We start from the raw sequence: 110,798 nt of genomic DNA on the forward strand, positions 1-110,798 counted from the left end.
ACTTCGCCAAGGCGGTACAGGGCTGAAGGCCAATACCTCGAGCATTGCGCCTTTCGGCATATCGCGTTTTGTCATGGCGCCTTGCATTCCCGGTGATGTTGCCCCGGGGCATAATGGCCCATATGATGGGTTGGAATAATTATAAGAACCGCTTCGACGGGACCCGTCGGGGCGCTGATAGAGAGTGTTTATGGCAAAAATCTCCCTCATCGTGAACGGCAATCCTGTCACGGCCAATGTCGATCCCCGCACCCTGCTGGTGCAGTTCCTGCGCGAGAATCTGCGGCTCACCGGCACCCATGTCGGCTGCGACACCTCGCAGTGCGGCGCTTGCGTCGTGCATCTGGACGGCAAGGCCGTGAAGTCCTGCACCACGCTCGCCGTGATGGCCGATGGCCACGAGGTCAAGACGATCGAGGGCCTGGCCGCCGACGGCGCGCCGCTGCATCCGATGCAGGAGGCCTTCCGCGAACACCATGGCCTGCAGTGCGGCTTCTGCACGCCCGGCATGATCATGACCGCGATCGACATCGTCCATCGCAAGGGCAACGAGCTCGACGACCACACCATCCGCGAGGAGCTGGAAGGCAATCTCTGCCGCTGCACCGGCTACCAGAACATCGTCACCTCGATCTCCGCCGGCGCCAAGGCGATGGCGAAATCCGATCTCGCGTAAACCGCGCGCGCACTCTGCGATCAGGACATTCAGATGTACGATTTCAAATACCATCGCCCCGGGACCGTTCGGCAGGCCGCCAACCTCCTGGTGAAGAACGAAGATGCCAAGGTGATCGCCGGCGGCCACACGCTGATTCCCGTCATGAAGCAGCGCCTCGCCAGCCCGCCGCATCTGGTCGACCTCTCCCATATCGATGGGCTCAACACGATCGAGATGAAGGGCCGCGCGCTCGTGATCGGTGCCACCGCCAGGCATGCCGAGGTCGCAAGCTCCGCCATCGTCGGCGAGGCGATCCCGGCGCTCGCGAACCTGGCCGGCCAGATCGGCGATCCCGCCGTGCGCCACAAGGGCACGATCGGCGGCTCGCTCGCCAACAACGACCCGACAGCGGACTATCCGGCTGCCGTGCTTGCGCTCGGCGCCACCATCGTCACCAACAAGCGCCGCCTCAAGGCGGAGGAGTTTTTCCAGGGCCTGTTCACGACGGCGCTCGAAGCCGACGAGATCATCACCAAGGTGATGTTCCCGCTGCCGAAGAAGGCGGCCTATATCAAGTTCCGCAACCAGGCCTCGCGTTACGCGCTGGTCGGCGTGTTCGTGGCGCGGCGTCCCTCCGACGTGCGGGTCGCGGTCACCGGCGCCGGCTCCGAAGGCGTGTTCCGTGTCACCGCGTTCGAGGAAGCCCTGAAGAAGCGCTTCGCCGCGAAGGCGCTTGACGGCATCGAGGTGCCCGCGGACGGCCTCAACAGCGACATCCATGGCAGCGCCGAATACCGCGCGCACCTCATCGGCGTGCTGACGCGGCGCGCCCTCGACGCCGCCAACGCCAAGGAGTGAGTGATCCTCACGCCTCGGCCCAAACTTGTCCCCGGTGAGGGCGTAGCGAGACTGGCTTTTTTCATGACCTCAGCGGCCAATACGTCCGGTGCCAATACTTCAGTTGTATTGCCGGCATCGGTCGATTCGATGCTCGAACTCCTGACGTCGCGCGGCTATCTCGCCGAGCGATCGCTGGCCACGGTGACCTATCTGTCGCTGCGCATGGGCCGGCCGCTGTTTCTGGAAGGCGAAGCCGGCGTCGGCAAGACCGAGATCGCAAAAGTGCTGTCGGCGGCCTTGGGGCGGAAGCTGATCCGCCTGCAGTGTTACGAAGGCCTCGACGTTTCCTCGGCGGTCTACGAATGGAATAGCGCCGCGCAGATGATCGCGATCCGGATGGCGGAAGCCGCCGGCGACACCGATCGCGATCAGCTCTCCTCCGATATCTTCGCCGACCGCTACATGATCAAGCGGCCGCTGCTGCAGGCGCTGGAGCCCGACGTTGCGGGACCGCCGGTGCTCTTGATCGACGAGCTCGACCGCGCCGACGAGGCGTTCGAGGCATATCTGCTCGAAATCCTCAGCGACTTCCAGGTGACGATTCCCGAATTCGGCACCGTGAAGGCGCCGCATCCGCCGATCGTGATCATCACCTCCAACCGCACCCGCGAAATCCACGACGCGCTGAAGCGGCGCTGTCTCTATCACTGGGTCGATTATCCCGATGCCGATCGTGAGCTCGCGATTGTCAAGTCGCGCGTGCCGGGCATCTCCGCGAAACTGTCGCAGCAGGTCGTGCGCTTCGTCCAGGCGCTACGCAATCAGGATTTCTACAAATCGCCGGGCGTTGCCGAGACCATCGACTGGGCCACTGCGCTGTCGGAGCTCGACGCCCGCTCGCTGACCCCGCAAGTGGTCGGCGACACGCTGGGCGCGCTGCTCAAATACCAGGACGACATCACGCGGATGCAGGGCGACACCTTGCAGAAGGTGCTGAAGGAAGCGACGAGCGAGTAACTTGTCATTCCGGGCCGCGCGGGAGCGTGAACTCTGGTGCGCAATTGCGCACCTGAGAATCTCGCGCCACAATCTCTGGATTCCGGGTTCGTCGCTTCGCGAGCCCCGGAATGACGGAGCGAGGAAAGACCATGGCCATCAACCACCTTGCGCCTGAGCAGACCGAGCAGTTCGCCGACAACATCGTGGGCTTCGCCCGCGCGCTGCGTTCGGCCGGCATGCCGGTCGGGCCGGGTGCGGTCATCGATGCCATGAGCGCGCTTGAGGTGATCGACATCGGCCACCGCGCCGACGTCTTCACCACCCTGGAGGCGATCTTCGTCAAGCGCCACGAGCATGCGCTGATCTTCAAACAGGCCTTCAACCTGTTCTTCCGGGCGTCGGAAGAGTGGAAGCACATGCTGGATTCGGTGCCGCTGCCGGAGCAGGCCAAGAAGAAGCCGCAGGCCGGCTCCCGCCGCGTCCAGGAGGCGATGTCGCAGCCGCGCATGACGGAGACGCCGCAGCACCAGGAGCAGGATTTGCGCCTGTCGGTCTCCGACAAGGAAATCCTTCAGAAGAAGGATTTCGCTCAGATGAGCGCGGCCGAGATCACCGAAGCGCTCCGCGCTGTCGAGCGGATGCGGCTGCCGCAGGCCGAGCTATTGACGCGCCGGCACCGGCCCGATGCGCGCGGGCTTCGTCTCGATTTGCGCCGCACCTTACGCGCGTCCTTGCGCACCGGTGGCGACATCATCGACCTCCATCGCCTCGGGCGGATCGAGAAACCGGCGCCGATCGTCGCGCTGCTCGACATCTCGGGTTCGATGAGCGAGTACACCCGCCTGTTCCTGCATTTCCTGCATGCCATAGGGGACGCGCGAAAACGTGTCTCGGTGTTCCTGTTCGGCACTCGCCTCACCAACGTGACCCGGGCGCTGCGCCAGCGCGACCCCGACGAGGCGCTGGCGAGCTGCTCGGCCTCGGTCGAGGACTGGGCCGGCGGCACGCGGATCTCGGCCTCCCTGCACAATTTCAACAAATTGTGGGCGCGGCGCGTGCTGAGCCAGGGCGCCATCGTGCTGCTGATCTCCGACGGGCTGGAGCGGGAAGCCGATTCCAAGCTCGCCTTCGAGATGGACCGGCTGCACCGTTCCTGCCGGCGGCTGATCTGGCTCAACCCGCTGCTGCGGTTTGGCGGCTTCGAGGCCAAGGCCCAGGGCATCAAAATGATGCTGCCGCACGTTGACGAATTCCGTCCGGTACATAATTTGAGCTCGATCCAGGAGCTGATCACCACGCTCTCCCGGCCGCTGCCGCCGCATCACCGCAGCTTGATCCGCTCCGCAGCCTGAGAGGTAGCCATGCTCGATCGCGACGAGGATATTCTGAAGGCGGCGGAGGACTGGCAGAAGGCCGGCCGTGGCGTCGCGCTCGCCACCGTGGTCGAGACCTGGGGCTCGGCACCGCGTCCGGCGGGCTCGAGCCTAGTCATCAACGACGAGGGCACGTTCCTGGGGTCCGTCTCCGGCGGCTGCGTCGAGGGCGCCGTGGTCACGGAGGCCATGGATGTGATCCAGAGCGGCAAGCCCAGGATGCTGGAGTTTGGGGTTGCCGACGAGACTGCCTGGAATGTCGGGCTGTCCTGCGGCGGCACCATCCGCGTCTTCGTCGAGAAGGTCGGCTAGCCGTGAAGCTCGAGATCCTGCACGAACTCAATACCGAGCGCGCCGCGCGCCGCGCGGTGATTTTGGTCACCGACACCGAGAGTGGTGAGCAGCGCCTGGTGAAGGCCAAGGATTTTGCCAAGGATCCATTAGGCGCCGAGCTCGACAAGCAGCTTCGCATGGGCAAAAGCGCCAGCGTCGAAGCCGGCGGCAAGAAGCTTTTCCTCAACGTCTATGCGCCGACCGCAAAGCTCGTCATCGTCGGCGCCGTCCATATCAGCCAGGCCCTGGCACCGCTGGCGCGCTCGCTCGGCTACGACGTCACCGTGGTCGATCCGCGCACGGCCTTTGCGAGCCCCGAGCGCTTCCCCGACGTTCCACTGGTCGCGGAATGGCCCGACACGGCGCTGCCGCTGCTCAACGTCGACGCCTACACGGCCTTCGTCGCGGTAACGCACGATCCCAAGATCGACGATCCCGCGCTGCTGCACGCCTTCGAGCGCAACTGCTTCTATATCGGCGCGCTCGGATCGCGGAAGACGCACGCCAAGCGCGGCGACCGGCTGCGGGCGCAAGGCGCCAAGGAGGCTGACATCGCGCGCATCCACGCGCCGATCGGGCTTGCGATCGGCGCGGTCTCGCCGTCCGAGATCGCGGTCTCGATCATGGCCGAGATCACGGCGGTGCTTCGCCTGCCGCCCAAAGAAAAAGAAGAAGCCGCATGAAGTTCGGCCCGGCGAGTCCCAGGGATGCGATCGGCGGGGTGACCGTCCACACCCTGCGCCAGGGACCGCTGGTGCTGAAAAAGGGCACGACGATCGGCCCGGCCGAGGTCGAGGCGCTGGAGCGCGCCGGCATCAAGGACGTTGTGGTGGTGCGGATGGAGGAGGGCGATGTCTCCGAGGACATCGCTGCCGCCAGCATCGCGCTCGCGGTCGGCGGCGAGGGCATCCATGTCGAGCGCGCCTTCACCGGCCGGGCCAATCTGTTCGCCGCGCAGCCAGGCGTGCTGGTGATCGATCGCGCCGCGGTGGACCGCATCAACAATATTGACGAGGCCATTACCTTTGCCACGCTCTCCGCCTACAAGCCGGTGGTCGAGGGCGAGATGGTCGGCACCGTCAAGATCATCCCGTTCGGCGTCAAAGGAAACTTGCGTGATGCCGCGGTGAAGGCCGCGGGTCGCGACGTTCTGAAGATCGCGCCTTACGTCATCAATCGCGTCGGCGTGGTCTCGACGCTGCTGCCCGGCCTGTCCTCCAAGGTGATCGACAAGACGTTGCGGGTCACCGCCGAGCGGCTGGCGCCAGCCGGAGCCGGCATCATCGCGGAGCGGCGGGTTCCGCATGAGGAGCAGGCGCTGTCGGCTGCGATCAAGGAACTGCTGGGACTTGGCGCCGAGCTCGTGATCGTGTTCGGTGCATCCGCGATCGCCGACCGCCGCGACGTGATCCCTGCGGCCGTGACCGGCATCGGCGGCGAGATCGAGCATTTCGGCATGCCGGTGGATCCCGGCAACCTGCTGCTGATTGCCCGGGCCGGCGCCGTGCCGGTGCTGGGCGCGCCCGGCTGCGCGCGCTCGCCGGTCGAGAACGGCTTTGACTGGGTGCTGATGCGGCTGCTCGCGGGCATCAAGGTGACGCGGTCCGAGCTGATGGGCATGGGTGTTGGCGGCCTCCTGATGGAGATCGTCACGCGCCCGCAGCCGCGCGCAAAACCGGAGATCGAGGGCAACAACCAGGTCGCGGTCATCGTGCTCGCAGCAGGCCGCTCGACCCGGATGGGTGGGCCGAACAAGCTACTGGCCGAGCTCGATGGCAAGAAGCTGGTGCGAATAGCGACCGAGCAGGCGCTGGCCTCCAAGGCGTCCGAGGTGATCGTCGTCACCGGCCATCAGACCGAGCTGATCGAACAAGCCTTGCAGGGCCTGAAGGTGCGTTTTGTCAAAAATCCGGATTTTGCCGGCGGCATCGCAAGCTCGGTCAAGGCGGGCATCGCGGCCGTTCCCGAGGCGTCCGACGGCGCCGTGGTCTGCCTCGGCGACATGCCGCTGATCGACGCCGGCCTGATCGACCGTCTCATCGACGCGTTCGCACCGGACCGCGGCAATCTCATCGTCGTGCCCGTCAGCGAAGGTCGCCGCGGCAACCCTGTGCTGTGGTCGCGCCGCTTCTTCAAGGAGTTGATGACGCTCGACGGCGATGTCGGCGCGCGCCATCTGATCGCCAAGCACACCGAGGCCGTCGCCGAAGTGCCGGTCGACGGCGAGAGCGCCTTCCTCGACATCGACACGCCGCAGGCATTGGAAGCGGCACGGCGGGGATAGCGGTTCGTAGGGTAGGCAAAGGCGCGCAGCGCCGTGCCCACCATCCCTCGACACGGTGGTGTTTGATTGGTAGGCACGCGTCGCTTTGCCCACCTACCGCGCCGCCCAGGCCTCAATTCAACGCCCCGTTCACCATCTGGAAACAACCGCCGCTTACAGTCACCTTCACCTGCCTTGGGGGGAGGGGTTTTTCCATGGCTTCGAACGTCGTCGCGCGCCGTTGCGCGATGTTTTTCTTTGCGCTGTCCGTCTGCATCGCGGGCGCTCGCCATATCACGGATGCGCATGCCGCCGGTGCATTTGCGGTCGGCAAGTGCGGCGCTTACGGCCAGGCCTTTGATTATGGCGCCGAGCACGAAGCCCGTGCGGCGGCGCAGAAGCAGTGCAAGGGCGATTGCACGACCGTGACGATGAAGCGCGCCTGCGCCGCGATGTCGGTCGATCTTTCCAATCCCTGCGGCGCCTATGGCTATGCCGTCAAGCCGAAGATCTCGACCACGCTCAATGCCGCCACGCGCGAATGCTACAAATACGGCGGCAAGGAATGCGTGATCCGCGCCTGGGCCTGCGACGCCAAGGGTTGATTCCTGTTGCAGTCATTCCGATCGTGCGTAGCATCGAATCCGGAATGACAGTCGGGGAGTTGCATGCAGTTCGATACCAAGATCGCCATCGTGATTCGTACCGATCTTCAAGCCTGGCAGAAGCTCAACGTCGCGGCCTTCCTCACCAGCGGCATCGCCGCGGCCTTTCCGGAATGCATCGGCGAGCCCTATGAGGACGCGTCGGGCACGAAATATCACGCGCTGATCGGTCAGCCCATCCTGATCTATGGCGCCGACGGTCCCGCATTGACGCGCGCGCTCGATCGGGCCCTGACGCGCAACGTCAAGCCGGCGGTCTATACCGAGGACATGTTCAAGACCACTCATGATGCCGCCAACCGCGAGGTGGTGAGGGCAGTGGCGCGCACCGATCTCAATCTCGTCGGTCTCGCGATGCGCGCGGGGCGCAAGGTGATCGACAAGATCGTCGACGGGTTGAAGTTTCATAGTTGACGTGAACGCGCGCGGTCTTGCGCGCGCTTCCACCTGCGATGCCTCACCCCGGCGGCATGCCCGCGAATTTGGGCAGGTCAGGGTCAAGACGATCCCAGTGATGTCCGCGCGCGGCGAAAGTGACCGCCTGCGGCTTGTAGCGGGCGGGCTCGTCGAGGCTTGCGGCGCGGATCGTGAAGACGTCGGGCTGTGCCGCGAAGGTCATGTACACAGGCACGCCGCACTGTGTGCAGAAACCGCGCGTCTTCACGTTGCCGCTGTTGGCGACCATGTCCCAATGCTTTGCCTCGCCCGTCACCGTGACGCCGTCGCGTGCGAATGTCATGTACGAGCCGTGGGCGCTGCCGCTTTCGCGCTGGCAGTCCCGGCACTGGCAGTGATTGCTGAACAGCGGCTCACCGGCAATCGAATAGCGGATCGCGCCGCAGGCGCAGCCGCCGGTATAGGGCTTGGTCATGCGATTACTCCTTACTTGTCTTCGCCGCTGATCTCGTCGAGCTGGCGGACGACCTTCTTCCAGCCGCCGCTCATGCCCGTGTAGGCCGATTCGTTCCTGGGCAAGACGAAGCCCGCATGAACCAGACGGATCCGCGTGCCGTCCTCGACCGGGGTGAGGGACCACGTCACGACGGTGTCGAGCGGCGCGCCGTAGCCAATGTTGCGCTCATCGCCGCCCTTCCAGGCGTAGACGAGGCGGCGGTTCGGCATGACTTCCAGGACCCGGCAATGGATGACACCATCCCATGCGCCGCCCGGCGTGGTCTGGTAGGTGAAAGTGTTGCCTTCGACGGCCTCGAAACCGGTCGGCGGCATCAGCCAGCGCGCGATCAGCTGGGCGCTGGTCAGCGCCTTCCAGATCGTCTCCGGCGCATGAGGGAGCACCTCGTCGATGACGATGTCTTTTGTCTCGGCTTTCAATTCAACAGCACTCACGGGTCGATCTCCTTCAAGAGGTCACGCAGGTTCTGGAAGCGCTCGCGCCAGAACACGCCGTAATGGTCCATCCAGGAGACCAGCGGTTCGAGGCCTTGCGGCGCGGCACGGTAATAGACGTTGCGGCCCTCGGCACGCTCGGCGACGAGGCCGGCCTGCTTGAGGGACTTCAAATGTTGCGAGATCGCGCCTTGCGTCACGCCACTTCCCCGCGTGAGTTCAGCGACGCTGATCTCCGTGCTCTCGAACACGCGTTCGAAGACGGCGCGTCGCGTCGGGTCCGCGAGGGCGCGCATGACGGTGGTAACGGGATTTGGGGCGGCTTCGATCATAGAATTAGATTAGCCGTCGCTAATGAATTAGTCAATACTAATTTGTGGACCAGATTGGGTCCGCAGCGCTGTCTTGACTATGACTGACTGGTCAGTCATATCAGATAGATGACCAGGAAACAAGCCGCCACGCCGCCCGCAGCTCGCGCGAACGCGAAGGCCAATTCACACGCTGGCGAGGACGCGGTGCCCGCGTCGAGCCGTGCCACGCGCGCGGCGGAGCGGCGCGCGGCGATCGTGGATGCCGCGATGGAGGAATTCATCGCGCGGGGCTTTGCCGCGACGCGGCTCGACGACATCGCGAAGCGTGCGGGTGTCGCCAAGGGCACCATCTACCTGCACTTCAAGGACAAGGAATCGATGTTCGAGGAGCTGGTCCGGACGGTGATCGTGCCTGTCGTGACCCGGTTGACGGCATTGCCGCCACCGGCGGGCTCGGTGCGCGATCTGGTCGAGGCGTTTGCGAGTAACTTCCTGAAGGAGGTCATCGGCACCAGGCGCGGCGATCTCGTGCGCCTGATCGTGGCCGAGGGGCCGCGGTTTCCCTCCGTGGCCGACTTCTACTACCGCGAGGTCGTCTCGCGCGGCATCTCCGCCATGCGCGCCCTGATCGAGCTCGGCATCGCCCGCGGCGAGATCCGCCAGAAGAACCTGGCGCACTATCCGCAGATCCTGGTCGCACCCGCGATGATCGCGGTGATCTGGCAGAGCCTGTTTGCGCGGCACGCGCCGCTCGACGCGCAGGACATGCTGCGCGTTCATCTCGATTTGATTTTTGGCGAACGGAGCACGACATGAGGCCGTCGCAAGCAATTTCTGTACTCGCATTGATCGCGGTCCTCGCGACCGGGCTTGCCGGTTGTAAGGACAAGCGTGATCCCGGCTTCCAGGGCTGGGTCGAGGCTGACATGATCTTCGTTAGCCCAGACGAGGCGGGTCGCGTGACGAAGCTCAATGTCCGCGAGGGCGATCAGGTCAAGGTCGGCGATCACCTCTATTCCGTCGACGACGATCTCCAGCTTGCCGATCTCAATCAGAACAAGGCGACGCTGGCGAATGCGCAGCAAACCTACGATCGCGCGGCTTCGCTGAGCAAGACCGGCTCGGGCACGCAGGCCAATCTCGACTCGGCGGTCTCCGCCTTGCGCGTCGCCGAGGCACGGGTGGCGACCTCGGAGACGCGGATGGCGCGGCGCAAGGGCTTTGCGCCGGTCGCCGGTACCATCCAGCAGATCTATTTTCGCGAGGGCGAGATGGTGGCGGCGCAGCGGCCGGTGCTCTCGATCATGCCCCCCGGCAACATGAAGCTGCGCTTCTTCGTGCCGGAGACCGAGCTGCCGAAGCTTGCGATCGGCGATACGGTGCGGATCGCGTGCGACAATTGCGCCGCCGATCTCACCGCAAAGATCTATTTCATCGCAACCTCGGCCGAATACACGCCGCCTGTCATTTACAGCCTCGAGGAGCGCAACAAGCTCGTCTATCTGATCCAGGCGCGGCCTTCGCGTCCCGACGCCTTGCGCGTCGGACAGCCGATCGACGTCTATCTCAATCCAAAAACTCCGGTGGCGGACAAACGATGAGCGGCAATGGCATCGCGATCGACGTCAAGGGCCTGACCAAGTCGTTCGGCGGCCGGGAGGTCGTGCACGATCTGTCGATGCAGGTGAAGCGCGGCTCGATCTACGGCTTCCTCGGGCCGAACGGCTCCGGCAAGACGACGACCATCCGCATCCTCTGCGGCCTGCTCACGCCGGACAGCGGCGAGGGCACCTGCCTCGGCTACGACATCCTGAAGGACGCCGAAAAGATCAAGCGCCAGGTCGGCTACATGACCCAGCGGTTCAGCCTCTATCAGGACCTGTCGGTGCGCGAGAATCTCGAATTCGTCGCGCGGCTCTATGGCCTTGCCGACGCCCGCGGCGCCGCGCGCGACATGATCAAGCGGATCGGGCTCTCGGGGCGCGAGGAACAGCTCGCGGGCGAACTCTCCGGCGGCTGGAAGCAGCGGTTGGCGCTAGGTGCCTGCACATTGCCCAGTCCGAAACTGCTGCTGCTCGACGAGCCGACCGCCGGCGTCGATCCCAAAGCGCGGCGCGATTTCTGGAACGAGATTCATGCACTCGCGGCCGACGGTCTCACCGTGCTGGTCTCGACCCACTACATGGACGAGGCCGAGCGCTGTCACGAGATCGCTTATATCGCCTATGGCCATCTGCTCGTGCATGGCACCGTGGACGAGGTGATCGCGAAATCCGCGTTGACGACCTACACCGTGACGGGCGAGGACCTGAACGAGCTCACGGCTGCGCTCACCGGCAAGCCGGGAATCGACATGGTGGCGCCGTTCGGCACGTCGCTGCACGTCTCCGGCCGCGACGTCGCCGCGCTCGAGGCCAGCATCGCGCCGTGGCGCGAAAAAAGCGGACTGCATTGGCACAAATCATCGCCGTCACTGGAAGACGTGTTTATCGAATTGATGAGCCGTTCCAAGGACAATTTCCAATGAGCGCGGTCGATCATCCTGAACCCCAGCACGCGATCCGGGAGCGCTTCGGCTTCTGGAGGCGCTCCTATGCGATGCTGATCAAGGAGTTCATCCAGCTCAAGCGCGACCGCGTGTCATTTGCGATGATCGTGATGCTGCCTGTGATGCAGCTGCTCTTGTTCGGCTATGCCATCAACACCACGCCGCACAATCTGCCGAGCGCGGTGCTGCTTCAGGAGGATTCCGATCTCGCACGCTCGATCCTGAAGGCGCTGGAGAACACCGCCTATTTCCGCTTTCTCTACGAAGTCCACGACGTCGAAGATTTCGACAATCTCCTGAAATCCGGCAAGGTTCTGTTCGGCGTCGAGATCCCGCGCGGCTTCGAGCGGGCAGTGCGGCGCGGCGATAAGCCGGCGCTGCTGGTCGCGGCTGACGCCACCGATCCAGTGGCGGCGAGCGCGGCGATCGGCTCGCTCGGCATGGTCGTGCAGACCGCACTCAAGCACGATCTCTACATCAGAGATCCCCCGGAGATGCCGTTCGAGATCCGCGCGCACGCCCGCTACAACCCCGCCGCCGCGTCGAGCCTCAACATCGTGCCGGGCCTCGTCGGCACCATCCTGACCATGACCATGCTGATCTTCACCGCGCTCTCGGTCACGCGCGAGGTCGAGCGCGGCACGATGGAGAGCCTGCTGTCGATGCCGATCAAGCCGGTGGAGGTGATGTTCGGCAAGATCATTCCCTACGTGCTGGTCGGGTTCGTGCAGGCGTTCCTCATCATTGGCATCGGGGTCGGCCTGTTTGGCGTGCCGGTGCTCGGAAATCTGTTCCTGCTGGCGCTGCTCTCGACGCTCTTCATCACGACCAATCTGGCGATCGGGTACACGATCTCGACGCTGGTGCAGAACCAGCTCCAGGCGATGCAGATGTCGATGATGTTCTTCCTGCCGAGCATCTTGCTATCCGGCTTCATGTTCCCATTTGCCGGGATGCCGGCCTGGGCGCAATATGTCGGTGAGTGCCTGCCGCTGACGCATTATTTGCGCATCGTCCGCGCCATCATGCTGAAGGGTGCGAGCATGCAAAATTTGCGTTTCGACGCGTTGGCGCTGGCGGTCCTGATGCTGCTCGCCATGACCATCGCCGTGACGCGCTTCCGCCGCACGCTGGATTGAGGCAAGATGCCCCTGGAATCAAGGGGGCGGAATGGTCAGTTTTGCGAGCAGGAAGGCCCGGCAGCATGCCGTGATGTCCGAAGACTTCGAGCGCGAGCTGACGCGCGAGGTGCTGCGCACCGAGCTCGTGCGAGTGAGGGCGCTGATCACGACGGGCTGCGTCATCGTCGTGTTCCTCACCGCGATCTACCTCGTCAATTCCTCCGTGGTGCAGCGGGTCTGGCGGGGCACGGAGGGGCTTGCCGAGGTCTATGGTCTCCTGACCGGCTTCATCCTGTTCGAGGTCTGGGTTCACAGCCAGATCAGGCGAAACCTCAAGCTCGACCGCGATCTGCCGGTGATCCGGCGCTATATCGGCGCGCTGATCGAGACCTCGCTGCCGACCGTCATCCTGATCCTGCAGATCCGCAGCATGGGCGCGAGCCAGGCGCTCGGCTTCGTCGTGCCGCTGATCTATTTCATTTTCGTCATCCTCTCGACCCTGCGGCTCGACTTCTGGCTGTCCACCTTCACCGGCTTCGTCGCTGCGGGTGAGTTGCTCGCTGTGGCGCTGATCTTCGATCCCGCCAGCGGGAGCGGCGAGCCGCAGATCTATTTCCACGCGGTGCGAAGCACCATCATCCTGATCTGCGGCGTGCTTGCAGGCGCGGTCGGTGCGCAGCTCCGCCGCCAGTTCGCCGCAAGCATTGCCGCAGCGACCGCGCGAGACCGGGTGACCAACCTGTTCGGTCAGCACGTGTCGCCACAGGTGGTGGAGCGGCTGATGGCGGCGGGGACGAGCGTCGCCGGCGACCTCCGCCGCGTCGCCGTGATGTTCGTCGATTTCCGCGGCTTCACCGCCGGCGCGCAGTCGCGCACGCCGCAGGAGGTGGTCGACCGGCTCGACGGCGCCTTCGCCGTCCTGGTCGACATTCTCGACCGCGAGGGGGGCATCGTGAACAAGTTTTTGGGCGACGGCTTTCTGGCCCTGTTCGGCGCGCCGCTGGAGACCTCCGACGCCGCGCACCGCGCGGTCGCCGCGGGCCGCGAGATGCTGACCGCGATGGCGCGCATCAACGCGCAGACGAGCTGGCCGCTCAGAATCGGAATCGGCATCCATTTCGGCGAGGTCGTCGCCGGCAATATCGGCTCGCCCCGGCGCAAGGAATACACTGTCATCGGAGACACCGTGAACTTCGCCTCCCGGCTGGAGGCGCTGAACAAGGAGTTCGGCTCGCAGCTCTTGATCTCGGCGGCGGTCCGCGAGGCGCTGGGCGAGGACGGCGACGATGCGGTGTCGCTTGGGGAGGTCGAGGTGCGCGGCTATGAGCAGAAGGTGGCGGTGTTTCAACTGGGGTGAGGGCCGCCGCCTGCGCCTTCACTTGTGAGTCGCGTTTCGTTGAAGCGGCTCGCGTTTCGTTGAAGGCGCGTGATGAAATATCCTTGGTAGCTTTTGGGTCTTGCATGGTGGAAGCCGAAAATCTCAGCTTCCCTTTGTTACCCGGAGAAAGCCAATGACTCGATCGATCCTTGTTGCAGCCGCCCTGATCGCCGCTGTCACCCAAAGCCAGGCCGCATCGGCGCGGGACAGCGTGCCGCGCCGCGCCGCAACTCACGTGGCGGCCGACTGCGTCAGGGCTCCGGCAGCAGGCGCGTATGCCTCTGCGCCTTACGCACAGCCGCCTTGCCTGCCCAACACGGCGTCCGCGTACTAACTCGCGGCAGAGACGAAGCCGGGCCGGTGAAGTCCGCCAGCCCGGCGTCGCGAACGCTGATGGCGGACTGCGCGGGATCTCGCGCTGGAGGCCGAGTAGATTCGGCGCCGTATCGCAACGGCGCGGCCGGCGAAGATTTTGCGAAGATGGCCTACCCGCTGCTGCGCAACGCGTACGGCCTCGATCGACTGCTCTGGGGCAGCGACTGGCCGCACACGCAGTTCGAGAAGGCGCAAAGCTACGCGAAGAACCGGCGATTTATCGATGGGCTGATCGTCGATCAGAGTGAACGCGCGCAAGTGCTCGCATCGCCACGTTCGCTCTGCCGCTTTTGATCCGTCTTCCGCGATTGCTCCGATTGCACTCTATTTTGGGGCATGACGGGCGATGTCGCCGGCTTGTAGAGTGCCGGCGATGCAGCCGACCGAGGCTGCGCTTGCGTGAAGAGGAAGCGAAGATGCAGCGCCGCTACATCACCGTCGACGTGTTCACCGACCGCGCCTTCGGCGGCAACCAGCTCGCCGTGGTGCTGGATGCCGGCGGGCTCTCCACGCAGCAGATGCAGGCGATCGCGACCGAGTTCAACTATTCGGAGACGACCTTCGTACTGCCGCCGCGCGATAAGGCCAACGACGCCGAAGTGCGCATCTTCACGCCGGTGTTGGAGATCGCCTTTGCCGGTCATCCCAATGTCGGCACAGCCTTCGTGCTGGCGTCGCTGGCGAAGGAGCCGAAACCTCGCCTGCTGTTCGAGGAGAAGGCGGGGCTCGTGCCGGTCGAGATCGTGCGGGAGCAGGGCCGGGTGGTCAGAACGGAGCTGACCGCGCCGCAGCCGCTGGCGCGGTATGCGCCACTGTCACCTGCTGAAGCCGCGAGTTGCATCTCGCTCGGCGCGGATGACATCAAGACCGACAACCACGCAGCGCACGTCGTCACCGTCGGAAACGCGTTTCTCGTGCTGGAGCTGCATTCGCGCGAGGCGCTGAAGCGGGCCCGGCCGGATGCCGCGGCCTATGGCAAGATATTGCCACGCGATGGCGCCCGCTCGGTGTGGTTTTATACCCGTGACGTGCCCGCAGCGGAGGCGCCATGTGAGCGCCAGGCGCGCATGTTCATGCGCGGCGTCAGCGGCCTCACCGAGGATCCCGCGACCGGCAGCGCAACCGTCGCAGCCGCCGCGCTGTTCGCCGATCTCGATCCCAGGCGCGACGGCGAGTTGAGGCTCACGGTCGGCCAGGGCTTTGACATGGGCCGGCCCAGCATCCTGCAGACGCGCGTGCGCAAGCAGGACGGCAAGATCGTCTCCGCCCATGTCGGCGGCAGCTGCGTGCAGATGATGGAAGGGACGTTGAGGCTTGATGGGGAGGGTTAGCTCTCTATTCCATCGTCATGCCCGGGCTTGTCCCGCCTGCGCGGCCGAAGCCGCTTCGGCGACGCGAAGGCCCGGGCATCCACGTTCTTCGTGCTGTGTGGCAAGGCGTGGATGGCCGGGACAGGCCCGGCCATGACGGAGAGAGTCGTTCAGGCCTGCCGTCCCGCCAAATTCTTCACCGTTACCCCATCGCGCTCCTCGATGATCTCCGCGATCATCTGGCGGTGGCAATGGGTGTGGTCGCGCTCGTAGCAAAGCAGGCAGACGGGACCGGCTTTCTTCACCAGCGCCGAGAGCTCGTCCATCTGCTCCCTGGCCTCCGGCGTCTTCAGGTGCTTTGAGAAAACCTTCTCCAGTACATCGTATTGCCCGCTGCGGGCGGCGAGGCGGCCTTCCTTGGGCGTGCCGAGCGCTGCCAGATGGACATAGGCGATGCCGCGTTCATCGAGGCCTGCGGCGAGCTGCCTCTTGGAAAAGCCGGGCCGGCGCGATGACGTCACCGCGCGCACGTCGACGACGAGCTTGACGCCGGATTGCTCCAGCTCGTCGAGCACTGCCTTCGGCGGCGTCTGCTCATAGCCGATGGTGAAGAGCTTTTTTGCCTTTGCCATGAGACACCTTTAGCGAAATACCTCAGCTCACCCGTGCGATCAGTTCCATCGCGCCGGCTGGCGCGCGCACCTTGCCCTCGTGGATGACATAGGCGAACACGTCGCGCGGCTCCTTCTTCGGCTTGGCCTTGTCGACCTTCGGCAGGTCGTCGGGTTCGCTTCCCTCGGCCCAGTCCTGAAAGCGCTTGGCCCAGGCATCGAGCTGCTTCGGCGGATAGCAGGTCTTGATCTCGTCATTGCCCTTCTGCAGTCGCGCATAGACGAAATCGCCGGCGACGTCGGCGATCGCCGGATATTTGCCGTGCTCGGCGAACACGACGGGCGTCTCGAATTCGCGGATCAGCGCGACGAAATCCGACGTGCAGAAACTGTCGTGACGGACCTCGACGACGTGGCGCAGCGCGCGTCCCTCGAGCTTGCGCGGCAACAGCTCGAGGAATTTTCCGAAATCGGCGCCGTCGAATTTTTTGGTCGGCGCAAACTGCCACAGCACTGGCCCAAGATGATCGCCGAGTTCCAGCACGCCGGAATCATAGAAACGCTTGATGGAATCCCCGGCCTCGGCCAGCACGCGCCGGTTGGTGGCGAAGCGCGGCCCCTTCACCGAGAACACGAAACCATCAGGCACCTCGCTCGCCCATTTGCGAAAGCTCTCCGGTTTCTGCGAGCCGTAATAAGTCCCGTTGATCTCGATCGAGGTCAGCTTCGAGGCGGCGTAGGACAGCTCCTTGGCTTGCGTGAGCTTCTCCGGATAGAACACCCCGCGCCATGGCTCGAAGGTCCAGCCGCCGATGCCGATGAAGATGTTGCCGGATTTTTTGGACGCGGTTTTTGCTTTGGCCACGGGAGGATCTCGGATGCGGGAGGAGGGCCTCCATCCTAATCAAACCAGTTGTGATTGGCCAGTTGCGACGTCCCGTCTAAGCTCGCGATAGGATCTGCGAAAAAAGGAGAACAAGATGCGGATGCTGATGGTGGGAGCGGCGCTCGTCATGATGACATCTGCTGCCATGATATCTTCAGTTATGGCCGACGATGACGATGCCAAGGGTGCGCAGAAGCTCGCCACGCAGGGCCGCGACGATTATTGGCATTGCCTGGCGCGGGAATATTCGCGCGTCGGCAATCAGGGCCTGTCGGAACAGGATTTTGGCCGCTCCGTCGCCGGAGCCTGTCCGTCGGAGCGACAATACTACCGGGTGGCACTGCTCGATTATCTCACCACGCAATATCCGGATATTGATGCCGGCGCCCATCTCGCGACCGCGAACAGGGCGGTGGAGGCGGCGCAGAAGGACATCGTGACGGCCTTCGTCAAGCACAAGCCGCCGCAGAAATAGCCCATTGAACCGGTGCGTCCGACAAGCCCTTCCGGCAGCGCGCTCATCCATGGTATCACTGGGCGCATCTGGAACAGGGATGGGTTTCCATGTCGTCTGAGTCGGTGGGGGGCATTTTGGGCGCGATCGTCGCGGCGATCGTGCTTGCGATGGCCGTCGTCTTTGGGCCGATCGGCCAGTACGGCAAGCCGCCCAAACCTGCGAAGGCCGAGCCGGCCGGGGCTGCGGCGCCGGCGGCCCCTGCCGCGCCCGTGCCGCGAGGGCCGGTGATCAAGGAAGTCCCGAACCAGTAAGCGCGTGAAAAAGGCCTCTTCCGCCCCTTGTAAAGCGGCGTTACCGTTCCCATTTAGCTTCTAACGGCGACGTTGAGCGAAAAACTCCGGCGCTGGAACGACCTTGGAATAACAGGCTGCGCCGGATGTACGCGCGGCCCGCCGTTCCGGGGTCGTTGGCATTTTGGGCCCCTTTTGGGGCCGCCCCCCAGAGAAACCCTGGCTTGCTGGCGCAAGTTCTTGGCAGCACAGGACGCGGCGGATATACGCTGCCGTCATGAATGAAGCGATCAGACCGGGCTCCGACATCCCACAGAAGGCTTCGCCGGCGCCCGAATTGTCGGTCGTCGTCCCGACCTTCAACGAACGCGACAATGTCACGGTGCTGTACCGGCGGCTGGAGGCCGTGCTGGCCGGCATCGCCTGGGAGGTCGTGTTCGTCGACGATAATTCGCCTGATGGCACCTGGGACGTCGTGCGCGCGCTGGCCCAGCGCGATAGCCGCGTGCGCTGTGTCCGCCGTATCGGCCGCCGCGGCCTGTCGGGGGCCTGCATCGAGGGCATCCTAGCCTCCAGCGCGCCCTATGCGGCCGTGATCGACGCCGACCTCCAGCACGACGAGACGCAACTGCCGAAGATGCTGTCGCTGCTCGCGAGCGGGCAGGCCGAGCTCGTGGTCGGCAGCCGCTACATCGAGGGCTACAAGAGCGAAGGCTTCAACAAGCAGCGCGCCGGCGCCAGCGCGCTGGCAACGGAACTCGCCAGGAAAGCGCTGCGGGTCGAGATCGCCGATCCCATGAGCGGCTTCTTCATGGTTCGCCGCGACCGCTTCGAGCAGCTGGCGCCGAAACTTTCCGTGCACGGCTTCAAGATCCTGCTCGACCTCGTCGCAAGCGCTAACGGCACCTTGCGCGCCATCGAAATTCCCTACACGTTCGGCGAGCGCCAGCACGGCGAAAGCAAGCTCGATTCCATGGTCGCGCTGGATTTTCTCGGCCTCGTTCTGGCGAAGTTTACCAACGATGCTGTCTCGTTACGTTTCCTGCTGTTCGCGATGGTCGGCGGGATCGGCCTCGTGGTGCATCTCACCACCCTGTTCATATCGCTCGAGCTGTTCAAGGAGCCGTTCGCGGAAGCGCAGGCCTCCGGCGCCATCGTCGCGATGACCAGCAATTTCGTTCTCAACAACTTCCTCACCTATCGCGACCAGCGGCTGAAGGGCTTTGCGCTGCTGCGCGGCCTGATCGCGTTCTACATCGTGTGCAGCGTCGGCCTGCTGGCCAATGTCGGCGTCGCCTTCTCGGTCTACGACCAGGAGCCGATCTGGTGGCTTGCGGGTGCGGCCGGGGCGCTGATGGGCGTGGTGTGGAACTACGCGATGTCCGGACTGTTCGTCTGGCGCAAGAAATAGCTCACGATGGGCGGGGCTGATGCGCGGATCGTCCGCAATACCGCGCTGGTGATCCTTGCGCTGGTCGGCTTGCGGCTCGTCGCAGCCGCCTTCACGCCGATCACCTTCGACGAAGCCTATTACTGGATGTGGTCGCAGAACCTCGCCGGGGGGTACTACGACCACCCGCCGATGGTTGCCTACGTCATCCGCGCCGGCACCCTGATCGCCGGCGACACCGAGCTCGGCGTCCGGCTGGTCTCGATCCTGCTCGCGCTGCCGATGAGTTACGCGATCTATCGCTCCGCCGCGATCCTGATCGGCGGCGCGCGGGTGGCCGCGACCAGCGCCATCCTGCTCAATGTAACGCTGCTGGCCTCGGTCGGCACGCTGATTGTCACGCCCGATGCGCCGCTTCTGGTTGCCTCCAGCTTCGTGCTGTTCTTTCTCGCCAAGGTGCTGGAGAGCGGCCGCGGCATCTGGTGGCTCGCGGTCGGCGCAGCCGTCGGTGCGGCGCTCCTGTCCAAATACACCGCGATGTTCTTCGGGCTGGCGATCCTGATCTGGATCGCTGCCGTGCCGAAACTGCGGCACTGGTTTCTCTCGCCCTGGCCGTATCTGGGCGGTTTCGTTGCGCTCGCGTTGTTCTCGCCGGTGATCCTCTGGAATGCCGATCATCAATGGGTCTCGTTCGCAAAGCAGCTCGGGCGCGCCAGGATCGAGGATTTCCGTCCGGTCTTCATCGCCGAGCTGATTCCGACGCAGATCGCGTTCGCAACCCCGCTGGTGTTCATCCTCGGCGCGATGGGGCTGCACGCGCTGACCTGGCGCCGGGCCGGCGCACTCGCCTCGCGCGTGCTGATCGAGACGATGTTCTGGACCATCGTCGCCTATTTCGTCTGGCATTCGCTGCATGCCCGCGTCGAGGCCAACTGGTTCGCGCCGGTCTATCCGCCTTTCGTCATCGCGGCGGCCGCCGCCGCCAATCTGGTGCAGTGGAAGCCGCGGCAGCGTCGCCTGGTGGATTTCTGCCTGCGCTGGGCCGCACCCACCGGCATCGTGATGTTTGCCGCGCTGATCGTGCAGGCCAATACCGGCTGGCTGTCCGGCTATCGCCGCGATGCGACCGTGCGTAGCGTCGGCGTCGGCTGGCGCGAGCTCGCTGCCGAAATCGAAGCGGTGCGAGCTCGCAATGGCGCGACCTGCGTGCTTGCCCCGGACTACGGCACGACGGGCTGGCTCGCCTTCTATCTGCCGCGCGGCAGCTGCGTGGCGCAGCAAAACCAGCGCATCCGCTGGGCCAACATGCCCGAGCCGGATCCAAAGCTGCTTGCGGGCAAACTGATCTATGTCGACGAGCTGCGCTCTGACGGCCATCCCGCCGTCCACGATCTCTTTGCCAAGGTGACGCAGGTCGCGCAATTGCAGCGCAAGCGCGGCCCGCTCGTGATCGAGACTTACAGCATCGATCTGCTCGAAGGCGCCAAGGGCGACGTGCTGGACCGCTCGCCGCCGCCGGAAGCGCGGTAGCTCTCCTCGGAACGACGACGAAAGTTCAGTTGATCATCTCGGCCTTGGTCGAGGCCTGGTTCGGCCTGTCCTGGTCGCGCCAGAACCAGACGCTCACGACGCCGGAGCGGCCGCGGACCTGCGTGAGCAGGGGGCCCGACAGAACGCCGTGGGGAGCGCCCTGGAAATCGGCCGCATCCAGCAGCGTATCGCTGAGCGCGAGACGCGCGCCGTTTTTAGCAGCGACCTCCATCAACCGGCTCGCGACGTTGACGGTGTCGCCCGTCGCCGTGATGTGCTGATGGCTTTCGCCGAGGCGGGAGGCGACGATCGGGCCGAAATGCGCGCCGATCTTGAAGCCGAGCTGATCCCTGATCGCTGGCGGCAACCACGCGATCCAGCGCTCGACGCCGCGGTGCAGGTCGATCGCGCATTTCAGCGCGCGTGCGGCGTCGTCGGGCATCGCGCCGGGCAGGCCGAACAGGATCATGGCGCCGTCACCGAGAAAGCCGCTGATCATGCCGCCGCAATCGACCGCGGTCTTCTCGATCAGCGCGTGAAACGCCTTCAGAATGTCCTGGAGTTCACCCGGATCGATCCGCTCGCTCAGCGCCGTGAAGCCGGAGAGATCGATGAAGACCATTGCTGCGTCCTGCCGGACGGGTGTTGACAGGAAATTCGGATCCCGCGCCAGCCACTCCTGCACGGCCGGCGCCTGGAATTGCGCGAGCGACCGGCTCTTGGCGGCAAAATATTGCGTGCGGCGGCCTCCCGCCCACAATTGCACGCCGGCAAAGACCGCAACCGGCGGCACTGCCGCGGCGAGCGTGGTCGCGGCGTTCAACCAGACGCCATGCGTGAACGCAAACAGATTGAACCCGGCCCAGGCGATCATCACCGCGGCCGCGGCGACGATGCCGAGCGCGCTGCGCCGCCAGGCGAGCAGGCCCACCAGCAGCACCGGCAGCAGGATCGCGATGAGCGCGTCGGCGATGTGGACCTTGCGGTCGCGCACGATGCTGTCCCCGGCGACGAGATGGGTGATCGCGGTGGAGACCACTTCGACGCCGGGCATTAGAGAATCGAACGGTGTTGGGTAAAAATCACCGCCGCCGGCGACCGAGGCCCCGATCACGACGATCCGGTTCTCGATCGCCGCGCGACTTAACGTGCCGTCGAAGATGCTCTGTGCGCTGACGGTGCGGATGGTCCGGCGCGGGCCGTAATAGGTGATCGGTAGCGCGAAGTCGGCATCGGTGGGCACCGCGCGGTCGCCGAGCATCAGATGGTCCGGCGCGATCGTCAGCGACTTGTCGAGCGCGCGCGCCGCGACCCGCAACGGAAAGGACAGCTCGACCTTGTCGCTCGTCCGGAACAGCATCGGCACCGAGAGCGGCGAGCCCGATTGTCCGGTCGCAACATTGACGACGCCGACTTCGGCATGATCGGCGAACGCCGGCAAGGGCAGCAGGAAGCGCTCGGCCTGCGGCAGCGCGGCGAGGGGGCCTTGGCCGCTGGTCTCCACGGTCTCGCTGGCGGACGGGAAGATCGCTGCGGCGGCAAGGACGATGGGACCCGTAGCCAGCGTATTTGCCAGCGTAGCGTCGCCGATCGCAGCGCTGCGATCGACCAGCAGCAGGTCGATCGCGACGACCTTCGGCTTGAACTGCACGATGGTGTCGACGACGCGGGCGAGATCGGCGCGCGGCAGCGGATAGCTGCCGCCGCGCTTCACGACGGTGTCGTCGATCGCGACGATGGTGACGAGATCGGGCGGAACCCGCACGCCGCGGACCTGCGTCCGCCAATCCGTCAGCGTCGCCTCGAGGCGATCGAGAAACCGCAGATGACCGTTGGCGTGACCGGCATAGATGCCCGCGCCCCACAGTGCGGTGAGGACGAGTGCCACCAGGATCTGAACGCGTCGGCTACTCATGTGGTCGTGTTGCAATTTCTCTATCGTCCAAATGCTGTTCGCCGCGCCCAGGTGACCCGAACCATTGGCCAAGTCTTACTGACCAAGTCTTGCCATCAACGCGTCGACGCGCGGCTGGCCCCATGTCTTGACCGTCAACGGGCCTGTGGCTTCCACGTCGACGCCTTGGCCACGGTCTAATACCACGCTGCGCCCACCATTCCTTCGGCTCACGCCGACACGGCCGTCAGCCACGAAGACGGAGGTCTTGGCCTCTGCGACATCGACCGCCCATTTCGTGCCGCGCACCGCGGCGATCGCCTGCGGCGTCAGCACCTTGAAGGGATTGCCGCCGGGCTTCTTGGGCACCTCGACCAGCAGCGCTTTGCTGCTCAACTCCACCGAGTCTATATGTCCGTCGCGGTTAGCGTCCTTAAGTTCAAATCTGGCACCGCTTTCGGCAACGATCGTGATGCCGTTGTCGCAGCGCCAGGTCTGCGTACCGGCAGCAGATGGCGTCGCCGTGCAGCCCACATTGGCGGCAGGCTGGGCAATCGCGTGTCCGATCAACAGAAACGACCCCGCCAGAGCGAAAAACCCTGCGCGCACGAACTCTCTCATGCCAGCCTCCGTTTGCGTGCTCGGCACAGTTCAAGGCGATCTTGATACGGTACCGTATCACACGCAGAGGCTGCTGAAAAGTGCCGGTTGCCGGAGCTATTTTCTCGCTGCGGCCTTTTCCAGTGCGGTGCGATCAACTTTCGGTCAGGGCACCTGCTCGCGTGCGCGGTGTAGCTGCTGACAACCGCGCTGCGGCTGCGGAGCAGAGGGTGCTTGCGCACCAGCCTCGCGCAACGCTTCCCCGCTATCTTCCGGGTATTGAACACCACGAAAACGACTTGGTTGGATGGCCTTAGAGATGCGGCCGGAGACGGTCGCCGGCAACGCCAATCCCGCCGAGAATTATAGTTAACAGACGCCCTTAAGTCCGTAGTTCTGCGGGCTTTTTTCTCGAAATGGGACACCCGAACGGGTTGCCTCACATCCGCCCGAACTTAATCCGCATTTAACTAAAAGTGGCCTTAATGACGCTCCGACCCTCTGCGAGATGCTGTTCCCGGATCGTGACCAGCGGCGCTTCGAAGGGGGACCGAGTGACACCGTTCTGGACGCAAGGCGAATGAGTACGAGTATCGCTGCGCAAGGCATCGCGGCACGAAAGTCCAAAGGATTCTCGAGCAATTCCTATCGGAAGCCTTCCCGGAAAATGACCACCCAAAACGTGCTTGGCGCCGCCGTGATCGGCTGCGTCGTGCTTGGCGCCGGCTGGACCATCTACAGCAACATCTTTGCCGCCAGCGTCTATCCGACCGTCGGCAGCAGCGGCTACGACGAGCCCGTGATCAAGCGGGCGCCCAGGGTCGCGCTGCGCGAGGCCGGTGAGGCCGTCAAGGACGCCTTTGCGCTCTTGCCCGACCGCTTGCAGGTGGCAGCGCCGATCTCGCGCGAGATGTTCAACGATCGCTTTGCCGCGGCTGCGACCCAAGGCGTGACATCGAATGCGGCCAGCGCCGCGCCCGCAACCAAGGTCGCCGAAGCCAAGGACGCGCCGAAGCCGAGCGTGATCGCGAGGGTCGCGGAAGTCCTGAAGCCAGGTCCCGCCAAGATCGCTGACGCTGCGAAGTCCAAGCGCGGCGCTGACGCGCCGCTGCAGCTTGCCTCGGCAGATCCGGCCGAGATCGTGCCGGCGCCTGAGGCGAAGCCAAAATCGATCGCCGATCGCGCCAAGGCTGCGGTGATGTCGATTACCGGACCGCGCCAGTCGATGGTGGAAAAGCTCTGGGGCAAGCGCGAGCCGTCCGGTGGGCTGCTCGCCTATGCCTCGGCCGACGCCAGCGTGACCGCCTCCATCGCGCCGAGGGAGCAGAACCCCATGCTCGGCGGTTCGGCGCCCTATGAGCGTGACACCGCGGTCTACGACATCTCCGCTAAAACGGTTTACTTGCCCGACGGCACCAAGCTCGAGGCGCATTCCGGCCTCGGTTCCAACCTCGACGACCCGCGCTCCTCGCGCGTCCGCATGCGCGGTGTGACGCCGCCGCATATCTACACGCTGAAACCGCGCGAGGCGCTGTTTCACGGCGTGCCTGCGCTGCGCCTGACCCCGATTGGCGGTGAGAGCGCGATCTACGGCCGCGACGGCCTGCTCGCGCATACCTTCATGCTCGGGCCCAACGGCGATTCCAACGGCTGCGTGTCGTTCAAGGATTATTACGCGTTCCTCGACGCCTACCGCAACAAGGGCATCCGCAAGCTCGCGGTGCTGGCGCGCGTGGACTAGGCTCAGTCAATTCGAGATCACGCAAAGGGCCGCTTGCAGCGGCCCTTTTCTGTTTCGCTTCGCGCGTGCGTTTTAGCCCGGCCAGCACTGCCCGCCGCCGTCGATCCGCAGCACCTGACCGGAAACGAAGGCGCCCATGGGCCCTGCGAAGAATTCGACAACGCGCGCGACCTCGTCGACGGTTGCGATCCGGTCGAGCGTGCCGGTCTCGACCATTCTGTCGGGGTCGACTGCACGCGTTCCGAGGAAGCGGCCGGTGCGGGTATCTCCGGGCGCGATGCAGTTGACGGCGACGTCGTAGGGGCGGAGCTGGTCGGCCAGGCATCGCGTGTAATGGGTCACGCCGGCCTTCGAGACCGCATAGATCGAGCCTTGGGTACGTCCCTTGAAAGCGGCGACGGAGCCAAGCGTCACGATGCGGCCGCGTCGGCGCTCCATCATGCCGCGCGCGACCGCCTGGCATGTCAGGATGGTGGAGAGCAGATTGCGCTCCAGCACCGCGCGCACGTCGGCCTCCTTGATATTCACCGCATCGTTCGGATCGGGCTTGCCGCCGCCGGCCGCGATATCGCCCCCGGCATTGTGCACGAGAATGTCGATCGGGCCGAGTGCCGCTTCGGTCTCCGCGATGACGCGTGCGATGTCCTCGCCCTTGGTGAGATCGCCGAGCACGCGCTGGCTGCGAACGCCGAATTCGCGGCCGATCTCGACGGCGACCGCGGTGAGGGTGGTGCCCTCGCCATACTCGGCCGGCCCGTTCTCGCGCATGCCGTGGATAGCGACGTCAGCGCCGAGCGCGGCAAGCTTCTCTGCAAAAGCGCGGCCGAGCCCGCGTCCCGCGCCGGTCACCAGTGCAACTTTGCCTGCCAGAAGCTTGTTGGTGTCATGCGATGTCATGATCTTGTTCCTGTTGTGAATGTCAGTCTGCGGCGAGGTCGAGGCCGATCGCCAACGCCTGCACGAGGCACATCGGTGCGACAAGCGTACGCAGCGCGGGCTCAGGCATGTCCTGGATCTCGAACACGACGCTCGCGCCCTCGACGATCGGGCTCAAAAGGCTGTCGGTGATGGAAATCGTGGGCACGCCCCGCGCGACGAGTTCAGGAAACAAGCGCGCCGTATCCGGATAGTAATTTCGGAAGCTGATCGCGACCAGCGCGTCGTCTGATGTCGCCGCGTGCGACTGCTCGTGGATGCTGCCGCCAAGGCCGTCGAGCAGGACGACGCGCCGTCCGAGCTTGCGCAGCACGTAGGCGAGGTGGATCGCAACCGGGAACGAGCCGCCCAGGCCGAGCAGATAGATGTCACGTGCCTTGGCAAGGATCGCGGTTGCGGCGTCGAGTTCGCGCGCATGGACGGATTGGCTGAGCGTGACCAGCGATGATTGCGCTTCGGACACGAAACGCGACAAGACCGCGGCCGGCTGGCGGCCGAGCACTGACTTCTCCTGGCTCTTCATGCGGGCGAGGCGCGCCTTGTAGCTTGGCGCGACGCCGGCGACGAGACGGGAGCGGAACACCTGCTGCATCTCGGTGAAGCCGCCGAACCCGAGCGCATGCGCGAAGCGAACGATCGCCGACGGCGGCACCCCTGAGCGCTGCGCCACCTCCGCCACGGTGCCGAGTGCGACATCGGTCGGGTGATCGAGCACGAACTCCGCGATCTGCTGTAACCGGCCCGACAGTGCCCGGTGCCGCTGCGCGATCGCGCCGCGCAGTTCGTCATAAGTCATGGCGCCAGCCGCCTTGTTCATCGAGTCGGATCTCCGGATCGGCCGCCTGTTTAACGGCATTTCACCATTTGGATCAAAAATTCTACTTTACATAACATATGGAATGAATATTCTAATCCCACAAGAAGCAAAAGACTTCGGAAACGGGAGGACACGATGAGAGGGCGTCAGATCTCACGGCGAAGCGTTCTGAAGGGCAGCTTGATGGCGAGCGTCATCGGCGGCGCCGGCAGCTTCTTTGGGCCGTGGCGGCAGAATCATGCCTGGGCGCAAGGCGCGAAACCGATCAAGCTGGGCCTGACGTGCGATGCCAGCGGTCAATACGGCAACAGCGGCCAGGATGATTTCCGCGGCATCAAGATGGCGATCGACGAGATCAACGCCAAAGGTGGCGTACTCGGGCGCCAGGTCACGTTCATCACGGCGGACACCGAGACGACGCCAGCTACCGGCAGCCGCGTCGCGGAACGTTTCATCACCCGCGAGGACTGCACCATCCTGATCGGCGCGCTGCATTCGGGCGTCGCCAACGCCATCACACAGGTCGCTAGCAAATATGGTGTGATCTACATGAACACCAATTCCTCCGCGCCCAGCGAAGCCGGGGAGAACTGCTCGCGCGTGAAATTCGTATGGGACGGCAACGGCACCAATTTTTCCAAGGCGTCGGTCAAGAACGCGGTGGACTCCATCGGCAAGAACTGGATGCTGCTGACCAACGACTATGTCTGGGGTCACACGACGTCTGCCGCGACCAGGACGCAGGTCGAGAGCGCCGGTGGCAAGATCCTCGACAATCTGCTGGTGCCGCAGAACACGCGCGACTTTACTGCCTATCTGCTGAAGATCCAGCAGGCCAAGCCCGATGTTGTGGCGACCGCAGTTGGCGGCGACGATATCAAGGCATTGCGCGAGCAGGTGGCGCAGCTCAAGCTCGACGGCAAGCCGGCCTGGATCAACAACCAGCAGGACTGGCCCGATGTGTGGGGCGCGCCCGACAGCCTGTTCGGCGTGTTCGGCACCACCTGGTATCACAAGCTGCCGCTGCCAGGTGTCGCCGAATTCGTCAAGAAGTGGCAGGCCGCCAACAAGGACGGCCCGATCCCGGTGCCGGGCAACGTCTCCTACAACGGCTACATGTCCACGCGCGAACTGCTGCGTGCAATCGAGCGGGCAGGGTCGACCAACAACGTCAAGATCATCAAGGAGCTCGAGAACCTGAAGGTCTCGGCGACCGATCGCATGCAGCATTTCGACGCCTACATGGATCCGATGACGCACCAGATGCAGCAGACGATCTATCTGGCGCGGCGCAACGCCAAGCCGGTCGACAATACCGATCTGTTCGAGATCATCAGCTGGACGGAGCCGAAATCGGCCGCCGATGATGCGGCACCCGGCAAGTGCAAGCTCACCCCCTACGAGCAGGTGCCGACCGTCGACTCCTAGAGACGGTGCGTCACATCGCAGAACGAGCGGCGCGCATCTCGCGCGCCGCGCCTCCGGGACCGTCAGCCTCCCGGATGACACATGCCAGTTGCGAGAGCCAAAAACCTTGTTCGACCTTCTTCCGCATCTCCTCAACGGCCTGACGCTCGGCCTGTTGTTCGCGCTGATCGCACTCGGCTTCATGCTCATCGTCGGGCTGATGGAGCAGATCAACCTCGCGCACGGCTCCCTGTTCGCGCTCGGGGCTTATGTCGCCATGCAGCTCACGGGGCCGCGCCCTCCATTGCCGATGGAACTTGCGAAAGCGTGGCTCGCGCTGCCGCTCGGCTGGCGCTATGCGGCGACGTTGATCATTGCTCCCGTGATCGTGAGTCTGGTCGGCATGCTGATCGAGCTCTGCATGCGGCGCACTTACGGCAAGGATCCGCTCTACGGGCTGCTCCTGACCTTCGGCGCCGCGATGGTGATCGAAGAGATGATCCGCCTGGTGTGGGGCACGCGCGACTACGTGCTGCAGGTGCCGTCCGCCATCAACGGCGGCTTCCTGTTCGGCGACCTGATCTGGTCGACCTATCGCTTCTACGCAGCGGGCATCGCGGCCGGGGTCATCGGCCTGGTCTGGCTGTTGATCGAAAAGACCTCGTTCGGTGCGACGGTCAAGGCCGGCGCGCATGACAGCGAGATCGTTCGCGCGCTCGGCATCAACCTGTCGCGGTTGCGGATGCTGGTCTTCGTGTTCGGCACGATGCTGGCCGCGATCGCGGGCATCATCGTCGCGCCGATCTGGGGCATTCGCCCGCATATGGGCGTCGATGCGGTCATTCCTGCGTTCCTGGTGATCGTGCTCGGGGGCGTCGGCAGCTTTTGGGGTGCGGTCGTGGCGGGTCTTTTGGTCGGACTGTGTGTCGGCCTTGCCGGCGCCTACGCGTCCGAATGGTCGCTGTTGTCGATGTACATCTTGCTCGTGGCCGTCGTGACGTTCCGCGCGCGCGGCCTCTGGGGCAAAAAAAGCGTGCTCGAGGCCTAAAGGGAATGATTGTGGGACCAAAATCTTCACCGGACGCTGCGCGCCTCGTGACGCCGACGATGCTGGTGCTCTGGCTCGTGCTTGCAACGGTGCCGCTCTGGATCACGCGGATCGGGCTCTATCCCTATCTCGGGATCGAGATCCTGATCTGGTCGCTCTATGCGCTCGCATTCAACCTGGTGCTGGGCACCGCCGGACTTCCGTCGTTCGGTCATGGTGCCTATTTCGGCATCGGCGCCTACGCGTTCGGTCTCTGTCAGTTCGACATCGTCGCCAATCTCTGGATATGCCTGATTGCCGCGGCCGCGGCGGCAGGTCTCGGCGGCGTGCTGGTGGCGCTGTTCATCTCGCACAGGCGCGGCATCTATTATGCCTTCATGACGATTGCCTTCGGCCAGATCTTCTGGACGTTGGCGATAAAATCGCACCGGATCACCGGCGGCGAAGACGGCCTTCTCAAGATCAAACGGTTGCCGGCCGATTTCGGGCTTGTGTCGTTCGATCTCAACGACAATGTCGCGTTCTACTATTTCGTGCTCGCCGTCTTTGCGGTCGGCACCGCCGCATTGTGGAGGCTGGTGCACTCGCCCTATGGCCGCGTGGTCGCTGCGATCAGGCAGAGCGAAGTTCGCGCGAGCCATCTCGGCTATAATGTGTGGCTCTACAAAGTCGCGATCTTTGCGCTGTCGGCCGCCGTCTCGGGGTTTGCCGGCGGATTGTTCGCCATGGCGCAGCTCGCCGCATTCCCCGACGTCATGAGCCTGCATCAATCCGGCTACGTCGTGATGATGACGCTCGTCGGCGGTGGCCTCGTCAGCTTCTGGGGTCCGGTGATTGGCGTATTTCTCTTCCTCACCGCCCGAGACGTGATCGGTGCGCTGACCAATGCCTGGATGCTCTATTTTGGTCTGCTCTTCATCGCCATCGTGCTGTTTCGCCCCGAAGGCATTGCCGGCGCGATATCCGCTGCCGTGCAGCAGCACTCACTCGGCGCCTTACGGCAGCGCGGTACCTCGGCGATGCGGCTGCTGTTCGGGAGCGGGCGATGAACATGATCGAAGCCGCGGCCGTTCATGTCCGCTTCGGCGACCGCGTCGTGCTGGAGAGCGTCGATCTCGCGGTCGCGGAGGGCGAGTTTCACGGTGTGATGGGCCCGAACGGTGCCGGCAAAACCACGTTCTTCAATGTCCTCACCGGCCGGGTGAAACCGAATCGTGGTCGAGTCCTGCTCGCCGGCGAGGATGTCACGGGCCTCAGCCCGCACCGCATCGCCGCCAAGGGCATCGCCCGCTCGTTTCAGATCATGACACTGTTCGACGAATTCTCCGCGCGTGACAACGTCATGATGGGCTTGCCCGAGTTTCGCGCCCGTGGCCACGATATCGCGCGCGCAGCGGCGGGCGACAGCCGGTTTGCCGCGAAGTCTACCGAAGCGCTGGCGGCGGTCGGGCTTGCCGACAAGGGCGGCATCCGCGCCAAGGACCTGTCCTATGGCGACCGGCGCGCGCTGGAGATCGCGGTCGCCCTGGCGCAGGCGCCCCGGGTGTTGTGCCTGGACGAGCCGACCTCCGGCCTCGGCTCCGACGGGGTGCAGCGGCTCGCAGCCCTGATTGCTCGCCTGAAGGGGCGGCTGACCATCGTCGCCATCGAGCATGATATGGAGTTCCTGTTCTCGTTGGCTGACCGGATCTCGGTCATCCATTGGGGCCAGGTGGTGGCGCGCGGAACGCCACATGAACTGCAGCAGAACGAATGGGTGCGGCGCTCCAATCTCGGGAAGTTCGCATGATCCTCGAAGTGGACGCGGTCGATACCTTTTACGGTGAGACCCAGGCGCTGTTCGGCGCCTCGCTTGCCATCGAGCACGCCAAGGTGTTTGCGCTGCTCGGCCCTAACGGCGCCGGCAAGACGACGATGCTCCGCTCGATTCTCGGACTGACGTGTCCGCGCCGCGGCTCCGTTTGTTTCGACGGTCACGACGTCACGCGCGATCCGACCCACGAGATTGCGCGCGCCGGCATCGGCTGGGTACCCGACGACCGCCGGCTGTGTCCGACATTGACGGTTGCGCGCAACCTGTCGATCGCGCAAAAGCGCACGCGCTTTCGCCACTGGAGCGTCAAGGAGGCCGCTGCGATCTTCTCACCGCTCGAATATCTCATGGAGCGCGACTGCGAAAACCTGTCGGGCGGCGAAATGCAGATGGTGGCGATCGCCCGCGCGCTGGTCGGCTCGCCGGGACTGGTGCTGTTCGACGAGCCGAGCCAGGGACTGGCGCCGAAAATCGTCGGCGACGTGCTCGCGACGATCTTGCGCATGAAGGACGAGGGCATTGCCTCGCTGGTCGTGGAGCAGAACGCCGAGATCGCGCTGGCGGTCGCAGACCATGCCGCGGTGATCGATCGCGGCCGGATCGTCTGGACCGGGGAGGCCGCGGCCTTGCGCGATGACCGCGGGCTTCGTCAGTGCTTGCTGGGAGTACAATAAGTGGCCGCACCGCTGCTCGTTCTCGACGACGTTCGAAAGGTCTATACACGGGGCCGCGTGATCCGCCGACCGACATTCACGCTACAGGCAAACCTGTCGCTGGACGAACCTGATATCGTTGGTGTCGTCGGCCCGAATGGCGCCGGCAAGACGACCTTGTTCGAGATGATGACGGGCTCGAACGCCCCGACCTCCGGGCGCGTGCTGGTCGCGGGCACCGATATCCATGGTGTCAAATATCGCGAGCGCGACCGGCTCGCGATCCACTATCACCAATCCTATCAGGTCAGGCGCTTCCGGAAGCGCATTCCGTCCGCCTTCCTGGCGCCGTCGCCAACCCGGACGCCGCTGGTTCACCTGTTCGACGAACCGCAGTTCAACCTGCAGGATGGCTATATCGGCTTCATGCTCGATTTCTTCCGCAAGCTGCGCGACGAGGGTCGGCTGGTCGTGCTCTGCATGCATCCGACGGCGGCCTGGCACCTCGACATCCTTGCCGAGATCGCCGGGCGATTCCTCTTTGTGGCCGGCGGTGGGGTGACACGCATGGCCGATTTCGGCGCTCTGGTCGCCGAGCCACGCTTCCGCTCCTATCTTGGGCCGGAGATGACAAAGGCGGCGGACGCGATTTGTCACCGAGCCACTCCCATCCCGACCTAGCGCAGAAAAAAGCGACCACAGGAGAATCCGTTGGCCTATTCGAACACCCAGCTTTTCATTGGCGGCAAATGGCGACCGGCCCATTCGGGCAAGGTGATCGAGGTCCGCAATCCCGCGACTGAAGAGGTGATCGGCACCGTCGCCCATGCCGGACGGTCCGACCTCGACGAGGCACTCGCCGCAGCCAGCGCCGGCTTCAAGATCTGGCGAAACGTTGCTCCCTTCGAGCGCTGCCGCATCATGCGCAAGGCGGCCGCGATCATGCGCGAGCGCAATGACGAGATTGCGCCGCTGCTCACGATGGAACAGGGCAAGACTCTTGGCGAGGCCAAGATGGAGGTGATGGCTGCCGCCGACGTGATCGAGTGGTTTGCGGAGGAAGCCAAACGCGCCTATGGCCGCCTGATCCCTGCGCGTGGGCCGGGCATCTACCAGCTCGCGATCAAGGAGCCGGTCGGCCCGGTTGCGGCGTTCACGCCCTGGAACTTTCCGATCAATCAGGTCGTGCGCAAGCTCTCCGCCGCACTCGGCGCCGGCTGCTCGATCATCGTCAAGGCCCCGGAGGAGACGCCGGCCTCGCCCGCACAGCTGATCCGCGCGTTTGCGGACGCTGGCGTGCCCGATGGCGTCATCAACCTTGTATACGGTATTCCCTCGGAGATCTCGGAATATCTCATTCCGCATCCGGTGATCCGCAAGATCTCGTTCACGGGCTCGACCCATGTCGGCAAGCAGCTCAATGCGCTCGCGGGCCTGCACATGAAGCGTGCCACCATGGAGCTCGGCGGTCATGCGCCGGCGATCGTTTTCAAGGACGCCGACGTCGCATCGGCCGCGAAAATTCTGGCGGCGGCAAAATATCGCAATGCCGGGCAGGTTTGCATCTCGCCGACGCGAATGCTGGTCCAGGATGACGTGTTCCGTGAATTCGTCGACACATTTGTCGACAGCGCCAAGTCGTTCAAGGTCGGCAACGGCCTCGATCCCGAATCCAAAATGGGCTCGCTTGCCAATCCGCGCCGTGTCACCGCCATCGAAGGCATGGTGCAGGATGCCGTCGGCAAGGGTGCAAAACTCGAGACCGGCGGCAAACGCGTCGGCAACAAGGGCCATTTCTTCGAGCCGACCGTAGTGAGCGACGTGCCGAAGGATGCGCGCGCCATGAACGAGGAGCCGTTCGGCCCGCTCGCGCTGATTTCACGCTTCTCGTCGTTCGACGAGGTGGTCGAGGAGGCCAACCGCTTGCCGTTCGGGCTGGCGTCCTACGCCTTCACAAGCTCGGCAAAGACGGCGGCTGCGATCGGTTCGGCCGTCGAAGCCGGCATGATGTCGATCAACAGTTTTGGTCTGGCGCTGCCCGAAGTGCCGTTCGGCGGCATCAAGGATTCCGGCTACGGCTCGGAGGGCGGCACCGAGGCAATGGAGGGTTATTTCAACACCAAGTTCATCAGCCAGACGGGCGTGTGACCGGCCGGGGATGCGCAGCTAGCGTTTGACGAAAACCAGATTGCAGGCCCGCGCCTCGTTGCGCTTGCCGGTGCCGCGGGTGCGATCGAACTGCGCATCGACGGTAAAGGCGTAGGGCGAGCCGGGCGCGAGATTGTTCAGCGTGTACGCGCTCGCTCCCGTCGTGCCGCGCGCGCTCAAGGTGGTCTTGCCGTCCGCCGGGATCTGGCCGTCGATCTCGAGCCGGTTGATGTTGTTGCCCGGACCCTGCGCCTCGGCATGAAGCACGCCGTTCGTGACGGTGGCGACCAGAGGTCTGGTGAAGCCCTGCGCCTTGCCGGTGGCCAAGCAGTTCAACGTCACGTCCCAGCTGCCGTCAAAATCCTTGCTTCCGCCGCTCCGGCCGTTGCCTGACGGCGCGAGCGCCACCTTCTGCTTCAGCCCCTCGATCCGAGCTTTGGCGAGCGTGGCGAAGATGCAATTCGGGAATCTCGCGAGGTGATCCTCGAAAGCGCCCAGCGTGCCGATGCCGTCGGCAGCCTTCCAGTGTGCTTCTGCTGCTGCGCAAGGGTCAGCCCGGGGCGCGGCTTGTGGCGCCGCCGGCGCCACCGTGACCGACACCGGTCCGTTCAGGTAGAACTTGCCGATGATCGACAGCGACAGCTCCGGGAGTTGGGTCTTGCCGCTGGAATCGTAGACGTCGCTGCTGATGTCGCGAAAGACTTCGCCGATCTCCTGCGGCTCCTCGATGTGCTTCAGGAACGCCGTCGTATAGGGGCTGTTGCGGCCGCTGCCATCGGCCGCCGTCTGCCCGGACTGGGTTGAGAACGACACGATCGTGCCGCGCGGTGCTTCGACTTTCGACAGGCCCCGCCCGATCGAGGCGCCGCGCGTCATGCCGGCGGAGCGTTTCAAGGTTTCGGCCAGCGGATTGTCGCGGCAGGAATCGAGGATGAGGATGCGCAGGTTCTTGGCCTGCTGCAGGTCGTTCACGATGTCGTCCACCCGCACGAAGCGCTTCAAATCGGCTTCGTCGCTCAGCACGGCATCGACAGGCATCAGATAGTTCACGCCGTTGTACTGCATCGCATGGCCGCTGTAGTAGAACATGGCGACGTCGGCTTTGCTCGCGGCGCGCGCGAAGCGGATGGTGAGGTCCTGCATGTCAGCTTGGCGCAGGTCGATGCCCTGGAGCACCTCGAAGCCGCTGCGCTTGAGCGAGGCGGCGACGTCTTCGGCATCGTGCGACGGGTTGGGAAGCTGCGCCGTACTGGCATAGGCGCCATTGCCGATCACCAGGGCGACGCGGGTTTCCGCCGACGCCGGCGCAACGGAAAGCCAGCAGGCCAGGAGGGTAAGGCAAAGTCCGGCCGGGCAAAGTCTGGAAAGAGCACGCATGAATGCCTTCCAAAGGAAATGTCGAAAAATATTCCTCCAGATTAGCGCATGCCGCGCCGACATCAATGCCCTGCCGGAGCACCGCTCAGATTTCCCGGCCGTGACATCCTGTCACGCCGGGCTCGCCGCCATCGTCTTGCGGACGGCCATTTCGGTCGCAATCGCGTCCCGCACGGCCGGTCGCGCCTGCATGCGCGCGAGATAGGCCGACAACGATGGCCATTGCGCGACGTCGATTCCCGCGGGACGGAGCAACAGCAAAGCCCAGGTGAGATGGGCATCCGCGACGGTGAAGCTGTCGCCGACGAGGAATTCGCGGTCCATCAGATGCGCGGCAGGCATCGATAATGTCTGCGCTATCCTTGCACGCGGCTTGGCGAGCGAGGCGTCGTCCTTGTACCAGAAGGTTGGAAACAGGAACGCCTTGTGGATCTCGGCCCCGACGAAACTGAGCCATTCCTGGAGCCGATACCGGTCGGGATTTCCGAAGGCGGGTGCAAGGCCCGCCTGCGGCTTTAGGTCGGCGATGTATTGCAGCACCGCGGCGCTTTCGGTCAGCCGTTCGCCATTCTCCAGCACGAGGACCGGCACCGCGCCCTTTGGGGAAACGCCGAGGAAATCGCTGCCGTCGTCCACGACCTGCTTGGTCTGGAGATGGACCGGATGATAGCGGGCCTCGATGCCCGCTTCCATCAGCGCGATGCGGCTCGCAAGCGAGCAGGCCATCGGTGAGAAATAGAGTTGCAGCATCGCCTACGCTCCATCAGGTCAACGTCTCGGTTTGTGCGATGATCGCAAACCGGTCCGACAATTCGGCCAGGGCGACCTCGTGGATGATCCTTGCGGAGAGCGCTCCGCCGCGGCCGTCGGGAAGATCGCGTGTGGCGCAGGCATCGGCTGCGATCGTCGTGCGCAGGCCGACGTCGAGCGCGGCGCGGGCGGTCGAGCTGATGCACATATGGGTCATGAAACCGGCCAGCACGGTGTTCGTGCGTCCGGTTGCGGCCAGCCGGACTTGCAGGTCGGTGCCGGCAAAAGCGTTCGGCAGCGCTTTTTCGATCACGGCTTCGCTGGCGAGCGGCGCCACGTTCCTGACGATCGCGCCGCGCGCGGCCTCGCGGTCGAACAGGCTGCCGGCACGTCCCTTGTGCGCGATATGGAAGATCGCAGCGCCGCTCGCCCTCGCGCGGGCGAGCAGGCGCGCGGCGGCGGCGATTGCGGGCTCCGCGTCCGGCAAGGCGAGCGGCCCGGCGCAATATTCGTTCTGGATGTCGATTAGCACGAGGCAGGAATCGGCGAGCCTGGGCGGAGTGAGATCGGCGCCGGACAATTCAAGCAAGGTTTTTGGGGCGGTCATGCGGGTCGGGCCTTCCTAAGGCATATCGGAGGCGCCACAGTAGCGCGGCGGCGGCCTGCCAATGTGCAGGACTATTGCAGCATATGGCTGCAAATTTGCAGGAGCCCGTCGGGCCTGCTAGGCTCATCGCCATGAACTGGGACGATCTGCGCATCATCGCCGCGGTCAGGGACGAGGGCACCTATGCCGGCGCCAGCGCGCGGCTGCGCATCGACGAGACCACCGTCGGCCGCAGGCTCGCGCGCATCCAGCGCGATCTCGGCGTGCCGCTGTTCGATGCGGTGGACGGCCAGCGCCGGCCGACGCGGAGTTGCGAGGCGGTGCTGGCGCATGTCGAGGCGATGGCCGCACATGCCGCCGAGATCGGTCGCGTCGGCGAGAGTCTTGCAGGCCCGGTGGGACGCCTGCGTATCGCCTCCACCAACACGGTTGCCGAGGAGGTTCTGTCGCCGCGCGCGAGCGACTTCCTGCGCGCCAATTCCGGCCTGACGCTGCAATTCCTCACCTCGAGCGAGAACGTCAAGTTCTCGCGCTGGGAAGCCGATCTCGCTATCCGGCTGCGCAAGCCCGACAAGGGCGACTTCGCGATCTCCAGGCTCGGTGACGTCAAGCTCTATTATTTTGAGCCTGTCACGACCGAAGGCGAGCCGGTGCTGTGCGCCTATCCGGACGAACTCGGTGCCATTCCCGAGATGCAATTCCTGCGTATGAAGCAAGCCCACGCGCGCTGCGTTACCGACAACGTTCGCGTCATCCGTAACCTGATCCGCGCGCATCAGGCCGCCGGCGTGTTGCCGGAGCATGTCTGCGCGGACTTACTCGGCGATCGCCGCCTGCGCGCCACGCTGCTGCCTGGGCGCCGCGACGTCTGGCTGCTGGTGCAGAACCATCTCAAGCGCGATCCGGCGACGCGGCTCACCATCGAATGGATCCGCCGCTGCTTCAGCGATCTCGCGCGCGGTTGATTGCGACCCGTGAACGCGATCCGCGCGCGGCGCGACCAAGTTATGGGATTGCGTACGCGCGAGGGTTGCGTAATCTCGCGACGACTACGGGCTTGATCAGGGCAGGCGCATGACCACTCTTCAGGAAACCATCCACCCGCAGGCCAAAGCGCGGGAATGGAAGGCGATCGTCATCCTGATCCTCCTGATTCCGGTGCTGTGGTCGCCGCCGTTCCTGTTTCGCATCTTCCTGTTTCAGCCGTTCAACATCCCGTCCGCCTCGATGACGCCGACGCTGGTCGTCGGCGACTACGTCTTTGCTGCAAAATATGCCTATGGCTATGGCCGCTATTCGTTTCCCTTCGCGCCGTCGTGGATCTCCGGGCGTTTCCGGGCCACCGATCCCGAGTATGGTGACGTCGTCGTGTTCCGGATGCCAAAGGACACCGCGGTCGACTATGTCAAGCGCGTGGTCGGGCTGCCCGGTGATCGCATCCAGATGCGGCAGGGCCAACTCATCCTCAATGACCGCCCGGTGACGCGCGTCGCTCTGAAGCAGGCATTCGCCGGCTCCACCTGCGACGTGGATGACGGTGCGAAGGCCAAGCGCTGGCGCGAGACGCTGCCGAACGGCGCGTCCTACGTGACGCAGGACTGTGTCGACAACGGCTACTACGACAACACCGACGTCTACACCGTGCCGCCGGGCCATTTCTTCGTGCTCGGCGACAATCGCGACAACTCGAGTGACAGCCGCGTGATGTCGTCGATCGGATTCGTGCCGATGGACAATCTGGTCGGCAAGGTGACGCGGATATTCTGGTCGCTCGACCAGCACGGCGAACCGCACATGGAGCGGCTGGGGAAGGTGTGGTGAAGCCCCACTGTCATTCCGGGCTCCGCGCTGCGCGCCGCTCCGGGATAGGACCACCGAAGAAAAACAAAACCCCGGCATCGCTGCCGGGGTTTCGCATTTTGTCGTTTGCCAGGATGGCTGGATCAGAAATCCATGCCGCCCATGCCGCCGCCCGGGGGCATCGCGGGGCCGGAGCCGCCCTTCTTGGGCAGCTCGGCGACCATGGCTTCCGTCGTGATTAAGAGCGCCGCAACCGAGGCTGCGTTCTGGATCGCGGTACGGACCACCTTGGTCGGGTCGATGATGCCCTTCTTGACGAGGTCGACATATTCGCCGGTCTGGGAGTCGAAGCCGTAGGCGTACGACTTGTTCTCGAGGACCTTGCCGACGATCACCGAGCCGTCTTCGCCGGCGTTGATCGCGATCTGGCGAGCGGGCGCGGAGAGCGCCTTGCGCACGATCTCGACGCCGGTCTTCTGGTCGTCGTTCTTGGTGCGCAGGCCCTTGAGCTGCTCGGAGGCACGGAGCAGGGCGACGCCGCCGCCCGGGACGATGCCTTCTTCCACAGCCGCGCGGGTCGCATGCATCGCGTCATCAACGCGATCCTTGCGCTCCTTCACCTCGACCTCGGTCGCGCCGCCGACGCGGATCACCGCGACGCCGCCTGCGAGCTTGGCAAGACGCTCCTGGAGCTTCTCACGGTCGTAGTCCGAGGTGGTTTCCTCGATCTGCGCCTTGATCTGCGACACGCGCGCTTCGATGTCGGCCTTCTTGCCGGCGCCGTTGACGATCGTGGTGTTCTCCTTGTCGATCATCACCTTCTTGGCGCGACCGAGCATGTTGAGCGTGACGTTCTCGAGCTTGATGCCGAGATCTTCCGAGATCGCCTGGCCACCGGTCAGGATCGCGATGTCCTGCAGCATGGCCTTGCGGCGATCGCCGAAGCCCGGAGCCTTGACGGCCGCGACCTTCAGGCCGCCACGGAGACGGTTCACGACCAGGGTGGCAAGCGCTTCGCCTTCGACGTCCTCGGCGACGATGACCAGCGGCTTGCCGGTCTGCACCACGGCCTCGAGCAGCGGCAGCAGCTCGTTCAGCGAGGAGAGCTTCTTCTCGTTGATGAGGATGTAGGCGTCGTCCATCTCAACGCGCATCTTGTCGGCGTTGGTGACGAAGTAGGGCGAGATGTAGCCGCGGTCGAACTGCATGCCCTCGACGACGTCGAGCTCGGTCTCGAGCGACTTGGCTTCCTCGACGGTGATGACACCCTCGTTGCCGACCTTCTTCATGGCGTCGGCGAGGAACTTGCCGATCTCCGCGTCGCCGTTGGCCGAGATGGTGCCGACCTGGGCGATCTCGTCGTTCGAGGTCACCTTCTTGGAGTTCTTGACGAGGTCCGCAACGACGGCTTCGACCGCGAGATCGATACCGCGCTTCAGATCCATCGGGTTCATGCCGGCGGCAACCGACTTGGCGCCTTCGCGCACGATCGCCTGGGCCAGCACGGTCGCGGTGGTGGTGCCGTCGCCGGCCGCGTCAGCGGACTTGGAGGCGACTTCGCGCACCATCTGCGCGCCCATGTTCTCGAACTTGTCCTCGAGCTCGATCTCCTTGGCGACGGTGACGCCGTCCTTGGTGATGCGGGGAGCGCCGAACGACTTGTCGAGCACGACGTTGCGGCCCTTCGGACCGAGCGTGACCTTCACCGCGTTGGCGAGAATGTCGACGCCGCGAAGCATCTTGTCGCGCGCATCGACCGAGAATTTGACTTCTTTAGCTGCCATCTGGATTTTTTCCTTAGGTGTTTAACTGGATAAGAGAGGGGCTCTTAGGCCGCCTTCTTCTTGGAAGCGGGGACGTCGAGGACGCCCATGATGTCGCTTTCCTTCATGATCAGCAGGTCGACGTTGTCGATCTTGACCTCGGTGCCGGACCACTTACCGAACAGCACGCGGTCGCCGACCTTCAGGTCGATCGGGATCAGCTTGCCAGCTTCGTCGCGGCCACCCGGGCCGACGGCGACGATCTCGCCCTGCGAGGGCTTTTCCTTCGCCGTGTCGGGAATGATGATGCCGCCAGCGGTCTTCTCTTCTGCGTCGATGCGCTTGACCACGACGCGGTCGTGAAGCGGACGGAAATTCATGCAGTTCTCCTAAGCTTTTGCACGATTTGGGAATTTTGGGTTGTTAGCAGTCTGCGCCGGCGAGTGCCAGCGCAGGCACAACTGAGATAAGGCAGGATTTTGGCGGGAGCAAGGGCTTGTAGCAGAAAAATAGCACTCGGAGGCGCCGCCTGCCAAAATCTCTTTCCATCGTTAATCGCGCTCGGCGCAGTATTAGCACGGAGCTAGATCTGCTGCTAACGCATTGAATTTCAACAGCTTGTTAAACTTTTGGGCTTGAGATGGATTGTCAGTTTGCGTCACATTTCTCTTATGTGAGCGCATCAGCAGCGGGTGGCTCTTAAGGCGCACCGGAAAGCCACCCCTTGAATGCGCTCCTGCAAAGGAGGTTGGCATGGGCTTGCGGAGTGGAGCCGTTTCGGACGATTTCCGGAAACAGCTGCTGGGTTACGGAATGACGACGGCGCAGATTCTCTACCGGATGCCGGATCATCCCTCGCTGCTCCAGACTTACGTCTGGCAGGACTACGACATGTTTCCGAAATTTCCGGCGCTGAAGGATTTTCTGGCGTTCTGGCAGGAAAAGCTCGACGGACCGCTTCACTCGGTGACAGTGGCGCATTCCAAGCTGATCAAGCCGGCCGAGTTGCGCGCGGTGGACGGCGTACTCCGGCTGCATTGAAGGGCGGAGCTGTAGGGTGGGTTAGCGTCAGTGTAACCCCCCATGCCTCAACGCTTGCGCAAAGAAGTGGTGGGTACGTTAGCGCTAACCTACCCTGCGATTTCGCATTCTGTGCTAGCCTCTCCCCATAACAACAGGGGAGGCCGCCCATGGCCAAGAAAGCAAAATCGCGCAGCGCATCGCAAGCCGCGGTGAAGAAGCGTAGCGGGGCCAAACCCGCAGCACGATCCACGGCGCGCACGGCGGTGAAGGCAAAAGCCCCCACGACAACGGCAAAGTCATCCGTCAAGAAACCGGCGCGGCCCAAGCAGCGCATTGCGATCAGCCATCACCGCGAGGAAGACTTCAAAGCCGACGGTCTGCGTACCTACGCGAAATATCGCGACCTCGGCATCGCCGCCGCCAGCCACGGCCTCGCGCAGGCGCACGTGATCCGGCTGCAAGGCCCCTGCAATCCGGACGAAGTGTCGAAGCTGCACTTTCACGACGTCGAATTCCAGATGGTCTACGTGCTCAAGGGCTGGGTGAAGACCTATATGGACGGAGAGGGCGAGACGCTGATGAAAGAAGGTAGCGCCTGGACCCAGCCGCCAAAGATCAAGCACATGATCCTGGACTATTCGGACGACGTCGAGCTGCTGGAGGTGATCCTGCCGGCGGAGTTCAGGACCGTGGAGTTGAAGGCGTAGGCGAGGCGGAGATCAGCCGCCGTCGTTGCAATAGCGTTTCCACATCGCGCGATAGGCATCGTCCACCGCTTGCACGTATGAGATTGGGTTGCCGGCGGCGGCAGCCCTGATCTGTCCGGGCAGTTCGCCGCGCAACTTATCGAGCTCGCCGATCTGCAACCCACGGCTCGCTGCGATTTCGACATAGGCCTCATCGCTGTCCGCGACCCACTCCGGCAGGCCCAGCGCGGTGAGGATGGAGCCGGCAGCACGGCTCGGCAGGCTGTGACCGAGCTTCGCCACCACCGGCACGCCCATCTGCAAGGCTTCCCACGTGCTGACGCCGCCATTCTGCGGGAATGGGTCGAGGCCAATATCGACGCGATTGAACGTTGCCAGATGTTCGTCTCGCGACGTGGCTCCGAGCAGATCGACGCGTTCGGCCGGCAACTGGCAAGCGGCAAACCGCGCCAGCAGATTGTCGCGGACCAGCTGAGCGTCCAGTGCAGTATCCTTGATCAGCAGTCGCGAACCCGGCACCCGCTCGAGAATCCTAGACCAGACTTCCACCGCCTCGTTCGAAATCTTGCTGATGCGGTTGAAGACACCGAATGTGATGAAGCCGTTCGCGAGCGCCGGCGTCGGCGCCCGCGCAATCCCGGGTGGCAGCGGCGCCAGCGTCACAAAGCACGGCAGGTCAACGATGGTCTCCGCAAACAGATGCCGAACCGCGGCAGGAATCGCGACCGGGTCCGAGAATAGATAATCGATGGTTGGCAACCCGGTCCCGGTACCATGGCCCCAGCCATGCGCCTGAATAGGTGCCGGTTTGCGCGCAAACACACCGAGGCGGTTTCCGCTGGTGTGGCCGGACAGATCGATCAGGATATCGACGCCGTCGGCGCGGATCTGAGCGGCGAGGCGATCGTCGGACCATTGCGAGGCGTCGCGCCAGCGATCGGCGATCCCCTGAAACTCGCGGGTCGTCGCGTCCGTTTTCGGTGAACAGGCGTAGCACACGATCTCGAACTGTGCCCGATCATGGTGCTGCAGGACCGGCTTGAAAATGAACGCCGCTGAATGTGTGTGAAAATCCGACGAGACATAACCCAGCACCAGACGGCGATCCGGATCGCGGCTGTTCTCATGCGGTCCCGCCGCTGCCGAGGCGATCTTCGCGCCGATCTGCTCCCACCATACATGTCGCGCTTGCTGATGCTGCGCAACGCTGGCGTCGGCCATGAAATCGAGGGTGAATATCTTGCTGGAGATCGTGCTCTGATCAGGCTCGATGTCGAGAGCTCTGTCGAAACTGGCGAGGGCTTCGTCGACCCGGCCAAGTGCCGCGAGACATTGGCCGAGCAGGCTGTGGGCCTGAGAGAAGCCGGGATCGGCCGCGAGAGCCTTCTCGCAATCGGACAATGCTTCGGCAACTTGCCGGGTCAGGAGCAAGATACTGGCCCGCCAGAGCCATCCATTCGCGTCGTCGGGTGCGAGGGCGATTGCGCGATTGCAATCCGCCATGGCTTCGTCAAATCGCTGAAGCTCCCGCAATGCAACGGCGCGGCTCGACAGCGCCGAGGCGTAGTCAGGCTTGATCGATAGCGCGCGGTTTAAGCTTGCGATCGCTTCGTCATAGGCGCGCACACGGCAGAGCGCCCAACCCCGGCCGTTATGGGCTTCGGAAAGTCTTCCGTCGATTGCGAGCGCCTTGTCGTAGCTCTCGAGCGCTTCCTGGTAAAGTTCAAGGGCCGCGCTTGCGTTGCCGAGATTGGACAGGGCCAAGGCGTAGTTGGGTCGAAGGGCGAGGGCCTTCCGATAGCTCTCGCGGGCCTCATTGTGACGTTTCAGCCCGTTGAGCGCGACGCCCAGGCTCATATGGGCTTCGGCAGATCGCGGATCCAAGGCCACCGCTCGGCTCAGCAAAATTTGCGCCTGCCGATAGTTTTTGGATTCAGACTCCAAAGCGCCCAGCAAATGCAGCGCGATGAATTGGTCGGGCGCAAGCTCCAGGAGTTCGCGATAGGCCGTCTTTGCCTCGGGGAGAAGTCCCGCCTTGTGCAGCTGGAGGGCGCGCGCGAGCAACGGCCCTAGCTCGGCTTTTTGCCGTTTCTGAAGCCGGGCATTTTGAAATGCCCGCTGGCCTGCGCTGTTGCTCATGAATCAATTCCAGCCGAATCTCCTGAAGAGATTAACATGGAAGGATTGTCGCGATTGCGCTGCGCCCCATCGGAGCTGCGAGGGCGCCAGCCTCACACAAGCTTCACGTCAACACCCCCACCACTGCTCCCATCAGGCACGTCGTCAGCGTTCCCGACACGATCGACTTCAGCCCGAGCGCATTGATTTCCTCGCGCCGTTCCGGCGCCATCACGCCGAGACCGCCGATCATGATGCCGAGGCTGGCGAAATTGGCGAAGCCGCACATCGCATAGAGCATGATCAGGCGCGAGCGCGGATCGAGCGTGCCGGGCGGCAGCTTCGAGAAGTCGACATAGGCGATCAGCTCGTTCAGCACGGTTTTCGTGCCCATCAGGCTGCCGGCGGTGATCGCCTGATCCCACGGCAATCCCATGAGCCAGCACACCGGCGCCATCACGAGGCCGAGCAGGCGCTGCAACGAGATCGCAGCGCCGCCGACATCAGGCAGCAGGCCGAGGATCGCATTGACGAGATAGACCAGCGCCACCAGCACCAGCAGCATGGCGACGATGTTGATCAGCAGCTCGATCCCCGCGCCCGTCCCTTTCACGATCGCGTCCATCGTGCTGGAGACCTCCATCTCGGGAGCCTCCAGCGCGCCGCCGGTGCGCTTGTCGGATGTCTCCGGCACCATGATGAGGCTGACCAGGATCGCGGCCGGGGCACCCAGCACCGAGGCGATGACGAAATGGGCGGCTGCGTCGGGAATGAGGGGAGCAAGGAGCGTCGCATACAGCACCAGCACCGTGCCGGCGATGCCGGCCATGCCGCCGGTCATCACCAGGAACAACTCGCTGCGGGTCATTTGCGCGAGATAAGGCCGCACGAACAGCGGCGCCTCGACCATGCCGAGAAAGATGTTGGCGGCGGTCGAGAGTCCGACCGCGCCGCCGACGCCGAGCGTCCGCTCCAGCAGCCAGGCCATGCCGCGCACGACCGGCGGCAGCACGCGCCAATAGAACAAGAGCGTCGTCAGCACGCTCATGACCAGCACGATCGGCAGCGCCTGGAACGCCAGGACGAAATCGGCACCCGGTGCTTTCAGGTCGAAGGGCAGGGGACCGCCGCCGACATAGCCGAACACGAAGGAGGAGCCGGCGCGCGAGGCCGCCGAGATCGCGCCCACCGCGTCGTTGATGGCACCGAACGCGCGCGCGACGACGGGCACCTTCAGGAGAACGATCGCGGTGACGAAGGTGGCGACGAGGCCGATCGCCGCCTGGCGCAGCGAGGCCGCGCGGCGATTCTCGCTCAGGACCAAGGCGATCAACAGCAATGCGAAAACGCCGAGTGCCGATTGCAGCCGCAGCATGATGTCCCCAAACCCCGATGATTATGGCCACCCCTGCGTTGCAAACGCAATGCCGGGAGATTGTCGAAGCGTCTCGCTGTTGACAAGCAGGTCCGCGTCAGCCACGCGGAGCACGTCGACATCAGGAGCCGGATAGCCCGAGCGTGACCGAAGAGGCGATGCCAGACCAGCCCATATCGGGAAACCCGCCGGTCAGTGCCCGCGCGCTCCTCTCCCATCGCGCCTTTCTGTTCTTTCTGCTCTCGCGCAGCCTGTCGCGTTTCTCCAGCCAGATTGCGGCGGTCGCGATCGGCTGGCAGATCTACGATCTCACCGGCTCGGCCTTCGATCTCGGCATGGTCGGCCTCGTGCAATTCCTGCCCACGGCGCTGCTGGTGTTCATCGCCGGCCATGCCGCCGACCGCTACGAGCGCAAGCGCGTGGTCCAGCTCTGCCAACTCGTGGAAGCAGCGACCGCGCTCTATCTCGGCGTCATCACCTATCTCGGCTTGGTCAGCGAAGTTCAGATTTTCGTGGCCACCTTCGTGCTCGGCATTGCCGGCGCGTTCGAGAGCCCGACCACCGCGGCGCTGCTGCCGGCGATCGCGCCGCAGGGCTCGCTCCAGCGCGCCACCGCCGTCTCCAGCGGTGCGGCGCAGGTCGCGACCATTACCGGTCCGGCGCTAGGCGGTTTTGCCTACGCGGTTGCGCCGCATCTCGCCTACGCGGTGATGGTGCTGTTCTGGATCTTCGGGATGATCCTGACCGGCTTCATCCGCCCGCGCCCGCAGGCGATCGCCAAGGATATGGCGGGAGCCGACAATATCTTCGCCGGCGTCCGCTTCATCCGCGGCAATCCGGCGATCCTCGGCACCATCTCGCTCGATCTGTTCGCGGTGCTGTTCGGCGGCGTCACCGCGCTTCTGCCGATCTATGCCCGCGACATCCTCCAGACAGGTCCGATGGGACTCGGAATCCTCCGCGCCGCGCCCGCGGTCGGCGCGCTGCTGATGACCATGGTGCTGGCCCGTCACGCCTTTTCGCGGCATGTGGGCCTGCGCATGTTTCAGGCAGTGATCGTGTTCGGCGTCGCAACGATCGTGTTCGCGCTGTCGTCCTGGATGTGGCTCTCGGTGCTCGCGCTCGCCGTTCTCGGCGCGGCCGATACGATCAGCGTCGTGATCCGCTTCTCGCTGGTGCAGCTCGCGACGCCCGACGAGATGCGTGGCCGGGTCGGTGCGGTGAACTTCCTCTTCATCAACGCCTCCAACCAACTCGGCCAGTTCGAGAGCGGGGTGGCTGCCGCACTGTTCGGCGCGATGCCGGCAGCCGTGCTGGGCGGCGTCTGCACGGTTGCGGTGGCGCTGTTGTGGATGAAGCTGTTTCCGAGTCTGCGCCGGGTGGAGAGTTTGGAGTAGGAGCTCGCTCTCTCCCCGTCATTGCGAGGAGCCCGCGACAAATTGTGAAGTAATTTTGCGCTGGCGCGACGAAGCAATCCAGAATCTTGCCGCGGTGGTAGTCTGGATTGCTTCGCTGCGCTCGCAATGACGATTGTTGAAGCAGTGCGGAGATTTAGCCGACTTCACGTCCGCTTGCGGAGCGAGGCTGCAACCCCATGCCGCCTACTGTGCATGGGGTTGTTTTCGCGTTTTCTGATTCAGCCCCGTCCCACGAACGGCATCTTGGTTGCCATGACGGTCATGGTCAGCACGTTGGCATCGAGCGGCAGGCCGGCCATGTAGGCAACGGCATCGCCGACCGCCTTCGCGTCCATGCGCGGCTCCTGCTTCGACGTGCCGTCGGGCTGCAGCACGCCGGGACCGTTGACCATGCGGTCGGTCATGGGCGTTGCGGCATTGCCGATGTCGACTTGGCCGACCGCGATGTCGTACATGCGCCCGTCGAGGTTGGACGCCTTGGTGAGGCCGGTGATGGCGTGCTTGGTCGAGGTATAGGCCGCCGAGAATGGCCGCGGCGCATGCGCCGAGATCGAGCCGTTGTTGATGATGCGGCCGCCGCGCGGGGTCTGGTCCTTCATGATGCGGAAGGCGTGCTGGGTGCACAGGAACGGTCCGGTGAGGTTGGTGTTCACCACCGCCTGCCACTGCTCGAGGCTGAGATCCTCGAAATTCACCGGAGGGGCGCCCATGCCGGCATTGTTGAAGAGCACGTCGAGCCGGCCACAGGTGGCCTTCACCTTGTCGAACAGTGCCGCAATCGAGTCCGGCTTGGTCATGTCGGCGGTGACGCAGAGGCTTTTTCCCGCGGGGCCGAGCTTGGCCGTCTCCTCGAGCATCTCGGGCCGGCGCCCGACCAGCACCACGGTGAAGCCTGTGTTCATCAGCGCCAGTGACGCCGCGCGCCCGACTCCAGTGCCGGCGCCCGTCACCACTGCGATCTTTTTCGCTTCACTCATCGTTTCCTGCCTTTTCTCTTGATCTGTCAGGTTTTGGATTCTTTTTCGTTCTTGTAGGGCGGCCGCGGAATGTTCTGATGCGCGGCGCGCAAGGCCGCCGACCAGCGCGAGCGCAAATCGTGGAAATAGGGCTCGCCCGCCTCGATGCGGTGGTTGAGGTCGGCCTCGCAGGCGTCGGCGCGCACCACCAGAACGTCGATCGGCAGGCCGACGCCGAGATTCGAGCGCATGGTCGAATCCATCGAGATCAGCCCGGTCTTCAGCGCCTCGTAGAGTTCGACGTCGTAATGCATGGCGCGGTCGAGCACCGGCTTGCCGTATTTGTGCTCGCCGATCTGCAGATAGGGTGTGTCGGTGGTGCATTCGATGAAATTGCCGGCGGTGTAGACCATGAACAGGCGCATGCGCGCGCCGTTGATCTGGCCCCCGAACAGGAAGGACACGTCGAACGATACGTCCTCAGACCTCAGTGCGGGGCCCTCGGTCGCGTGCACGGCCCGGATCGCCCGGCCAATGCGCTGGGCGGCCTGGAACATGGTCGGCGCGTTCATCAGCGTCTCGATCTCACCGGTGTCGGGGTCTTCGAGGCCCTCGGTCAGCGTCGAGAGCACCGACTGGCTGATGGCGAGGTTGCCGGCGCTGGCAATCGCCATGATGCGGTCGCCGGGCTTGGAGAAGATGTGGAGCTTGCGGAAGGTCGAGACGTTGTCGAGGCCGGCATTGGTGCGGGTGTCGGCGATCATCACCAGACCGTCCCGAACCAGAATTCCGCAACAATAGGTCATTTCCTGTCCCCGAACGCGTTTGCGCGGATTACTAGCCAATTTCAAGGGCCGCTCCAACCCCCGATTGCCGCGGGGCGGCAGGGTGGAAACCGACCGTGGGTGAGGGGCGCGCGGGGCGCGGCTCAGCTCTGCCGCTGGGACTGCGATTGCGACTGGCCGCCACGGCCGGCCTGCTCGACCTTGACCGCCACCGACAGCGTCTCCGCGCCGCCGCCATAGCGGGTGCCGCGTACGGGGGCGGCGCCGAGATAATCGAGCCCGATCGCGACGCGGACATGGGCGTCGGTGGCGCAGATGCTGTTGGCGGGATCGAAGCCGACCCAGCCGAGACCGTCGACATAGGCCTCCGCCCAGGCATGGCCCGCGTCCTGATGCACCGTACCGTCGGAGCGCAGGAAATGGCCGGAGACGAAGCGCGCCGGCACGCCGCCGCTGCGGGCGCAGGCGATGAAGATGTGCGCGTAGTCCTGGCAGACGCCGCGCTTGAGCGTGAACGCTTCCGCCGCCGACGTGCCGCTGTTGGTGGGGTCCTCGTCGAAGGTCATGTGATCGCTGATTTGCGTCATCAGCGTGTGCAGGAAGCCCAGCGTGTCGCTCTCGGCCTCGCTACGCAGCTGGCGCGCGACCGCATTCATCGCCGGATTGACCGTGGTAAGGTCGGTGGCGCGCAAGAACATGCCGGCGGGAAAGCGCTCGTCGGCGCCGCGGAGAACGCCACCGGTGTCATGGGTCTCGATCAGGCCCTCGGCGGTGATCTTGATATCGCCGACCGGTCCGCAGGACAGCACATGGGTGACGTTGCCGAACGCATCCTCGTGGGTGTCGAGCTTGGTGTCGGTCGACACGTCGATCTGCCACTCCGCCACATATTGCCCGTCATGGCTGCCGGGCGTCATGCGCAGGATCTGGATCACGCTCGTGGCCTGCGGCTCGTAGCGATAGGTCGTGGTGTGCAGGATTCGCAGGCGCATGGTGGACCGTTGTTGTAGCGTCATCGATCCGGGCTAGCCCTGCGGGCGTCCCCGGAATGGCAGCAGTATCAGATCAAATACTGCTTCGTGATGATTTCGCCCAGCCTGGAATTGTCCAAGATGAATTCCTGAATGAATTCATGCACGCCATGCTGGAAAATGTCGTTCATATTGCTGTGTTCCAGCCGGTTGCGAATGCCGCGGGCATGGCGCTGGGCCGGACCCTGGCGGCCATAGGCGACGCCGATCTGATCGAGATTGCGCACCAGATTGCCGTAGCAGCTTGCGAGCGAACGCGGCAGCGAATCGTTGAGGATGAGCAAATCCGCGATCAGCCAGGGCTTCAGTGTCTCGCGATAGACCCAGTGATAGGCCGTCAGCGCCGAAACCGAACGCAGGATCGAGGTCCATTGGTAGAAATCCAGCGGGCCGCCGACATGCTCCTCCTCGGGCAGCAGCACATGGTATTTCACGTCGAGAATACGAGCGGTGTTGTCGGCGCGTTCGAGATGCAGGCCCATCCGCGAGAACCAGTAGGCGTCGTTGCGCAGCATGGTCCGGTAGGCCGAGCCGTCGAAGCGCAGCGAGGTCTCCTGCACGAAGCGCAGGAACTTTGCGAGATCCTCGCGCGTGGAGGTCCCTCTGCTCCAGACCTCCTGCAACTCGATCCAGGCCGAGTTGATGGTATCCCACATCTCGCTCGTCAGCGCTGTGCGCACCGAGCGCGAATTCAGCCGCGCGGCCTCGATGCAATTCCTGATCGAGGACGGATTATCCGCCGAGAACGAGAGATAATCCACGACGTTGCGCTCGTTGGCTTCTTCGTACTGCTGATAGAAGCTTGCGGCGACGCCGGCGGTCAAAAGCGCCGAGTCCCATTCGTTGGTCTTGCCGATATAGGCGGCGGGAAGCGCGGTGACGCGCAGCGTCGCATCGATGGTGCGCGCGAGATATTCGGCCCGTTCGACGTAGCGGGCGAGCCAATAGAGGTTTTCGGCGGTACGCGACAGCATCTCTCTACTCGTCCAGGATCCAGGTATCTTTGGTGCCGCCGCCCTGGCTCGAATTCACCACCAGGGAGCCTTCCTTCAGGGCAACGCGTGTCAACCCGCCGGGGACGATCGTGGTGCTCTTGCTGCCGGTGAGCACGAACGGCCGCAGGTCGACGTGGCGGGGCGCAAGGCCGGATGCCGTGCAGGTCGGGCAGGTCGAGAGCGCCAGCGTCGGCTGCGCAATGAAGCCCTCGGGCTCGCGTTTGAGCTTCTCGCGGAAGGCTTCAATCGTCGCCTTGGTCGCGGCAGGGCCGATCAGCATGCCGTAGCCGCCGGAGCCGTGCACCTCCTTCACGACGAGCTCGCTCAGATGGTCCAGCACATAGGCGAGATCCTTCGGCTCGCGGCAGCGCCAGGTCTGCACGTTCTTCAGGATCGGCTCCTCGCCGAGGTAGAATTTTACGATGTCCGGCATGTAGGAGTAGATCGCCTTGTCGTCGGCGATGCCGGTGCCGACCGCGTTGGCGAGCGTGATGTTGCCGGCCGCATAGGCCGACATCAGCCCGGGCACGCCGAGGGCGGAGTCGGGCCGGAAGGTGAGGGGATCGAGGTAGTCGTCGTCGACGCGGCGGTAGATCACGTCGACCCGTTTCACGCCCTCGGTCGTCCGCATGAACACTTCGTTGTTCTTGACGATGAGGTCACGGCCCTCGACCAGCTCGATACCGAGCTTGTCGGCGAGGAAGGAGTGCTCGTAATAGGCCGAGTTGTAGACGCCCGGCGTGAGCAACGCGACGGTCGGCTCGCCGGAGGCGCTTTGCGGCGCCACCGAGCGCAAGGCGGATAGCAGCTCGTCCGGATAGCGTTCGACCGGCGCCACCCTGTGGCGGGCGAACAGGTCCGGAAACAGCCGCATCATGATCTCGCGGTTTTCCAGCATGTAGGACACGCCCGAGGGCGTGCGTGCATTGTCCTCCAGCACGATGAAGTCCTCGGCATCGACCCGGACGATGTCGATGCCGGCGATGTGCACGTAGACGTCGTGCGGCACCTGCTGGCCGTTCATCTCGGGACGGAAGACCGGGTTCTGAAAGATGAGGTCGTCGGGCACGATCTCGGCACGGAGGATATCGCGGCCGTGATAGATGTCGCGCAGGAACATGTTGAGCGCGCGCACGCGCTGCTTCAGGCCCCTCTCCAGCAGCGCCCATTCCTTGCCGGACATGATCCGCGGGATCACGTCGAAGGGGATCAGGCGCTCCGTGGACTCGGAGTCGCCATAGACCGCGAAGGTAATGCCGATGCGGCGGAAGAGGAGCTCGGCCTCCTGGCGGCGATATTCGAGCGCCTCGGGAGGCGTCTCCTTGAGCCAGCGCGCCAGCTCCTGATAGGCGGGCCGAAGGTCCCCACCGGGAATGTTCATTTCATCAAACGCGACTGCCATAGATCCCGACTTGTCTCCGCAAGTGCGTTGCGCCATTCGACAGGTCGCGAGGCCCTGGTGAAGACCGCAACGTCCTGGCCATGCGGCAAGAGTGCATGACTTTCATGCGGTAGCAAGGGCCGGGCCAGCGCGATAAGCATGGGGAGAGGACATTTGCCGGGGATGGCCGGCGGCTTGCCTGAAAAAATGGCTGAGGACTGCTTATTTCGGCAGCAAAACCGCGTGACTTCAACGCGTTACCTCGGCAAAGTCGGGCCGATAGGTGAGGGACTTGAGGTAATGAGCGAGATCGTCACGGCGGGTATTCTGGTCATTGGGGACGAAATCCTGTCCGGCCGGACCAAGGACAAGAACATCGGCTTCATCGCCGAATACCTGACCAATATCGGCATCGACCTGAAGGAGGTCCGGGTCGTCTCCGACGACGAGTCCGACATCATTGCCGCGTTGGATGCACTGCGGCATCGCTACACCTATGTCTTCACCACAGGTGGCATCGGGCCGACCCATGACGACATCACCGCTGATAGCATCGCCAAGGCGTTCGGCGTCGGCATCGACCATCACCCGGAGGTGGTCGCCCGTTTCCGCGAGCGCTGGAGCGAGCAGGACCTCAACGAGGCCCGCCTGCGCATGGCCCGCATTCCTGATGGTGCCGAGCTGATCCAGAGCGCGACCATCCTCGCCCCCGGCTTCAAGATCGGCAATGTCATCGTGATGGCGGGCGTGCCCTCGATCATGCAGGCGATGATGGACATCGTCTCACCCAAGCTGAAATCGGGCGTGCGCATGCTCTCCGAATCGGTCCGCGCCAATGCGCGGGAAGGCGACATCGGCAGCCCGCTGCGGGCGATTGCCGCCCAACATCCCGACACCATCATCGGCAGCTATCCCTTCATGGATGAAGAGCAGAAGCCGAACACCAATCTGGTGGTGCGCTCGCGCGATGCGGACAAGCTCGCAGCCGCAATGGCGGCGGTGAAGGAAATGCTGGCCGGATTGAACATCACCCGCTAGCAACCTAGCTGCCGGCAGACGAAGCAGGAGACGACGATGGCTGGTGAAGCACCGGAACTAAGTCCGGAAGAACGGGCGGGCCGCCCCTTTCCGGTGTCGTGGGACCAGTTCCACCGGGATTGCCGGGCACTGACCTGGCGGCTCAATGAAGTTGGTCCGTTTCATGCGGTGATCGCGATCACCCGCGGCGGGCTTGTGCCGGCGGCGATCGTGGCGCGCGAGCTTGGCGTGCGCGTGATCGATACGGTCTGCATCGCCAGCTACGACCACGACAAGCAGGGCGATCTCAAAGTGCTGAAGGGCATTTCCGAAGACGTGATGACGCTTGGCGGCGGCACCGGCAAGGGGCTCCTGATCGTCGACGATCTCGTCGACACCGGCAAGACCGGCAAGCTGGTGCGCGCGATGCTCCCCGACGCGCATTTCGCAACCGTCTACGCCAAGCCGAAGGGACGTCCGCTGGTCGATACCTTCATCACCGAAGTCTCGCAGGACACCTGGATCTTCTTCCCCTGGGACACCGCGCTGTCCTATCACCCGCCGCTTCGCGACGGGGCGGCGTGATTATCGCCGTCATTGCGAGGAGCGAAGCAACGAAGCAATCCAGGCTACCTCCGAGGATGCATTTCTGGATTGCTTCGCTTCGCTCGCAATGACCGGTGGAGGCGACCATGCCCCTGCAAAACCGCGTCACGCCGACCGGCGAGATCATCGCGACACCGCACCGCGGCATGTTCACCGGCAACCGCGGCATCATTCATGATCCCGCGACGAAGACGCTGCTGAAAAAGCGATGGTCGTCGCCGGCCTGGATCACCTGCCTGTGCGAATTCCGCGGCTGGCGTCGGCCGGTGATGGCGCGGCGGAGCTGGACCGAGCTGTTCTTCCTCGACGAGGCCACGGCTTTTGCCGCCGGCCATCGGCCCTGCTTCTTCTGCCGCCGCGACGATGCCAAGCGATTTCGCGTTGCATGGGAGATGGGCAACGACGCCCGCGGCATCAGCGCCAAGGCGATGGATGCCGTACTGCATCGGGAGCGGCTCGATCGTGGCAAGAAACGGCTGCATGTGCTGTCGATGCCGCTCGCGGAATTGCCTGACGGCGCGATGGTGCAACAGGGCGATGACTGCTTCCTCCTCGCGCAGGGCAAGGCGCTGCTGTGGTCACCCGCGGGCTACGTCCTGCATCCGAGCGCCCTCGATCACCCGTTGCTGTTGACGCCGCCTTCCACGCTGCGCGCGATCATCGCTGGATATCAACCTGTGCTGCATCGGACCGCGCGCCGCTAGCGCAGCGGCTTGCCGTGCTCATCCACTGTGGTCCGCGCATCGCGCAGTGCCCATTCGCGGATCACTTGGCGGCAGCGCGTCAGCTCGGCTTCGCTCGCGGCATTCGCATCCTTCGACGCACGCTCCACGATTGCCTTGCAATTGAGAAGCACGGAACGATCCTCTGCGCGCGCCGACAGCGCGAACGCGGCAAGCGTTGCAATGGTGAACGCCAGACGGATCACATCCCTAACCCAGCTTCTCGCGTGCCAGCGCGGCACCCGCGCCGAGCGCCATCAGCTTGGCTTCGGCGATCTCGCGCCGCATCGGCGCCATGCCGCAATTGGTGGTGGCGATGATGTTGCTCTTGGGCACGAATTTCGACACCGCGTCGATCACCTGCACGACATCCTCCGCCGTCTCCACCGTGTCGCTGGCGACATCGATCACGCCGGCCTGCACGATCTTGGACTTGAGCAGCGCAAGCAGGTCAAGCGGCACCTTCGAGTTGCGGCACTCGATCGCGACCTGCTGGATCGGGCTGGCGTCGATCGCGGGAAATATCTGCTCGTACTGCCGCCATTGCGCGCCGAGCGTTTCCTTCCAGTCGGTGTTGGCCTTGATGCCGTAGCCGTAGCAAATATGCACGGCGGTGGCGCAGGTCAGGCCCTGCGCGGCGCGCTCCAGCGCCTTGATGCCCCAATCGTTGACCTCGTCCATATAGACGTTGAACGCGGGCTCGTCGAACTGCACGAGATCGACGCCGTCGGCCTGGAGCGCCTTGGCTTCCTCGTTCAGCAGTTCGGCGAACGCAAAGGCCATCTTGACGCGGTCGCCATAGTAGCGATCGGCAATGGTGTCGATGATGGTCATCGGGCCGGGCAGGGTGAATTTCAGCTTCTTCATCGTGTGCGCGCGGGCGACACGCGCCTCGTCGGCGTGGACGCGGCTCTTCAGCCGGAGCGGGGCGACGACCTGCGGCACCATCGCCTTGTAGCGATCCTTGCGGATACCCATCTCGACCTTGTGGGCGAAATCGATGCCCTCGATCTTCTCCAGGAAACCGTGGACGAAATGTTGCCGGGCCTGCTCGCCCTCAGTGACGATGTCGATCCCGGCGTCCTCCTGGACTTTAACGGCAAGCATCGTCGCATCGCGCTTGGCGCGGACGAGCTCGTCGCCTTGCGACTTCCAGGGCGCCCAGAGCATGTTGGGTTCGGCGAGCCATTCCGGCTTCGGCAAGGAGCCGGCGATCGTGGTTGGAAACAGCATGGCGGCCCTCTCGGCGGGTTATGATTGCGCCCCTTCCTGCCATGTCTTAACGTCGAGGTACAGAACAACAAAAGTCGCCTTGAAACCGGCGGCGCCGGACCGGAAACGCCATGATCGAATTCTTCTTCGACTGTTCCAGCCCCTGGACCTATCTCGCCTTCCACAACATCCAGCCGCTGGCCAGGGAGGTTGGCGCGGAGATCATCTGGCGGCCGATCCTGGTGGGCGGCATCTTCAATAAGGTCAACCCAAGTGTCTACGCGCAGCGTGAGACGCCGGTGCCGCTGAAGGCGCGCTACATGAAAAAGGACCTTGCCGACTGGTCGCGCTCGGCCGGTCTCGCGATCAAGATGCCGCCGACGGTATTTCCGGTGAACAGCGTGAAAGCGATGCGCGGCTGCATCTGGCTCGGGCAGGAATCGGTGCCTTTCGCCACGGCGGTGTTCGAGACCTATTGGGGCGAGGACAAGGACATCTCGCAGGATTCAGTGCTCGCGGAGATCTGCAGGAAGGTCGGCGTCGATGAGCAGAAATTCTTCGCGGGCATTTCGGGGCAGGGGATCAAGGATCAGCTCAAGGCCAACACCGAAGAAGTCGTCGCCCGCGGCGGCTTTGGCTCGCCGACGATCTTTCTCGGCAAGACCGACATGTATTTCGGCAATGACCGCCTGCCGTTGATCCGCGAGGCGCTGCTGCGCGGCAAGGCGAGCGCGGCCTGATGGTGCGGGCTGTCGTTTGCCGCGCGCTCGGCGCGCCCGAAAAATTGCAGCTCGAAGAGTTTCCGTCGCGCGAGCTGAAGCCGGGCGAAGTGCGCGTCGCGATCCGTGCCGCCGGCCTGAATTTTCCCGACGTGCTGATGGCGGCCGGCGAATACCAGCTCAAGCCGGAGCTGCCGTTCACGCCGGGCATGGAGGCGGCCGGCGACGTGACCGAGGTCGGCGCAGAGGCGAGTGGCGTCTTCCTCGGCGACAAGGTCATCGTCAAGATGCGACACGGTGCCTTCACGGATGAAGCCGTGGTGACACCGTCGCAGCTCACCCCGATGCCATCGACGTTCGACTATGCGGAAGCCGCGACCTATCTCGCCGGGCACGGCACCGCCTATCACGCGCTGATCGACCGCGGCCGGGTGGCGCCGGGCGAGGTGCTGCTGGTGCATGGCGCCGGCGGTGGCGTGGGCCTTGCTGCCGTGGAGATCGGCAAGATGCTGGGTGCCACCGTAATCGCGACGGCGTCCAGCGACGAAAAGCTCGCGATCGCCAAGGCGCGCGGCGCCGATCATCTCGTGCGCTACGACCGCGAGCCGTTTCGTGATGTTGTCAAACGTATTACCGACGGGCGCGGTGCCGACGTCGTGTTCGATCCCGTCGGCGGAGAAGTGTTCGAAAACTCGATGCGTTGCATCGCCTGGGGCGCACGGCTGCTGGTGATCGGCTTCACCGGCGGCATCGGCTCGGCGAAAACCAATCTCTTGCTGATCAAAGGCGCCAGCGTGCTCGGCGTGCGTGCCGGCGAGGCCGTGCGGAAAAATCCAGCGCTTGGCGAAGTGCGCCTGAGGGCGCTGCTCACATGGGCGGAAGAGGGCAAGCTGCGCCCTAACGTCTCGCATCGCCTGCCGCTGGAGGAGTTTGCGCCGGCGATGCGGTTGCTGATCGACCGCAAGGCGATCGGGCGTGTGGCGCTGGTGATGGACTAAGCGCCTACAAGGTCACTTGTACTCCCGCTCAGTCCACCACGGGAAATAATCCGGCATGTCGCTCGATACCTTGTTCTTGAACTGCGCGGGGCGCTTTTCCAGGAACGACACCACGCCTTCCTTCACGTCGTCGGAGCGGCCGCGGGCGTAGATGCCACGGCTGTCGACCTTGTGGGCTTCCATCGGGTCGTCAGCGCCCATCATGCGCCACATCATCTGCCGGATCAGCGCCACCGATACCGGCGCGGTCTTGGCCGCGAATTCCTTGGCGAGCGCCCGGGCGGTCGGCAGCAGATCATCGGGGGCCACGACCTTGCTGACGAGACGTCCTGCGAGGGCTTCCTGCGCCGGGAAGACGCGGCCCGAATAGCACCATTCCAGCGCCTGCGAGATGCCGACGATGCGCGGCAGGAACCAGCTCGAGGCCGCCTCCGGCACGATGCCGCGCTGGGAGAACACGAAGCCGAAGCGCGCGGCATCGGAGGCGATGCGGATGTCCATCGCGAGCTGCATGGTAACACCGATGCCGACCGCGGGACCGTTCACCGCGGCAATCACCGGTTTCAGGCATTTGAAGATGCGCAGTGTCACCTGGCCACCGCCGTCGCGCACCTGAGAATCACTGTAGTCGACCTTGCCGTCGGCGAAGCGCTTCACCGGTCCGCGACGCGCGTCGCGATCAAAGGTGTCCGCGCCCGACGAAAGATCGGCGCCCGCGCAAAACCCGCGACCGGCGCCTGTGACGATGATGGCGCGGACGTCGTCGTCCTTGTCGGCGGCGTCGAACGCGTCGATCAGCTCTCCTTGCATCTGCGCGTTGAAGGCGTTGAGCTTGTCGGGCCGGTTCAGCGTGATGGTGAGGATCTGCTCGGCGACCTCGTATTTGATCGTCTCATACGCCATGGTGGTTTCCTTCCCTGTCCTGAATTCTGTCTCGAAGAGACGTCATGCATAGCCGCCAGCGTCCGTCTTGCGCGGACTGGGCATGTGGCGGCCAGTAAGAGAACGCGGATGGCCAGTCTAAACAACAAGCCCGGCCATGACGGAGTGTATCTAATTCGCCGGCGGGCTCGGCCAGGGCTTCTGCGGCCCGCGCAGGCTCTCGAAAGCCTTGGCCATGCCAAGCACGCCGATATCGTCGAAGCGGCGGCCGACGATCTGCACGCCGATGGGAAAACCCTTGGCGTCGAAGCCGCCGTTGATGGAGATCGCCGGATTCTCCGACATATTCCATGGCACGGTATAGGCAATGTGTTCGAACGGCTTCATGGGATCGTTGGTCGGCGAGGCCCACTCCGCCGGATAATTCACGTTCGGCGCGGTCGGCGAGATCACATAGTCGAGCTCGCAGAACAGCTTTGATGCCGCAGCGCGGATTGCCATGGTCTGGTTGAAGCCCCTGATGACGTCGACGCCCGAGAGCTTCGCGCCGGACTCGCCCCACTTGAAAATGTAGGGCAGCACCTTTGCCTGTTCGGCCGGCGTCAGCTTCGACAGATCATCCCACATCCGTGCGCGCCAGAAGTTGTCGAGGCCGTCGAGCATCTCGCGCGTGAGGATGCCGTCGACCTCGGTGACGACGGCGCCTGCGGATTCGAACGCTTTCGCCGCCTTTACCGCGACCTCGCGCACCGGTTTCTCCAGCGCGAGGCCAACGCCGGGATCGAGCATCAATCCGATGCGCAGTTTGCGCGGGGATTTCTCCGGCCCCTTCCAGTTGAGGGGCTCCGCTGGAAGGCTCATGCCGTCGCGCCGGTCGGGTTTTGCGATCACGCTCATCATCAGCGCGCAATCGTCAACGGTGCGGGTCATGGGGCCGGCGACGCGGCCGACATAGGTGGGATCGATCGGCACGCGGCCAAAGCTCGGCTTCAATCCGACGAGGCCGCACCAGCCCGCGGGCAGGCGGACCGAGCCGCCGATATCGGTGCCGAGATGCAGCGGACCATAGCCAGCCGCCGCAGCGGCGCCCGCGCCGGCGCTGGAGCCGCCGGGGTTCTTGGAGAGGTCCCAGGGATTGCGGGCGAGCGCGTGGAAGGAGGACAGCCCCGAGGACAGCATACCGTAATCGGGCATGGTGGTCTTGGCAAAGATGATCGCGCCGGCTTCGCGCAGGCGCGCGGCGGGCGGTGCGTCCTTCTCGGCCGGCACGAGCTTGACGCTGGCCGCGCCCAGCGGCACCGGCACGCCTTTGGTCGCGATGTTGTCCTTCACCGTCACCGGCACGCCGTCGAGCGCTCCGGACGGCTCGCCCCCGGACCAGCGCGCGGTCGAGGCCTTCGCGGTCTCGCGCGCGCCGTCGGGATCGAATGCATAAAGCGCCTTGAGGTGCGGCTCCCACGCGGCGACGTGCGCGAGCACGTCTTCCAGCACCTCGCTCGGCGAGAACTGCTTGGCGCGATAGCCCGCGATCAGATCGACCGCAGAGAGATCGTGCAGCGAGGTGACTTCCTCTTCGACACCCTTTTTATGCATGGGCACCCGCCGGCATCCGGGTCTCGATGATCCGGGCGAACATGCTGGCACCGATCGGCAGGATCTTGTCGTCGAGCACGAAGCCGGGATTGTGCACGGGCACCGAGCCGTCGTGGCCGACCCAGAAATAGGCGCCGGGAATGGTTTGAAGCATGTCGGCAAAATCCTCGCTGCCCATCTTCGGCTGGGCGCGGGTGATCACGTTGGCGGGGTCGACGATGGTGCGCGCGACCTCCTCGACCACCTTGGACTGCTCGACCTGGTTGACCAGCACATCGAAGGTGTCGCGGATGTCGACGTCGATCACGCACTGATAGGCGCTCGCAATGCCGGCGCAGATCGTGCGAATGCGTTCGCTGATCAGGATGCGGACTTCTTTCGAGAAAGTGCGGATGGTGCCGCAAAGATGCGCTTCGCCGGGGATGACGTTGTACGCCGAACCGGCGTGAATCTGCGTGATCGAGACGACGGCGGCCTGCAGCGGCTCGACGTTGCGGCTGACGATGGTCTGGATCGCCTGCGCCAGCGTGGTCGCGATGATCACCGCGTCCTTGGAGCGTTCGGGCATCGCACCGTGCGCGCCGTAGCCAGTGATGCGGAGGTCGAAGAAGTCGGCGCTGGCCATCGCGGGGCCGGGCAGGATCGCGATCTCGCCGTGGTTGAGGTCGGGCGCGTTGTGCAGGCCGTAGAGTTCGTCGCAGGGAAATTTCTCGAACAGCCCGTCCTTGATCATCGCGCGGGCGCCGCCGAGACCTTCCTCGGCCGGCTGGAAGATCAGGTGCACTGTGCCGTCGAAGTTCCTGGTTTCGGCGAGGTAGCGCGCGGTGCCGAGCAGCATGGTGGTGTGGCCGTCATGGCCACAGCCGTGGAAGCGGCCGGGGATTTTCGAGCTCCATTTCAGATTGGTGTTCTCCTCCATCGGCAGCGCGTCCATGTCGGCGCGAAGCCCGATACGCTTGCCGCTCGAACCCTTGCCCTTGATGACTCCGATCACGCCGGTGCCGCCGAGACCGCGATGCACCTCGATGCCCCAGCTCTTCAGCTTGTCCGCGACGATTCCGGAGGTGCGCACTTCCTCGAAGCCGATTTCCGGATGGGCGTGAAGGTCGCGCCTGATAGCAGTGAGTTCGTCGGCATAGCCGTCGATGCGGTCGATCGTGGGCATGTGTTCTGTCCAGTTAGCGTGAGGAGGGAGTGAAAATCGGGCCGTTCGGCTTGATGCGGATGCCCGGCCGCAGGCGCGTCCATGGCAGCGTGGCTGTGTCCGCGGGCATCGCGCCGGGGGCGGCGCAGATCATCAGCTTTTCTGCGATCGGCTCGAAATCGGCGCGGAAGTGCACCGAGCTCTTGTTGACCAAAATCTTCTCTTCGGTCGGCTCGATGCCGACATAGCGGTACATTGCCTGATCGGCGAGCTGCGCCTTATGCGAGGATACGACGACCCGGACATCGCCAATGCGAAGGCAGGCCGACGGGCCCATCTCCATCTCGCGGCCGCCGTAGTAGGGCCCGGGGGCGATGAAACGGCCGTCGGAGAGTTGTTCAACGACGAAGGTCGCACGATAGGGCTCGTCGCCGGGAATGCCGGACTTGCCGCCGAGCGACAGCGTCACGGTGGCACCGGCGCCGGCTGCATGCGCGGCCTTGGCCGATTCCGGATCGTAGATCGCGCCGGTCGCGGCGCTGGCCTTGTTGCGGACCAGCGCGCGTAGCATGCCGGTGGTGTCGGAATCGCCGCCGGCGCCGGGATTGTCCTGGGTGTCGGCGATGATGATCGGCTTGCTGGCGCCCTTCGAGAGTTCCATCGCGTGGCGTACGCCGTCATCAGGTGACCAGATCTTGCCGTCGAAATCGTCCTCGTGGCTTTCGATCAGCTTCACGATCGCATCCGCCGCGCGGTCGCCATCGGCTTGCGTCTTGCCATAGGCGAACACGCTCGGCCCGCAATCGCGGAAATCGGCGGCGGGGAAGCCGGGCGCGAAGGACAGCGTCGGAACCGCGTCGTTCTCCAGCGCGGCAAGCTTTTCGTAGATGCCCTTGGTCGGCTGGTCGTTGGTGCACTGCCAGCTGATCGGAATCAGGAACGGCAATTGCCGGAAGGCCTTTGCGAAACGCTGCTTTGTCTTCAGAAGCAATGCGAGATGTTGCGCGCAGGCGCGGCCGGTCTCGGCCATGTCGATATGGGGATAGGTGCGGTAGGCGATCAGCGCGTCCGCATGCTCTATCATCTCGGGCGTGACGTTGGCGTGCAGGTCGAGGCTCGCGACAAGCGGAATGCCCTTGCCGATGACGCGGCGCACGCGCGCGAGAATCTCGCCTTCGCCGTCGTCGAGATGTTCCGTGACCATCGCGCCGTGCAGATCGAGATAGACGGCGTCGATCGGGCCGGCGGCGGCAATGCCATCGACCATGACCTTCACGATGCGCTCGAAGGCGTCCTTGGTGACATGCGCCGAAGGGCTCGCGCCGCAGGCAATCGTCGGAACGAGTTCCCAGCCATGGGCCTCGGCGCTGTCGACGAAACCGGCGAGGCCGACATTGATGCGGCGCATCACCTTCAACACGTCGGGACCTTGCGTCATCGCCGGCCAGCCGCCGCCGTGCTGGAAGTCCGCGAACGTCGCCTTCGTCGGAGCGAAGGTGTTGGTCTCGTGCAGGAAGCCGCCGACGGCGATACGTGTCATCAACTCAAGTCCAGCAATTGAAAGTGCGCGACGTTAGCCCTGTGCTTGCGGCGAGAGCAAGCCGGGAAGCAATCGCGCCGCGCATGGCGTCAAGCCGTTTTGGGAATGCTTGTCGCAACCGCCGTCATTGCGAGCGAAGCGAAGCAATCCAGAATCCCTCCGCGGGGACAGTCTGGATTGCTTCGCTGCGCTCGCAATGACGAGGCGAGAGACTAGGCGCTGGCCGCCGCGCCCTCGGCCACCGGCCGGAAGTTCGCAAAATCCCAGCCGCGGCCTGGCGCTGCCTCGAGCAAGGCTCTGGTGTACGCCTCCTTCGGATGCGTCAGCACTTCGGCGGCCGGACCCTGCTCGACGACGCGGCCGTGTTGCATCACCATGACCTCGTCGCAGATCTGTGCTGCGACGCGTAGATCGTGAGTGATGAACAGGATGGCGATGCCGAGCCGCTGCTGGATCTCGTCGAACAGTTCCAGCACCTGCGCCTGCACGGAGACGTCGAGGGCGGAGACCGCCTCGTCCGCGACCAGCACGTCGGGATCGAGTGCGAGCGCGCGGGCGATCGCAATGCGCTGACGCTGGCCGCCGGAGAACTGGTGCGGATAGCGCGCGACCGCATCGGCGGGCAGGCCGACCAGCTCGAGCAATTCGCGCGCACGCTTCGTTGCGTCGGCATGCGACACGCCGTAATTGATCGGGCCTTCCGCGATGCTTTCGCCGACGGTGACGCGCGGGTTGAGCGAGCGGTAGGGGTCCTGGAATACGATCTGGATCTTCTTCCGATGCGGCTGCAACAGCCGCCGCGAAATGTCCGAGATCTCGCGGCCGGAGAGGCGCACGCCGCCCGAAGTCGGGTCGATCAGGCGGACGATGCAGCGCGCCACGGTCGATTTGCCCGAACCGCTCTCGCCGACGATGCCGAGCGTGCGACCCTTGCGTAGCGTCAGCGTGACCTTGTCGGCAGCGACGACCTCGCGGCCTTTACCGAAGAACGCGCGCTCGCGGTAGACCTTCCCAAGCTCGTTGGCTTCCAGCACCACCGGTTCCTTGGTCTCAAGCCGTGCCGCGCGCGGCACCAGGCTCGGTACTGCGGAAAGCAGGTTGCGGGTGTACTCCATGGTCGGATTGCGCAGGATGGAATCCAGCGTTCCGGTCTCGACCAGTCGGCCCTGCCGCATCACGGCGACGCGGTCGGCGATCTCGGCGACCACGCCCATGTCGTGGGTGATGAACAGCACGGCGGTTCCGTGATCGCGCTGGAGGTCGCGGATCAGGGTCAAGATCTGCTTCTGCGTGGTGACGTCGAGCGCGGTGGTCGGTTCGTCCGCAATGAGCAGCTTCGGTTCGAGCACGAGCGCCATCGCGATCATGATGCGCTGGCGCTGACCGCCGGAGAGTCGGTGAGGGTAGGAGGCAAAGATACGCTCAACCTGGGGCAGGCGCACCTGCTCCATCATGTCGAGGATACGCTTCTTGCGCGCCTTCGCGTCGAGTTTGGTGTGCGCGCGCAGGACTTCGTCGATCTGACGGCCGACCGGCATCACCGGATTGAGTGCCGTCATCGGCTCCTGGAAGATCATCGCCATTCGGGTCGCGCGGAGCTGCCGCAGGCGGCGGTCGGTCGCGGTGAGAATCTCCTCGCCGACCAGCTTGACGCTGCCGCCGGTGGGAACGAGCGTGCCCTTCGGCAGCAGACCCATCGTGGTCAGGGAGGTCACCGACTTGCCTGAGCCGCTTTCGCCGACAAGGCACAGCGTCTCGCGCTCGTGCACCTGGATCGAGATGCCGTCGAGGATGTTTGCAGCATTCGGCTTCTTGCCGACGGACACGACGAGGTTGTTGATGTCGAGGATGGGGCTGGTCATCACTTGATCGGTCATCATTTGCCTTCCCGCTGCTTCATGCGCGGATCGAGTGCATCGCGGGCGGCGTCGCCGATCAAATTGATGCTGAGGATGGCGATCGAGAGCAGCAGGCCCGGCCAGAAGATCAGCGTCGGCTTGAGCTGGAAGTACTGACGGCCCTCGGCCATGATGTTGCCCCAGGTCGGCGTCTCCGGCGAGATGCCGGCGCCGAGGAAGGAGAGGATGGCCTCAGTAAGGATCGCGGACGCGCAGACGTAACTGCCCTGCACGATCAGAGGTGCGATCGTGTTCGGCATCAAATGCCGCCACATGATCTTTGGCAGGGATGTGCCGACCGAGATCGCCGCTTCAACATAGGGCTCTTCGCGCGCCGACAGCACGACCGAACGCACCAGGCGTGCCACGCGCGGAACTTCGGGGATCGTGATCGCGATCAGCACCGTCCAGAGGCTGGCGCCGGACAGCGACACCACGGCGATTGCCAGCAGGATGCTCGGCATTGCCATCAGGCCGTCCATGATCCGCATCATGACGGAATCGACCAGCTTGAAGAAGCCGGAGACGAGGCCGATCGCCAACCCAATGACGATCGACATGATCGCCGAGCCGATGCCGATCAGAAGCGAAATGCGTCCGCCATACATCACGCGCGACAGCAGGTCGCGGCCATAGGCGTCGGTGCCGAGCAGGAATTGCGCCGAAGAGGGCTTCAGCCGCTGCGAGGGCGCAAGCTGGATCGGATCATACGGCGCGATCAACGGCGCCAGGATCGAGATCAGCACAACCAACACCAGGCAGATGGTCGCCGCCGCGATGATCGGCGTCGAGGTCAGGAATCCGAGGCGCGGTCGCAGCGGCGACGTGATCGGGATGGAGGACTGCGGAAGGGTATCGACCGACATTTTTGTTGTTATCCTTAGCCCTAGTACCGGATCCGGGGATCGAGCAGCGTGTAGGCGACGTCGATCAGGAGATTGACGACGACATAGATCAGCGACGTCAGCAAGATCATCGCCTGGATCACCGGATAGTCGCGCGCCAGCACCGCATCCACCGTGAGGCGGCCGATGCCGGGGATGTTGAACACGCTCTCGGTGACGACGACCCCGGAGATCAAAAGCGCAAAGCCGGTGCCGATCACCGTGATCACGGGCACGGCCGCGTTGCGCAGCGCGTGCCGCATCATCACGGCGACTTCGTTGATGCCTTTTGCCCGCGCGGTGCGGACGTAGTCCTCCCCGAGCACGTCGAGCATCGCCGCGCGCGTCATGCGCGCGATCAACGCGATATAGATGAAGGACAGCGCACAGGTCGGCAGGATGATGCGCTCGAAGAACGGCCCAAACCCGTTCGAGATGCTGCGGAAGCCCTGCACCGGCACCCAGCGCAGGTCGATCGCGAAGACCTCGATCAGGATGTAGCCGACCACGAACACCGGCACCGAGAAGCCGAGCACGGACAGGCCCATCACGAAGCGGTCGATCCAGGTGCCGTGCTTCCACGCCGCGATCACACCTAGGGGAACCGCGACGATGACGGCGAGGATGATGGTCGACAGCGCGATCGAGATCGACGGCTCGACCCGCTGGCCGATCATCTTCATCACCGGAAGGTTGGAGATGAGTGACGTTCCGAGATCGCCATGCAGCAGCTTGTTCAGCCAGGTGATGAACTGCACGATCAGCGGCTCATTGAGGCCGAGCGAGGTGCGGATGCGCTCGAGCCGCTCCGGCGTGGCGTTGTCGCCGGCCAGAATCGCGGCGGGATCGCCCGGGGTGAGGCGGAGCAGGAGGAAGACGAACAGCGCCACCACGCCCATCACAGGCACGGCGGCGAGAATTCGGCGAAGGAGATATCCGAGCAAGTTGGATCCCGTCAGATGAGAGTCAAATCAGAGACAGCGGCTGGAGCCTGGGGTTCTGCCACCAGCCTAACATTTCAGCAATTCCCATGCCATCCGGGCCACCGTTTTTGCAGTGTTACTCCAGAGTCGCGAGCAGCCCCGCCATCAGCCGGCCGCGTTCGACCAGACTTTCAACCTCGATATACTCTTCGAGCGTGTGGCCGTTGCCGCCACGCACGCCCAGGCCGTCGAGAGTCGGGATGCCCATTGCGCCCGTGAAATTGCCGTCGGAGCCGCCGCCGGCGCTCGCATGCGGCAGTTCTGCGCCAAGCGACTTGGCGATCCCGCGCGCCCTTTCATACAGCGCCATGGTGCCGGCATCGGGCTCCCAAACCGGACGTGTCACGCCGCGCGTCACCTTGAAGGTGACATCATTGGTTGTACCGGAGAGCGCCAGCATCCTCTCGACGCCGCGATCGAGGTCAGCCTGGCGCTTGGCCATCGAAAGCGCTTCGCCGGTGGCGGTCGTGGCAACGCAATTGACCCATTGACCCCCATGCACGACGCCGACCGAAAACGTGCAGTCTTCGCCCGTCATCGCATCGATGGCGAGGATTTGCCGCGCCATCTCGCGAATCGCCGAGCGGCCCGCCGACAAGGTCGCGCCGGCGTGGCTGGGCCGGCCGGTCGCCTCGAGATTGAAGCGCGCGATGGCGTAACGTCCGGTGGTGACGCCGTTGTCGGCGCGGCCGGGCTCCGGCACCAGCACGTATCTGTTGCGCGCGGCTTCCGCCTCGATGATATCGCGCGTGGAGGGTGTGCCGACTTCCTCGTCGGGCGTGAACAGCACGGTGATCGGCAGTGGCGTCGTGAACGAGGCGCGGGCCAGTTGGCGGATGGCTTCCAGCGAAAGGTAATTGCCGCCCTTCATGTCGTAGATGCCGGGGCCGTAGCACTTGCTGCCCTCGCGGCGCCATTTCAGCTTCTCAATGGTGCCTGTGGGGTGGACCGTATCCATGTGTCCGGCGATCAGGATGCCCGGTTCGCCCTGCTTCGGATGCGGAAAGCGGGCGCGGATCACGCCGCCAAAGCCCTGGCGACCGGCGATGCGCTCGATCGTCGCACCCATGATCGCCATCTCCCGCGCTGCGATATCGAGCATGCGGTTCACGGCGCTCGCGTCCCAGGTCGGGCTTTCGCATTCCACCCAGCCGCGCAGACCCTGGAGCATCGCTTCGGAATCGAAGGGAAGATTGGCTGGATTCATCTCAATGTCTCTCCAATGTCTCTTGGGCTTTGGAACATGGAACGCGCATTGCATCGGCGCGGGGCAGGACAGGCGGAGAGTGTTGTAGAGCCAAACCGATCCTTGTGGAGCCCGTGTGCGCGCCGCTTGGGCTTGCAGCGAAACCGGATTGACGCGCTCGGCACCGTCTGCAAGTCTCGAAAAGATAAAGGCATTGCATGAGGTTAGTTCGCCTAAAGAACGAACCGGATGCTCAATCAATAACCTGCCTTTGAACAGTTTCACGTCAGGAGAACTTTTTATGTTTAAGTTGATGCGCCGGGGGCCTCGCGCGTTCGCCTCCAAACTTGCGCTGTCGGTCGTCGCGCTTTCGACCGCACTGGCCTCGCCGGTGCTTGCGGCCGGCAAGACCATCACGGCGGTGATGCATTCGGATCTGCGCATCATCGATCCGATCTTCACCACGGCCTACATCACGCGTGACCATGGCTACATGATCTACGACACGCTCGTGGCGCCCGATTCGAACTTCAAGATCCAGCCGCAGATGGCGGACTGGAAGATCTCCGACGACAAGCTCACCTACACGTTCACGCTGCGCGACGGCCTGAAGTGGCATGACGGTGCGCCGGTGACGGCGGAGGACTGCGTCGCCTCGCTCAAGCGCTGGGCCGCAGTCGATGGCATGGGCCAGAAACTGCTCGACTTCACCGCCAGCATCGAGCCGACCGATGCCAAGACCATCACGCTGAAGCTGAAGGAGCCCTACGGCCTCGTGCTCGACTCGATCGGCAAGCCGTCCTCCCGCGTTGCCTTCATGATGCCGAAGCGCCTCGCCGAGACGCCGCCTGACAAGCAGATCCCCGAGCAGATCGGTTCGGGGCCCTTCAAGTTCGTGCAGTCGGAATTCCAGCCGGGCGTGAAGGCGGTCTACGTCAAGAACACCGATTACGTGCCGCGCAAGGAGCCGTCGAGCTGGACCTCCGGCGGCAAGGTGGTGAAGGTCGACCGCGTCGAGTGGATCACCATGCCGGACTCGCAGACCGCGGTGAACGCGTTGCAGTCGGGCGACATCGACTTCGTGGAAAATCTGCCTTACGACATGCTCCCGTTACTGGAAGCGAACAAGGACATCACGATCGAGGTCTCGAACAAGTTCGGTTTCCAGACGCTCGGCCGGATGAACTTCCTTTATCCGCCGTTCGATAATGTCAAAGTGCGCCGTGCTGCCTTTCTGGCGATAAACCAGAAGGACGTTCTCGACGCGCTCGTCGGCAACGCCAAATATCAGAAGGTCTGTGGCGCCTTCTTCGTGTGCGATACGCCGTTCGCGACGGAGGCCGGTGCCGAGACCCTGGTGAAGGGCAACGGCATGGCCGAAGCCAAGAAGGCGCTCGCCGAATCCGGCTATGACGGCACCCCGATCGTGATCATGGCCCCCGGCGATGTCACGACGCTGAAGGCGCAGCCGATCGTTGCGGCTCAGTTGCTGCGCGAGGCCGGCTTCAAGGTCGACCTGCAAGCGACCGATTGGCAGACGGTGGTGAGCCGCCGCGCCAGTCAGAAGCCTCCGAAAGAGGGCGGCTGGAACATGTTCTTCACCAACTGGGTCGCGGCCGACGTCTCCAACCCGATCGCCAATCTCTCGATCGGCGGCCAAGGCAAGAAGGGCTGGTTCGGTTGGGCCGAGAACGCCAAGATCGAAAAGCTCAAGGACGACTTCGTTCGCGCCGCCTCGCTCGACGATCAGAAGAAGATCGCCGCTGACATCCAGAAGGAAGCCTATGAGCAGGTGATCTACATCCCGCTGGGGCAGTATCTCCTGCCGAGCGGCTGGCGCAAATCGCTGACCGGCGTGCTCGACGGTCCCGCGACCCCGCTGTTCTGGAACGTCGACAAGTCGGAGTAGGGCAAAGGCCCTTCCTTTCGTCCGGATCATCATGCGGCGCCGCTGTCATCAGCGGCGCCGCTCTTTTGCCAGTCTCGGTCCTTTGTTGACCTTACGCCGGCTGAGAAAGCGGATGCTTTCAACGTTCCGTCTGCGGTCATTGCTATTTGTTTCGATCCAGAACTAGATGTGTCGTGCTCGCGCATCATCTTCCTTCCTCCATTTGATTCCAGTGCCGATCGATTTTGCATTCCAGGCGATGGCCGAACGGTCCGATCGCGCGCCGGCACGATGGCGCCGGCCATTCCGGCGTTGGCTCGATGGCGTCGAGACGGGCTGGGCCGTGCCGCTTCTCGTCGCCTGCTTCGTCGGGATCTGGACGCTCTATCTGGCAGTCGCCTATGCCGGCGGCGGTCTGCACCCCGATACGCTGGAGGCCTGGACGCTGGGGCGGCATTTCGCGTGGGGCTATCCCAAGCATCCGCCATTGACCGGCTGGGTTGCCGCGAGCTGGAGCGCCATTTTTCCGCTCACTGACTGGTCGCTGCAATTGATGGCGATGGCCAACGCCGGGCTCGCGCTGGTCTTCGTCGATCGGATCGCGCGGCAATTCGTGAGGGGGCACAAGCGCGTCCTGGTGCTGTTGATCCTGATGCTGACGCCGGCCTATCAATTCCATGCCCAGCGCTTCAACGCCAATGCGGTGCTGCTGGCGGTCTGGCCGCTGGCGACCTGGTGCTTCCTGCGCGCATTCGAGACCCGAGCGGCGTCGTGGGCGGTTGCCGTGGGATGCACGACGGCACTGGCCATGGTCGGCAAATATTATTCGATCTTCCTTGTCGCGAGCTTCACGTTTGCCGCGCTGGCGCATCCGGCGCGACGCGCCTATTTCACTTCCGCCTCGCCCTGGATTTCGGTCGTCGTCGGGCTTGCGGCGCTGTCACCGCATCTTCATTGGCTCGCGACCACGGGGGCATCGACCTTCACCTACGCGCTGAACCATGCCAACGGCACTGCGGCGAGTTCTGCTGCTGATGTCAGGAACTTCCTTTTGGGCCTGTTGGCGGCCATGAGTGTGTCAGCCGTCAGCTGGGTATTGATCGCCGGCACGCGGCTGAAGCAGTTTCCGGACGATTTCGCGGCAATGAATCCGGGCCTGCGGCTCCTCTTTTACATTGCCGTCGGCACGATTGCGCTGCCGGTCCTGATCTCGCTCGTGATGGGCACCGATCTGCCGTCGCTATGGGCTTTGCAAGGGTTGTTTCTGTTCGCCATTCTCGTGGTCTGCGGCACAAATTATTCGATCGAGCGCTTTTACACCGTCAACCTCACCGTGGTCGTGGCCGGTGTCGCGCTCACGGCCGTCCTCGTCGCCGCGCCGACCCACGCGGTCTATCGCAACCATCACGGTTACGAGGAGGGGCGCAATTTCTACGCGCAGGCGGCGAGCCGATTGACACGCGAGTGGCGCGAACTGACGGACGAGCCGCTCGCCGCCGTCAGCGGCGACGATTCACCGGCCTTCGCGACAGCCTTCTACAGCCCGGACCACCCGCACCACGTGCGGCCGTTCGAGGATCAATATCCCGGGGGCTTGCCGCACAAGACGACGCTGGAGCGCGGCTGGGCCGCGCTCTGTTTTCGCGATCAGGATGACTGCAGCCGGTGGATGGACTCGGTGGCCGGGCGCGCCGGGCATTTCATCAGGCGGGAACTTATCATACAGGCGCAGCTATGGGGCCGGCCCGGTCTCACGCGGGAAGTGTTTGTGCTGATGGTGCCGCCCCGTGGAAGCGGCGCGGCACCCGAAGGCATTGCGGACGATTTCAGCGCCAGCAGGCGCGCAACGGAATAGGCGTCTTGCTCAGCAGTGGCTGTCGCGGACCCGCTCGAGCCCTTCACTCGCGAATGGCACGGTGACGGCGGTCTTTTCGGCGCTCGACGGCGTGCGTTCCGTCTCCGCCCGTTCCGCGGCGTCGTGGTCTTTACGGTGTTTCGGTTCCATTGAAGCGCCCTTTCAAATTGTTGCAGTACAACATCGAGAGCGCCACGGAGTTCCTCAGCCGATGGCGCGATGATGCGGCCTGAACAACCGTCCTCTCTCCACCACCAGCACGATCGCGAGCGCGGCGAGGGACGACACGAAGAAGCCGACCGAGAACGGCAGCAACGTGCCGTCGAAGCTTTGTCCGATGGCCATGCCGACGGCGATGCCGATCAGCGTGGTGATCGAGCCGTAGAGCGAGGACGCCGTGCCGGCGATGTGGCCCTGCGGCTCCATGGCGAGTGCAGTGAAGTTGGCGACCATCATGCCGAACGAGAACATCATCAGCGCCGAGAGCACCATGAACAGGGGAAGCGGCAACGCGGCGAGGCTTTCCGTCAGCAGCATCACTCCCGCCACCGCGGTGTAGAGCGTCAGCGCGCCGTGCGAGATCACGCGCATGCCGAGGGTCCCGACGAATCGCGCATTGAGAAAGCCGGCAATGGCGGTGCCGGCCGCGATCCCGGCGAAGGCGAGCGGAAAATAATGGCCGAGGTGATAGATGCCGACAAAAACTTGCTGAGCCAAAAATACGTAGGCGAACAGCGCGCCCATGACGCTACCGGCGGCGAGCGCATAGCCGAGGGTTTGGCGATGGGTCACGGTCTGCCAGTAGGCCGTGAGCACGTCGGCCGGCGCAAGCGACCTGCGTTCGCTCTCAGGCAGGGTCTCCGGAAGCCGCAGCACGGACCATGCAAGCGCGAGCAGCCCGTAGAGCATCAGCACGACGAAGATGCCGCGCCATTGCGTCACCAGCAGCACCGCCTGTCCGAACGAAGGGGCGATCACGGGGACGGCGATGAAGATCATCATCGCAAGCGACATCACGCTCGCCATGCGGCGGCCGACGTAACAGTCGCGCACGATCGAGGTCGCGATCACGCGAGTCGCCGAGGTACCGAAACCCTGCAGTGCGCGTGCCAGCAGCAGCGTCTCGAACGACGGCGCCGCAATCGCCAGCACGCTTGCCACCGCATAGACCGCCATCCCGCCGAGCAGCACCGGGCGGCGGCCAAAGCGATCCGACAGCGGGCCCATGACGAACTGCCCCGCGCCAAAGCCGATCAGGAAGGTCGACAGCACCAGCTGAAGATGGTTGGCGACGGGGATATTGAAGGCCGACCCGATATTGGGCAGTGCCGGGAGCATCATGTCCATCGCAAGCGGATTCAGCGCCATGATCGACGCGATCACGATGACGAATTCGGGGAAACCCATGGGACGGTGTCCCGAGGACACCCAGTCGTCGGCATTGACGTCGGACAAGAAGCTCACCTCTGATTTGAGGCCCTTATCTATCTTCAATGCTGCGTTGCACAAGCAACGTTTCGGGATGGCTGGCAGGCGGTGCAGGAGCAGACAGGAATTGATGAGGTATCAGCGCTCGCGGCCGCCGCGCGCGGCGGGATCCTCCGCGCAGCTTTCGTGGTGCGGGCAGCCGGGGTCGAACCGGCACAGCGCTTGCGCGCCGAGGGATTTTAAGTCCCTTGCGTCTACCAATTCCGCCATGCCCGCTTGATCCAACGAGATCAGCCACTTAAGTCCCTTGCCGGCGGTCTGGAATTGGCATTTGCAGGCCGGAGGGGTGGTTCTTCCTTAGGCGAGCCGGCGGCACAAGGCAAAGCCTCAATCCGGACATCTGTTGTTGCTTTAGGCATTCTCAATCGACGGGGACTATTCATCCGGCATGTCAGCTTTGATCCAATATCGCCTGCGCCCGTGCTGCGTGGTCGCCGCGCTGCTCGCGGCCGACTTCGCGCTGTCCGGCTGCGCCGGCATGAGCGAGACGGTCGCTCCGGCCTTTGCCGATCCCGCCAAGTACGAATTGTACGATTGCAAGCAGCTCGAAGGCGAGCGCAAGTCGATCGCCAACCGCACCGGCGATTTGCAGAGGCTGATGGACAAGGCACAGACCGGCGCGGGCGGCGCCGTGGTGTCGGAGCTTGCCTATCGCAACGACTACATCGCAGTACGCGGGCAGGCGCAGATGGCCGATGACGCTTGGCGCCGCAACAAGTGCCGGGAAACGCCCCCCGAGGCGACGCCGGCCGCCGCGGCGCCCGCAGCCAATCCTGGCCCGATCAAGCCTGGCCCGAAATCGACAAGAGCCGTGCGCTGAAACGTCCTGACATCAGCGCCTCGCGTCAGGGCCGCCAGCCGTAGATCCAGTCCTGCCGTGCCAGCATGCGTTCCGGGCCGAGGGCGCGGACCGCAAGATCGCGCGCGAACGCGAGCGGCCCACTGAAATGATAGATGCGGCCCTGCTGCCGCGCGGTCCGCTGCACCCGCCGCACGCGCGCCTGGCGCGTCCGGCCGTATTGTCTCAGCGCTGCCGTGATGCCCGCGGTGGTCTCGGCGATCTCAGGGCTCAAATGCTGCGCGAGCACTGCGGCGTCCTCGATCGCCATGCCGGCGCCCTGGGCCGCAAACGGCAGCATCGCATGCACGGCGTCGCCGAGCAGCGCGACCGGGCCTTTACTCCAGGGGCAGTCGTCGGGGACGCCGAACAGCGCCCATTTCCGCCAGCTGTCGACTGTGGCGAGCATCATGCGCGCCGGCGGCGGCCAGCGCGGCGCGGCGAAGGCGTCCAGCACTTCGCGGGGATCGCCGGGCGTGCTCCAGCCCGGCCTGTTCCAAGTGCCCGGCAGCACCGCGACCACGTTGATCTGGCGTCCGCCCGCGATCGGGTAGGCGACGAGATGGGCATTCGGGCCCATCCAGAGCTGGACCCGGCGCGCTGTGTAGTCCTTCGGCAGTTGCGTGGCATCGAGCGTACCGCGCCAGGCAATCAGCCCGGAGAAGCGCGGCTGCACCTCGGGGAATAGATGCTGGCGCACCGTCGACCAGATACCGTCGGCGCCGATCAGCGCACTGGCGAGATCGCTGCGCCGGATCGTGCCGCTGCGATGAACCACCGTCAGCCCCTTGGCGTGAGGCGCGACGTCTTCGAAGGTCGCGCCGAGTTTCAGGTCGATATGGGGATGGTCGGAAACTGCGCCGGCGAGGGCGGATTGCAGGTCGGCGCGGTGCACCACCCAATAGGGGGCGCCGGCGCGCTCGGCGGCGGCTTCTCCCAGCGGCATGCGCAAAAGCTCACCGCCGGCCCGCGCGCTCATGATCGAGACTGCCTCCGGGATCACGGCGCGCAACTTGAGGCGCTCGGTGAGCCCGAGCTCGACCAGCACGCGGCTGGCGTTCGGGGAGAGTTGCAGACCGGCGCCGACTTCCTCGAGCCGCTCGGCCTTTTCCAGCACGATGATGCGGAAGCCGCGGGCCGCGAGCGCAAGCGCAGCCGTCAGTCCACCGATGCCGGCACCGGCGATGACAATCGTTCGGGAGAGCGCCACCCCTGGCCGATGGAAGCGGTCAGGCCACCTTGTCCTTCAGGACGCATTCCGGCGGACGGGCTTCGCCCGCCTTCAGGTCGGCGGCGAAACGGTACAGAGTCGAGCAGTACGGGCAGATGATCTCGTTGTCGTTGCCGAGGTCGAGGAAGACGTGCGGATGATCGAACGGAGGGTTGGCGCCCACGCACATGAACTCTTGCGAGCCGATCTCGATGACGGGGACACCGGCATCGTTGTGGAAGTGCGGGACGACATGGTCGGACATCGTACTCATCCTGGAGTGGCAATGGCGGCAGACACAATCACGACTGCCGCGGCATTATTAAGGCGCCGCGGACCATACTGGTGGGTGGAGATGATTGCTAGTCCAGCGGAACCGAAAGCTCCGCAATGCCCCATGCTCATTTGCTCATGCAAATTCGACACAATCTTGCGGCCTGAGAGAAGCCCTTCTTTCGTCGGGGACGTTGTGTCGCAATTTTGGCATACTATGTCTGTGGACGAGCGTAATTGCGACGAAAGACAACCGTTAGGCGTCAACGATCTCAGGACCGTCCAGGCTCTCCGCATGAAGTGGTTGCGAATCAGCACAGCGTTGACCGGTATCGCGGCATGCGGCTTCATGCTCGCGCAGGTAGCACCGCACGCCCGCGAGGCCGGGGCGATTCTGGCCGCCCAGGACGATCCCGCCGCGCTCTCAGAGATCAAGCTCGACGCGCTGCTGCGGCACAACGACCGCCTGATTCAAGACAACATCGAGGTCGCGCTCGCATCGGGCGATGCCGATCTTGCCGACAGTTTTGTCGCACTGGCGCGCGACCGCAACATCGCGCTGCCTGACGACCTCCCGAGCCGTGTCGGTGACGCGGTCAAAGCCGAAAACTCCACCTCGCATTTCGCAAAACGGTTTGCCGCCGGTCTCGTTACCGGCAACGCGGATGATGTTGCGAGCTTGTCGGGAACCGTGGCCGGCGATCTCTTCGTCATCGGCGACATCAGGGACGTCGTCCGCGAGGGCAAGCACCTCGCCATGGGCGAGGAGACCGATCGCCTGGTGCTGGGCCTTGCGGCCGCGGGTCTCGCGGTCACGGCCGTGACCTACGTCTCCGTCGGCGGTGCCGCGCCGGTTCGCGCCGGGCTGACGCTGGTGAAGGACGCGCGCAAGGTCGGCCGGCTCGGCGAGGGACTAGCGGCATGGGCCGGCCGGTCCGCGCGCGAGGTCGTCGATACGCCGATGCTCCAGAACGCGGTTGCCTCCGGCTCGGTGCTGCGGCCGGGCCAGACCTTGAGCGCGATCAAGGCCGCGTTCCGCGCCGAGAAGGCCGGCGCGCTGGTTCGGCTCGGCAAGGATGTCACGCGCGTGGTCGAGAAGACCGGCACGCGCGGCGCGATGGATAGCTTGCGCATCGCTGAAGGTCCCAAGGACGTCGCACGCGCGGCGCGGCTCGCGGAAGCGCAGGGCGGCAAGACGCGCGCGATTCTGAAGCTGCTCGGCCGCGGCGCGCTGCTGCTGATCGGCGGGGCGTTCAATCTTGCACTCTGGCTGTTCGGTGCGGCGTTGACGCTGCTCGGCCTGTTGTCCTCGATCAAGGCGACGACGGAGCGCCTGACCCAGGCCTGGTGCGATCGCAGACGGGCGCGGCGACTTCGCCAGGCGCGGATCGCCGCCGAAGCCGTTCTGGCAAGCCCTGCCGTCACGGCCTAAGATACCTCTTCCCCTCAAGATTGCGGAACTGATGATGCCGAGCTTTCACAACGGCGCCGTTGAAATTGCCTATCTCGACGAAGGCGAGGGCGATCCGATCATCCTGGTGCACGGCTTTGCCTCCAGCAAGAACGTGAACTGGGTCTATCCGACCTGGGTCTCGGAGCTGCGCAAGAACGGCCGCCGTGTCATTGCGCTCGACAATCGCGGCCATGGCGAAAGCGCAAAGCTCTACGAGCCCGCGCAGTACTCCATCCCGACCATGGCCGCCGACGTGCTCGCGCTGATGGATCACCTCGCCATCCCGCAGGCCGATCTCATGGGCTATTCGATGGGCGGACGGATGACGGCCTGGCTCTCCCTCAACGAGCCGCAGCGCCTGCGTTCGGCAATCCTTGGCGGCATCGGCATCGGCGGCCTGATCGAGGGCACCGGGCCCGGCGAGAACGTCGCGAAGGCGCTGGAAGCGCCCTCGCTCGACGACGTCTCCGATCCCGTCGGACGCACGTTTCGTGCTTTTGCAGACCAAACCCGTTCCGACCGCATGGCGCTGGCCGCCTGCCTGCGCGGCACGCGCGATCTCATGACGAAGGACGAAGCCGCGCGCATCGACGTGCCCGTGCTGATCGCGGTCGGCAGCACCGACGACGTCGCGGGTTCGGCCAGCGCACTCGGTGCCATCATCCCGGGTTCGGAAGTGCTCGATATTCCCGGTCGCGATCACATGCGCGCAGTCGGCGACAAGGTCTACAAGACTGGCGTGCTCGATTTCCTCTCACGCCGCGCCTGAGGCGATGAGGCGGTTTCAGCTATCCTGAAATGTCTCGTTACAGTGGGCCATCCACTCCCTTCGGCAACCGTCCATTCCTGTACCTAGGGATCGGGGTTCGCTAAGGGCGCATATGAGACTCAGCTCGAAGCCACAGCTTTATCGAGGTCAATCGGATACTTGCAATTCCGATCCGTCCAACTGCGCACGGGCTCCGTCGGCGCGTCGCGCAGCCCGGTAACGGCCGGGCGACTGACCAATGTGCCGGTGAAACAACTTCGAAAACGCCGCTGCAGTCTCGTAACCGATCCGGTTGGCAATCCGTGCGATCGGTTCGTCGCTGGTTTCCAGCAGGAACGCCGCCTCCGCCATCCGGCGTTCGATCACATAACGTTGCATGGGCTGGCCCACGAGCCTAGTGAAGCGCGCCGAAAATGCCGAGCGGCCGAGCCCGACGCGACGGCCTAGGTCGCTCAGCGTCCAAAGCTGCTCCGGACTTTCGTGAATCAGCTTCAGCGCCGGTCCGATATGGGGGTCAGAAATGGCCCCGATCCAGCCGCCTTGCCCGGGACTGAGAGACGCGATCCAGCTTCGCAGCACCTCGACGAAGAGCACTTCCGTCAGTCGTGAAAGCGCGACGCCTTGGCCAGGACGCTCGAGCGCGGACTCGCTCATCATGCGGCGCAGGATGGCTTCAAGCCAACCACGGTCGGACGTCGGCTTCAGCAAGAGCACGGGTGGAAGCAACTCCAGCACGCTGCCAAACGTCGGCCGCGACACCGTGAAATTGCCGCAGAGCATGGTCGAGAGCGGCTTTGCACGGCTGCCGTGACGAACGAATCCGAGGCGTGGCGACGACCGTTCGATATCCACGATGCGCAAAGGCTCGGCCCGGCGATCCGAATAAAACACATGGGGCTCGCCACGTGTGATGACGACAAAATCGCCCCCGGTGATCTGGATTTCCTCTCCCTGTTCGAGCGCGAGGGTCGCTGAACCTTGGCTGAGATAGTGAAACAGGGCGTAGGGGCGCGCCGGCAACTCAAGATGCCAGGGATGGCCGAGCTCGAAGTGAAAGAGCAGCGTCCCGCCGAGACGAACCCGATCGAGCACCTGGGTGAGTATATCCATCCCCCGAGACTAGAACCGTGGACGATCGGACACAAGACACGGACGATTGGTCCCTATCGTCCGAGAGGTCCACGGAATACGTCATGCCACGGCGGGCCGACCGGACGTGCGGCAACCATTTCGCCAACGGCAGATGGAAGAACCGCGACCTTGCTGGAAACGCCTGTCCATTCCCCCGGACTACTTTCGTCCGACATGCCAACAGGAACAAACAATGCGAACTATTCTCCTCTCAGCCGCCACCGTCCTCCTGGCCGGAACGACGTTGGTCGGAGCCGTACATTCCGCCGAACTGCCCAAGGGGGCAGCGCACAACGTCGTGCTCGTGCACGGCGCCTTCGTAGACCAGACGAGCTGGCAGCCGGTTGCCGATATTCTCACCAAGAAAGGCTACAACGTCACGCTCGTCGAAAATCCACTCACTTCGCTCGCCGCCGACGTCGATGCGACCAAACAGGCGCTCGCGAAGCAAGCCGGCAGGACCGTTCTGGTCGGCCACTCATGGGGCGGCGTGGTGATCACGCAAGCCGGCAACGATCCCAAGGTTTCGGCGCTGGTTTATGTGTCCGCCTTTGCGCCGGAGGTCGGTGAATCCCTGGCGTCGCTGGCAAAGGCCGGTCCGCCGACCGAAGGCGGCAAGGCGATCCACCCCGATGCGAAGGGCAATCTGTACATCGATGCAAAGGTGTTTCCGTCAGCCGTCGCGGCTGACCTTCCTCCGGAGATCGCCGCGCACCTGGCCAACTCGCAGCTTCCGCTGAACCACGTTGCATTCGAAGCCCCGGTCGACGTTGCGGCCTGGCATGACAAGCCGACGTTCTACGTCATCAGCACGAAGGACAAAGTCCTCGCGCCCGAGGCCCAGAAGTCGTTCGCGGCCAGGATCCACGCCCAGACGACGGAAGTCACCGGCAGCCATGCCTCGCTCGTCGTCCATGCGAAGCAGGTCGCTGAGGTGATCGAAAAAGCCGCCCTCACGAGGTGACGGTGCCGCTCCCGGCGCTGTGGCGCCGGGAGCCCGCGCGCTCCCGCTCGACCATTTTAAGCCAGGCATCCGTAGAGTGCTGAAACGTCCTGACGACACTTCAGCTCACGGACGTGAACACCTCCAATCGCGGAACGCAACAAGTGTTGTCATGATGTGAGCGACGCATTGGAATGGACATTCCTGCATGTATAAGGCACTTCTTGTCACCCTCACTGCTGTGGCTCTTACCACCGTGTCTGCCGCGTCTGCTCCCGCCGTCAGCAGAGAGCCGCTGAATGCTGCGACGCTCAGCGCAATCAAATCGAAGTTCGGAAGGCTGATGAAATTGGCAAACAAGCATGATTTCAAGGCTCTGTATCGGATGTTCTGGCAATCGCCCTCGGCCCTTTTGGTGGCCAAGAGCGCGATCCCGTCCGAGGGAAACTGGGCCGGCTTTTGGGGTAACGCGGCGATTGATCAATAGCTGCATGATATCGGTAGTCCGGTCCGGTCGTACTCGAGCCAGATTTTTCGAAGCTCAGGGTTGTCGGCCTGACGCGCGACGTCGCCGAGTCCTATGTGCCGATGACCATCACCGTCTCTTATGCGGGGCAAGATGGAACAGCCAGGCCGTTTCTCATGATCAGCAACTGGCTTCGCGTCGGGAAGGACTGGAGGGTCGCTTCCGAAATCATTCTTCCGGTGCCGGCGGCACCGGCACAAAGAGCTAGCCGCGGAACGCCTCAGTTGTTGTACGGCACTGACCGTCTCGCACTTGGGTCCGTTTTCACGCAGCCGGCTGACTAGCGGCTGGTCGTGCTCATGCCACCGCCCCGCCGCGTGTGCCGATTTGCGGGGGCGATGAAGGGCTCCAAACACCCTTGAGAACGAATGCGCTGGTCTTACTGGATAAACGCGATCGCTGCTCGGACGAAACCAGGCACGATGGCGCTTCACCCCAATCTCACCGCGCTTTGCTGTCTTCCCCAAGGCGGCGCGCGAGCGCCATCAGCACCACGAAGGTCGCAACCCACACCATTCGCGCGCCGTAACGGTCGTGCGGACCGGAGATCACCGCGCAGACGAAAGCGTTGCCGAGCAGCGCCAGCGTCACGGTCGCCGCCAGCAACGTCAGGTCGTCGAGCCGGCGGATCGCGAGCGCATGGGCGAGCAGCGCGAGCAGCCCCAGCATCGAGGCGAGCGCGACGGGCACGTGCAGCCAGTTGATGGTGTCGAAATCGAGAGCCCAGTGCTGCTGGCGCGCCGCCCGCATCGGCGCGGCCTGTGAGGGGATATAGCGCTCGATAATGCCGCGGGTGTGCGGGATCCAGCCATTGGTGCCTTCGCCGGTCGCCACATGGAGCAATTGCCGTCCCAGCGCCCGCAACGCCGCGCCGGCCTGCCAGACAGGATAGTCGGCGAGCGAACCCACGACGATGGTGCCCATCTCGTCGTTCATGCCCTCGAAGCGGCCGAGCGTGTTGAACATGCTCTTGCCCCACAGGAATTCGTCGGCGGTCGCCGGCAATTGGTCGCGATAGGGGCAGAGCTTGAGTGTTTCGCGCGGGCAATGGTCATTGAGATAACGCGCGACGATGCCGTCCTGCATCATGCGACCGAAGGCGACGCCGGTGCCGCCCGGCGTCCAGGCCCATTTGCCCGACAAGGCATGGTTCGCAGACACCAGCATCAGGCCGCCGGCGACGATGGTGAGGCTCGCCTGCGCCAATCCGGCGATCGGAAGCCGGCGCCCCAGCCACGGCCGGATCACCCAGCCGGCGACGCAGAGACCGAGCAGCACGCCGAGCGTGGCGCTGTGGGTCGCGGCGGCAAAGGCGGTGAAAACGAACAGCGAGATCTTTTCGAGCGCCGAGGTCCGCTGCCCACCGATGACCAGCAGGAATAGCGACAGCACCGACAGGCCTGCAAAAATGTCGGTGAGCAGCATGCTCGCAAGCCAGGGCAGCGCAGTCGACAGGATCAGGAGCAGGCTGATCGCGACGAAACGGAACGTCTGCATCATCGAGAGCACGCGCAAGGTGAGCTGCAACAGCCACAGCGTGGTCAGCGACTGGACCGCGAGGTTGATCCAGAACCCTGAACTTTCGCCATAGTGCAGATAGATGCCGAAGACGGTGGAGCGGCTCGGGACGAGATAGCCCTCGTACCAGCGCGCCAGATAGCCTCCGGTATCCCATTGCAACAGCGGATAGCCGTTCCAGAATGCCGGCGCGATCAACAGGAGCGGCAGGGCGATGGCGGCGAGCCGCAGCCAGAGTGAGCCCGCGGCGCCCGCGCGCGCATGATCGGTGGTGATGGTCAAATCCGCTCCGTCCTCACTCGGACCATGCCCGCAATTACCGTTGAGGCGGAATTCACCAATAGTTTGACGCCGCCCGGCTTGAATTTGGCGAAACCCTGACCATTTTGAGCCGACCTTGCCGCCCGGGGTGTCGGAAGAAACTGTTGTGATTCAACGCGTTGGCATGCCCCCGCCGGACAACGCACTGTTCACTCTCAGGCAAGCCCGTCAGGACTTTGTCGCCTAGACTGTGTTATAGAACCAGTGAAACGAGCCAATTCGAAAGAGCAGATCTCATGGCAGTGCATCAGGTCAATCCGGGAGGAAAGCTTGCAACGCTTGATCCGATCTGGGATCGGATCCGCGGCGAAGCGGAGGACATCGTCCATCGCGAGCCGGAGCTTGCGACCTTCATCTATTCGACGGTGCTGCATCACAGCCGCCTGGAAGATGCGGTGATCCATCGAGTCGCCGACCGGCTCGATCATTCCGCGCTGTCGGGCGATCTCGTGCGCCAGACCTATGACGAGGCGCTGCGCGACGATCCCGATCTCGGCAACGCCTTCCGCGCCGATCTCGTCGCCGTCTACGATCGCGACCCCGCGACCTCGCGCTTCATCGATCCCTTGCTCTATTTCAAGGGCTTTCACGCCATCCAGACCCACCGCCTCGCGCATTGGCTCTATCTGAAGGGCCGCAAGGATTTTGCGTATTATCTGCAGAGCCGGGCGTCTGCGGTATTCCAGACCGACATCAATCCCGCCGCGCGCATCGGCCGCGGCATCTTCCTCGACCACGCCACCGGCTTCGTCTGCGGTGAGACTGCGCTGATCGAGGACGACGTCTCGATCCTGCATGGCGTTACGCTCGGCGGCACCGGCAAGGAGAACGAGGACCGCCATCCGAAAATCCGCCACGGCGTCCTGATCGGCGCCGGCGCGAAGATCCTCGGCAACATCGAGATTGGTCATTGCGCGCGCATCGCGGCGGGCTCGGTCGTGGTCAAACCGGTGCCGCACAACGTGACGGTCGCAGGCGTGCCTGCCAAGGTCGTCGGCGAAGCCGGCTGTGCCGAGCCGTCGCGCACCATGGATCAGATGATCAACGCCATGGGACTCTGAGATGGGCCTCTGAGGCGGGCCTTCGAGCTTGTCGGAAGGGGCGGATTTTCCGCCCCTTTCGTCCCAAAAATTCTTTGGCAATTCATGCTGGCGGTTGGTCGCGTCTCGTCCTAAAACCCGCGCCAACCCAGATTTCGATTGGAGACTTGCCGTGGACGTCAAGGAAGTTAGGAAGCTCGACGCGTATTTGAAGCGCGTATTCGGCAATCCCAAGATCCGCGTCGTGCCGCGGCCAAAGAAGGATGATTCCGCCGAGGTCTATATCGGCGAGGAATTCATCGGTGTGCTCTTCGTCGACGACGAGGACGATGATCGCTCGTTCCAATTCCAGATGGCGATCCTCGAGGACGACCTCGTCGACCAGGAATAGTTCGGCGATCGTCTCGCTCAACGGGGCCGCGCGGGCGCGGCTCCATGCCTTTGCTTTCTTGCAAGAACATATTTCTGCAAGGGTGATGTTCAGCTCAGGTCGTGCAGGTCTTTTCCGAGGGGAGGTGTCAGACGAAACGTCGAGAATACGACTTCTAGCCCCGCCCGTTCGGGTGTGCAGGCCATCGGTCCCACAAGGTAGGAGTTTGCTTTAGGAAACGCCGCCAGCCGCATGAGGGGCCAGGATTTGCCGTCGGCCGAAACCTGCAGACGAAGGACACCGTTGGCGATGGTCGCGCGGACCCAGAAGTCGCTGGCATTATGCTCATAGGGTGCTGTCGCCCAGTCTGATTGCCCGTTTGTCAGCACGCTCGCGAGCATAGCGCGGCCATCTGACAATTCGATTCCGGCTTTGACCCAATGATGCGCGTCGAGGCGCACCATGATGCCCGCCTGATCATAGAGCGCCCGGAAATCGCCCTGAACACGCAAATCTGCGGTGAATGCTTCGCCTGTCGGAAAGCCCAGGAAATGTCCGCTATCGCGATTGAAGCCGTAATGGGTTTCGCGCCAGAAATCCGTGGCCTTGTCCGTGAGGATCCGCAGGTCATCACCCTCTGCCGCCCATCGCTGCGGTTCATTTAGCCACACACCGTCACTTCTGCGGAGAATCATGACTAACCTCTGTCGCGGATGCCTGCCGGTTCGGTCCGTGAGTCGGACGAGCACGGCATCGTGCATTGAGATGAAAAGGCAATGTAGCCGAGATTGCTTCGCTTCGCTCGCAAGGACGAGCAACAGCTTCACCGCCGCCCCATCCTGACACCATACGCGCGAAGCTGACTTCGAAAAATACGAAGCATTACAGGAGCTTGGCTACTGTGCATGGGGTTGTTTTCGCAGTTTTTGTTTTGGAGGCGCAGGTCGCGCGGTCGCGTTCAGCCCTTCGGGCCGCGCAGCTGCGCCGTCAGTTTCTCCATCGCTTCCGCCGTATCGCGCCACTGCGACAGCCAGCTGCGCGGAAAGCGGAAGGTGAGGTCGGCGCCGCCGACGCGGCGTTCGGCGAGGCACATGCCGGGCGTCGCACCATCGCGCGTGCAGCGCGCGGTCAGCGCGGGACTTGCGGCAGAATAGAGATCCTCGGTGCCGTAAGGCGTGTCAGCGCGGAATATCCGCATCGTCAGCCCGTCCTGAGGCATTGCCGCGGCCTGGTCGAGATAGCGTGGATAAATCGTGGCGGTGCGCTGCTCGGGCGAGAGCGCATCGCGATGCGCGGCGATCGACAGGAAGATGCGGTCGATCGGCTGCATCGCCGCATCCACGCTATCGGCGGTGACGTGCTTCGGCGCGCCCGGCGGCTCCAGCGAAGGATACAGGAAGTCGAGATCGATCCGCTCCTGCGGTCCGGAGTGGCGCTGGATCTTCATGCGGATCGCGTTGGTCGGCAGGTTGAACAGCGTGCCGCCGACGCTCACCGGCAGCTTGTCTGGGGCGTTCGCGCCGCTCGGCCCCCAGGTCGGCCACAACAAATAGGCGACGAGCGCGACGGCGCACACCGCGGCAATGCCGCCGAGCACGATCGGGACGACGTGGGCCCGGGTGCGCACCCGGGGAGATTGAGGGGAAATTGCCGAAAACACCGTCATGAGCCGCGCGAATGAGCCGGAAGTCGGCCGATGGCCGACGAATCAGCGGCGAATATGCCACGTGGTGGCGATTTCGCGGAGCGTTGGCCGGCTGCAGGGAAGGGAGAGAGGCCTGCGTGGAACGGCTGGCGGCGTTAACCTTCCCTTAAGGATAATGTAGCGTTAACCGGCACTCTTTGTCACAGGAAGGTACCTCGCGTTGCGTAAGGGCGGACTGTTCCGATGACACCTGAAGCTCTCAACACATTCTTCTCGATCGGCATTGGTTTCGCGCTCGCGGGAGCGCTCGTGAGCGGATACCAGACGGTCGCACAGCGGCCGGCCGGCTTCGGTCTGTTGCAGGACGGCGTGGCGCCGAAGACCTTCGCGGCGGTTCCGTTCCTGGTGTTCGCGGCGCCTTTCATCATCATGCGCAATACTCTGCGCGGCAGGCAGGTGGAGAGCCGCCGCGTCGAATTCGTGATGATGGCGACCGTCATCGCCGGCTTCTGGAGCATGATGAGCGGCACCTTCTTCCTGATGACGCTCCGCGCGGCCGGCGTTCTGGTCTGATGCGCGCGCTATAGGGCTGCCTGCGCGGCGGCCCTTTGCGTCAAGGCCGCCGTTTCGCTATGGCTGGGGTTGACGCGACAGGAGACCCTCATGGCGATCTACGAGCTCGACGGGCAGGCGCCCGACCTTCCCGCCGACGGCAACTACTTCATCGCGGAGACCGCTACCGTGATCGGCCGCGTGCGCCTGAAGCCGGGCGCGAGCGTCTGGTTCGGCGCGGTGCTGCGCGGCGACAATGAGTGGATCGAGATCGGCGAGGGCGCCAACGTGCAGGACGGCTCGACCTGCCACACCGATCCCGGTTTTCCGCTTCAGATCGGCAGGAACTGTACAGTCGGGCATAACGTCATCCTGCACGGCTGCACCATCGAGGAGGGCGCACTCGTCGGCATGGGCTCAATCGTGATGAACGGCGCCAGGATCGGGCGCAACAGCATCGTCGGCGCCGGCTCCGTCATCACCGAGGGCAAGGAGTTTCCCGAACGGTCCCTGATCATCGGCTCGCCGGCGCGGGTGATCCGCATGCTCGACGATGCTCAGGTGCAGAAGATGGGGAGTGCTGCGAAGTTCTACGTCGCCAATGGACCGCGCTTCACAAAGGGCCTCAAGCGGATCGGGTGAACTCAGCTTCCTTCGGACTCGCGCGCTTCTATTGCGCTTGCGACCTTCTCGTGCCCCGCGGACCATAGGGCATGCTCATCGCTACCGTCCTGGTACGGATTGGCTTCCGCCGGAATGTTTTTACGCGCCGCGCGTTCGCCTTCTGCAAAAGCATCGCGATCGTTCATCGTGACTGCGCCTTTCTGTTTGCGGAGCAGAAGATCAGCTTGCGCGTGATCGTGCCCGCCTTCCCGGTTTCAAGCTGATGCGACGGCATTTGTTCCGGAACCGGTCCTTGCTGCGGCGGTTGATCGGCGAAGGAGAATTTCAATGGCCAGATTGCCTATAGCCCGTTCAATCAAGACCGTGATCGTGATCTTCGCCCTTGCCGCGGTGCCGGCCGCATCGTTCGCGCAAGCCACCGGCGGCTCCACAGGATCGGCCGGAGGTGTCGCCAATTCTCCGGCTCCCGCGCCAGGCACCAACAGTCTGGGGACCGCCCAATCGTCCGGTGCGAATGCACCCGGCGTCACCACTGGGACCGGCGCAGGTGGGTCCACCGACGCCGCCGTCAACGCCGAGAACCGGCTGCTCGACAAGAAGCTCAAGAGCATCTGTCGCGGCTGCTGACGCTCGCGGGGAAGTGAGACAGTGAGGCTGTCAGGAACGCCTCAAGCCGATTAGCTTGGTCCTGCTTTGGAGCGTGGAGGGTATCCACGCAGAGGATCGAGTGATGTTACGGAAGATGATGTTGACGGCGCTGGCGGTGGTGGCGGTTGGGTCGTCGATGCCGCAGGCGGCACAAGCGGGCGGTCACGGCGGCTGGGGTCATGGCGGCGGTGGCTGGGGCCATGGTGGCGGCTGGGGTCATGGCGGCCACTGGCATGGCGGTGGCTTCTGGCCAGGCGTCGCCATCGGTGCCGGTATCGCCGGCGCAGGTTACTACGGCGGGTATTACGGCTACGGCCAACCGTATTACGGCAATCCATATTACTATGGTACCGGATACGATGATGGCGGTTATGGCGGCTGCTACGTTGTGCGGAAGCGCGTCATGACGCCAGCGGGCTGGCGCATCCGCCCCGTGGATGTCTGCGAATAGGCGGCGGTACCCGTCAAAAAACAAGGCCGTTGACGCAATATACCGTCAACGACCTTGCCAGCCCCGGACATTGAAATCGGCTCACGCCATCCGGTAACGGCGAGCATCGCTTGGAATCACACGGGCGAATGTGATCCAGTTCACAAGTCCAAAAATTTAAGGGTGGCGGCGCCGGCTGCTCAGCCGCGCGAGCGCTTGCGTGCACTGGCATGGACACGATGCCGTGCAGGTTTCCTGCGGGTAACTGAGGGAGTCTCCGCCTCGCTCGCCCGGGCGCTGGCAAAGGATTGCCGCAGGCCATCGATGGACTCGTTGAGTGTCGTGACCTGCTCGGACAGACGCTTGGTGTCGGCCTGCTGGAATGCGAGCAAGCGCTTCACACTCTGGAGCTGGTCTTGCACGACCTGGAGCTGGTCAATCGATTCCTGCTGGGTTGCCTCCAGCCCCTTGGTCTTCTCGACCAGCTGCTCGGATGCCTGTGCGGTGCGAGCCTGCAGCTGCCGTGACGCCACCACCCGGTCGGTCTCAGGGGCCGCACCGGTATAGGCACGCCAGATCGCGATCGAGGTCACCCCCGCGATTAGGAGCAGGAGCGCGGCGGCGGTCAGCGCGATAGGCTGGGCGCCAAGGCGAAGGAGGGGATGGGACCGCGTGTCCTCTGCGAGATCGATCATCGCTGACAAAACCCAAATTGAAACTTGGTGAGTGGCGAAGACCGGCAACCTGAGGTTACCGGGGCGTCCCGAAAGCGTTACGTGTCGGCAAGGAATGGGACCAAAAAGAGGCTAAGAGCAAAAAAACCAACAATCAGGATGCCTTAGGGCATCCGTGCCCCCGTCAGAGGCAGAGATCAGGGGTGAAACAGCGAAAACGGACCGGAATAGGTCTTCGAGCGCGGCGCCGCGTAGGGCCCGAGCCGGGAGGTCTTCAGTCCCAGTCGCACCAGTGATTCTGCCAAGGTCACCGCGGCGGCGACGCCGTCGATCACGGGCAGGCTGTGCGTGGCGGCGAGTTCATTGGCGAGATCGGCCATGCCGGCGCAACCGAGCACGATGGCCTCTGCGCGATCGTCGCGGATCGCGGCCGTGATTTCCGTAGAGATTTTTGCGAGCGCATCGGTGTTGCGCTCCTCGAGCGCGAGCACCGGCACCTCGGCGGCGCGGACGCGCGCGCAGCGTTCGGCGAGGCCGTATTTCCGCAAATTATGCTCGATCGGCACGATGGAGACACCGAGCGTCGTCACCACGGCGAAGCGCGCGGCAATCAGGCTCGCCATGTGGAAGCCGGCCTCGCCAATGCCGATCACTGGTGCCCTTGCCGCAGCGCGCGCGGCGTCGAGGCCGGTGTCGTCGAAGCAGGCGATGACATGCGCATCCGCGCCGTCGCGGTCGGCCTCGCGGATGCAGCCGAGCATGCCCGGCACCGCGAACGCCTCGTCGTAAAATCCCTCGATCGAGACCGGGCCCATCGTGGGCTGGCGCGCATCGATCACGGTGTCGGGCAGGGCGACCGCGCGCGCGGCAGCGGCGATCTTCACCGTCATGGACGCAGTGGTGTTGGGATTGACGACGTGAAGCCGCATCGGATCAGACAAGCCCCTTCTCAGACAAGCCCTTTGCCGGCGTCCGAGCCTTTGGCCGCCTGTCGCTTGTTGAGCATGTGGATGGTGCCAAGCGCAAGCGCGATCACCGTGAACGAGACGGCCGAGATCACGGTGCCGAGCGCATAGATGTCGGGGTTCGTCACGGTGGTGGTGAGGCCCTGGAGATCGAGAGGCAGCGTGTTCACCGCCCCGATCGCCTGGCTGGAACGCGCGAGTTCGTCCCAGGACAGTGTGAAGCCGAACAGTCCAATGCCGATCACGGAGGGCAGGATGATCGGCAGCACGACATGACGGAACGCCTGCCACGGTGTCGCACCGAGATCGCGCGCGGCTTCCTCGAGCCTGGGATCGAAGCGATTGAAGATCGCGAACATGATGAGAAGGCCGAACGGCAGCGTCCAGGTCAGATGTGCACCGAGGCCCGAGGTGAGCAGACCCATCGAGGTCTCGAAACTCTCGTTCCAATGCGCCTTGATCAGATCGTCGATGATGCGGAATTCAAGCGAGATGCCGAGCGAGGTGATGATCGAGGGCACGATGAGGCTCGCGATCGCGGAGTAGAACAGGATGCTTTGCGCCTTGAACTTGCGGCGAAACGCCATGCCCGCTGCGACCGACAGCACGACGGTGACGATCATCACGATAATGCCAAGCAGCAGCGAACGGCGGAAGGCGGCGCCGAGATCGACGATGCCGGTGCCCTGGAACAATTTTGCGATCCAGAAAGTCGATACACCGTTCATCGGGAAGGTGAGGCCGCCCTGCGGTCCCTGGAACGACAGCACATAGATCGCGATCATCGGGCCGTAGAGGAACAGCGTGTAGGCCGCGAAGAAGATCGCGAGCACGTAGAAAGAGCGCGGGCGTCCTTCCTTCATGCTCTAGAGCTCCTTCTTGATGTCGACGATACGCGACATCATGGTGATGATCAGGAACGTGATGACGAGCAGGATCACGGCATTGGCCGCTGCTGCCGGGAATTGCAGCGCATTCACCCGCGTCTCGATGATCTTGCCGGCGGCCGCGATCTGCTGCCCGCCCATCACGCCGATGGTGATGAAGTCGCCCATCACGATGGTGATGACGAAGATCGAGCCGATCACGATGCCGGGTTTTGCCAGGGGAATGATGACGTTGACGAGCGTCTGGAAACCGGTCGCCCCGGCGTCATAGGCGGCCTCGATCAGCGATTTGTCGATGCGAACCATTGAGTTGAAGATCGGCACCACCATGAAGAAGGTGAAGAGGTGCACCAGCGCCAGCACCACGGAGAATTCGGAGAACAGCAGCCATTCAACGGGATGGTTGATCAGCCCCGTCTTCACCAAGCCTGAGTTGACAAGGCCATTGCGCCCGAGCAGCGGAATCCAGGCGATCATGCGGATCACGTTGGAGGTCCAGAACGGGATCGTGCAGAGCAGCGACAGTCCCATCTGCCAAGTTTTCGACTTGACGTGAAAGGCGAGGAAGTAGGCGGCCCAGAAGCCGATGAAGAGTGTGATGACCCACACGAGGAAACAAAGCTTTAGCGTCTTCAGATAAGTCTTGGCGATCGTGCAGAGATCGGGGAGCTGCGCGATGCAGCCCTCGAACGTGTCGGTGTAGCCGCGGCCCGAGAAGGCCGGCAGCAACTGGTATTCGTTGTAGTCCCAGAACGAGACGATGACGACGAAGACGAGCGGGATCAGGAAGAAGGCGAGGAACACCAGCATCATCGGCCCGGCCTGGAGCCAGGAGATGAAGGAGGGTGACAGCCGCGCCGCTTTGCTGCGGCGCGCCGTCTCCGATCCCCGGACCAGGTCCGGAGATGCCTGTTGCAAAATGTCCTCCGACGTGTCCATCAGATTACGCCGCGATGAACTCGTTCCACTTGCGGACCATGTAGTCGTTCTCGTCCATCACGGCGTTCCAGCACGCGACGCCGCCCATGCGGTCCTCGTAGGAGCCGCCGTCGCGCACGGCGCCAGCCTTCTCGAGCAGCGAGCCATCGGGCGCCTTGATGTCCTTCTCGGCCGCCTTGCCTTCCATCCAATAGGCCCACTCGTAAGGCTCCATATGCGCCTTCGCGGTGGAGAGCACGGCCGAGTAGTAGCCCTGGCGGTTGAGATAGGCGCCGGCATAGCCGGACAGGAACCAGTTGACGAACTCGTAGGCCCATTCGAGCTTCGCACCCGAGACGCCCTTGGAGACGCAGAAGCCGGAGGCCCAGGAGCGATAGCCTTCCTTGAGCGGCTGGAAGGTGCAGGCAATCCCCATCGAGCGGACCTTCGTCACCGCCGGCGACCACATCGACTGGATCACGGTCTCGCCCGAGGCCATCAGGTTGACGCTCTCGTTGAAGTCTTTCCAGAAGGCGCGGAACTGGCCCGCCTTCTTGGCCTCGGTCATCACCTTCATGGTGAGATCGATCTCTTCCTTGGTCATGTTGCCCTTGTCGGCATATTTGTACTTGCCGGTGGCTTCCACGACCATCGCGGCATCCATGATGCCGATCGAGGGGATGTTGAGGATCGAGGCCTTGCCCTTGAACTCGGGGTTGAGCAGCTCGGCCCACGAGCTGATCGGACGCTTGATGATATCGGGGCGAATGCCGAGCGTGTCGGCGTTGTAGACGGTCGGGATCAGCGTGACGAACTCGGTGGCAGACGTCGCGAACTTCTTGGAGTCCTTGCCTTCGAGATAGAGCACCTTCCAGGGTGCGGTGCCCTGGCCGCCGATCTTCTTGCCGCCGGGCGTGACGCCCTTGGTGAAGACCGGCGTGATGTTGTCGAATTCCTTGATCTTCCTCGCGTCGAGGGCAAGGATGTTGCCCGACGGCACGATCTTCTTTAGCGCGAAATATTCGGTGTCCAGCACGTCGAAGGAATTCGGCTGGGTCATCACGCGCTTGGTGACGTCGTCGGTGGTCGCGGTGATATATTCGATCTTGATGCCGGTGTCCTTCAGGCACTGCTTGGAGATTTCGTCACCCTCGTTCACTGCGGTGCCGAGATAGCGCAGCACCTTCGGCTCGGCCGACATTACATAGGGAAAGCCTGTGATGGCGCCGGAGCCCGCGGCAAGTCCGGCGAGACCCGCGGTGCTCTTCAGTAGCGTGCGGCGGCTAAGGCCCTTCTTCCTGGTCGTTTCGGTCATATCAGTCACTCCTCTGTTGCGCATTCCGGTGATTGATCGGCGCTATTGCAGACGTTGCGCCTTGGCGGGATCCCAGATGGCCAGCACGCGATCGCCCGGCCGGAACTGGTGGACGTCGAAGGCGGCCTCGGGAAGGTGGGAAAACAGGGCGGTCCCGTCGTCGAGCGTGAGCGAGACGGCGATGTAGGAGCCCTGGTACTCGGTCTGGGTCAGCAGCGCGGGCGCGCCGAAGGCGCCGTCAGTGAACGGCGCGATGCCGAGCTGATCGGCGCGCACGGCGATGAGTTTGCCTGCGTCGCTGAGGACGTTGTGACCGCCGATGAAGCGCGCCACGAATTCGGTGCGGGGGTGATGGAAGATGTCGCGGGCGCTTCCCTGCTGTTCGATCCTGCCCTGGTTCATCACCACGATGTGGTCGGCCAGCGCCATCGCCTCTTCCTGGCCGTGCGTGACCTGAACGAAGCTGATGCCGAGTTCGCGCTGTAGCCGCTTCAATTCGCCGCGCATCCTTACCCGCAGGAACGGATCGAGTGCCGAGAGCGGCTCGTCGAGCAACAGGATCTGCGGCTCGGTGATCAGCGCGCGGGCGAGTGCGACGCGCTGCTGCTGGCCGCCGGACAGCTGTGCGGGGAGGCGGGCCGCATAGGGCGTCATCGCCACCAGCTCGAGCAACTCGCCGGCGCGCTTGTGCCGCGTCGCCCGGTCGATGCCGCGCATTTTCAGGGCAAACGCCACGTTGTCGAGCACGGTGAGGTGCGGAAACAGCGCGTAGGACTGGAACATCATCGCCGTGCCGCGCTTGGCGGGTTCGAGATCCGTGACGTTCTGCGGACCCAGGATGATGTCGCCTTCGCTGACGGCCTCGTGGCCGGCGATCATGCGCAAGGTCGAGGTCTTGCCGCAGCCGGAGGGGCCGAGCAGGCAACAATAGGTGCCGGCCGGGATCTTCAAATTGACGGTGTCGACCGCCAGCGTCGTGTCGTAGCGCTTGGTGACGGCGACCAGTTCGAGGGCGGCGGGAGTGGCCATGGCGTGTCCGGGGCGAGGGCGATGCTGCGCCTCTCTCCGCAAGGTCCATGCCAATCGCGCTTGAATCGTTCTCGGCCGGCCGAATTCCAAAACAGTGCAGCGGAGTCAGATCGTTAGATCGAATCCCACGGGCTTGGGCGGTTCGCTGCCTTCGCAGTTGCGTGCACACAAAACAGGCGCGGATTGTATAAAGTTTCGCCTGTGATTGGATACAGCTGGTCGATTAGGATTCAACGCCCTCGTCGACGATCGAGTCCTCCCCCCCATGGCCGTCAAGTCCCGACCGAAATCCGACGCGCCAGATGCGAGCGATCGCGTCAGCCGCATCCGGGAAGGTGTGACTGCGGCGATCCTCGAGCATCGCCTGTTGCCCGGCACGAAACTCGGCGAGGACGAGATCGGCGAGATCTACGGAGCAAGCCGAACGCTGGTTCGCACCGCGCTGCAACAGCTCGCGCATGAAGGCATCGTCAACATCGAGAAGAACCGCGGCGCCTTCGTCGCGCGGCCGACGCCTGCGGACGCCCGCGAAGTGTTCGAGGCGCGCCGCCTGATCGAGCCGACAATCGTCGATCACGCCGTTGACGCGGTGTCGCCGGCCTGGATCGGGCGTCTCCAGCGGCATCTTGCCGAGGAGCGCGAGGCGGAGCTGCGTGGCGATGCGCGTGCTTCGGTCCGCCTCTCCGGCGACTTCCATCGACTCGTCGCCGAGATGAGTGGCCACAGCATCTATCTTGGTTTTCTCAAGGAGCTGATCGCGCGCTCCTCGCTGATCATCCTGCTCTACCGCCGGCACGACACGCCGGCCTGCGGCACCGATCATCACGCCGGAATCGTCTCCGCGATCCGCAAATGCGACAGGGAGGCCGCGCGCGCGCAGATGTTGTCGCATCTGAACGAGATCGAGGCCGAGCTGTTCCTGAAGGATCCCGCCGCCGACGAGTTGCGGCTCGCGGACGTGCTCGGGGTCTGACCTCCAGGAGGTGTCCGCACCCGGCTGGGCGCGGCGACGGCTATTGCGGCTCCAACCCGAGAGTCTTGATCGACTCGAGCCAGACCGGCCCTTCCTTTTCGTAGAGCGCAATCGAGGATGCGCGATCCATGGCCGGCTGGTCGACGCCGAAGGCATCGAGCAGCTTCTGCACGCGCTCCGTCTTGCCGCCTTCGACCATCAGCTTGGCGAGCATGTCGATCCGGTCTGCCGGTATCGCAGCGGGCGCCACCAGCGCGGTAAAACTGATGAGCTGGAAGACATTGCCCGTGACCCCTTGCTCAGCAAATGTCCTGGTCTCGGGCAGCTTCTTCATGCGCACCGGTGTCGGCACGGCAATCGGGCGGCCGATGCCGGTATCGAGCACCGGCAGCGCGGCCTGATAGCTGCCGACCGCCGCCTGGATCACCCCGGCGGCCAAATCCTGCCACATCGGCGCTTCGCCGCGGTAATGCACGATGGAAATGTCGAGACCGAATTGCCGGTTAAGCTCGGCGATCGCAATATGCGCGAACGAGCCGATGCCGTACGAGCCGGCCGTGACCTTGTTGCCACGTGCGTACGCGACGAACTCTTCGATCGTCTTTGCATTGGTGGCGGAATGGACCACCAACGGCAGATGCCCCGAAGGCGTCATCGCGACGATCGTGAAATCCTTGTCCGGATCATAGGCCAGCGATTTCAACAACAGCCGGTTACCGAGCAAGGTGGACGAGATCGTGTACATCAGCGTGTAGCCGTCGGCCGGGGAATCCTTCACCGACTGTGCCGCCAGCGCACCGCTGGCTCCGGTTTTGTTTTCGACAATGACCGGCTGGCCGAGCTTCTGCGAGATATAGTCGCCATAGGCGCGGGCGAAGGCATCGGTGATGCCGCCTGCCGGCGTGGAGACGACGATCTTGATTGCCCGGGTCGGCCACGCTTCGGCCCAAGCCGTTTCAGGGGCGGCCATCGTCAGGCATGCAATCGCGGCAGCCCAAATTCTCGCGGATGTCCGCACTTCGGCCTCCCCTTTTCCCTGTGTCATTGGGCAGCCGGCAGCCACCGCAACGAGGTTTCACACGGGCAAGGAGGATGGTCAAGAAATCAAAATATCGTTTCACTGTGTGAAATGGTCATCGCCGACCTGCAGGAGAACCCGGCGCAGCAAGCTTGGCACCGAGCGCCTCGGCAAGTGCGGAAGCGACCTTCTTCATCGGAGGTACGAAGCGCTGCACACCGTCCTCCAGACCGACCGCCTCGCGAAGCATCATCACGTTCATGCTGCCGAACAGGCGATTCCGCAAAACGACGGGTACGCCGATCGCCCACACTGCGCCCCCGAAGACGCGGCGGCTGTAGGTCTCGTCCATGACTGCGAACCCCGCGCTACGGATCGTGCGCAGCACTTTGGCAAGTCTGCCGGGATTGCGCGCCAGATCGTTCCAGGGCTCCGGACCAAGGGCCAGCCGTGCGGCAATGCGCTCCTGCTCGGCGGGTTCGCAGAAGGCGAGATAGGCGCGTCCCATCGAGGTGCCGAGGACGGGAAAGCGAAAACCCGGCGGGCGGCTGAACAGCAGCGATCCATCGACGCGCGTCGTGTGGGCGATGACCATGGACTCCTGATCGAGCACCGCGATGTCTGACGGCCAATGGATCTGCTTGCGGAATTTGTTCAGGATGGGTTCGGCGATGCCGCCAATCCAAGTCGGCTCATCATAGCCTGCGCTGAGCAGCAGCGCCCGTCCCGTCGGCGCGTAGCTGGCCGGCTCGGTACGACGTACCACATAACCTTCATGCTCCAGCGTCTCGAGCATGCGGACGATCGTTGACTTGTTCAGCCCCGTCGCCTTGTGCAGCGAGCCGACGGTCGACTGCCGTTCCTGATTGATCACCCGAAGGACTTCGAGGCCCCTGGACAACGCGATGACGGGACGGAACGACGTCATGCCAACTCCTTGTGATTGCCTGTACCGCTAGCCGATGAAGCAACATCCGGAGGGACAGGGCAGCGCGCTCGACGCCATCGCCACCGATTGCGGGAAGGTTGGCATGAGTCAAGCTCGCTGACGCGTTCATCTCGGTTTCGAGAAGGGCGGGATTCGCAGTCAATTCGATCGCTTGCTGTGCCCAGCGGCAATTTAGTTCCTGTGGTCAAGCTGGATTGTGCGCTCCCAGCCTCGTGTGGACGGTAGGGCGCTGCGACGTCACGTGACTATTCCTCGCGAGCCACACCGGCTATAGGATGGCGCTCTGTCATCGAACTGTCATGTTACCGTAAATGCTGAAGTCAGACGCAACGCCGGTTCGCAAGGCTCCGAGCGCGCGGGATGGAAATCCTGTTGCAAGGGAAAACAAGAGAACGCAAGTCGTTGCTGGCTTCTTCAGGCAGCGTGAGCCGGCCGAACTCGTCGCGGAACCTGTGATCGATCAGACGCCATTGCAAGACGCGGAACGGTCAACGGAACCACTGCGGTCGAGCGCTGCCGCGCATGGTGCCGGTGAGATCGAGCTCAAGCTTTTCGTCGATGCCGATCGCATGGCGCATTTCAAGGCCGCGCCTGTGATCGCGATGAACGCGCGCAACAAGGGCGCGCGCAAACATCTCAAGTCCGTCTATTACGACACGCCGGAGCGGACGTTGCGTCGCCACGGCTTGAGCTTGCGCGTTCGTCAGAGCGGCGCGCGCTTCGTGCAGACCGTGAAGACCGATGCGGTGGACGATCCGCTCCGCCGTGGTGAGTGGGAGATGAGGGTACCGTCGCTTGCGCCCGATCTCGGTTTGGCAATGCCGTTCATTCCCGAGAAGCTTCGCGGCAACCTGGAAGCGCAGCCGCTCGAATCGGTCTTCACCGCCGATGTCCATCGCCATGCGCGGCCGATCGAACTGCCGTCAGGCACGGTCGAGATCGCCTTCGACCAGGGTGAGTTGACGGCCGGCGACCGTTCACTGCCGGTGAGCGAGATCGAGCTGGAGCTCAAGAGCGGCAGCGCGAGCGCGGTCTACGAGATCGCGCTGCGGCTCGCGGAGCACGGCGACGTAAAGCCGTCCATTCGCTCCAAATCGGCACGCGGCTTCGATCTTGCCGCCGACAAGCCACCCTCGGCGCGGCGTCCGCGAAAACTTCGTCTCGATCCGTCGGTGACATTGGACGAGGCGTTCGCGACAATCCTGCGTTCCTGCTTCCTCCATTTGCTTCAGTCGCTGCCGGCGGCCGAGGATGGCCGCAATCCGGAAGGAATCCATCAGCTGCGCGTCTCGCTGCGCCGGCTTCGATCGGCGTTGGATCTGATGGGGTCGGTCGGCGCGCTCAGCAATCTCGATGCGCTGCGGTTGGAAGCCAGATGGCTGGCGCAAGAGCTCTCCGCCGCGCGCGACTGGGATGTGTTCCGGCTCGATACCTTGCCGAAGATCGCAACAGCCTGTCCGTCGGTCGCGGGCTTCGATGCACTGGGCCTGGCTGCGGCCGGGCGCCAGTCCGACGCCTATCGCAAGGCGCATGGCGCCCTCGAAGATCGCCGCTGCGCCATGTTCCTGCTCGGCCTCGGCAACTGGATCGAGGCGCGCGGCTGGCGCAACGACGTCGCCACCGAGGATCTCGGCCAGCTCGCCGAACCCGCGGCCGACTTCGCGGCACGCATCCTATCGGCGCAATACGCCAAGGTGCTCAAGCGCGGCCGCCGCTTCAAGTCGCTTTCCGCCGAACAGTTGCACCGCCTGCGGCTCGCGACCAAGCGGCTGCGCTATCTCAGCGAGTTTCTGCTGCCGCTGTTCGCAGACCGCAAATCCACGCGAAAATTCTCGCGAAGGCTCGCCGGCTTGCAGGAGCAGCTTGGCGCCGTCAACGACATGGCGGTTACGGCATCATTGCTGGACGGGCTTGATGCCGAGCCCGACGGCACCATCGCCGCGGCGGCGATCGCAGGCTGGCAGGCGCGCGCGTCGATCGGGGTGCAACCCGTCCTGCAAAGCACATGGCGCGATTTCACCGTCGCGCGCGTGCCCTGGTCGCGGCAGGCGCCGCAGAACTAAGCGAAGTACACCCTAAAAAAGTTGCGGCCAGCCATTGGGGGATGGCTGGCCGCGCGCGAACCGGTCTGGGACGGGGAGGGGTGGGGATGTGACCGGGTCGCGTATCTCTTTCGTTTGTCTCTACTGATCCCTTGCGCTGGCGGTGGAGACCGCCGGCTTGGTGTCGCCGAGCGAGACCCAGACATTGGGATCGCTCTGCGACTGGCGCTTGACGAAGCGGTAGCCGGTCTCCGTCCAGGCAACGACGTTCTCGTTCTGATTGTCGAGAACGAACTCGCCCTTGTCGGTCTTCACCGTCAGCACCGCGTGTCCTTCGCCCTTCTTGTCGCGCACGACGGTGATGAGCAGGGCCTCGCGCGGCCATCCGGCATCGATCAGCATCTTGCGCTTCAACAGCACGTAGTCCTCGCAGTCGCCGTAACCGTCCGACGGCAGCGACCACTTTTCGATCACGCCCCAGTGCTCCTGGTCGGTCAAAGGCTTGACGGTCTCGTTGACCCAGCGATTGACCTTGACGAGGTCGCGCCATGCAGCCTGCGACATCACGATGTCACGCGGTTGCGTCGGTGCGCCCTGGCACTGAGCGGCATTGTCCGCACAGAACTCGACCCAGCCGATCGGCGCACGCGTGGTGTCGCCGAGGCTTGCGTAGAGCAGACGGCCTTCGCCGGCCTGCGCTGCCGCGCTCATTCCGAAGAGCATGGCGGCGAGCGCCAATCCCTTCCCCTGTCCCCTGAAATCAAACATTGCGGCCCCCGTTTCTTGTTGGGACCACATTGCGCAGGCAGCTTTTGAGTTGCCGCTAAGTCAGTCAAGTCAAGTCGAGACGAATGCAAGTAAAACACGCGGCGAATTCGATCTATACTTGAGTCAAACTTGAATAAAATTCGATATGACTGCAATTGATTCAAATTTTATGGATTAACGCGGAAACGCTGGCGGAACCGTTGTTTGCACGCTCCCGCAGCCTCCGCGTTAACCCGCGCGAGCCTCGACGCCACCCATGAAAAAGGCGGCGTCCGCATCGCGGAGGCCGCCTTCAGTACTGGAAATGCAGTGGTTTTGGTGCCTTCGCGCTTTACCGCGCGGTAACGCTCTCTTCGAGAGTTTCAATTGGCTGGGAATGCATGAACTCGAGCGCGAAGCCATCTTCGAGGTTTCGGACCACGCGGCCCTGCACCCGGCCGAGCAGAACCGTCGATTTCAGCGGGGGGCGGTTCTCCGCGGCGATGGCGGCGCCCGACAGCGAGAGGTCGATGATGCGGCAGGTCATCTTGGTGCCGTCCTCGAGCGTCAGCACCGCGATCGGATTGCGCGGCACGATACGATCGTGGCGGCGGTCTTCCGGCAGATTGAGGATGTCGCGGTTGGCGAGCCAGGTCAGCTGTGCCGCAAGCTTGTCGCGCTTTCGCGGCGTGGCACCGACCGTCATGGCGAAGCCATTGTCGATGATGCGGGTGATCTTGCCCTCGACGCGCCCGATATGGTCGAGATAGGCGACCACGCGGTCGCCGACATTGCCGATGCCGGGGGCCAGCAGTGCCAGCCCGCCCGGCGACATGTTGATCACCTGGCAGGGGAATTCACGGCGGTCCGGCAGCATGTAGCGGCCGAGCAGGTGAACCTTCACCCGCTGGAAACGCCGACGTTCCTCGGCGGCCGGAAGAAATTTTTTGTGCGCCAACGCCATTTTCACAACCCGACCCCCCGCCTGGCGGAGTCCGGGACGACCCTAAGGTGCACAGGGTTAATGCCGCGTTAGGATCGGGCGCGGCGATGACGAACAGACACAATGCGTTCGAAAAGCCACATCAGGGGCGGGCAGGCCAGCACTGTCAGCGCGCCGAGGTCAAGCGCGACCGCGGCCGTGCCGGCCGATTTGGCGAGCCGGCCCGCCACCGCCGGTCCCAGCATCATCGCGGCATAGAAGAGAGTGTAGAACACGCCCATCCCGATCGCCCTGGTTTCCCGCACGAGCACGCGGGCGGTCAGGCTCATGATCGGCCCGGCCGGATGGCCGCCGATCAGGCCGATCAGGACGAGGATCGTGATCACGGCGTCGGACCGGGTCAGCCAGGCCAGCAGCCCGGCCACCACTAGGCTGGCCACGATAGCCAGCACGAACGGCCGCTTGAAGCGATCGGCGAGATAACCGCCTGCCGGCACCGAGATCACCGACAGCCACATCACGAGGCTGATCGCCGATCCCGCCGCGGCAATGCTCCAGCCGCGCTCGGCGAGCAGCGAGGGGCCGAACGAGAAGATCATGGCGAAGCCGACATTATAGAGGCCCCAGATCGCACCCGCGACGATCACCGCCAGAAGCGCGAGCGGATCAAGCCGTCCGGAGCCGGTCGCGCTGGCGGTTGCTCCCGGCGGTGATTGGTAGAACGTGATCAGCACAATGCCGATCGCGGTCAGCGCGCCGGCCACTAGGAACACGGCGCCCGCGCCATAGGCCGTGCCGATCGCCGGCAGCACCAGCAGCGAGATCGCAACGCCGGCCGGCCAGGAGTTGACGAAGATCGCCATCGCGGTGGCGATCTCCTTGCCCGCAAACCAGTCGGTGCCCATTTTGGTGAGCTGCACGGTCAGCAGCACGCCGCCGGCGCCGGAGGCGAGCCGGCCCGCCATCTGCCAGCCCCAGACGTCGGTGGTGGCCATGACGAGACTGCCCGCCGTCATCAGCAGCAGTGCCAGGATCGTGGTCGGCTTGTCGCCAAGCGTCCGGCCAATCGCGCCGCCCGGCAGCGCCAGCACGATGCCCGGTGTGAAATAGAGTCCGATCAGGATGCCGATATCGGCGAGTCCGACGCCGAAGCTCTGCTGCAGCAGCGGCGCGACCGCGGCCACGCTCTGGAACTGGAATGCGATGGTGAGGCGAACGACGAACAGGATCGCAAGTATGCCCCAGCGATTGCGCAACGCTTCATCTCCCCAAACCCTGTATCAAGCGTGCGGTGGGGAGACGCCGGAGTCAACCGGCCGTCTTCCTCGTCGCGCGCCCATAGAGAAGACATAGCAGCGCCAGCAGCACCGCGGCTGAGAGCCCGAGCGACCAGTGAATGCCGATCCCCGCACCGAACAGTCCGACCGTGATGCCGCTGAACGCCCGCATCCCGAGCCCCGCCATGTTGTAGAGGCCGACGACGCGACCGCGAATGTCGGACGGCGCGTTCAACTGCACCAGCGCCTGCGCCATGGTATTGAACGACAGCTCGAAGAAGCCTGCAAAGAACAACAGCACGATCGCGACCGGATAGATCCGCACCGAGGCGAAGCCGAGCAGCGCCACGCTCCACAGCATGGCGAGCATGATCGCGGTGCGCGGCGTGCCCTTGAGCCGCCCCCAGGATTCCAGCGCGATGCCGGCGAGCAGTGCGCCGGCGGCATCGGCGGCGAGCAGCACGCTGTAGGAGATTCCGGGATCGCCGTGGCCGAGATCGCCGGCAAAGCCTGGCATCTGGGCGTGATAGGCATTGCCGATCATGAAGGAGGTGAGGCCGGCAAGCCAAGTCATCGCCGTCAGCACCGGCTGCGTGCCGATGGCGCGGATGGTCAGCATGATGTCGGCAAGGCCGCGCACGGCGAAGCGCCGCACCGCGACACTCTTGTCCCGCACCGGCGCCCAGAACAGCCACAGCAGCATCGGCAGATAGAACAGCGTGTTGACGATAATGCCATGCGAGGTGCCGAGCGTCAGCATGATGATTCCGCCGACGGCAGGTCCGACCAGAATGCCGAGATAGCGCGCCATCGCATTCAGCCGCACCGCGCTCGGAAGATCAGCGGGACCGACGAGATCATAGAGCAGCAGCTGGTTCGGCGTCTGCCACAACACGCCGGCGCAGCCATGGATCACCAGCAGCAGCATGGCGTGCCACATCTGGATGGCGTCGGTGATGAAGAAGAAACCCCATCCGGCCGAGGCAACAATGAACAGCAGCATGCCGCACTGGATGATGCGGCGCGGATCGACCCGGTCGGCCAGTCCGCCAACCGCGACCGAGAACAGCAGGAACGGCAACCAGTGCGACAGCACGGCAAAACCCGCCAGCGCCGGCGAATGGAATTTCTGGAACACCACCCAATAGCTGATCACATGCTCGATATTGTCGGCCATCATCGCCAGCACGTAAGCGATGAACTGGAGCCGGTAGGGCACCGACCTCATCGCTGCGAACGAGCCGGACGCGACCACGGGATTTTGAGGGAGGGGGTTCAAGCGGGCACCTGGGGTGGGACTTTGGCGCCGTGCCTACACGTTCGCCGTCGAGCGCTCAAGGCACTTGGGTGTGTGGAGACCAGGGTCCCGTAGCCCGGATGAGCGAAGCGATATCCGGGAATGCTGGCCCCGCATGTCGCTTCGCTCATGCGGGTTACGAGACCGCGGCTTGGCACCAGCGCGCATCTCACATACGCTTCGCTTCAACCCGCACCAATCAATCATAACAGACGGGCAGCGAGGACACGCCATGGACCAGATCCGCGTCTGCACCCACGCAGGGCCGGGCAGCGAACCCGTCATTCGCACCGTGCCGTGGCCGAAGGTCGGCAAGAGGGCCGCGCTGATCAAGGTCGGCGCGTGCGGCGTCTGCGGCACGGACCTGCACATTCTGAAGGGGCATTGGCCGAAGCCGCTGCCGTGGCCGTTCACGCTCGGCCACGAGCTCGGCGGAATCATCGTCGAATGCGGCGACGAATTCACCGAGGACTTCATGAGCAAGCCGCTCAAGGTCGGATCAAAAGTGATGATCCCGCCGCTGATGCCCTGCGGCAGCTGCTATTACTGCATCCATTATCCCCTGACCGCCAACAAATGCCTGACGCCGGTCTATTACGGCCGCTATCTCGGCTTCGACAAGGCGCCTCACATGTGGGGCGGCTGGGCCGAATATGTCTATGTCGATCTCGACATGCTGCCGGGCACCAAGATCTACAAATTGCCTGACGACATGTCGCTGCGGTTGGGTGCGCTGTCGGAGCCGCTGACGTCCTGTATCCGCGCCTTCAATCGCGCCAGCCGCGCCGGCGGTTTTTCCTGGGGCGACACTGTGGTGATCCAGGGCTCGGGCCCGATCGGCATTCTCGCGGTCGCCGCCGCGCAGGAGATGGGAGCAGGGCGCGTGATCTGCGTCGGGGCGCCGGAGGAGCCGCGGCTCAAGCTCGCGCGCGAGTTCGGCGCCGAGGCGACGGTGAACATCGAGGAGATCAAATCGCCCGAGGCACGCATCGCGCGCGTGCGCGACATCGTCGGCGGCTTCGGCGCCGATCTGGTGATGGATTGCTCGGGCCATCCCTCCGCCGGCCCCGAAGGCATCGAGATGCTGCGCGACGGTGGCACTTATGTCGAGATGGGCCAGTTCACCGACGCCGGCTCGATCGAGACTTCATGGCACCGCATCTGCACCAAGGATATCAACGTGCTGGGCTCCTGGGGTTTTACCGCCAACGATCTGCCGCTCGGCGTCGACATGCTCCATCGCGCGGCGGGCAAATATCCCTGGCTGAAGATGCAGACAATCTATCCGTTCACGGAAGAAGGCGTCGCACAGGCGGTCAGGGATGCCATGGCGATGAAGACGGTGAAGTCGACCATCGTGCCGTGGCCGGAACTGGTGGAATAACCGATGTCGTCCATCCCCGGAGATCTCGCAGCGTTCCTGGTCGAAGCCAAGCGCCATACCTATGCGGGGATGGACGACGACGCCACCGCCGCTCCGCTGCTCAGAGGCTCAAAGCAGCTCGAGCATCGTGCGGCACCCTATGCCTATCGCGATATCTATTTCGGGATGGGGTTTTTCGTTGGCCAAGAAACCGTGTCCCGGGATGACCGCGTCGTTTGGTCGATGAGCTACAGCGGTGGCGTCCGTGCGGAGATCACGGATCGAGACATCTTCCTCGCAATCTACAAATTCCTGCGCCAGGCGTTGCTGGATGTCAGCGTCGAGTATCCGTTTCGGGGCCCGCATCTGTTCGAGCAGGCAGGCATGATTTATCGGAACGAGGTCGAGGGCGCGCTCGATCGTTTCCACGGTGTCGAGACGATTGCGCGGCAGGATGGCGTGCCGCTCTATGCGGTCCGTTACAGTGGCGGTTTGTTGCGATAAAGTCTCGCGAGCCCTGTAGCCCCGGACGGAGCCCAGCGTAATCCGGGATTCTCGCCTGGGGCTCCCCGTATTCCGCTACGCTCCATACGGGCTACGGGCCGGCGTTTTGAATGAAGGACGAGATGACAACCGAACCGATCCAACGCTCCCGCTCCCCCTTCCGCGCCATCCGTGCGATCGACTACACCGTCATTTTCGCGCGCGACATGGTGGCGATGCGGCGCTTCTACCAGGAGGTTCTCGCATTTCCGCTGCTGCGGGAGCTGTCGCCGGACTGGATCGAGTACGGCTTGGGCCCCAACACGCTGGCTCTTGCAAGGCCAAGCCGAACCGCGACTGACGCGCCGACGCCGGCGGGCAGTGCCGCGCTGCAACTGGCCTTCAAGGTGTCCGCGGCCGAAGTCGATGCGTGTGCCGACGAACTCGCACGCCACGGCGTGGCGCTGCTGTCACCACCGACGAACCAGTCGTTCGGGCATCGGACGCTGTTCTTCCGCGACCCCGACGGCAATCTTTTGGAGATCTATGCGGAGATCTGAACCAGGCAGCGGCGGGCCCGTACACGAAAAGTTCCATCGAAAATTCGCGAGTTATTCACGCCCGGGTGAAACTTAGGCCCGGGTTTCGGCTTTCAGTTCACGGGAGAGTTCATCGTGAAGCAGATCCTGAAGCCCCTGACCTACATCGCGGCCGCCATCTACTTCCTGGTGGATGCGGTCTTCATGGCCGTGGCGAGGCCAATCTCGCGCTGGATCGGGCGGCATCTCCAATTGAAGCGATTGCGGGGCTGGATCAGATCGCTGTCGCCTTATTGCTCGCTCGCCTTGTTTTCGGTACCCGTCATTATCCTGGAGCCGGTCAAGCCCGTGGCAGCCTATCTCGCCGCAACCGGTCAGATCGTGAGCGGGGCCGTGACGTTCATCATCGGCGAGCTGCTCAAGCTCGTGTTGGTCGAGCGCCTGTTCCATCTCACCCGTGACAAGCTGATGCGGATTCCGGCTTTTGCCTGGGCGTACGGCAAGTACTCCGAGGTGAAGGCGTGGCTGCAGGCAACCGACGCCTGGCGCGCCATCCGCGCACTGAGCCGCGCGGCCAGGGACACTCTTGTGCGGGCAAGAGCTAGACTGGTCGGCGGCTTCAGCAGCCTGGTGACCTCCAGGGATTAAGGCTGCAGGCATAGAGCTGCGCTGGGCGAGTTGCCATCTATGCGAGCTTGCGGTCCGCGGCGGTGGCCTTGTCGCCCGTGTTCGGCGTGCCGGTCGGCTCGATCAGCATGAGATGAACCTCCTCGCGCGCCACCGGGCGATGTTCGACACCTTTCGGCACCACGTAGAGTTCGCCCGGACCGAGCGTCACCGTCCGGTCCCGCAACTCGATATCCAGTCTGCCTTTCAGGACGAGAAAGAAATCGTCGGTGTCGTCATGCTTGTGCCAGGTGAATTCTCCCTTCACTTTCACCACCATCACGTCGCAATCGTTGAAGGTCGTGATCGTGCGTGGGGACCAGAAATCCCCAAATGTCGCGAGCTTGTCGGCAAGCGAGATTCCGTCGGCCATGTGTTCTCCCGTTCTTCCGTGCGGCTCGATTTGGGTCGAGCGATGCCAGCAGTTATTTGACATATCCCGACGATATGGCCCGCGCCCATTTCGGGTGGTCGTTGGCGAGGGCACGGGACGATGCGGCGTCCCAATCGTATTCGAGGGCCAAGAGTTCGGCCTGCCAGCCCCTTTGTCGCTTCGTGAGGATTGCATATCGCGCGTGCGGCGAGCGGTATTCCAGGTTTGCGGCAACGGGAATGTCTGCGAAGACCGGGCAACCAACGCTCCCTGGATTGAGAACCAGACAGTCATGAGGTCCGTGAACGACGGCCTGGCGGTGGCTATGACCACACAGCACCACGCGCGCCGTCGGCTCACTCGCGAGGCGCATTGCCAGCACGTCGCGGCGTGCCGGTACGAAGCGGCCGTCGTCGAGCGTTTCTTCCAGCAGGCATGTCGTATCGTTGTCGGGCGTGCCGTGGCAGGCCAGGATCCCATCGTCCAGCCGTATTTGGGAAGGCAGGCTGTGGAGTGCGAGACGTTGCTCCGCAGTCAATGCGTTGCGCGCAAACAGACCTGCCGACGAGAGCTTGTCGTCCGGAAACTCCTCAATCCAGCGATCATGGTTTCCGCGTACGGTCGGCAACGACAGCGCCTCAAGCGCTTCGAAAGTCTCTTTCGGCCACAACGGGCTGGTGACGCAATCGCCAAGGTTGACCGTACGATCGACGCCACGCGCCTTGATGTCGGCCAGCACCGCCTCGAGCGCGGCAAGGTTGCCGTGGATATCGGAAATGACTGCCAATCGCATCGTCGTGCTCCCTAGTCCAATCGGCCTGAGCTTAGCCCTGTTGTGCGTCTCCGGCAGCTTCAACCGCGCATAATTTAAGCGAGGTGGCCGTGAAAATCTGCAGCCTCGCCCCAAAATCCCGCTATATGCAGTAAAATGCCCCGAAAACGCTGGATGTAGTGGGTCGAGCTGGCCAGTAAGCTTATTCTCGGCATCACCAAAGCCATGCGTCATAGGCATGGTGATTTGCCCGCACTTGGCGTAAAGAGCGTCCAAATCAAATCACCACGCGTGCGGCTGGACCATTTGCCGCCTACGCAGCTTCAGGTCGCGCGGCTCGACGTTCCGCGCCTGGACCAACCAAGGTTTATCCCGTGTCTTTTCCGACCATGAGTCCGCCGCTCGCCCGAGCTTTGGCCGAGCGCAACTACGACCGTCCGACCCCCGTTCAGCTCGCCGTGCTCACGGACGAGGCCGCTGACCGCGATCTCTTGGTTTCGGCACAGACCGGCTCCGGCAAGACCCTGGCCTATGGGCTCGCCATGGCCAAGGACTTGTTGGGCGACGCCGAGCGGTTCGAGCGGGCGGGTGCACCGCTTGCCCTGATCGTGGCGCCGACCCGCGAGCTTGCCTTGCAGGTCCATCGCGAGCTGGCGTGGCTGTACGAGCATGCGAGCGGGCGCGTCGTCTCCTGCGTCGGCGGCATGGACCCCAGGCGCGAGCAGCGCGAGCTTGCGGCCGGCGCTCATATCGTCGTCGGCACGCCCGGCCGGTTGTGCGATCATTTGCGCCGCGGCCGTCTCGACATCTCGGAATTGAAGGTAGTCGTGCTCGACGAGGCCGACGAGATGCTCAATCTCGGCTTTCGCGAGGACATGGAGTTCATCCTCAAGACCACGCCGGACACGCGCCGCACCCTGATGTTCTCGGCGACGTTCCCGCGCGGCATCGTCGCGCTGGCCAAGCAGTATCAACAGCGGGCGTTCCGGATCGAGGTCGCCGGCGACGAAGGCGGTCACGCCGATATCGAGTACCGCGCGATCCGGATCGCGCCCGGCGATGCCGAGCACGCCGTCGTCAACGTGTTGCGCTTCTACGAGGCGCCGAGCGCGCTGGTGTTTTGCAGCACGCGCGATGGTGTCCGGCATTTGCAGGCGGCGCTGCTGGAGCGCGGCTTCTCCGTGGTCGCTTTGTCAGGCGAATTGACGCAGAACGAGCGAACCACGGCGCTGCAGTCGCTACGGGACGGACGCTCGCGCGTCTGCGTGGCGACCGACGTCGCCGCGCGCGGCATCGACCTGCCGAGCCTCGACCTCGTCATTCATGCCGACCTGCCCAACGACGCCGAGGTCATGCAGCATCGCTCCGGCCGCACCGGCCGCGCGGGCCGCAAAGGGACGAGCGTCATGCTGGTGCCGCCCGTGCGGCGGCGGCGTGCGGAAATGCTGCTCAATGTTTCGGGGATCGACGCGGTCTGGGGGACGGCGCCGCAGCCGGATGAGATCCGCAAGCTCGATCACGAGCGCATGAAGGACGTGCTGTTCACGGAGGAGACCACCGCCGACGATCTGGCGCTGGCGCAGGCGCTATTGGCCGAGCGGTCGGCCGAGGAGATCGCCGCGTCACTCGCACGGCTCTATCGCGCGCGGCTGCCGTCGCCCGAAGACATTATGGATCCCGGCGAGCGGAGCAGCCGGCCGCGCGAGGATCGCGGCCGCAATGACACGCGCGCACCGCGCGACGATATCCGCGCATCGCGTGGCGATGATCGGCCCGAAAGGGCGCGGCCCAAAGCGGGAAAATCGTCGTCGAAACATGGCATGGCGGATGGCACCGTCTGGTTCCGGGCCAACATCGGACGAAAAAAGAATGCGGAAGCGCGCTGGCTGTTGCCGATGATCTGCCGCCGCGGCGGCATCGACAAGAACGATATCGGCGCGATCAAGATCATGGACACCACGACCGAGTTCGAAATTTCCGAGCGGGTCGCGGAATCCTTCGCCGTGAAGATCAAGCGTCCGGACAAGGAAGACAATATCCGCCTCGAGCCGATGGCGGATGCGCCGCAGCGACAGGCGGCTTCGGAAGAGCGGCCCCACGCGCCGCGGCGCGAGATCGGCGACAGCGATCATCGTGAACGCCAGGGCGAACGCGCGCGCGAGCCGAACGGGTTCAAACCGCAAGGCAAACCTCACGGCAAGCCACACGGTAAACCGCACGAAAAGCCGTACGGCGAACGCACACCGAAATTCGACGATGCTCCTTCCTTCGCAAAGAAGAAAAAGCACAAGAACAAGCCGGGCCACGCTGAGCCCTCGGTCACGTCGTGGTCTGAGAAGGGCGCCGCCGGGAAGAAGCCGAAGACTAAAAAGAAGCATCGCGCCTGACGGCGGCCTACCGGCGTCGACGGGGAGGGGCGTTACGTCGCAGCGAGGTCGCGCAGCATGTAGGTCGCGCTGTCGCCGTAGGACGCGAGTTTCGCCCGCAGCTCCGCATCTGCCGTGACCGGCCGAAAGCCGAGACGCTCCCACAGCGGCCGCGTGGCGTAGACCGACACCAATGCGAGCGTCGCGATTCCTGACGCGCGCGCGAGCTGTTCGGTCGCAACGACATAGTCGCGCGCGACGCCGCCGCGAAAGTCGGGCAGCACCGCGATGTCATGCAAATAGAGGCAATCCGCACCGCCGGGCAATTGCTCGAGGAAGCCGTCGAGCGGCGGAATCCGGTGCTGGATCCAGGGATGCGCGAAACCATAGCCGACGATCCCGTCGTCCGCGACAAGCACGCGGCAGCCATCGGGATAGAGCCGCATCTTTTCCGCGAACACCTCAGGGCTTTCAGGCAGATCGGGATGGATCCGTGCTGCGATCTTGCTGATCGCCGGCAGATCGGGGGCGCGCGCGGGACGCCAATGCGGCTTGCTCATGTCGATCCGTCGTCCATCTCCATCATCCCAGTTTATTCCGATGCGACGAGGCTTGCAGCGAAAAATATCTTTGCCGCGATCTCAGGAATACGACGGCTCGCGCGGCGTCCTACCCATGCAAGCCCATTGCCTGACAGGAGAGACCATGACGTCATCGATCCGCCTCGCGCTCACGCTCGCAATATCGCTGGCGCTGCTTCCCGCTGCCTTCGCGGCACCGCCGACCAAGACCGGCAAGACCGACAAAGGGAACGTGCTTACCGACCCCAAGGGCATGTCGCTCTATACTTTCGACAAGGATGCTGACGGCAAGTCGGCCTGCAATGGTCCGTGTGCGACCAACTGGCCGGTGCTGAAGGCCGAGGCGAGCGATGCGGCCGCCGACGGCTACACCGTCATCACGCGCGACGATGGCTCGAAGCAGTGGGCCTACAAGGGCAAGCCGCTCTACACCTTTGCCAAGGACACCAAGCCCGGCGACGTCACCGGCGACGGCTTTCTGAACGGCGCCTGGCATCTGGCGATGCCGTGAGCAGGGTGCACTCCTAGCGCAGCCCCTCATAGACCATCAGCCCGCGTGCGATCTGCAGCTTGCGGATCGCGCGCGGCAGCAGTTTTTCCGGCTGGTGCAGATAGCGCCAGGAGGTGAGGGCGAACGGGCCCAGCGCGCCGCATTCGTCGTCGAACGGCGCGAGCACGCCCGTCACGCTCACCGGTGTATGCGGGCGGGCGTTGAACGGCAGCAGCAGCAGCTCGAGATGCGCCTTGCTGCCGTCCTCGCGCGCGGCGGTGACGCCGGCGATTGCCCCGAGGCTCTCGTCGGCGACGATGGTCGTGATCTCCTCGATCTCGCGGCGGCTAGCCTCGTTGAACAGCGCCGCAAAGCTCGCATCCTTGAGGTCGCGCCCTGCGAGGGCGCAGACGCGCGTGCCGGCGACGCGGAACGGAAAGCCGAGATGGGGCTCGCAGGAGAGCACGAAGATGTCACCGAGCAGGCCGCGCACGGCGGCCGGATCGATATCGGCCCGGTCAGGGGCCCGCGCGGTGCCCCGCTTGGTGTCCCAATATGCGAAGAACTCGCGGCTCGACGGATGTTTCATGGCTGAACGCTTACCCCGGGGCGCAACCTCGCGGGACAAACCTGTCCCGCTTCAGTGCAGCCGCGATCCCTGTGTTGTTGTGCAGGAGGGGCTTTGCAGCGTCCATGCCGCAGCGGCATTTTCGGTGCTCCTGGCGCTGCCTTTGCGTCGTTAACGTTAAATTAACTATGCGCTTTCCGTGCACCGCCCCGCTGCTATGGTGATCGCGGTCGCAAGCCTCGCCGCTTTTCTCCAGGTTCTCGGCGAGGCCTGTACACAGGCGTCAAACAGTTTGGTCACCGGCCGCGGGGAGGGGTGGGGATACTCCCGTCTCTCTGGGTACCGGAAGTCCGACACGGATAGGCAGGGCTTTCCCAGGGCCCTGCCTTTTCCTTTTGTGCACTTGCGCAGCGCGGGCAAAGGCGACTATCTCCAAGGCCTGTCGTGAAGCCTCTCGCTCCGATCGCGCCTGAAAGCGAAGCCGCCCTTGGAATTCCCGCCAAATTCTCCGCCGCAAGATCCTTCGTCGCAAGATGCTTCGCTGGGGGTGCCGGCCGTCGTTGAGGAGGCTCCGCGCGAGCCGATCCTGACGCTGCCGTTCGCGCTGACCGCCTATATCCTCCTGCTCGCGGTGATCCATCTGCGGGTGCTGCTGCCGCCGGAGCTCGAGAACTGGACCATCGACGTCTTCGGCTTCATCCCCAAGCGCTACGATTCCTCGCTGCTCAATCTGGAGATCCCCGGCGGAGCCGGCGCCAAGGTCTGGACCTTCGTCACCTATTCGCTTCTGCATGCCAATCTCACCCATCTCGGCTTCAACGTGCTG

General features: G+C 64.1%; 115 protein-coding genes, 1 tRNA gene and 1 pseudogene (2 of these 117 cut by a window edge). 62 read left to right on the top strand and 55 right to left on the bottom strand.

The window, feature by feature from the left end:
• The 10 genes from RX329_RS16065 to RX329_RS16110 all read left to right on the top strand — a co-directional run.
• Positions 1 to 26, top strand: partial view of a carbon monoxide dehydrogenase subunit G gene (locus tag RX329_RS16065; protein ID WP_317246120.1) — the end only. Its footprint begins 421 nt before the window's first position; 26 of the gene's 447 nt are visible here — the last part of the coding sequence; the start codon falls outside the window, past its left edge; it ends in the stop codon at positions 24 to 26.
• A gap of 164 nt (positions 27 to 190) precedes the next feature.
• Positions 191 to 676, top strand: a complete 486-nt coding sequence (locus RX329_RS16070; protein ID WP_007602418.1) for a (2Fe-2S)-binding protein — start codon at positions 191 to 193, stop codon at positions 674 to 676.
• Positions 677 to 709: 33 nt separating this feature from the next.
• Positions 710 to 1,516, top strand: a complete 807-nt coding sequence (locus tag RX329_RS16075) for an FAD binding domain-containing protein (RefSeq protein ID WP_027518800.1) — start codon at positions 710 to 712, stop codon at positions 1,514 to 1,516.
• 63 nt (positions 1,517 to 1,579) lie between these two features.
• The gene (locus tag RX329_RS16080) at positions 1,580 to 2,515 is read left to right on the top strand and encodes an AAA family ATPase (protein WP_085351062.1); all 936 of its coding nucleotides are present in this window, start codon (positions 1,580 to 1,582) and stop codon (positions 2,513 to 2,515) included.
• Between the two features lie 131 nt (positions 2,516 to 2,646).
• Positions 2,647 to 3,849 (top strand): VWA domain-containing protein, encoded by a 1,203-nt coding sequence (locus RX329_RS16085; protein ID WP_317246121.1) that lies wholly within the window; start codon positions 2,647 to 2,649, stop codon positions 3,847 to 3,849.
• Between the two features lie 9 nt (positions 3,850 to 3,858).
• Entirely contained in the window at positions 3,859 to 4,182 is a 324-nt protein-coding gene (locus RX329_RS16090; RefSeq protein ID WP_007602422.1) for an XdhC family protein, read from the top strand.
• Positions 4,183 to 4,184: 2 nt separating this feature from the next.
• Complete coding sequence (locus RX329_RS16095) at positions 4,185 to 4,886, top strand: XdhC family protein (RefSeq protein WP_018455586.1); 702 nt, start codon at positions 4,185 to 4,187, stop codon at positions 4,884 to 4,886.
• On the top strand, positions 4,883 to 6,487 hold the full coding sequence (locus tag RX329_RS16100) for an NTP transferase domain-containing protein (RefSeq protein WP_085351064.1): 1,605 nt from the start codon (positions 4,883 to 4,885) through the stop codon (positions 6,485 to 6,487). Before RX329_RS16095 ends, RX329_RS16100 begins: the two co-directional genes overlap by 4 nt.
• A 194-nt stretch (positions 6,488 to 6,681) precedes the next feature.
• A complete protein-coding gene (locus RX329_RS16105; RefSeq protein WP_018455588.1) occupies positions 6,682 to 7,071 on the top strand; it encodes a DUF4189 domain-containing protein in 390 nt (129 codons plus the stop codon).
• A 63-nt stretch (positions 7,072 to 7,134) separates the two neighbouring features.
• Positions 7,135 to 7,545 (top strand): DUF2000 family protein, encoded by a 411-nt coding sequence (locus tag RX329_RS16110; protein ID WP_085351065.1) that lies wholly within the window; start codon positions 7,135 to 7,137, stop codon positions 7,543 to 7,545.
• A gap of 43 nt (positions 7,546 to 7,588) precedes the next feature.
• On the opposite strand, the gene RX329_RS16115 is transcribed toward RX329_RS16110, so the two are convergent.
• From RX329_RS16115 to RX329_RS16125, 3 genes are read right to left on the bottom strand one after another with little or no spacing between them, the layout of a single operon-like run.
• A complete protein-coding gene (locus RX329_RS16115) occupies positions 7,589 to 8,002 on the bottom strand; it encodes a GFA family protein (protein WP_018455590.1) in 414 nt (137 codons plus the stop codon).
• Positions 8,003 to 8,013: 11 nt separating this feature from the next.
• Complete coding sequence (locus tag RX329_RS16120; protein ID WP_085351066.1) at positions 8,014 to 8,478, bottom strand: SRPBCC family protein; 465 nt, start codon at positions 8,476 to 8,478, stop codon at positions 8,014 to 8,016.
• Positions 8,475 to 8,810 carry an ArsR/SmtB family transcription factor gene (locus RX329_RS16125; RefSeq protein WP_085351067.1) on the bottom strand — a complete coding sequence of 112 codons (336 nt, stop codon included), beginning with the start codon at positions 8,808 to 8,810 and terminating at the stop codon, positions 8,475 to 8,477. Before RX329_RS16125 ends, RX329_RS16120 begins: the two co-directional genes overlap by 4 nt.
• 108 nt (positions 8,811 to 8,918) lie before the next feature.
• Here RX329_RS16125 and RX329_RS16130 point away from each other — a divergent pair, with 108 nt between their 5' ends.
• From RX329_RS16130 to RX329_RS16160, 7 genes are all read left to right on the top strand, one after another.
• Complete coding sequence (locus RX329_RS16130; protein WP_317246122.1) at positions 8,919 to 9,608, top strand: TetR/AcrR family transcriptional regulator; 690 nt, start codon at positions 8,919 to 8,921, stop codon at positions 9,606 to 9,608.
• On the top strand, positions 9,605 to 10,393 hold the full coding sequence (locus tag RX329_RS16135; RefSeq protein ID WP_085351069.1) for an HlyD family secretion protein: 789 nt from the start codon (positions 9,605 to 9,607) through the stop codon (positions 10,391 to 10,393). The genes RX329_RS16130 and RX329_RS16135 overlap by 4 nt, the downstream gene beginning before the upstream one ends.
• Positions 10,390 to 11,319, top strand: a complete 930-nt coding sequence (locus tag RX329_RS16140) for an ABC transporter ATP-binding protein (RefSeq protein WP_018455595.1) — start codon at positions 10,390 to 10,392, stop codon at positions 11,317 to 11,319. The genes RX329_RS16135 and RX329_RS16140 overlap by 4 nt, the downstream gene beginning before the upstream one ends.
• Positions 11,316 to 12,479 (top strand): ABC transporter permease, encoded by a 1,164-nt coding sequence (locus RX329_RS16145; protein WP_317246123.1) that lies wholly within the window; start codon positions 11,316 to 11,318, stop codon positions 12,477 to 12,479. Before RX329_RS16140 ends, RX329_RS16145 begins: the two co-directional genes overlap by 4 nt.
• A 31-nt stretch (positions 12,480 to 12,510) precedes the next feature.
• Complete coding sequence (locus RX329_RS16150; protein ID WP_085351070.1) at positions 12,511 to 13,818, top strand: adenylate/guanylate cyclase domain-containing protein; 1,308 nt, start codon at positions 12,511 to 12,513, stop codon at positions 13,816 to 13,818.
• Positions 13,819 to 14,319: 501 nt separating this feature from the next.
• Complete coding sequence (locus RX329_RS16155; RefSeq protein ID WP_240544040.1) at positions 14,320 to 14,508, top strand: amidohydrolase family protein; 189 nt, start codon at positions 14,320 to 14,322, stop codon at positions 14,506 to 14,508.
• Positions 14,509 to 14,630: 122 nt separating this feature from the next.
• Complete coding sequence (locus RX329_RS16160; protein ID WP_085351238.1) at positions 14,631 to 15,545, top strand: PhzF family phenazine biosynthesis protein; 915 nt, start codon at positions 14,631 to 14,633, stop codon at positions 15,543 to 15,545.
• Between the two features lie 149 nt (positions 15,546 to 15,694).
• Here RX329_RS16160 and RX329_RS16165 read toward each other — a convergent pair whose 3' ends face one another.
• Positions 15,695 to 16,156: a DUF488 family protein gene (locus tag RX329_RS16165; protein ID WP_018455600.1), complete on the bottom strand. Its 462-nt coding sequence runs from the start codon at positions 16,154 to 16,156 to the stop codon at positions 15,695 to 15,697.
• A gap of 22 nt (positions 16,157 to 16,178) precedes the next feature.
• Positions 16,179 to 17,000, bottom strand: coding sequence for a DUF72 domain-containing protein (locus RX329_RS16170; protein WP_085385045.1), 822 nt, complete (start codon positions 16,998 to 17,000; stop codon positions 16,179 to 16,181).
• 115 nt (positions 17,001 to 17,115) lie between these two features.
• Between RX329_RS16170 and RX329_RS16175 the strand changes: the two genes are divergently transcribed.
• The 4 genes from RX329_RS16175 to RX329_RS16190 all read left to right on the top strand — a co-directional run bounded on the left by RX329_RS16175 (position 17,116) and on the right by RX329_RS16190 (position 20,688).
• Positions 17,116 to 17,496, top strand: coding sequence for a hypothetical protein (locus RX329_RS16175; protein WP_085351074.1), 381 nt, complete (start codon positions 17,116 to 17,118; stop codon positions 17,494 to 17,496).
• A gap of 89 nt (positions 17,497 to 17,585) precedes the next feature.
• Entirely contained in the window at positions 17,586 to 17,789 is a 204-nt protein-coding gene (locus RX329_RS16180; RefSeq protein WP_085351075.1) for a hypothetical protein, read from the top strand.
• Positions 17,790 to 18,045: 256 nt separating this feature from the next.
• Positions 18,046 to 19,179, top strand: a complete 1,134-nt coding sequence (locus RX329_RS16185; protein WP_085351076.1) for a glycosyltransferase family 2 protein — start codon at positions 18,046 to 18,048, stop codon at positions 19,177 to 19,179.
• 6 nt (positions 19,180 to 19,185) lie between these two features.
• Positions 19,186 to 20,688 carry a glycosyltransferase family 39 protein gene (locus RX329_RS16190; RefSeq protein ID WP_085351077.1) on the top strand — a complete coding sequence of 501 codons (1,503 nt, stop codon included), beginning with the start codon at positions 19,186 to 19,188 and terminating at the stop codon, positions 20,686 to 20,688.
• 25 nt (positions 20,689 to 20,713) lie between these two features.
• On the opposite strand, the gene RX329_RS16195 is transcribed toward RX329_RS16190, so the two are convergent.
• Together RX329_RS16195 and RX329_RS16200 are read right to left on the bottom strand one after the other, a co-directional pair.
• Positions 20,714 to 22,603 (bottom strand): CHASE2 domain-containing protein, encoded by a 1,890-nt coding sequence (locus RX329_RS16195; protein ID WP_018455606.1) that lies wholly within the window; start codon positions 22,601 to 22,603, stop codon positions 20,714 to 20,716.
• A 75-nt stretch (positions 22,604 to 22,678) separates the two neighbouring features.
• The gene (locus RX329_RS16200) at positions 22,679 to 23,203 is read right to left on the bottom strand and encodes a FecR domain-containing protein (RefSeq protein WP_026232987.1); all 525 of its coding nucleotides are present in this window, start codon (positions 23,201 to 23,203) and stop codon (positions 22,679 to 22,681) included.
• A gap of 646 nt (positions 23,204 to 23,849) precedes the next feature.
• Between RX329_RS16200 and RX329_RS16205 the strand changes: the two genes are divergently transcribed.
• The gene (locus RX329_RS16205) at positions 23,850 to 24,923 is read left to right on the top strand and encodes a DUF2778 domain-containing protein (protein WP_018455608.1); all 1,074 of its coding nucleotides are present in this window, start codon (positions 23,850 to 23,852) and stop codon (positions 24,921 to 24,923) included.
• Between the two features lie 72 nt (positions 24,924 to 24,995).
• Here the strand turns inward: RX329_RS16205 and RX329_RS16210 are convergent, their stop codons facing one another.
• Together RX329_RS16210 and RX329_RS16215 are read right to left on the bottom strand one after the other, a co-directional pair.
• A complete protein-coding gene (locus tag RX329_RS16210; RefSeq protein ID WP_018455609.1) occupies positions 24,996 to 25,820 on the bottom strand; it encodes an SDR family NAD(P)-dependent oxidoreductase in 825 nt (274 codons plus the stop codon).
• 22 nt (positions 25,821 to 25,842) lie between these two features.
• Positions 25,843 to 26,676, bottom strand: a complete 834-nt coding sequence (locus RX329_RS16215; protein WP_018455610.1) for a MurR/RpiR family transcriptional regulator — start codon at positions 26,674 to 26,676, stop codon at positions 25,843 to 25,845.
• 135 nt (positions 26,677 to 26,811) lie between these two features.
• Between RX329_RS16215 and RX329_RS16220 the strand changes: the two genes are divergently transcribed.
• From RX329_RS16220 to RX329_RS16250, 7 genes are all read left to right on the top strand, one after another.
• Positions 26,812 to 28,104, top strand: a complete 1,293-nt coding sequence (locus tag RX329_RS16220) for an ABC transporter substrate-binding protein (RefSeq protein ID WP_231190578.1) — start codon at positions 26,812 to 26,814, stop codon at positions 28,102 to 28,104.
• A 106-nt stretch (positions 28,105 to 28,210) separates the two neighbouring features.
• On the top strand, positions 28,211 to 29,131 hold the full coding sequence (locus RX329_RS16225; RefSeq protein ID WP_085351081.1) for a branched-chain amino acid ABC transporter permease: 921 nt from the start codon (positions 28,211 to 28,213) through the stop codon (positions 29,129 to 29,131).
• Between the two features lie 5 nt (positions 29,132 to 29,136).
• A complete protein-coding gene (locus RX329_RS16230) occupies positions 29,137 to 30,180 on the top strand; it encodes a branched-chain amino acid ABC transporter permease (RefSeq protein ID WP_317246124.1) in 1,044 nt (347 codons plus the stop codon).
• Positions 30,177 to 30,920, top strand: a complete 744-nt coding sequence (locus tag RX329_RS16235; RefSeq protein WP_085351083.1) for an ABC transporter ATP-binding protein — start codon at positions 30,177 to 30,179, stop codon at positions 30,918 to 30,920. Before RX329_RS16230 ends, RX329_RS16235 begins: the two co-directional genes overlap by 4 nt.
• Entirely contained in the window at positions 30,917 to 31,618 is a 702-nt protein-coding gene (locus RX329_RS16240) for an ABC transporter ATP-binding protein (RefSeq protein WP_317246125.1), read from the top strand. Before RX329_RS16235 ends, RX329_RS16240 begins: the two co-directional genes overlap by 4 nt.
• Positions 31,619 to 32,278: an ATP-binding cassette domain-containing protein gene (locus RX329_RS16245; protein ID WP_085351085.1), complete on the top strand. Its 660-nt coding sequence runs from the start codon at positions 31,619 to 31,621 to the stop codon at positions 32,276 to 32,278.
• 30 nt (positions 32,279 to 32,308) lie between these two features.
• Positions 32,309 to 33,745, top strand: coding sequence for an NAD-dependent succinate-semialdehyde dehydrogenase (locus RX329_RS16250; protein ID WP_085351086.1), 1,437 nt, complete (start codon positions 32,309 to 32,311; stop codon positions 33,743 to 33,745).
• Positions 33,746 to 33,763: 18 nt separating this feature from the next.
• Here RX329_RS16250 and RX329_RS16255 read toward each other — a convergent pair whose 3' ends face one another.
• The 3 genes from RX329_RS16255 to RX329_RS16265 all read right to left on the bottom strand — a co-directional run bounded on the left by RX329_RS16255 (position 33,764) and on the right by RX329_RS16265 (position 36,479).
• Entirely contained in the window at positions 33,764 to 35,122 is a 1,359-nt protein-coding gene (locus RX329_RS16255) for a caspase domain-containing protein (RefSeq protein WP_085351087.1), read from the bottom strand.
• 111 nt (positions 35,123 to 35,233) lie between these two features.
• A complete protein-coding gene (locus tag RX329_RS16260; RefSeq protein WP_085351088.1) occupies positions 35,234 to 35,872 on the bottom strand; it encodes a glutathione binding-like protein in 639 nt (212 codons plus the stop codon).
• Between the two features lie 13 nt (positions 35,873 to 35,885).
• Entirely contained in the window at positions 35,886 to 36,479 is a 594-nt protein-coding gene (locus tag RX329_RS16265; RefSeq protein WP_317246126.1) for a cysteine hydrolase family protein, read from the bottom strand.
• A gap of 131 nt (positions 36,480 to 36,610) precedes the next feature.
• Between RX329_RS16265 and RX329_RS16270 the strand changes: the two genes are divergently transcribed.
• The gene (locus RX329_RS16270; RefSeq protein ID WP_018455621.1) at positions 36,611 to 37,444 is read left to right on the top strand and encodes a LysR family transcriptional regulator; all 834 of its coding nucleotides are present in this window, start codon (positions 36,611 to 36,613) and stop codon (positions 37,442 to 37,444) included.
• Between the two features lie 109 nt (positions 37,445 to 37,553).
• The gene (gene lepB, locus RX329_RS16275) at positions 37,554 to 38,300 is read left to right on the top strand and encodes a signal peptidase I (RefSeq protein ID WP_085351090.1); all 747 of its coding nucleotides are present in this window, start codon (positions 37,554 to 37,556) and stop codon (positions 38,298 to 38,300) included.
• 122 nt (positions 38,301 to 38,422) lie between these two features.
• On the opposite strand, the gene groL is transcribed toward lepB, so the two are convergent.
• Both groL and RX329_RS16285 read right to left on the bottom strand, forming a co-directional pair.
• The gene (groL, locus tag RX329_RS16280; RefSeq protein ID WP_085351091.1) at positions 38,423 to 40,063 is read right to left on the bottom strand and encodes a chaperonin GroEL; all 1,641 of its coding nucleotides are present in this window, start codon (positions 40,061 to 40,063) and stop codon (positions 38,423 to 38,425) included.
• Positions 40,064 to 40,107: 44 nt separating this feature from the next.
• Positions 40,108 to 40,422, bottom strand: a complete 315-nt coding sequence (locus RX329_RS16285) for a co-chaperone GroES (protein ID WP_007611913.1) — start codon at positions 40,420 to 40,422, stop codon at positions 40,108 to 40,110.
• A gap of 373 nt (positions 40,423 to 40,795) precedes the next feature.
• Between RX329_RS16285 and RX329_RS16290 the strand changes: the two genes are divergently transcribed.
• Together RX329_RS16290 and RX329_RS16295 are read left to right on the top strand one after the other, a co-directional pair.
• On the top strand, positions 40,796 to 41,083 hold the full coding sequence (locus RX329_RS16290) for an usg protein (RefSeq protein ID WP_317246127.1): 288 nt from the start codon (positions 40,796 to 40,798) through the stop codon (positions 41,081 to 41,083).
• 149 nt (positions 41,084 to 41,232) lie between these two features.
• A complete protein-coding gene (locus RX329_RS16295; protein WP_085361709.1) occupies positions 41,233 to 41,772 on the top strand; it encodes a cupin domain-containing protein in 540 nt (179 codons plus the stop codon).
• Positions 41,773 to 41,784: 12 nt separating this feature from the next.
• Here RX329_RS16295 and RX329_RS16300 read toward each other — a convergent pair whose 3' ends face one another.
• Positions 41,785 to 43,911: a tetratricopeptide repeat protein gene (locus tag RX329_RS16300; protein ID WP_317246128.1), complete on the bottom strand. Its 2,127-nt coding sequence runs from the start codon at positions 43,909 to 43,911 to the stop codon at positions 41,785 to 41,787.
• A 103-nt stretch (positions 43,912 to 44,014) separates the two neighbouring features.
• On the bottom strand, positions 44,015 to 45,265 hold the full coding sequence (locus RX329_RS16305) for a NupC/NupG family nucleoside CNT transporter (protein WP_085361711.1): 1,251 nt from the start codon (positions 45,263 to 45,265) through the stop codon (positions 44,015 to 44,017).
• Between the two features lie 158 nt (positions 45,266 to 45,423).
• Between RX329_RS16305 and RX329_RS16310 the strand changes: the two genes are divergently transcribed.
• Positions 45,424 to 46,662, top strand: a complete 1,239-nt coding sequence (locus RX329_RS16310; RefSeq protein ID WP_317246129.1) for an MFS transporter — start codon at positions 45,424 to 45,426, stop codon at positions 46,660 to 46,662.
• A 239-nt stretch (positions 46,663 to 46,901) separates the two neighbouring features.
• Here the strand turns inward: RX329_RS16310 and RX329_RS16315 are convergent, their stop codons facing one another.
• The 5 genes from RX329_RS16315 to RX329_RS16335 all read right to left on the bottom strand — a co-directional run bounded on the left by RX329_RS16315 (position 46,902) and on the right by RX329_RS16335 (position 51,852).
• Positions 46,902 to 47,660, bottom strand: a complete 759-nt coding sequence (locus RX329_RS16315; protein WP_085351095.1) for an SDR family oxidoreductase — start codon at positions 47,658 to 47,660, stop codon at positions 46,902 to 46,904.
• Between the two features lie 26 nt (positions 47,661 to 47,686).
• Positions 47,687 to 48,445: a proteasome-type protease gene (locus tag RX329_RS16320; protein WP_026232918.1), complete on the bottom strand. Its 759-nt coding sequence runs from the start codon at positions 48,443 to 48,445 to the stop codon at positions 47,687 to 47,689.
• 122 nt (positions 48,446 to 48,567) lie between these two features.
• The gene (locus tag RX329_RS16325; RefSeq protein WP_007611900.1) at positions 48,568 to 49,416 is read right to left on the bottom strand and encodes a transglutaminase domain-containing protein; all 849 of its coding nucleotides are present in this window, start codon (positions 49,414 to 49,416) and stop codon (positions 48,568 to 48,570) included.
• A 68-nt stretch (positions 49,417 to 49,484) separates the two neighbouring features.
• Complete coding sequence (locus RX329_RS16330) at positions 49,485 to 50,429, bottom strand: alpha-E domain-containing protein (protein ID WP_018455303.1); 945 nt, start codon at positions 50,427 to 50,429, stop codon at positions 49,485 to 49,487.
• Between the two features lie 4 nt (positions 50,430 to 50,433).
• Positions 50,434 to 51,852 carry a circularly permuted type 2 ATP-grasp protein gene (locus RX329_RS16335; RefSeq protein ID WP_018455304.1) on the bottom strand — a complete coding sequence of 473 codons (1,419 nt, stop codon included), beginning with the start codon at positions 51,850 to 51,852 and terminating at the stop codon, positions 50,434 to 50,436.
• 279 nt (positions 51,853 to 52,131) lie between these two features.
• Between RX329_RS16335 and RX329_RS16340 the strand changes: the two genes are divergently transcribed.
• The 3 genes from RX329_RS16340 (at position 52,132) to RX329_RS16350 (ending at position 54,158) form a co-directional block, all read left to right on the top strand.
• Positions 52,132 to 52,869 carry a competence/damage-inducible protein A gene (locus tag RX329_RS16340; RefSeq protein ID WP_317246130.1) on the top strand — a complete coding sequence of 246 codons (738 nt, stop codon included), beginning with the start codon at positions 52,132 to 52,134 and terminating at the stop codon, positions 52,867 to 52,869.
• Between the two features lie 36 nt (positions 52,870 to 52,905).
• Positions 52,906 to 53,433, top strand: a complete 528-nt coding sequence (gene gpt / locus RX329_RS16345) for a xanthine phosphoribosyltransferase (RefSeq protein WP_317246131.1) — start codon at positions 52,906 to 52,908, stop codon at positions 53,431 to 53,433.
• A gap of 107 nt (positions 53,434 to 53,540) precedes the next feature.
• The gene (locus RX329_RS16350) at positions 53,541 to 54,158 is read left to right on the top strand and encodes a hypothetical protein (protein ID WP_026232920.1); all 618 of its coding nucleotides are present in this window, start codon (positions 53,541 to 53,543) and stop codon (positions 54,156 to 54,158) included.
• On the opposite strand, the gene RX329_RS16355 is transcribed toward RX329_RS16350, so the two are convergent.
• Both RX329_RS16355 and RX329_RS16360 read right to left on the bottom strand, forming a co-directional pair.
• Positions 54,155 to 54,382, bottom strand: coding sequence for a hypothetical protein (locus RX329_RS16355; RefSeq protein ID WP_085351097.1), 228 nt, complete (start codon positions 54,380 to 54,382; stop codon positions 54,155 to 54,157). The two genes, RX329_RS16350 and RX329_RS16355, sit on opposite strands and share 4 nt — an antisense overlap.
• Before the next feature lie 4 nt (positions 54,383 to 54,386).
• On the bottom strand, positions 54,387 to 55,409 hold the full coding sequence (locus tag RX329_RS16360) for a methionine synthase (RefSeq protein ID WP_204511612.1): 1,023 nt from the start codon (positions 55,407 to 55,409) through the stop codon (positions 54,387 to 54,389).
• Between the two features lie 110 nt (positions 55,410 to 55,519).
• Here RX329_RS16360 and RX329_RS16365 point away from each other — a divergent pair, with 110 nt between their 5' ends.
• Both RX329_RS16365 and RX329_RS16370 read left to right on the top strand, forming a co-directional pair.
• Complete coding sequence (locus RX329_RS16365) at positions 55,520 to 56,128, top strand: 2-hydroxychromene-2-carboxylate isomerase (RefSeq protein WP_317246132.1); 609 nt, start codon at positions 55,520 to 55,522, stop codon at positions 56,126 to 56,128.
• Positions 56,128 to 57,105 (top strand): NADPH:quinone oxidoreductase family protein, encoded by a 978-nt coding sequence (locus tag RX329_RS16370; protein ID WP_317246133.1) that lies wholly within the window; start codon positions 56,128 to 56,130, stop codon positions 57,103 to 57,105. Before RX329_RS16365 ends, RX329_RS16370 begins: the two co-directional genes overlap by 1 nt.
• A 12-nt stretch (positions 57,106 to 57,117) precedes the next feature.
• Here RX329_RS16370 and RX329_RS16375 read toward each other — a convergent pair whose 3' ends face one another.
• The 8 genes from RX329_RS16375 to RX329_RS16410 form a co-directional block, all read right to left on the bottom strand.
• Positions 57,118 to 58,008 (bottom strand): crotonase/enoyl-CoA hydratase family protein, encoded by an 891-nt coding sequence (locus RX329_RS16375; protein ID WP_085351100.1) that lies wholly within the window; start codon positions 58,006 to 58,008, stop codon positions 57,118 to 57,120.
• Positions 58,009 to 58,158: 150 nt separating this feature from the next.
• On the bottom strand, positions 58,159 to 59,580 hold the full coding sequence (locus RX329_RS16380) for an amidase (protein ID WP_085361715.1): 1,422 nt from the start codon (positions 59,578 to 59,580) through the stop codon (positions 58,159 to 58,161).
• Positions 59,573 to 60,745 (bottom strand): M20 aminoacylase family protein, encoded by a 1,173-nt coding sequence (locus tag RX329_RS16385; RefSeq protein ID WP_317246134.1) that lies wholly within the window; start codon positions 60,743 to 60,745, stop codon positions 59,573 to 59,575. The genes RX329_RS16380 and RX329_RS16385 overlap by 8 nt, the downstream gene beginning before the upstream one ends.
• 13 nt (positions 60,746 to 60,758) lie before the next feature.
• Entirely contained in the window at positions 60,759 to 62,264 is a 1,506-nt protein-coding gene (locus RX329_RS16390; protein WP_317246135.1) for a M81 family metallopeptidase, read from the bottom strand.
• Between the two features lie 212 nt (positions 62,265 to 62,476).
• Positions 62,477 to 64,126, bottom strand: a complete 1,650-nt coding sequence (locus tag RX329_RS16395) for an ABC transporter ATP-binding protein (protein WP_247299806.1) — start codon at positions 64,124 to 64,126, stop codon at positions 62,477 to 62,479.
• 14 nt (positions 64,127 to 64,140) lie between these two features.
• A complete protein-coding gene (locus RX329_RS16400) occupies positions 64,141 to 65,028 on the bottom strand; it encodes an ABC transporter permease (RefSeq protein ID WP_085351104.1) in 888 nt (295 codons plus the stop codon).
• Between the two features lie 20 nt (positions 65,029 to 65,048).
• Positions 65,049 to 65,990 (bottom strand): ABC transporter permease, encoded by a 942-nt coding sequence (locus RX329_RS16405; protein WP_007602533.1) that lies wholly within the window; start codon positions 65,988 to 65,990, stop codon positions 65,049 to 65,051.
• 115 nt (positions 65,991 to 66,105) lie between these two features.
• The gene (locus tag RX329_RS16410) at positions 66,106 to 67,236 is read right to left on the bottom strand and encodes a M20/M25/M40 family metallo-hydrolase (protein WP_085351105.1); all 1,131 of its coding nucleotides are present in this window, start codon (positions 67,234 to 67,236) and stop codon (positions 66,106 to 66,108) included.
• Positions 67,237 to 67,516: 280 nt separating this feature from the next.
• Between RX329_RS16410 and RX329_RS16415 the strand changes: the two genes are divergently transcribed.
• The gene (locus RX329_RS16415) at positions 67,517 to 69,124 is read left to right on the top strand and encodes an ABC transporter substrate-binding protein (RefSeq protein ID WP_247361948.1); all 1,608 of its coding nucleotides are present in this window, start codon (positions 67,517 to 67,519) and stop codon (positions 69,122 to 69,124) included.
• A 238-nt stretch (positions 69,125 to 69,362) separates the two neighbouring features.
• A complete protein-coding gene (locus RX329_RS16420) occupies positions 69,363 to 70,958 on the top strand; it encodes a glycosyltransferase family 39 protein (protein WP_410706296.1) in 1,596 nt (531 codons plus the stop codon).
• A gap of 204 nt (positions 70,959 to 71,162) precedes the next feature.
• On the opposite strand, the gene RX329_RS16425 is transcribed toward RX329_RS16420, so the two are convergent.
• Both RX329_RS16425 and RX329_RS16430 read right to left on the bottom strand, forming a co-directional pair.
• Positions 71,163 to 72,413 carry a multidrug effflux MFS transporter gene (locus RX329_RS16425; RefSeq protein WP_026232922.1) on the bottom strand — a complete coding sequence of 417 codons (1,251 nt, stop codon included), beginning with the start codon at positions 72,411 to 72,413 and terminating at the stop codon, positions 71,163 to 71,165.
• Positions 72,414 to 72,573: 160 nt separating this feature from the next.
• A tRNA-Leu gene (locus RX329_RS16430) sits at positions 72,574 to 72,662 on the bottom strand.
• Positions 72,663 to 72,834: 172 nt separating this feature from the next.
• On the opposite strand from RX329_RS16430, the gene RX329_RS16435 reads away from it, so the two are divergent.
• Positions 72,835 to 73,266 carry a twin-arginine translocation pathway signal gene (locus tag RX329_RS16435; RefSeq protein ID WP_085351108.1) on the top strand — a complete coding sequence of 144 codons (432 nt, stop codon included), beginning with the start codon at positions 72,835 to 72,837 and terminating at the stop codon, positions 73,264 to 73,266.
• A 25-nt stretch (positions 73,267 to 73,291) separates the two neighbouring features.
• On the opposite strand, the gene RX329_RS16440 is transcribed toward RX329_RS16435, so the two are convergent.
• A complete protein-coding gene (locus RX329_RS16440) occupies positions 73,292 to 74,494 on the bottom strand; it encodes an FAD-dependent monooxygenase (protein ID WP_247523204.1) in 1,203 nt (400 codons plus the stop codon).
• A 19-nt stretch (positions 74,495 to 74,513) separates the two neighbouring features.
• On the bottom strand, positions 74,514 to 74,759 hold the full coding sequence (locus tag RX329_RS16445; protein ID WP_007602543.1) for a zinc-finger domain-containing protein: 246 nt from the start codon (positions 74,757 to 74,759) through the stop codon (positions 74,514 to 74,516).
• Positions 74,760 to 75,062: 303 nt separating this feature from the next.
• Here RX329_RS16445 and RX329_RS16450 point away from each other — a divergent pair, with 303 nt between their 5' ends.
• Both RX329_RS16450 and RX329_RS16455 read left to right on the top strand, forming a co-directional pair.
• Positions 75,063 to 76,199 carry a hypothetical protein gene (locus RX329_RS16450; protein ID WP_317246138.1) on the top strand — a complete coding sequence of 379 codons (1,137 nt, stop codon included), beginning with the start codon at positions 75,063 to 75,065 and terminating at the stop codon, positions 76,197 to 76,199.
• 34 nt (positions 76,200 to 76,233) lie between these two features.
• On the top strand, positions 76,234 to 76,989 hold the full coding sequence (locus RX329_RS16455) for an alpha/beta hydrolase (protein ID WP_317246139.1): 756 nt from the start codon (positions 76,234 to 76,236) through the stop codon (positions 76,987 to 76,989).
• Positions 76,990 to 77,136: 147 nt separating this feature from the next.
• Here RX329_RS16455 and RX329_RS16460 read toward each other — a convergent pair whose 3' ends face one another.
• Positions 77,137 to 78,099 (bottom strand): AraC family transcriptional regulator, encoded by a 963-nt coding sequence (locus RX329_RS16460; RefSeq protein ID WP_018455327.1) that lies wholly within the window; start codon positions 78,097 to 78,099, stop codon positions 77,137 to 77,139.
• A gap of 214 nt (positions 78,100 to 78,313) precedes the next feature.
• Between RX329_RS16460 and RX329_RS16465 the strand changes: the two genes are divergently transcribed.
• Positions 78,314 to 79,084, top strand: coding sequence for an alpha/beta hydrolase (locus RX329_RS16465; RefSeq protein ID WP_317246140.1), 771 nt, complete (start codon positions 78,314 to 78,316; stop codon positions 79,082 to 79,084).
• A 187-nt stretch (positions 79,085 to 79,271) separates the two neighbouring features.
• Positions 79,272 to 79,873 (top strand): annotated as a pseudogene (locus tag RX329_RS16470) (hypothetical protein).
• Between the two features lie 157 nt (positions 79,874 to 80,030).
• On the opposite strand, the gene RX329_RS16475 reads toward RX329_RS16470, so the two are convergent.
• Positions 80,031 to 81,389, bottom strand: coding sequence for a hypothetical protein (locus tag RX329_RS16475; protein ID WP_317246141.1), 1,359 nt, complete (start codon positions 81,387 to 81,389; stop codon positions 80,031 to 80,033).
• Between the two features lie 275 nt (positions 81,390 to 81,664).
• Here RX329_RS16475 and cysE point away from each other — a divergent pair, with 275 nt between their 5' ends.
• Positions 81,665 to 82,489: a serine O-acetyltransferase gene (gene cysE / locus RX329_RS16480; protein WP_007602549.1), complete on the top strand. Its 825-nt coding sequence runs from the start codon at positions 81,665 to 81,667 to the stop codon at positions 82,487 to 82,489.
• 151 nt (positions 82,490 to 82,640) lie between these two features.
• Positions 82,641 to 82,859 (top strand): DUF3126 family protein, encoded by a 219-nt coding sequence (locus RX329_RS16485; protein WP_007602550.1) that lies wholly within the window; start codon positions 82,641 to 82,643, stop codon positions 82,857 to 82,859.
• A gap of 89 nt (positions 82,860 to 82,948) precedes the next feature.
• Here the strand turns inward: RX329_RS16485 and RX329_RS16490 are convergent, their stop codons facing one another.
• A complete protein-coding gene (locus RX329_RS16490; protein ID WP_026232925.1) occupies positions 82,949 to 83,533 on the bottom strand; it encodes a DUF1349 domain-containing protein in 585 nt (194 codons plus the stop codon).
• Positions 83,534 to 83,796: 263 nt separating this feature from the next.
• On the bottom strand, positions 83,797 to 84,504 hold the full coding sequence (locus RX329_RS16495) for a hypothetical protein (protein WP_085351113.1): 708 nt from the start codon (positions 84,502 to 84,504) through the stop codon (positions 83,797 to 83,799).
• A gap of 222 nt (positions 84,505 to 84,726) precedes the next feature.
• Between RX329_RS16495 and RX329_RS16500 the strand changes: the two genes are divergently transcribed.
• From RX329_RS16500 to RX329_RS16520, 5 genes are all read left to right on the top strand, one after another.
• Positions 84,727 to 85,056: a DUF6949 family protein gene (locus RX329_RS16500; RefSeq protein ID WP_007602553.1), complete on the top strand. Its 330-nt coding sequence runs from the start codon at positions 84,727 to 84,729 to the stop codon at positions 85,054 to 85,056.
• 90 nt (positions 85,057 to 85,146) lie between these two features.
• Positions 85,147 to 85,677, top strand: coding sequence for a gamma carbonic anhydrase family protein (locus tag RX329_RS16505; RefSeq protein WP_317246142.1), 531 nt, complete (start codon positions 85,147 to 85,149; stop codon positions 85,675 to 85,677).
• Positions 85,678 to 85,748: 71 nt separating this feature from the next.
• Positions 85,749 to 85,922: a hypothetical protein gene (locus RX329_RS16510; RefSeq protein WP_018455333.1), complete on the top strand. Its 174-nt coding sequence runs from the start codon at positions 85,749 to 85,751 to the stop codon at positions 85,920 to 85,922.
• Positions 85,923 to 85,986: 64 nt separating this feature from the next.
• Positions 85,987 to 86,286, top strand: coding sequence for a hypothetical protein (locus RX329_RS16515; protein WP_026232927.1), 300 nt, complete (start codon positions 85,987 to 85,989; stop codon positions 86,284 to 86,286).
• A 103-nt stretch (positions 86,287 to 86,389) separates the two neighbouring features.
• Entirely contained in the window at positions 86,390 to 86,758 is a 369-nt protein-coding gene (locus RX329_RS16520) for a hypothetical protein (RefSeq protein ID WP_085351115.1), read from the top strand.
• A gap of 179 nt (positions 86,759 to 86,937) precedes the next feature.
• Here the strand turns inward: RX329_RS16520 and RX329_RS16525 are convergent, their stop codons facing one another.
• From RX329_RS16525 to RX329_RS16550, 6 genes are all read right to left on the bottom strand, one after another.
• Positions 86,938 to 87,432, bottom strand: a complete 495-nt coding sequence (locus tag RX329_RS16525) for a hypothetical protein (protein ID WP_085351116.1) — start codon at positions 87,430 to 87,432, stop codon at positions 86,938 to 86,940.
• Between the two features lie 176 nt (positions 87,433 to 87,608).
• Positions 87,609 to 88,340, bottom strand: coding sequence for an aspartate/glutamate racemase family protein (locus RX329_RS16530; RefSeq protein WP_085351117.1), 732 nt, complete (start codon positions 88,338 to 88,340; stop codon positions 87,609 to 87,611).
• A 20-nt stretch (positions 88,341 to 88,360) separates the two neighbouring features.
• A complete protein-coding gene (locus RX329_RS16535; protein ID WP_085351118.1) occupies positions 88,361 to 89,239 on the bottom strand; it encodes an ABC transporter permease in 879 nt (292 codons plus the stop codon).
• Positions 89,240 to 89,242: 3 nt separating this feature from the next.
• Positions 89,243 to 90,202 carry an ABC transporter permease gene (locus RX329_RS16540; protein ID WP_317246143.1) on the bottom strand — a complete coding sequence of 320 codons (960 nt, stop codon included), beginning with the start codon at positions 90,200 to 90,202 and terminating at the stop codon, positions 89,243 to 89,245.
• A 4-nt stretch (positions 90,203 to 90,206) separates the two neighbouring features.
• Complete coding sequence (locus RX329_RS16545; protein WP_007602563.1) at positions 90,207 to 91,496, bottom strand: PotD/PotF family extracellular solute-binding protein; 1,290 nt, start codon at positions 91,494 to 91,496, stop codon at positions 90,207 to 90,209.
• A 42-nt stretch (positions 91,497 to 91,538) separates the two neighbouring features.
• Entirely contained in the window at positions 91,539 to 92,525 is a 987-nt protein-coding gene (locus RX329_RS16550) for an ABC transporter ATP-binding protein (protein WP_018455340.1), read from the bottom strand.
• 265 nt (positions 92,526 to 92,790) lie between these two features.
• On the opposite strand from RX329_RS16550, the gene RX329_RS16555 reads away from it, so the two are divergent.
• On the top strand, positions 92,791 to 93,498 hold the full coding sequence (locus tag RX329_RS16555; RefSeq protein ID WP_085351121.1) for a GntR family transcriptional regulator: 708 nt from the start codon (positions 92,791 to 92,793) through the stop codon (positions 93,496 to 93,498).
• 40 nt (positions 93,499 to 93,538) lie between these two features.
• Here RX329_RS16555 and RX329_RS16560 read toward each other — a convergent pair whose 3' ends face one another.
• Together RX329_RS16560 and RX329_RS16565 are read right to left on the bottom strand one after the other, a co-directional pair.
• Positions 93,539 to 94,468: a Bug family tripartite tricarboxylate transporter substrate binding protein gene (locus tag RX329_RS16560; RefSeq protein ID WP_018455342.1), complete on the bottom strand. Its 930-nt coding sequence runs from the start codon at positions 94,466 to 94,468 to the stop codon at positions 93,539 to 93,541.
• Positions 94,469 to 94,631: 163 nt separating this feature from the next.
• On the bottom strand, positions 94,632 to 95,444 hold the full coding sequence (locus RX329_RS16565) for a helix-turn-helix domain-containing protein (protein WP_085351122.1): 813 nt from the start codon (positions 95,442 to 95,444) through the stop codon (positions 94,632 to 94,634).
• 590 nt (positions 95,445 to 96,034) lie between these two features.
• On the opposite strand from RX329_RS16565, the gene RX329_RS16570 reads away from it, so the two are divergent.
• Entirely contained in the window at positions 96,035 to 97,528 is a 1,494-nt protein-coding gene (locus RX329_RS16570; protein ID WP_410706303.1) for a CHAD domain-containing protein, read from the top strand.
• 120 nt (positions 97,529 to 97,648) lie between these two features.
• Here the strand turns inward: RX329_RS16570 and RX329_RS16575 are convergent, their stop codons facing one another.
• The 4 genes from RX329_RS16575 to RX329_RS16590 all read right to left on the bottom strand — a co-directional run bounded on the left by RX329_RS16575 (position 97,649) and on the right by RX329_RS16590 (position 101,702).
• Positions 97,649 to 98,275 (bottom strand): transglutaminase-like cysteine peptidase, encoded by a 627-nt coding sequence (locus tag RX329_RS16575; RefSeq protein ID WP_026232931.1) that lies wholly within the window; start codon positions 98,273 to 98,275, stop codon positions 97,649 to 97,651.
• Between the two features lie 331 nt (positions 98,276 to 98,606).
• Entirely contained in the window at positions 98,607 to 99,218 is a 612-nt protein-coding gene (locus RX329_RS16580) for a PilZ domain-containing protein (protein WP_007602573.1), read from the bottom strand.
• Positions 99,219 to 99,286: 68 nt separating this feature from the next.
• The gene (locus tag RX329_RS16585; protein ID WP_317246144.1) at positions 99,287 to 100,453 is read right to left on the bottom strand and encodes a CynX/NimT family MFS transporter; all 1,167 of its coding nucleotides are present in this window, start codon (positions 100,451 to 100,453) and stop codon (positions 99,287 to 99,289) included.
• A gap of 52 nt (positions 100,454 to 100,505) precedes the next feature.
• Positions 100,506 to 101,702 carry an MFS transporter gene (locus RX329_RS16590; protein ID WP_166517659.1) on the bottom strand — a complete coding sequence of 399 codons (1,197 nt, stop codon included), beginning with the start codon at positions 101,700 to 101,702 and terminating at the stop codon, positions 100,506 to 100,508.
• A gap of 301 nt (positions 101,703 to 102,003) precedes the next feature.
• On the opposite strand from RX329_RS16590, the gene RX329_RS16595 reads away from it, so the two are divergent.
• The 4 genes from RX329_RS16595 (at position 102,004) to RX329_RS16610 (ending at position 104,804) form a co-directional block, all read left to right on the top strand.
• Positions 102,004 to 103,155, top strand: coding sequence for a zinc-binding dehydrogenase (locus tag RX329_RS16595; protein WP_166517711.1), 1,152 nt, complete (start codon positions 102,004 to 102,006; stop codon positions 103,153 to 103,155).
• Between the two features lie 3 nt (positions 103,156 to 103,158).
• Entirely contained in the window at positions 103,159 to 103,638 is a 480-nt protein-coding gene (locus RX329_RS16600) for a DUF5680 domain-containing protein (protein ID WP_085351128.1), read from the top strand.
• Between the two features lie 110 nt (positions 103,639 to 103,748).
• Positions 103,749 to 104,177, top strand: coding sequence for a VOC family protein (locus RX329_RS16605; RefSeq protein WP_085351129.1), 429 nt, complete (start codon positions 103,749 to 103,751; stop codon positions 104,175 to 104,177).
• A 114-nt stretch (positions 104,178 to 104,291) separates the two neighbouring features.
• Positions 104,292 to 104,804 (top strand): hypothetical protein, encoded by a 513-nt coding sequence (locus tag RX329_RS16610; RefSeq protein ID WP_018455352.1) that lies wholly within the window; start codon positions 104,292 to 104,294, stop codon positions 104,802 to 104,804.
• A gap of 37 nt (positions 104,805 to 104,841) precedes the next feature.
• On the opposite strand, the gene RX329_RS16615 is transcribed toward RX329_RS16610, so the two are convergent.
• Together RX329_RS16615 and RX329_RS16620 are read right to left on the bottom strand one after the other, a co-directional pair.
• Positions 104,842 to 105,195, bottom strand: coding sequence for a cupin domain-containing protein (locus RX329_RS16615; RefSeq protein WP_085351131.1), 354 nt, complete (start codon positions 105,193 to 105,195; stop codon positions 104,842 to 104,844).
• Between the two features lie 52 nt (positions 105,196 to 105,247).
• Complete coding sequence (locus tag RX329_RS16620) at positions 105,248 to 105,988, bottom strand: metallophosphoesterase family protein (protein WP_007602584.1); 741 nt, start codon at positions 105,986 to 105,988, stop codon at positions 105,248 to 105,250.
• 368 nt (positions 105,989 to 106,356) lie between these two features.
• On the opposite strand from RX329_RS16620, the gene RX329_RS16625 reads away from it, so the two are divergent.
• Entirely contained in the window at positions 106,357 to 108,354 is a 1,998-nt protein-coding gene (locus RX329_RS16625; RefSeq protein ID WP_166520832.1) for a DEAD/DEAH box helicase, read from the top strand.
• Between the two features lie 32 nt (positions 108,355 to 108,386).
• Here RX329_RS16625 and RX329_RS16630 read toward each other — a convergent pair whose 3' ends face one another.
• A complete protein-coding gene (locus RX329_RS16630; protein ID WP_085351133.1) occupies positions 108,387 to 108,893 on the bottom strand; it encodes a GNAT family N-acetyltransferase in 507 nt (168 codons plus the stop codon).
• Between the two features lie 145 nt (positions 108,894 to 109,038).
• Between RX329_RS16630 and RX329_RS16635 the strand changes: the two genes are divergently transcribed.
• Positions 109,039 to 109,425, top strand: a complete 387-nt coding sequence (locus tag RX329_RS16635) for a hypothetical protein (RefSeq protein ID WP_166517712.1) — start codon at positions 109,039 to 109,041, stop codon at positions 109,423 to 109,425.
• Between the two features lie 13 nt (positions 109,426 to 109,438).
• Here RX329_RS16635 and RX329_RS16640 read toward each other — a convergent pair whose 3' ends face one another.
• Positions 109,439 to 109,993, bottom strand: coding sequence for a PAS domain-containing protein (locus RX329_RS16640; protein ID WP_085351135.1), 555 nt, complete (start codon positions 109,991 to 109,993; stop codon positions 109,439 to 109,441).
• 526 nt (positions 109,994 to 110,519) lie between these two features.
• Here RX329_RS16640 and RX329_RS16645 point away from each other — a divergent pair.
• Positions 110,520 to 110,798 carry the 5' end (the start) of a rhomboid family intramembrane serine protease gene (locus tag RX329_RS16645; protein ID WP_018455359.1) on the top strand. Its footprint extends 498 nt past the window's final position, so only the first 279 of its 777 coding nucleotides appear in the window; the start codon lies at positions 110,520 to 110,522; its stop codon lies off the right edge, out of view.

The organism is Bradyrhizobium sp. BWC-3-1 (genome assembly GCF_032917965.1).
GTDB lineage: Bacteria > Pseudomonadota > Alphaproteobacteria > Rhizobiales > Xanthobacteraceae > Bradyrhizobium > Bradyrhizobium canariense_D.

Bases quoted from the DNA above. Each gene is read 5' to 3' on its own strand.
- RX329_RS16070 (WP_007602418.1), top strand. From the start codon at position 191: ATGGCAAAAATCTCCCTCATCGTGAACGGCAATCCTGTCACGGCCAAT.
- RX329_RS16075 (WP_027518800.1), top strand. From the start codon at position 710: ATGTACGATTTCAAATACCATCGCCCCGGGACCGTTCGGCAGGCCGCC.
- RX329_RS16080 (WP_085351062.1), top strand. From the start codon at position 1,580: ATGACCTCAGCGGCCAATACGTCCGGTGCCAATACTTCAGTTGTATTG.
- RX329_RS16085 (WP_317246121.1), top strand. From the start codon at position 2,647: ATGGCCATCAACCACCTTGCGCCTGAGCAGACCGAGCAGTTCGCCGAC.
- RX329_RS16090 (WP_007602422.1), top strand. From the start codon at position 3,859: ATGCTCGATCGCGACGAGGATATTCTGAAGGCGGCGGAGGACTGGCAG.
- RX329_RS16100 (WP_085351064.1), top strand. From the start codon at position 4,883: ATGAAGTTCGGCCCGGCGAGTCCCAGGGATGCGATCGGCGGGGTGACC.
- RX329_RS16105 (WP_018455588.1), top strand. From the start codon at position 6,682: ATGGCTTCGAACGTCGTCGCGCGCCGTTGCGCGATGTTTTTCTTTGCG.
- RX329_RS16110 (WP_085351065.1), top strand. From the start codon at position 7,135: ATGCAGTTCGATACCAAGATCGCCATCGTGATTCGTACCGATCTTCAA.
- RX329_RS16115 (WP_018455590.1), bottom strand. From the start codon at position 8,002: ATGACCAAGCCCTATACCGGCGGCTGCGCCTGCGGCGCGATCCGCTAT.
- RX329_RS16125 (WP_085351067.1), bottom strand. From the start codon at position 8,810: ATGATCGAAGCCGCCCCAAATCCCGTTACCACCGTCATGCGCGCCCTC.
- RX329_RS16130 (WP_317246122.1), top strand. From the start codon at position 8,919: ATGACCAGGAAACAAGCCGCCACGCCGCCCGCAGCTCGCGCGAACGCG.
- RX329_RS16135 (WP_085351069.1), top strand. From the start codon at position 9,605: ATGAGGCCGTCGCAAGCAATTTCTGTACTCGCATTGATCGCGGTCCTC.
- RX329_RS16140 (WP_018455595.1), top strand. From the start codon at position 10,390: ATGAGCGGCAATGGCATCGCGATCGACGTCAAGGGCCTGACCAAGTCG.
- RX329_RS16145 (WP_317246123.1), top strand. From the start codon at position 11,316: ATGAGCGCGGTCGATCATCCTGAACCCCAGCACGCGATCCGGGAGCGC.
- RX329_RS16150 (WP_085351070.1), top strand. From the start codon at position 12,511: ATGGTCAGTTTTGCGAGCAGGAAGGCCCGGCAGCATGCCGTGATGTCC.
- RX329_RS16155 (WP_240544040.1), top strand. From the start codon at position 14,320: ATGGCCTACCCGCTGCTGCGCAACGCGTACGGCCTCGATCGACTGCTC.
- RX329_RS16160 (WP_085351238.1), top strand. From the start codon at position 14,631: ATGCAGCGCCGCTACATCACCGTCGACGTGTTCACCGACCGCGCCTTC.
- RX329_RS16165 (WP_018455600.1), bottom strand. From the start codon at position 16,156: ATGGCAAAGGCAAAAAAGCTCTTCACCATCGGCTATGAGCAGACGCCG.
- RX329_RS16175 (WP_085351074.1), top strand. From the start codon at position 17,116: ATGCGGATGCTGATGGTGGGAGCGGCGCTCGTCATGATGACATCTGCT.
- RX329_RS16180 (WP_085351075.1), top strand. From the start codon at position 17,586: ATGTCGTCTGAGTCGGTGGGGGGCATTTTGGGCGCGATCGTCGCGGCG.
- RX329_RS16185 (WP_085351076.1), top strand. From the start codon at position 18,046: ATGAATGAAGCGATCAGACCGGGCTCCGACATCCCACAGAAGGCTTCG.
- RX329_RS16190 (WP_085351077.1), top strand. From the start codon at position 19,186: ATGGGCGGGGCTGATGCGCGGATCGTCCGCAATACCGCGCTGGTGATC.
- RX329_RS16195 (WP_018455606.1), bottom strand. From the start codon at position 22,603: ATGAGTAGCCGACGCGTTCAGATCCTGGTGGCACTCGTCCTCACCGCA.
- RX329_RS16200 (WP_026232987.1), bottom strand. From the start codon at position 23,203: ATGAGAGAGTTCGTGCGCGCAGGGTTTTTCGCTCTGGCGGGGTCGTTT.
- RX329_RS16205 (WP_018455608.1), top strand. From the start codon at position 23,850: ATGACCACCCAAAACGTGCTTGGCGCCGCCGTGATCGGCTGCGTCGTG.
- RX329_RS16210 (WP_018455609.1), bottom strand. From the start codon at position 25,820: ATGACATCGCATGACACCAACAAGCTTCTGGCAGGCAAAGTTGCACTG.
- RX329_RS16215 (WP_018455610.1), bottom strand. From the start codon at position 26,676: ATGAACAAGGCGGCTGGCGCCATGACTTATGACGAACTGCGCGGCGCG.
- RX329_RS16220 (WP_231190578.1), top strand. From the start codon at position 26,812: ATGAGAGGGCGTCAGATCTCACGGCGAAGCGTTCTGAAGGGCAGCTTG.
- RX329_RS16230 (WP_317246124.1), top strand. From the start codon at position 29,137: ATGATTGTGGGACCAAAATCTTCACCGGACGCTGCGCGCCTCGTGACG.
- RX329_RS16235 (WP_085351083.1), top strand. From the start codon at position 30,177: ATGAACATGATCGAAGCCGCGGCCGTTCATGTCCGCTTCGGCGACCGC.
- RX329_RS16240 (WP_317246125.1), top strand. From the start codon at position 30,917: ATGATCCTCGAAGTGGACGCGGTCGATACCTTTTACGGTGAGACCCAG.
- RX329_RS16255 (WP_085351087.1), bottom strand. From the start codon at position 35,122: ATGCGTGCTCTTTCCAGACTTTGCCCGGCCGGACTTTGCCTTACCCTC.
- RX329_RS16260 (WP_085351088.1), bottom strand. From the start codon at position 35,872: ATGCTGCAACTCTATTTCTCACCGATGGCCTGCTCGCTTGCGAGCCGC.
- RX329_RS16265 (WP_317246126.1), bottom strand. From the start codon at position 36,479: ATGACCGCCCCAAAAACCTTGCTTGAATTGTCCGGCGCCGATCTCACT.
- RX329_RS16270 (WP_018455621.1), top strand. From the start codon at position 36,611: ATGAACTGGGACGATCTGCGCATCATCGCCGCGGTCAGGGACGAGGGC.
- lepB (WP_085351090.1), top strand. From the start codon at position 37,554: ATGACCACTCTTCAGGAAACCATCCACCCGCAGGCCAAAGCGCGGGAA.
- groL (WP_085351091.1), bottom strand. From the start codon at position 40,063: ATGGCAGCTAAAGAAGTCAAATTCTCGGTCGATGCGCGCGACAAGATG.
- RX329_RS16285 (WP_007611913.1), bottom strand. From the start codon at position 40,422: ATGAATTTCCGTCCGCTTCACGACCGCGTCGTGGTCAAGCGCATCGAC.
- RX329_RS16290 (WP_317246127.1), top strand. From the start codon at position 40,796: ATGGGCTTGCGGAGTGGAGCCGTTTCGGACGATTTCCGGAAACAGCTG.
- RX329_RS16295 (WP_085361709.1), top strand. From the start codon at position 41,233: ATGGCCAAGAAAGCAAAATCGCGCAGCGCATCGCAAGCCGCGGTGAAG.
- RX329_RS16300 (WP_317246128.1), bottom strand. From the start codon at position 43,911: ATGAGCAACAGCGCAGGCCAGCGGGCATTTCAAAATGCCCGGCTTCAG.
- RX329_RS16305 (WP_085361711.1), bottom strand. From the start codon at position 45,265: ATGCTGCGGCTGCAATCGGCACTCGGCGTTTTCGCATTGCTGTTGATC.
- RX329_RS16310 (WP_317246129.1), top strand. From the start codon at position 45,424: ATGCCAGACCAGCCCATATCGGGAAACCCGCCGGTCAGTGCCCGCGCG.
- RX329_RS16315 (WP_085351095.1), bottom strand. From the start codon at position 47,660: ATGAGTGAAGCGAAAAAGATCGCAGTGGTGACGGGCGCCGGCACTGGA.
- RX329_RS16320 (WP_026232918.1), bottom strand. From the start codon at position 48,445: ATGACCTATTGTTGCGGAATTCTGGTTCGGGACGGTCTGGTGATGATC.
- RX329_RS16325 (WP_007611900.1), bottom strand. From the start codon at position 49,416: ATGCGCCTGCGAATCCTGCACACCACGACCTATCGCTACGAGCCGCAG.
- RX329_RS16330 (WP_018455303.1), bottom strand. From the start codon at position 50,429: ATGCTGTCGCGTACCGCCGAAAACCTCTATTGGCTCGCCCGCTACGTC.
- RX329_RS16335 (WP_018455304.1), bottom strand. From the start codon at position 51,852: ATGGCAGTCGCGTTTGATGAAATGAACATTCCCGGTGGGGACCTTCGG.
- RX329_RS16340 (WP_317246130.1), top strand. From the start codon at position 52,132: ATGAGCGAGATCGTCACGGCGGGTATTCTGGTCATTGGGGACGAAATC.
- gpt (WP_317246131.1), top strand. From the start codon at position 52,906: ATGGCTGGTGAAGCACCGGAACTAAGTCCGGAAGAACGGGCGGGCCGC.
- RX329_RS16350 (WP_026232920.1), top strand. From the start codon at position 53,541: ATGCCCCTGCAAAACCGCGTCACGCCGACCGGCGAGATCATCGCGACA.
- RX329_RS16360 (WP_204511612.1), bottom strand. From the start codon at position 55,409: ATGCTGTTTCCAACCACGATCGCCGGCTCCTTGCCGAAGCCGGAATGG.
- RX329_RS16365 (WP_317246132.1), top strand. From the start codon at position 55,520: ATGATCGAATTCTTCTTCGACTGTTCCAGCCCCTGGACCTATCTCGCC.
- RX329_RS16370 (WP_317246133.1), top strand. From the start codon at position 56,128: ATGGTGCGGGCTGTCGTTTGCCGCGCGCTCGGCGCGCCCGAAAAATTG.
- RX329_RS16375 (WP_085351100.1), bottom strand. From the start codon at position 58,008: ATGGCGTATGAGACGATCAAATACGAGGTCGCCGAGCAGATCCTCACC.
- RX329_RS16380 (WP_085361715.1), bottom strand. From the start codon at position 59,580: ATGCATAAAAAGGGTGTCGAAGAGGAAGTCACCTCGCTGCACGATCTC.
- RX329_RS16385 (WP_317246134.1), bottom strand. From the start codon at position 60,745: ATGCCCACGATCGACCGCATCGACGGCTATGCCGACGAACTCACTGCT.
- RX329_RS16390 (WP_317246135.1), bottom strand. From the start codon at position 62,264: ATGACACGTATCGCCGTCGGCGGCTTCCTGCACGAGACCAACACCTTC.
- RX329_RS16395 (WP_247299806.1), bottom strand. From the start codon at position 64,126: ATGACCAGCCCCATCCTCGACATCAACAACCTCGTCGTGTCCGTCGGC.
- RX329_RS16400 (WP_085351104.1), bottom strand. From the start codon at position 65,028: ATGTCGGTCGATACCCTTCCGCAGTCCTCCATCCCGATCACGTCGCCG.
- RX329_RS16410 (WP_085351105.1), bottom strand. From the start codon at position 67,236: ATGAATCCAGCCAATCTTCCCTTCGATTCCGAAGCGATGCTCCAGGGT.
- RX329_RS16415 (WP_247361948.1), top strand. From the start codon at position 67,517: ATGTTTAAGTTGATGCGCCGGGGGCCTCGCGCGTTCGCCTCCAAACTT.
- RX329_RS16420 (WP_410706296.1), top strand. From the start codon at position 69,363: ATGGCCGAACGGTCCGATCGCGCGCCGGCACGATGGCGCCGGCCATTC.
- RX329_RS16435 (WP_085351108.1), top strand. From the start codon at position 72,835: ATGTCAGCTTTGATCCAATATCGCCTGCGCCCGTGCTGCGTGGTCGCC.
- RX329_RS16445 (WP_007602543.1), bottom strand. From the start codon at position 74,759: ATGTCCGACCATGTCGTCCCGCACTTCCACAACGATGCCGGTGTCCCC.
- RX329_RS16450 (WP_317246138.1), top strand. From the start codon at position 75,063: ATGAAGTGGTTGCGAATCAGCACAGCGTTGACCGGTATCGCGGCATGC.
- RX329_RS16455 (WP_317246139.1), top strand. From the start codon at position 76,234: ATGCCGAGCTTTCACAACGGCGCCGTTGAAATTGCCTATCTCGACGAA.
- RX329_RS16460 (WP_018455327.1), bottom strand. From the start codon at position 78,099: ATGGATATACTCACCCAGGTGCTCGATCGGGTTCGTCTCGGCGGGACG.
- RX329_RS16465 (WP_317246140.1), top strand. From the start codon at position 78,314: ATGCGAACTATTCTCCTCTCAGCCGCCACCGTCCTCCTGGCCGGAACG.
- cysE (WP_007602549.1), top strand. From the start codon at position 81,665: ATGGCAGTGCATCAGGTCAATCCGGGAGGAAAGCTTGCAACGCTTGAT.
- RX329_RS16490 (WP_026232925.1), bottom strand. From the start codon at position 83,533: ATGATTCTCCGCAGAAGTGACGGTGTGTGGCTAAATGAACCGCAGCGA.
- RX329_RS16495 (WP_085351113.1), bottom strand. From the start codon at position 84,504: ATGACGGTGTTTTCGGCAATTTCCCCTCAATCTCCCCGGGTGCGCACC.
- RX329_RS16500 (WP_007602553.1), top strand. From the start codon at position 84,727: ATGACACCTGAAGCTCTCAACACATTCTTCTCGATCGGCATTGGTTTC.
- RX329_RS16505 (WP_317246142.1), top strand. From the start codon at position 85,147: ATGGCGATCTACGAGCTCGACGGGCAGGCGCCCGACCTTCCCGCCGAC.
- RX329_RS16510 (WP_018455333.1), top strand. From the start codon at position 85,749: ATGCTCATCGCTACCGTCCTGGTACGGATTGGCTTCCGCCGGAATGTT.
- RX329_RS16515 (WP_026232927.1), top strand. From the start codon at position 85,987: ATGGCCAGATTGCCTATAGCCCGTTCAATCAAGACCGTGATCGTGATC.
- RX329_RS16520 (WP_085351115.1), top strand. From the start codon at position 86,390: ATGTTACGGAAGATGATGTTGACGGCGCTGGCGGTGGTGGCGGTTGGG.
- RX329_RS16525 (WP_085351116.1), bottom strand. From the start codon at position 87,432: ATGATCGATCTCGCAGAGGACACGCGGTCCCATCCCCTCCTTCGCCTT.
- RX329_RS16530 (WP_085351117.1), bottom strand. From the start codon at position 88,340: ATGCGGCTTCACGTCGTCAATCCCAACACCACTGCGTCCATGACGGTG.
- RX329_RS16535 (WP_085351118.1), bottom strand. From the start codon at position 89,239: ATGAAGGAAGGACGCCCGCGCTCTTTCTACGTGCTCGCGATCTTCTTC.
- RX329_RS16540 (WP_317246143.1), bottom strand. From the start codon at position 90,202: ATGGACACGTCGGAGGACATTTTGCAACAGGCATCTCCGGACCTGGTC.
- RX329_RS16545 (WP_007602563.1), bottom strand. From the start codon at position 91,496: ATGACCGAAACGACCAGGAAGAAGGGCCTTAGCCGCCGCACGCTACTG.
- RX329_RS16550 (WP_018455340.1), bottom strand. From the start codon at position 92,525: ATGGCCACTCCCGCCGCCCTCGAACTGGTCGCCGTCACCAAGCGCTAC.
- RX329_RS16555 (WP_085351121.1), top strand. From the start codon at position 92,791: ATGGCCGTCAAGTCCCGACCGAAATCCGACGCGCCAGATGCGAGCGAT.
- RX329_RS16560 (WP_018455342.1), bottom strand. From the start codon at position 94,468: ATGGCCGCCCCTGAAACGGCTTGGGCCGAAGCGTGGCCGACCCGGGCA.
- RX329_RS16565 (WP_085351122.1), bottom strand. From the start codon at position 95,444: ATGACGTCGTTCCGTCCCGTCATCGCGTTGTCCAGGGGCCTCGAAGTC.
- RX329_RS16570 (WP_410706303.1), top strand. From the start codon at position 96,035: ATGGCGCATTTCAAGGCCGCGCCTGTGATCGCGATGAACGCGCGCAAC.
- RX329_RS16575 (WP_026232931.1), bottom strand. From the start codon at position 98,275: ATGTTTGATTTCAGGGGACAGGGGAAGGGATTGGCGCTCGCCGCCATG.
- RX329_RS16580 (WP_007602573.1), bottom strand. From the start codon at position 99,218: ATGGCGTTGGCGCACAAAAAATTTCTTCCGGCCGCCGAGGAACGTCGG.
- RX329_RS16590 (WP_166517659.1), bottom strand. From the start codon at position 101,702: ATGAGGTCGGTGCCCTACCGGCTCCAGTTCATCGCTTACGTGCTGGCG.
- RX329_RS16595 (WP_166517711.1), top strand. From the start codon at position 102,004: ATGGACCAGATCCGCGTCTGCACCCACGCAGGGCCGGGCAGCGAACCC.
- RX329_RS16600 (WP_085351128.1), top strand. From the start codon at position 103,159: ATGTCGTCCATCCCCGGAGATCTCGCAGCGTTCCTGGTCGAAGCCAAG.
- RX329_RS16605 (WP_085351129.1), top strand. From the start codon at position 103,749: ATGAAGGACGAGATGACAACCGAACCGATCCAACGCTCCCGCTCCCCC.
- RX329_RS16615 (WP_085351131.1), bottom strand. From the start codon at position 105,195: ATGGCCGACGGAATCTCGCTTGCCGACAAGCTCGCGACATTTGGGGAT.
- RX329_RS16620 (WP_007602584.1), bottom strand. From the start codon at position 105,988: ATGCGATTGGCAGTCATTTCCGATATCCACGGCAACCTTGCCGCGCTC.
- RX329_RS16625 (WP_166520832.1), top strand. From the start codon at position 106,357: ATGAGTCCGCCGCTCGCCCGAGCTTTGGCCGAGCGCAACTACGACCGT.
- RX329_RS16630 (WP_085351133.1), bottom strand. From the start codon at position 108,893: ATGAGCAAGCCGCATTGGCGTCCCGCGCGCGCCCCCGATCTGCCGGCG.
- RX329_RS16635 (WP_166517712.1), top strand. From the start codon at position 109,039: ATGACGTCATCGATCCGCCTCGCGCTCACGCTCGCAATATCGCTGGCG.
- RX329_RS16640 (WP_085351135.1), bottom strand. From the start codon at position 109,993: ATGAAACATCCGTCGAGCCGCGAGTTCTTCGCATATTGGGACACCAAG.